Genomic DNA, 111843 nt, shown 5'->3' on the forward strand with positions numbered 1-111843 from the left:
CCAGCCGTTTGCGTTGCGAATGATAACTACATAGAGCCAGACGATTTGGACGCCGGCGACACGCAGGAACGCAGGTTTGACAACCTGATGACGACGCAGTCGGCCAAACTAACAATTAAACTACAGGCCGATGGCAAGCCTTGGCGCCCTTCGGACGAGAGGTTTGATATCCCCCACCAGAACGATCGGGGCAGATCTGCGCCCGGCCCTGGCCAATATAAGGCTAACGGCGTTGAACTGTATCAAGCTGAATCTAGTGCGGATGATGAGGCAAACCGCGCTATTGATTGCATCGATGCAAGACGAAGGCTCGGAAACGTGTGTTGCCGGCTGCTTGATTTAGCCAGCGCAGATTCCACCACCGAGGAAATAGCTCATGCTGTTAAGCAGCCGATGTCTCCACGGATTGAAACATACATCGATTGGAGCATCATCCGTTGGATGCGAGACGGCGCATATTTGGATTACGCTGCTTAGTCCGTATCCTGTAACATATTGATTTCGTTGCATGTCACAATTTTACAAGAGTATAGGAGGGTAATTCCTCTCGACGGGCTACGTCACGTCGGCATGCAGATCGCCAGGCTTCGGCCGCTCTTAGACCGTCAGACATTGGCCGTTCAGCACGATTCGCCCGTCATCAATTCCCCGCCGCTGGTTTACTGGCGGCCCACCGCGGCCTCGTGCCGCGGCTCTAATGCGCAGCTGTATCCATACAGCTGCAACCAGAGCGTGAGGCGGTAGTCGGCGTCTCTGGTCTTCTTGCCCGACATTGCGCTACGGCGCGTGGCACACCGCGGCTTCGGTTGCGGTTCCTTATTGCACGGTGCCCAGTGACCCACGCTCGCAAGCCTGTTGAGATTATCGCGGCTGAGTTGTGGGACCATGACGATCCTGACGAGGCAGCAGAAGATATCGTTGAGGCGTTGGAGGTTGCTGGCTGGCGCTTGGTGTTTGTGCCTGATGTGGACATAGAAGGCGCAGTTGGCGTGTGACCGATATAGCGGGGCGCTGGATAGGTAGTTACCCAGGACGCTATGACAGACCCACGTTCTGCCGAAGCCGCCGAGTACCGCAAGCTATACAAGACGGCGCGGTGGCACAGGACGAGGGAAGCCCAACTGACGCTGCAGCCACTGTGCGAACGATGCCTGGCAATGGGCATAGTCGAGGTGGCTACGGTGGTTCACCATGCAGATGGTGGGCACAAGGGCGATGTAGACAAGTTCTGGTCGGGGCCGTTCGAGTCACTGTGCAAGCCGCACCACGATAGCGAAGGCCAGCGCGAAGACTTAGGCCAGACTGTTGTTCGCTTCGATGCCGATGGTTGGCCTATCTAAATACATCAATGAATTCAGTTAGTTAGGTAGGGGTGTATCAAAAGTCTATGGTCTTTTCCATGAAGGACCGGCGGCCCCCAGTTTTACACGCATCCACCATTCAAATGTTGAGGTCCATTAGTGGCTAAGCCGCGAATTCCTCGCGCCAAAGCTGCTATCGAGGCGCGGGACAAAAAGAACCCGCAGCGCTTCAAAAACCGCAAAGAACCTGCATCGGCCGGCGAACTTGGTGACCCGCCAGAGTGGATGGGTGGCGAGCAGCGAGCGACGTGGAAGATTTTCCAGCGCGAGATTCCATGGCTGACGGCTTCGCACCGCGGCCTGGTCGAGATCGCAACAATTATTAGAGCGCGGCTGACGTCGGGCGAGGAATGCGGGGTGCAGAGCCTTAATCTCCTTCGACAATGCCTTGGTCAAATGGGCGCAACGCCGTCTGATGCAAGCAAGGTGAGCCTTCCAGACGATGACGAGGACAACGACGACATCCTCGACTGAGGCGACACCAGCGCTAGACCGGGTTTCAGCTTACGCAAGGGCAGTTTTAGATGGCGTTATCGTTGCTGGCCCACACGTCAGAAATGCTTGCCGTCGTCACTTCAACGATCTGGCCAGCGCTTCCAAGCGTGGATTGCATTGGGACGATGCTGCGGCAAATCGGGTATTTCGGTTCTTCGAAGAGAAGCTAAAGCTAAGCGAAGGACAGTTTGAGAATGCGCCGTTCGTCCTGCAGCCGATGCAGGAGTTCATTCTCGGATCATTGTTCGGCTGGAAGCGTCCTGACGGCACTCGCAGATTTCGCCGCGCGTATATTGAGGCCGGCAAGGGTTGCGGTAAGTCGCCGTTGGTTGGCGGGATTGGTCTTTACGGACTGACCGCTGATGGCGAGGCCGGCGCCCAGATATACAGCGCCGCGGCGACGAAAGATCAGGCGGGGATTCTTTTTCGCGACGCCTGCAAGATGGTTCGGCAATCGCCAGAACTAGACAAGCGGCTGAAGTTTAGCGGTGGGTTTGCGCGTGAATTTAATATCGCGCACCACAAATCGCAGTCGTTCTTCCGGCCCATGTCTCGAGAGGCCGGCAAGACTGGTTCTGGGTTGCGTCCTCATTTCGCACTTTGCGACGAGGTGCACGAACATCCCGGCCCAGAGATTATGCGTATGCTGGAGGCGGGCTTTAAGTTCCGCCGGCAACCGCTACTGGTGATGATTACCAACTCTGGCAGCGATCGGCTGTCGGTGTGTTGGAAAGAACATGAGATGGCCTGCGCAGTTGCCGCGGGCACCCAGACGCCAGACGAAGTTTACGAGTACGTCGGCGAAACGTGGGAAGGCTCAGACGAATATTTCTCTTACGTTTGCGCGCTCGACAAGGATGACGACCCCCTAGAGGATCCGTCCTGCTGGATTAAAACTAATCCACTGTTGGGTGTTACGGTCACTAAGGAATACATCGCGTCGCAGGTTGCGTTCGCGAAGAACTTCCCGAGCGATGCGCCTGGCGTTCTGCGTCTGTATTTCTGCGTTTGGACTGACGCTCATACGGCCTGGATGCCTCGCAAGACTGTCGAGTCCGTTATGACGGATTTCGATATCGCGGTGCACGAAGGTAAGCCGGTTTTTCTTGGGATCGATCTTTCGTCCCACAAGGATATGACCGCGGTAGCGTATGTCGCGCCGACTGGTCACAAAGAGGTTAAGCGGCCTGACGGCAGCGTATTCATGGCGCCCACGTTCGATGCGTGGGTTGAGCCGTTTACGCCGGCTGATACTCTCAAGCAGAGAGCGGACGAGGATAAGGCACCTTATCTGCAGTGGGTGAAGGATAAGTACCTTCACGCCATACCAGGCGAACGCATTAGATACGATTACGTCGCGTATGATGTACTACAGGCGGCCAAGAAGTTCGATATCAAGGCCGTTGCTTACGACAATTACGCATTCGCTGAATTCAAAGAAGAGTGCGGCAAGCTTGGCTTGGAGTTGACTTACAGGGATCACCCGCAAGGCGGTTATCGACGTAAGAACCCAAGCGAAGAACTGGTTGAGCAGGCAAAATCCGATGGATTGCCTGAGCCTGGTGGTTTGTGGATGCCTGGATCAATCAGGGAATTGGAATCCCTGATTATTGACGGGCGGATACGATTACGCAGTAGTCCGGTCCTGATGACCGCGTTGATGGCGGCGACGTTCAGCGTTCCAGACGTGCTTGGCAATAAGTATCTGGTCAAGGACAAGTCTCACCGACGTATCGACGCAGCGATCGCGCTTTGCATGGCGGTTGGCGCGGCAGTTGATGGGGCTGGCGATTCATCAAACGTCCAAGACTTCGTCGACAACATGGTTGTCGTAACATGGTAAGAGAACCGGCGGTAATAGCCTTTGGCTTGGTGGAATAACTGGATCGGGAAGCCGATCGATCTGAATTCATCCAGCGAGCCTTTTTGGCGCGGCTTTTTTGGCGCGTCTACAACTTCTGGTGAAGTCGTCACATACGATAAGGCGCTTCAACTTGATGCTGTATGGGCCTGCATAAATCTGATCGGCAATGCGGCCGGGACGCTGCCCTGCGTCGTTTATGGTGAAGACGGTGTTACGCCGGCAAAAGATGATGAACTGTATGGTCTTTTGCACGATCTGCCGAACTTGGACGATACCGCGCCCGAGTTTTGGACGATGGTCGCGTTCTGCCTGTGTCTAGACGGGAACTTCTTTGCAGAGATTAAGCGATCAGGCACGAGGGTTGTTGCGTTAAATCCACTTCACCCTCTTAGCGTGCAAGTTAAGCGCGATCCAAAAACGTATGCTCGTTACTACGAGTACACTGACGTTCACGACAAGACGAAGAATGTTGGTATCCGCAGAATCGAAGAAAAGGACATGTTCCATGTCCGCGGGCAGTTAATCCCTGGGTGCGACCGCGGACTATCGCCAATCGGTATGGAGCGGAACGTTCTAGGCAACGCGATGTCTGGGGAGAAAACCGCTGGAAAGATGTTCAAGAACGGCCTGATGTCGTCCTTGATCGTTAGTTCAGAACAGATTTTGCAGGCGACGCAGCGGAAACAGATCGCGGATACGCTAACGCAGTTTGCTGGCGCTGACAAAGCTGGCGGCGTAACGGTCCTTGAGGCTGGTTTCAAGCCTTATCCAATGTCGATCAATCCTGTCGACGCGCAGATGTTGGAGTCGCGGCAGTACAGCGTTGAACAGATTTGCCGTATTTTCGGTGTCCCGCCAGTCATGATTGGCCATGCCGCTAACGGGACGACGACTTGGGGCAGCGGAATTGAGCAACTTATCCTGCAATTCTACAAAACCTGCCTGTTGCCGATGGTTGGCCGCGTAGAGGCTGCGATTTACAGAGATTTGCTCACGCCGGCGCAGCGCAAGACACGCACGATAAAATTCAATTTCGACAAATTCCTCGAGGGCGACAGCGTTGCGCGCGCGAATTTCCTCACGAAGATGTCTGATAGCGGCATTTATACGAAGAACGAGGCCCGCGCCTACGAGAATAAGCCTCCGATCAAGGGCGGCGACAATGCAATCGTCAATGGGGCGATGACGAGGCTGGATAAGTTGGGAGAGGCACCGGTTGTGCCGCCCGCCGCGAATACCAACGAGAAGCCGGTGCCTGCAGCGCCGAAGAAAGCCGCGTAGCACGCGGCGTTACGCAGCGGACGCGCTGCACTAAGCGGTGAAAGTACCGCGCAGGGAAATAAATGAATTATCGGCATGTTCTGTCGGCTTTTGCGGCCGAACCTTGGGCAATGCAGCCGGAAAAGCTGGATGCGCTTTGCCGGTTCATCGAGTTCAAGGCAAGCGGCGGTGAATATTCGGCAGAAGAGGTCGCCGCGCGGGTTGGATCGAAGCGAGAACCTAAAAATCAGGCGGCGACAGGTAGCGCCGTTGCCGTGATCCCGGTTTACGGCGTGCTCGCTCAACGCATGAACCTCATGTCTGAGATTTCCGGCGGCATGTCCTACCAGCTTTTGGGTCAGCAGATCGCCGCGGCGTTGGCAAGCGATGAAGTTGCGCACGTAGTTCTGGACATTGATAGCCCGGGCGGTGCCGTTCCTGGCGCTCAGGAGCTTGTGTCAGAGATTTTGGCGCTACGTGGTGGCGACAAGAAGATTATCGCACAGGTGAACGCCCTAGCGGCATCTGCGGCCTATTGGATCGCATCTGCAGCCGATGAAATCGTAGTGACGCCTTCTGGGCGTGCCGGTTCGATCGGCGTTTATACGGTGCACGAAGATATTTCAGAGATGCTGAAGAATGAGGGCGTCAAGCTCACTTATATCAGCGCAGGCAAGTACAAAGTTGAAGGCAACGAGACTGAGCCACTCTCTGATGCAGCAAAAAAGCAAATTCAGTCTGGCGTTGATCGCTCCTACCAGGCGTTCGTTGACGGCGTAGCACAGGGGCGCGGTGTCTCTTCTTCGTTTGTTGAAGATAACTTCGGACATGGCCGCGTGTTTGGCGCCGAAGAGCTTGTAAAGCGTGGCATGGCCGACTCTGTTGGCACATTGCAAGAGACGCTGGCTCGGCTCGGCGCAGATACGACGCCGGATGCCGTAAAGAAAATCAAGATTGCCAATGCCTCACGCGCAGAAGCGGCCACGTTGATGGCTGCAAAGATTCGCGCCGGCGAACCAATCACCAAAAGAGAATTTGAGAACGGCATCAAGGGTCTTGTTGGCTGTTCGAATGCAGAGGCTGAGCGCGCCGCGCGGCTCTACCTCAAAGATGGTCAGGGGGAGCCTGACGACGGCGGTAAGGCGGCCTTGGCCGCGATTGAGCGTGTTTTGGCTGAAGCCAAGACCTTCGGCGCCTAACGGGCGCATTTCCCCCAAAACTTTCTAAGGATTATTTTAATGTCTGACGTTCTTGCCGAGAAAATCGGCGAACTTGGTACTTCGCTCGCCTCCATTAAGGAGCAGGTTGGCAATCTTGGCGCTGATTTCACCGAAAAGCTCAAGGCCAGCGGTGAAGTTTCGGCCGATCTGAAGGAAAAGACCGACAAGGCGCTTTCCTCGCTTGGTGAAGTTGTCACCCGTGTTAGCGAACTCGAGAAGCGCGCTGCACGTGAGCAAAATGCTGTCGAACATGCGGTTGGCATGGACCTTGGCGACCACCTGATTGCGTCTGAGCAGTTCAAGGCTACTGATATGGCCGGCGGTTGGCGCGGCGCCATTCGAGTCGGTGTCGAGCGTGCTGATATTACGTCGGCCGACACCACTGTTGGCGCTGGCCGCTCTGCTGGTACGTCGCTTGTTCCAGGCGCTCGCGTTCCCGGCATTATCACGCCTCCGCAGCGCAAGCTGACCATTCGCGACTTGATCGCGCCGGGTCAGACCGCGTCGAGCAATGTTGAATACGTCAAGGAAACGGGCTTCACCAACAACGCTCGCCCTGTGACGGAAGGTCAGACCAAGCCAAAGTCTGACATCACGTTCAATATGGCATCTGCGCCGGTTCGCACGATCGCACATATCTTCAAGGCGTCACGTCAGATCCTTGATGATGCGCCTGGTTTGGCGAGCTACATCAATGCCCGCGGCACCTACGGCCTGAAGTTCGTTGAGGAAACTCAGCTTCTGACCGGCAACGGCACTGGTCAGAACCTGAACGGTATTGTGCCGCAGGCTTCTGCTTATGCGCCGTCATTCAACGCGGCCGACGAACAGGCTATCGATCGCCTTCGCCTCGCCCTGTTGCAGGTTATCCTGGCGAATTATCCGGCGTCGGCCTTCGTTCTTAATCCGGTTGATTGGGCGCGCATCGAACTGACTAAGGATACTCAGGGTCGCTATATCGTTGGCAACGCCGCGTCTCCGATCGGCCCGTCGCTCTGGAATCTCCCGGTTGTGGAGTCGCAGGCGATGACCGCCGGCGAGTTCCTGACGGGCGCGTTCAATCTCGGTGCGCAGGTGTTCGATCGCATGGGTGTTGAGGTTCTTCTGTCGACCGAAAACTCGGACGACTTTGAGAAGAACATGTGCACCATCCGAGTGGAAGAGCGCATTGCCTTGGCGGTATATCGCCCCGAGAGCTTCGTTTACGGCGACGTCGCCACCATGACGACCGCCGCCTAATAAATAAGACGGTGGGCGCTTCGGTGCCCACCGTCCACATTTGCCAAGGACTTCTATGAAAATTCGCGCTCTTAAAACTACTACTGGGTTGCCGCGAGGCAGCGTTAGTGATGTTGAAGATAGCGTCGGTAGGGAATTGATTGCCCTTGGTTATGCGATCGAAGTTCTGCCCCTCGAGAAACAGGAGGCGGCGCCGGCGAATGACAATATCCCTTTTCCGCCAGACCAGACTGGTTCCCTGACTGGCGCGGATGCACCGCTGTCATTATCGCGGGTGGACCAAGCGCAAAAGACGTTGACCTGTCCGTCGTCAGGGGACGACGCGATGGAACCGGAAGGCAAGTCAGAGTCCTCGCCATCAACAACGGATACAAACTCTGCCCGTGGGCAGATGTCCTCTACGCCTGCGACCACGAATGGTGGAAAGCGGAAGCGGGGGCGCCCTCGTTCGGGGGCCTGAAGGTTAGCCAGGACGGCTACGCACCGGATCCAGCGTGGGGTTTGCGGCTTGTAACGCTGGTTCGCAATGACGATACGCTCCTGTTCAATCGGTTCGGTGAACTAGGGTGGGGCGGAAACGGCGGGTTTCACGCGCTTAATCTGGCTCTGCAGTTCGGTTCGCGAAGAATTATTTTGGTCGGATACGACATGCGGGTTGATCTCGGCACGCATTGGCACGGCGACCACCAAAAAGGTTTGAACAACCCTGTTGACGCTAATGTTGCTCGCTGGCGCAGGGTTATTGATGCGCAGGCGGTACTTTTGGAGCGACTGGGTGTTGAGGTGTTGAACGCCTCCCAAGTTAGTTCACTTCAAAAATATCCCAAGGTTGATTTCGCCGCGGCTGTAGGAGCCAAACTAAATGCCGCTGCTTGATATCGAACTTGTAAAGTCTCACCTACGCGTCGATGACACCGACAGCGATACTCTTATTGAGGCGTACCAAGGGGCGGCGGAAGAGGCCATTGAGCGGTATCTTGACCGTGAAATTTATATTGAAGGCACAAGTCCGACGACAGTCGACGGAGTTGCGTTAAACGCTGCAATAACTGCGGCAATTTTGCTTTTAATTGGCGACCTTTACGCCGACAGAGAGACGGAAGACTCTGACTTTCAGCGTCGTGCGGATCCCGGTCAGAATGCCGTATTCCCGAGACAGGTGCGCTCCCTACTCGCGCCATACCGCGTGTGGCGAACTGTAAGTGAGAGCGCGAGTTATTATGGATATGACTGCTTCTAGGCGTCCCTTGCTGCTGCAAGGTATGCACGGGCTTGGTGATAATCTGCACCAGCGCGCAGTTATCCGCCAGTTGATGCAACGGTACGATGTAACACTTGAATCGTCTTGGGTTGCTCCGTATCACGATCTAATCGCCCGTGGCTTGCGGGTTATCAACAAGCCAACCGTCCTGCGGACGCAGACCAAGAACGCCAAGCGCGAGGCTGGTCTATTCGACAAAGGTGTCCCGGCAGGAGCGAGAACCAGAAAAGTCTGGTACGCGCCGCGGGAAGTTAGGGCGGCTGGCGGCGTTCTTGCCGCGATGTGCCTTAACTGCGACGTGTCCTACGACCGAGCGGACTTCAGGCTTCCTGTAAAGCCTGAGTGGATAGCTGCCGCGAAAGACGCTGTTCAGACCGACAAGCCAATTCTAGTCTATCGCCCACTTGTCGAACGAACTGAGTGGAATGGTTGTTCTGCACGTAATCCAGACCATGACGCCTACGCAGAACTATTCCGCAGTATACGGCATAAATTCCACGTCGTTTCAATTGCGGACTTAGTTCCTGGCATTGAATGGATTGCCGGCGATGAGGTTGATGCCGACCAAACATTCCATGGCGGCGAACTTCCTTTCGAGACTTTGGCTGGTCTGTTTTCTATTTCTTCACTTGTGTTCGCGTCTCCGGGCTTCGCGGTAATTTTGGCACAGGCCGTTGAGACGCCAGTATGTGCTGTATTTGGCGCGTATGAGGCGAGTTATAGTTTCAGCGGCGGCGCTCGGTGGTGTCCGTATCTTGGAATAGACCCGATTACGCCTTGCGACGATTTTAAGCACGATAATAACAAGGACAAGACTATTGACGTCGCAAAAGCCAAATCCCGCCTTGCTCTATTCTCCGAAGAAGCGATCGAGCGTTTCAATCGACGCACCAAAGGCGGATTTGAACGGGCTACCGACGCGTTATGTTTGGCCGGGTGAACTCGACGCCCTGGCGCATCTTATGCGTGGCGCACGCGTTGTAGTGGAGTTCGGATGCAATACCGGACGCACAGCCGCAGCGATGTTACGGAACGTACCGACGATTGAGCGATACATCGGCGTAGACGTTGAGCCGGGATACAGGTTCACCTGCAAGGTACAGGCGAGCGAGTCTCCGAAAGTTCCTGGCGACCTTGCGCTTGACGACGATCGGTTTGAGCTGGTTCTTCGCAAGCGCGGAACGATCGATTTAAGCGCATCCGATCTGCCAGCGTGCGATGTGGTATTTATTGATGGCGATCACAGCGAGGCGGCAGTCCTGAATGATTATGCACTGGCTAAGGCTGTCGCTCGTCCTGGCGGCATCATTATTTTTCATGACGATAACGGCCTTCCTGTTGTTGACGTTAGCCGCGTGCTGGATGGTTTGGCAAAAGACGGTGCGGATATCCAGCATGTTGCTGGGACGTGGTTGGCGTTTGAGAGGGTGTAGGTGATGCGCGCAGGGACGTTAAACAAGCGCGCGACGTTCCGCTCGCTGGTGTCTACGCCAGACGGAGCCGGCGGATCTACGCAATCTTGGGCCGATTACGTTACGGTGTGGGCGCAACTATCGCCAGAGCGCGCTCGAGAGAAAATCCAGCAGGGCCGCATTGCTGATAATCAGGCCGGTGTTTTACGAGTGCGCTCGAGCACGGCAACGCGGTTGATCGACGGCAAGTACAAGGTCGTGGTGGATGGCGTGACGTACAACGTCCGTGCGCATATCAACCCAGATCAGCGCAACGATATGCTCGAGTTCGCGGTTGAGACTGATGGGACACAGGCCAGTGTGTAATACGTGCATCAAACTGCGGAAGGCGGCGTTTGCGGTTATCAGGACCGTGCTGCCGAAGGTGAAAGTAGAGAAACAGCAAGAAGCCGGTATAGAAAGTGCCGATAAAGGCTAGATTTAGTCGCGACATTATTCAGCGACGACTTATAGGTTTGGCTCCTAATGCAGATGCTGCAGCGGCCGCTGCAATTGAAACTGGAGCAAAAGAACTAGCTGCGACGATACAAAGTAGGGCGCCTGTTAAAACTGGCAAGTATCGCGATAGCATTAGAGCAGTTCCTCTTGCTGGTCGAAATGACCTTACTTCAAAAGTTGTTGGAATTAGCGCGACCAAAGATAAAAATGCATGGGGCATTGTAGCAGATTTTATCTGGAGATTCTTGGAATTCGGGACAAGGGCAAAGTCCGCTGAACCGTCCAGACGAAATATGAACTACAAGAGAACGGTGGTGATGACTAGGGCATATGCTGCTCACGCCGCCACCCCAGCAATCCCCCACATATTCAATACATACCAAGAGATGCGAGCAAGGATTCGTCGTCGCATTGCTACAGCAATCAACAAGGGCCTAAAGAACCGAAACAATGTCTGATGGCTCCGAAGAACTTCAAACTGCTATCTTTACTGTATTGACTGGGCTGTCGCCGCAGCTCGTTTCTGGCGGAATCCACGCCCCTGCCCCGCAAGACAACCCGCTCCCATACGTTGAGATACAGGACGGCTCCGGATCATCCAATGACGTTGTGGGCCGCGTCGGCCTACAGGAATCCATCAATATACACGTATGGACTGCACCAGGCAGTTTCGTTCCGGCGAAACAAATCATTTCCAGAATTCGTGACGCACTTCATCAGAAGAATTTGACTGTATCGGGTCAGTCGTATGCGTCCGTGGTCGTAAGTAGCACCCGTGTTTTCACCGACGAAGATGGCACGTCAATTCATGGCGTTGTCTCATTGACAGTCAACCACTTTGGGGCAGAGGAGTCCTAATCTAATGAGTCAGCAGAACGCCAGAGAGCTTGTCATCAAGCGCGGCGACGGCGCTTCGCCGGAAGTGTTTTCTTTTGTGTGCGGCATTCAGACCCGTTCGTTCAAGATGTCGAACGCTTCGATCGATACCACAGTTCCAAATTGTACAGATCCGTCTGAGCCAATCGTTGCGACGGCGCGTCCCGGGCGACAGACAATTGAGTTCTCTGGCAACGGTCTTTTTGATAGCAATGCAGCCGGAAAACAAATTGCGGATGACGTTCGCGGTCAGGCAATTGATGTAAATTATCAGGTGGTCATTCCTGGTTACGGCACATTCGAAGGACCGTTCTTTATCTCGGATTTTGAATGGAGCGGCGACATGGAAAATCCCCTTGGATTCTCCGCAACTTGGACTCCGCTCGACGCATCTCTTCTGACGTTCACCGCTGAAGGTGCATGATGTCGATCGCATATAATGCAGAAAGGGGCGAAAAGCCCCTTTCTATTGGCGGCGTTGAGATTGTCATTGCAGCAGAGATGGGGCGGCTTGCTGCCCTATCTTCTCGTCTTGGCGCGAACAGCTTTGTTGAGATGTATAGCAAGCTGGCTGGCGCCGAGATTAACTCAGTTATGGCTGCCGTCGAGCTTTTGGCCATCAAGGGCGATGTGCAGACTGCTGTAAAAGATATGCAGCTATCTGACCTACCGAAGGCCGTAGACGCTATTATGGCAGTATTCGCCCATCATGCGGAGAAGGTGCCGGGAAACGAACAGGCCGCCAAGACGAACAAAAAGACGGGCGATTCCCTTGGCGGGAATACCAAGGCTTCGCAACAGTAAGATTGAGATGGTCGCCTACTGATTTTTGGTCGGCGACCATGACTGAATTTATGATCGCGGTTGATTTTTGGTGCGACGTAAATGGAGTCAAAAAGTCCAGAGATGAGAATATGTCACGCCAACGGCTTGAGGAGCTAAAAGCCAAATACGGCTAGGATGGGTTATTTCCCCATCTCTCTCACCACTCGTCCAGCGTGAGTGATGGCACACAAGTAGGTGTATCTAGTGTCCTGGTTGGAGACTGTGGCGCTTATATCTACCCATAGCGCGGGGCCGGTAGGATATTCCTTTGCTTCGGATGGCGTCATCTGACGGATAGACGCTCCCTTTACAGCGAGTATTGGCGATTTCGGTAGTGCGGCAGTTGCGTCTGCCATGCATTTCACAGGATCGATTTGAGAGGCGTAAGCCTGCATCGATAGTGCAGCCAAAGCCAAAGCCAGCGACACTCTAATCATTTTGATTTCTCCCGAGACAAACAGCGCGATTTTAAGCTCTTTTTGTATCTGGAGTATAGCCCTTGAATGGGATAAATGGCTGACGATACCGACCAACTTGTAATTTCGATTTCGGCTGATACGTCGCAAATTGATAGGGCTATTAACCGGCTTCTTGGCACGGTTAATAGCTCGACCCGCGGTATCGAAACTGCATTTACTCGTGCAGGGTCCGCGATGGATGGCGCTGGTGTAAGCGCCACAAAGTTACAGCAGCAGATTAACGCGCTTACTGGCGTTAATACCAGCATGAAAAGCCGTGCCGGTGATGTCGCCGCATATGGCGCACAACTCGATGCTCTACGATCGAAATACAATCCGCTTTTTGGGCTGAGTAAGCAGTACGAAGACGAGCTTGACGGCATCAATAACGCGGCCAAGGTTGGTGCCATTACGAGCACCGAGCAAGCCGCAGCCATCGATGATCTGAACGACAGATATACGAAGGCGCAATCCGGTGCCAAAGGCTTAACCGGTGCGCATGTTGGATTGTCTGCGCAGGCAATGGCAGCGCAGCATTCTGTTCGGAGTCTTGTCGAGCAATTGGCACTTGGTATCCCTCCATCGCAAGCGCTCACCGGACAACTAAACCACCTAACATTTGCGGCATCTGGTGAGGGGGGGCTTGCTGGGGCATTTAAGGATGCAGCAGCGCCGCTTCGCGGGCTGCTGTCTGCTAGTGTTCTTACGTTCACTGCTATTGCTGCAACAATAGCCGGTGCGACCCTAGCCGTTAATAGCTATTTGTCAGCTCAGGAGAAGGTTCAGGCATCCCTATTGGGTGCCGGGCGCGCTTCAGGTGCGACGTCAACCAGTATTAATTCTGCCGCAGCGGCGGGGGCCTCAACGTTTGGCTTTTCAGTCTCCGAAGCTAGGGAATTGGCATCTGCTCTAGCCGCAACCGGCAAAGTTTCAGACGAAAACATACTGCCCATCGTTAAGATGGGACACGACATTGCTATTGCATTTGGTACTGACGCAAAAGGAGCGACGGAATTACTTGCGAAGGCTTTTGATGACCCTGTACAGGGTGCGGAACAGTTAAATAAGCGGCTCGGGTTCCTTGATGCCGCAACAAAGCAGAATATTGCCAATCTTGTCGCCCAGAATAAGCAATATCAAGCGACGCACGTTCTAATCGATGCGGTAAAGGGAAGCGTTCAGGATTTCTCGGATGTTCAGTCAGCAACATCCAAGGGCTGGGCGGCGATTGGTAACGCTGCATCAAATGCCTTTGGGGCGGTTGGCGAGTTCTTTGCTAAGACCATGGGACTCGGTCTCTCCCTAGAGGAGAGGCTTGATGCGGCAAAGAAAAAACTTGCAGACCTAAAGGCGTCCGGGAATCTAGTACCTGACCTGAATACTGGCGGCATGTCCGACGCCGGAAGCGGAGCTATTGACGCCGCCCAGGCGCAGGTCGACAAATTAACCGCGGCATTGCAGCGTAACGCCATTGCGTCCGCTAATGCCCAAGCAGCGCAAAAGTCGTTTCTACAGCAATCCACTATCAGAAATCTTACTCCAGAGATTGCTCAACAGGAGTCACTCAACAATCAGTTGAAGGTGCTGCAGGGGCTGTTCGATCAGTTGTCGAACAGCGAAGCGGCTGGTGAAACACTCAAGCAGCTTGGAATTACTTTTGCGCAAATTGCCGATGCTATTAAAAAGGCAACGTCAGAGGTAAATAACTTTAAGTCATCTTATCAGCAGGCGCTAGATTCTCAGAAGGTCCAGCTTCAAAGCATCACCGCATTTAGCCCGGGCGCAAAGGGTGCGGTAGCATATCAGCAGACGCTAAACGAGCAACTAGCACAGGGCACTGAATTCACCAAAGCTTCTGCTCTCGCTGAAGGGGCGCGCACAATCGCCATTAAGCAGGCAACCGTAGCCCTGTCTGAGCAGGCCCGTGCGCAAGTCCTCTCATCGAAGCAGTCTATAGATTCTGCGCAACTTGAAATTACACTGGTAGGCAAGTCGGTTGAGCAGCAGACGTTGTTGCGTGCCAACCTTTCCGCCCGTCAGCAGCTAGAACAAACTGCATCGCAGAACAGGACCGCATTCAATCAGACAGAATACGAACAACTTGTTCGCAATAACGCTGAGGCGGCAAAACGCGCCCAGATTGCGGCACAATTAACAGCACAAGACAATGCAAATTTTAGCGTTCAAACAGCATTCCTAACTGATGTCGACCAACAGATTGCTTCTGTTCAAAAGCAGTTGCATGGAAATGACTGGCCCAAATACATGAATGATGGCCTTTCCGCAACCATGCGGATCGCTGACGGCCTTAAGCAATTAAGTTCTCTCGGCCAGGATGTGACGCGAAGTGTATTCACCGACTTTGCTCAGCAGATCCGAAATGGTGCGACGGCGATGGACGCGCTCCGCACCGCTGGTGTAAATGCGCTTGGTAAGATTGCCGATAAATTGGTGCAGATGGCCGCGGACAACCTTTGGTCGTCTGCGTTTGGTGGCTCCGCTGGTGGGCTTGGTGGGTTCTTCGGGAGTCTGTTTAAGGGGGCTTCTGGCGGACTAAGCGCACCGCAGAGCATTCTCCCTCCGATTTATGGCGATGGCACTAATTATCATCCGGGCGGTCTAGCTATTGTAGGAGATAAGGGGCCTGAACTCGTCAACCTTCCCCGTGGGTCGCAAGTCATTCCCAACAATATGCTGCCTAGTGTGCCGACTGCAGCAAATGACAACGGCGCCACCTCAGTCTCAGTAGGCGGCAGCACCGTCGTTATCCAGGGCGATGCGAGCGAGAAAACAGTAGCTCTGATTAGTCAGGCGCTAAAGGCTCATGACGCAACGCTGCCTTCCAAGGTTGTTGGCGCAGTGCTCGACGCTAAGAAGCGGAGGGTTTTGGCGTGAGCATTACATATCCCATTGATCTGCTCGCGACTTTCCCCGGCTGGACCACGGTTTTCGAGCCTGTCTATAGGCAGGAGCAATCGCGTGTTGCCGGCGGTCGCACTTACGTTAAAGACCTTGGCGATCCGCTTTGGACGCTGACTGCGCAGTCTCGTCAGTTGTCACCTAACGAACTTGACTACTGGCGGGCTCGTCTCGATGTGATGGAAGGCGGGTTGCAGACATTCGTCGGCTACTCGATGTCGCGCTATTATCCAATCAAATATCCGCGCGGTACATGGCCGACAGGCGCCTCATTTGACGGCGTGGCTACGCTCTTGAGCGTCGGCACCAATCGCAAGTCAATTTCGGTTAGTGGTCTGCCAGCGGGGTTTGAACTGTCGATCGGCGACATGGTGCAAGTTGGCACAGACCTTCATCGAGTGATGGAAGTTGCTACCGCGGACGGCGATGGCGAAACATCAGTGTTCGAGGTCCGACCGCATATCTGGCCAGGTGTCGATTCCGGCGGCAGTCCAGCCGTCACCGTGACGGTTAAGCGTCCATCGTGTCAAATGGTGATCGTACCTGGATCGATCCAGAGCCAATCCGACCCACAAACGGGCTGGGGCGCGGTGTCGTTTCAAGCGATTGAGGCGCGGTAACACCGCGTAGCGGCGCTCAGCGCCATTCCAAAAATATCAATAAGGATGCGCCGCATTGTTACGTCCAAGCGGCGTAGCAGGCATGCGCCAAATTTCCGCTGAAAACTTTACCGCCCTACAGGATCGCCGCTTAGTCGCGCGCGACTTCATCTGGTTCGTCGTCCGAGACCGCACCACTGGCGAGGCTGTAACGGACGGTTACTGGTCTGGAGCGGGGTTCCTCACCACGCAGGTTATCGACCCGGCCACTGGTGGTGTGGCGACGCGCTCGTTTATGGGCGCCGGAACGCTAATTCAGATTTCAGACATTCCGCTCGTTTCGAACATCACTGTTCAGAACGTTACCATCAAGCTAAATCAGGTTGCGGATCACGTTAACGACCTGGTCCGCGGCTACGATTGCAAGCAGGGCCAGGTTCAAATCTGGCGCGGGCTGTTTGATCCTGATAGCCGCCAGCTAGTTTCGCCGGCGCCACCGCGGTTCTTTGGGTTTATCGACCAGATTGAAATTCTGACTCCTTCTGAGAATTCAGAAGGTGGCGTGACGCTTACCTGCACGTCTCATACGCAGGAAATGACGCGCTACAATCCTGATACGCGCTCTGACTCAAGCCAGCGTTTGCGAGCCGCGAACGACAATTTCTATCAGGACACGGCAACGATCGGAACGGCCCAGTTCTTCTGGGGCAGAGCGAACGGCACGGTTCAAACCAGCTTTAATAAGAAGTTCGGATGATCCGCCGCGCGCTTCTTTCCGACGCGCCTCGAGCAGTTGAGTTGCTGCGCGATAGCAGGGTTGGTGCAGGCTTCCACGACCCTAACGGAATCAGCGGTTTCGTTTTCCCGTTCGATCCTGAGTACGCCGAGCGCATGTTTGTTCGGTATCTGTCAGGCGGGCAGCTTCTAGCCTTGGTGCACGACGTTGACGGCGTAGCCCAAGGTATCCTCCTGGCCCATGCGTATGAGCATGAATTTGGCCCTGTGTGGCTGGCTCAGGAGCGCGTGTGGTGGATTGATCCGGCGCACCGAGGCGGTACCGCGGCAGTGAAAATGCTTACCGCGTACCACGACTGGGCGCGCAGCAAGGGATGCAAGTTCGTCGGCATGGGTGGCATGGGCGCTGACCCTGCCGTTGCTCGACTGTACGAGCGTTGCGGATATCATCCCGCGGAAACGCATTTTCTGAAGCCGCTCTAAGCGGCGTACGCGCGATAGCGCACATTCCCCAAAGTTAGGACCGCTTTAGAGTGGTTATTTTCTCCGCAATCGCAGCAGCTATTGCGTCAGTTGTTACCTTTATCGGTACGATTGGCGCTATCGGCACGTTCGCATTGCAGATGGCCGCCGGCATCGGCATTAGCTATCTCGCGAAGGCGCTGGCAGGTAAGAAGCCGTCGTCTGCACCAAGCGGCCCGTCTGGCGTTCAAGGCTCGCTATCGACTGGCGGTGACGTTCCACGCGCGTTCGTGGTTGGCGATGGCGCTACTGCCGGCTCGCTTGTCTATGCCAATACGTGGGGCAACGACGGCCAGACTCCGAATGCGTACTTCACGCAGGTTATCGCACTTAGCGATTTGCCGATTGCTGGGCTTAATGAAGTCTGGGTGAACGGGCAGAAGGTCACGCTTGGCGACACCGCGGACTCTGAAAAGGGCTACCCTGTCTCAGAATACGCAAAGGACGGCAAAGACCATCTCTGGATTAAGTTCTACGACGGCACGCAGACGACCGCGGACTCGTTCCTAACCTCTAAAGTAACATCGACAGAACGCCCCTACGAATCGACCCGCGTAGGCACTGGCGTTGCATATGCAATCTGCACGTCGCTGGTAGAGGATACTCTCTTTACCGGATTCCCGTCGTTCCTGTTCGGCGTCTCTGGCGTAAAGCTTTACGACCCCTCGAAAGACGACACCGCAGGCGGGACTGGTTCGCATCGTTATTCTGATCCATCAACGTGGGGTGGTGACGGCGATAAACTGCCGGCCGTGCAGATTTACAATCTGCTGCGCGGGCTGACGTACCAAGATAAATGGTTCTATGGTCTGCAGAGTCTCTCGGATGCACGTCTGCCAACGGCGAACTGGATTGCCCAGATTGCAAAGTGTCGTGCTGAGATAGACGCTGGCGGCACCACAACCGAGCCAACTTATCGCTCCGGCGGGCAGATCAGCCTGTCTACGCAGCTTGGCGACACGATCGAGAGCCTGCTGACGACGTGCCAAGGCAAGCTGTCCGAGGTCGGCGGCTTCTACAAGATATTTCTTGGCGCGCCGGATAGCCCGGTATTCACATTCACTGATGACGACATTCTGTCGACGGAAGAGCAGAGCTTTACGCCGTTCTTCGGCCTGTCGGACACCATTAACGGCGTTACGGCGAAATATCCAGATCCGGTGCAGGGCTGGCAGACGACAGCTGCGCCTCCGCTTTACCGCACCGACCTCGAGGTTGAGGCCGGAAACCGCCGCCTGTTGACAGACGTATCGTTGGACTTTGTGCCGTACTCGGCACAGGCGCAGCGGTTGATGAAGTCGGCGCTTGATGCTGCGCAGCGTGCACGGCGGCATACGCTCGGCTTCCCGCCCAAGTTCTGGTACGTCGAACCTGGTGATGTTGGCGAGTGGACTTCCGATAGGAATGGCTATGACGCCAAACTGTTCGAAGTAAACGGAGCCGTTGATAAGGCCAACCTCGACGTCACTCTTGATCTGACGGAAGTCGACCCGTCCGATTATGATTGGAACCACGATACTGATTTCCAGCCTGTTGGGGGCGGAACGGTTGCACTGCCAAGACCCGCACCGCAGGGAATTGTTGATTGGTTCGTAGAAGGCGTTGTTCTCAAAGACGCCGCCGGTAACGATCGCCGTCCAGCTATCCGAATGACGTGGGATGGCGCCATGTCGGCTGTGACTGGCGTGCAGTACGAGGTGCGCCTGAAGTCGGACGCGTCCGATGTCACGCGCGGTAGGACGGACCAACTAGCGGCCGGCGCACTCATAATTTCGCAATCGCTGCTGCCGAATACGCAGTATCAGGTGCGCGGCCAATACCTGCCAAACTATCCGCGCGACATGCTGTGGTCAGATTGGCTTGACGTTACGACTCCGGATACGCGGCTTACAGCACTCGACTTCGACCCATCGGCACTTACCGCGGCAGTCTCCAACCAATTCCAGATTGGCGATGACAAGGTTAGTGCGATCGTTCAGTTGGTCGCCGCGATTGCGAACCGGATTGCGGCCAAGTCCGCGGTCGATAAAAAAACGCTCCGCTCTGAACTGAGCGCGCAGAACGGCAGGCTCTCATCGTCTATCAACAGCGTGCAGACTGTTGCGGCGTCGAATACAGAGGCGATCGCCAGTCTAGATACGACGGTCACTGCGTCAATTGACAGCCTCACATCGTCCGTTAATGAGAACGCTACGGCGGTCGCCGACATTAACGGCAATCTGGCTGCGTCCTACGGCTTAATCGTCGACGCGAATGGCAACATTGCCAGCATTCAGGCGCTTGCGGATGGCAGCGGATCAGCGCTCAAATTCCTGGCCGATGTGATCCAGTTCGCCATTCCGGGTGTAACTGGCGGTGATGCAGTCACCATATTCCAGATCGCAGACGTCGGCGGCGTTCCAAAGATTGCGCTGAAGGCCGATGTTCTCGCGGACGGCACCATCACCGCACAGCACATCTCAAGCGGTGACGTCAGCGCATTGTTTGCCAGCTTCGGAACGATGACGGCTGGCGTAATCCAGAGCGCGAACGGGAAGTACGTCAATGACTTAACAAATAATCGGGAATTGTGGGGTGACTAATCGTATCGCATTCGGTGATGTTTTCGCTGACGGATCGTTCTTTGGCGGTCGTGTGTCTGCACCGGGGTTCGATGTACTCACTGAAACTCTCGGTTCGAACAATATCCCGTTCGATACTCGCTACACAAACATTGGAACAGTCGTTACGTCCGGACTCGTTCAGTGTGGCGGCGCCGCAATTCCTTTTGATGATATGGGCTATGTTCCAATTGTTCAGATAAACCTATGGAGCGGGAATCGCCTAGCGAACAACAATTGGAAAACATTTGGCGGTAGCTTCCCTCACTATTGGTTCCCAGCGCAGGCAATAGTTACTTCGAATTCCATTCAAGTAATTGGTTTTGAAATGCCATTCTATAACACACGAGCATTTTATAATCCGGATGGACAATTTTTCGCCTATTACGTTTTTGCCACGGGGTAATGTTTTATGTGGCGCGTAATGTTTGGCGATCTCGGTGGCGGAAAGTTCGGGGTAAAGGTATCCAAACCTGGGTTTGACGTTACCACAACTCCTCGCGGAAATTTACTTTTCGATAGTTCCGCTATTGCGTTTCAAAAGGTGGCAAACGGCGAGACGCTATTAGCGTCAGGATCATTGCCAGGGACATTCTCGCAGAGCATCCCATTGCCGGCCGAATACTCAACATACTCAAACCTTCAAGTGTGGGCGAATCTAATTCACATCAATGCAAACTCTGACGGAACATCCGCCGACGAAACAGCATCAAACGGGTCTGACTTAACATTCGGGGTGTCGTCAGGGGTTTTGTATATGACGCTTGTTACTAATATCGACACGCGATTTGCGAGCCAACAGTTGCGCTCGAATTGGGCAGTATTCAACGCGCAGGTGACGACATGACCTGGCGGGTTCTTAGAGGGCTGCGCGATAACGGAACTATGGGGTTTGATGTGTCAAAGCCCGGCTTTGATGTTCGCAGCGCCACTAAGATGCAGATGGCGTTTAGTTCAGATTTGCGCGTACCTAAAGTTGTTGTTCAGGGCACCATCGTTATAAGCCCGTCACTTGGTTACAAGGCAAAAGACAATAACAGGCCAGGCGGGAATTGGACCGTAGCAAGCATTCCATACGGTAGAACGATTTCACCGATGCCGGTAGTCGCAGCAATCGCGACTGCTCCTAGTTGGAATATTCCACTAGTTACCGGCACATCAATATTACCGTTGTTGGCTGGTAAGTGGCACACGTACGTCTATGAAAATTTTGCTGCAGCTGGTGACACTACCTACGGCACCAGCGTGAACAGAGAAAACCCTGGATCTGGCGGTGACGCCAACACAGTTTCGTTTCGCTGGGCGGCATGTAGATTTTATGCGCTCACGCTTGAAAACCATCTCGAAATTCAAACGAACTGCTCAACAAATCTCACGGTCAAATATCTCGTTCTGGAGTACGTCTGATGTTCATTTTGCATGACGCAGAAGGACAAATAACAGGGACAGTATGTGGGCCGGGTAGGGACTACGGATCACTCCTGACGGAACATGGGCATCTGTGGCTGTTCGTTGATGGTGAGGCAAACCTGGATGTTCGTGCGAATTACATTGAATTGTCCAAGCAAGAAGATAAGTCGGTTGCGTCGCGCGTGCCGCTTATTCTGACAGCCGACAAAACATCAATCACCGCGAACGGTGTAGATATTGCAAAAATTTCTGGAATTCCCACTGGCGCAAAAGTCACCATCATCTCAGATGTCGGAATTGAATTCGACGGCATCGTTGATGACGGCGAGGTCGAACTCTCCGCTTCTGACCCAACGACCTACACCGTACACGTCGTAGCTGGTGCAAAATATCTTCCAACTTCTGTCCAGGTGGTTGCAGAATGAAGGTATCGCTTCAGTCTTCCATGTACAAGCGCATTGACGGTGCGAGAGATCAGATCAACGCGCATTTTGCAAATATGTCGGCGCAATCTGCTGCACTCGACACCATTCACATTCGCAAGCGTGAAATTGCAGCGCAGGTGAAGGCCGGCACACCGGCTCCCGACTCATTCACACAGGAAGCCGCATTGCGCGACATTTCGGCTGATGATCTTGCCGAGCTTATTCTAAGTAAAGACGATCCAATCGCGATGTCTGACGAGCGTGAATTAGAGCGCCAGAAGATGTTGCTTGCCGTTGAAGCAGCAACAACGCCAGCTGCGATTGACGCGGTGTTGGCTGCTATTTCCTAACTTCTAATACCCCACGCCACGCGCCGACAAGGTCCGTGAAGACGCGCGTTTTGCGCGTGTTAGCCCTATGGCTTCTTCCCAGGAATATCAATGTCAACCGTTCTAGACATCACCAACTTCATCTACAACACCGGTACGCTCACAATCGCACCGGGCGACACGACTGCGGTGTTCTCCGGCACGTCGTTGGCCAGCAGCGTCAAGGACGGCGACTATCTGTTTGCTGGTGGATCGCTAGCTGTCATTCAGACCGTCACAGACGACACCCACGTCGATCTGTTCACTGAATGGGCTGGCTCGTCGGTTGGCTCTGGCTCGTACCTCATTCTGAAAGCATCGCTGCTTCGTTACCACACGGCGCTTATTGGGTACGACTCTGCGTCGTTTCTTGCAATGCTCGACGGCACGGCAGTTTGGTACGCGGTCGAGGGAGCGGAGCCAGATCCGTCGATCGGCGAGGACGGCAACCGCGCGCTCAAATCCAACGTTACACCGTGGGTGGTTTGGCTCAAGACGGGAGGCGTCTGGGTCGAGCAAGCCGGTTCTCCGGGTGGCCCTGGTGCCACCATTCTCGTGCAGGACGCGGAGCCTGACACCAGCCATCCCAACAACTCGCTTTGGATCGATAGCGACAGCGCGGACCTCGACGTTTACGCGCTGACAGGCTCGCCGCTCGCGTGGGCCGACACCGGCATGAACTTGAAGGGCGCGACCGGCCCCGCATCACTCAAGCCAATCGAAGCGTGGGTGACGGCGACGGCATATGTCACCGGCCCGCCAGCGTCGTTCGTTTCGCAGTCTGGCTCCTCCTATCAATGCTTAACCCCACACACATCCGGCACGTTCGCGACCGACCTCGCCGCGGGCAAATGGGGCATCGTCGCTGCGAAGGGCGCGGATGGAACGGGCACTGGTGATGTCGTTGGGCCGGCATCGGCGGTGGACGGACGGCTTGCCGCGTTCGACACGACGAGCGGCAAATTGCTTAAGGACAGCGGAAAGTCCGTCTCGGATTTTGCAACTGCGGCGCAGGGATCTAAGGCTGATACGGCGCTGCAATCTTCCGATATTGGCACGGCTGCAACCCATGCGGAGACCGACTTTGCCACTGCGGCTCAAGCGGTGCCCGCAGGTGGCACTACTGGCCAAGTTCTGTCGAAAGCGACAGCCACAGACAATGATGTCGCGTGGATCGACCCACCGTCCGGCGGAATGACGGACGAGCAACGCAGGAATGCACTGCTAGACAGAATCTACCAGTCAAAGGCCTTGGCTACCTATCGCCGTGGTTTGAATACGTTCGCAGCTGGATTTAAGTCTAGCGACTGCATCAACGCGGGTTCATCATCAAATTACACAATCGATACTTCAAACGGTAAAATATCGCCATCCGCATCGGGTGGATCTGATGAATCTACAACGACGTTTGCTATCGAGAACGGGCACACCAGCAGCTTTGTACCGTCGAACGCTTTTGATAATTCGACATCGACACGATGGGTTTCTGCCGAAACGGGCGTCAACCAAAGCGGCGTATCGTGGATCGGGCAAGATTTCGGTTCAGGTAATGCTAAGAATATTGTTTCTATTACAATTCGCCAGACGAACGACGCGACCCAGAACGTCACGAGCATAAAGGTCCAATATTCAAGCGACAACTCGACGTGGAACACCGCCGCCACAGCCACGATATTGACAGGAACGGCGGCAGTTCAGCCGGTTAGTTTTTCGTCGGTCGGTTCATTTCGATACTGGAGAATAATCGCGAATGCTAATGTCACAACAAATACGAACGGTTGGTCTGTCGATGAAATAGAGTTCATTTCAGCCGCTGTTTACACCAATGCTACAATCGTAACGGCGACCCAGACTGCGGGATCCAGTGCTGGCAATGCCCGTGTGTTGATCGAATTCGATAACACTTCCTCGCCGACCTTGAATACGGATTTGACCGTGGAAGTCACCTGCAATGGCGGGACGAATTGGTCGTCAGCTTCGTTATCATCAGTGGGGGTAGGTCAGGCCGGTCGCATTGTTGTCGAGACATCTGATACGACATGCACGTCTGGTACATCAATTGCCGCACGGATAAAGACGCTCAACAATAAGAGCGTCCCCATATACGGGATATCCGTTACGTTCCACTGAGTATGCACTTATTTCTTTGGTGCAAGTCGCTGGCGACGACCCGGCTGCTATTCTTGCGCCGGAATAATCTAAGACACCATGACCGCGTTCTGAAACTCTGAGTAGTTCAAAATATCATCGCCTTCGGACGCGGCGGTAGATGCCAGTATCATACAAACTGACCCTGATGAAAAATTTGAGAACTGCCTCCACGTCATCGGCGGTATGAGAAGCCCCTGATATGGCAAATTCAAAAAGTGGCTTCGGCTTCGCTGTCCGTCGTCAAGCAAAACGTCAAAGCTGCCTTGGACCGCTATGACCAAGCTCGTCGTTTTACCGTGAGCACTACCCTTACACACGTCGCCTGACTGAACATCGAACAGATAATAAACGCGTTTGATATCGAACGGGATTTGGTCGCGCCCATCAATGAAGCTCATCCGCCCCGGAAAGAAATCAGCGGCGGTTGGTATTTTGATAATTTTGCAGTCGTCTATGGGCATGTGATTGTCTTTAGTATTCGACGTTAATGAACGCATCTAAATGTATCAGCATGGGTGGTTAAGTCTATTATTTTTCCTGCTGGTACCTTGCTCTAAATAATCAGATGCATAGAACGCTAAATAGCGCCACAGCACTTTAAATCTTAGCAATCGCCTTATCGGTAGGTGCATTTCTCGACTGAACTTCATGCTTTGTCGAAAAGCAAAATCGAGAGTGTCCTTATCATTTCTTTTTATTGCAGATTTCATGTCTCCTGATGCTGATCTGGCAAAACGATGAGCAACAATCGCTCGTTCTGACTTAGACGCGTCAACCAATATGCTGTCCGAAATCTTGTCAAAGTAGAGTTCTCTAGAGACCATCATCTTGCGCGAATAAGAAGTGGATGATGGATTATCGCGCCAGGCATAAAGCGCTTCATCAACATACTCCGATCGGTATCTGGCCAGAAACATTCTGATAAATAGGTCGTCGTCCTCATATCCTTTAAATCGCTCATCGAAGCCGCCGACTTCTAGAAAAGCCTCTCTGCTGACGAGTGAAGAACTTGGCAGGATCATCATGTCCCGTTCGAGACAATCCATCAATGATCGTTTCGGGTGCTGTTGATGCTTAAGCCTGTTTATGCACCTAGGCGCAATCATGTCACCGTTATCTGCTACGCGATCAGGGTTGGAGTAGACGTAAGCTAGCCGCCCATCGTCATTCTCAATGAATAGCTTTTCCAAGGTTGATATATGGTGGGAGTACCAATAATCATCTTGGTCGAGGAAGGCGATTAAATCGCAGTTTGTGTTGGCAATGCCCATGTTCCTCGCAGACCCTTGTCCGCCATTGGGCTTCCGCAGAATCCTAAGCCTACTGTCGAGGTGGAGCATTGCCTCAACGATCTGAGCGCCATCGTCATTTGATCCATCGTCAACAATGATGATGTCGTCTACGGCGCGGTCTTGAGCAAATACGCTGTCTATGGCCTGCTTGATGTACTGCGCTCCGTTATACAACGGAATCACGCAAGCGATTGTTGGCATTTAGCCATCCCAAGTCGCCCGGATGGTGCCGGGAGTTTGATCATCAGCGACTTGGGTAGCTGACCCCACTGCTTAACCTGAACACGCACCATCAGTGCGCATCCCTTCAAGAGGTCTATCCGTGGGACTCCCGGCATAAGAGGCCGGCTGCTCCCCAAGTCACCGACATGGCTCGTTGATCAAGACGAAACCATGCAACCTGAATTTAGCTGCTCTTTTAGCTGCGCGGCAAGCCTCATCACCCAAAAATCATGACAAATCCAATGCCCAACGCAGCGCCAGAAGCGCCTGCGTCATTGGTTAACGCTACGGCTCATAGCCCGGCGTACAGCACAAAACCTCAATAATTCTAAGGACTAGACGTGTCATTGCTAAAATGGCTGCGCGCACGCGTGCGCTTTATCCCTAACGCATGGGCCGAGGCCAAGCGTCTTTGGTCTATGCGGGTGGCCCTGTTCTGGACGGCAATGGGTACAGTTGCCGCGCTGTGGCTTGGTCTGGCCGGCAGCATTCCGGCGCCAATCTTTTTCGGCGTTGGCTTTCTGGTGATTTTCTCGTTCGGCGTTGCGCGCCTGCTTAAACAGCCCGGCACCGAACAATGACGGTGCGCACCCCAACTAAAAAAGGCGTAGTCATCTCTGCCGCGCTCATGGCCAGCATTGTGGCCGCAGTCGTGCCGGTCACCACGACGTGGGAAGGTATGGACAAGGTTGCGCGCCGCGACGCGATCGGCACCGGCCATCCCGTAACGTACTGCTACGGACAGACTGACGAGTTCGGCGACGTTCGCGTGGGCCAGCGGTTTACGAAGGTTGAGTGCGACCTCGCCATCCAAAAGAGCCTGCCGAAATACATCAACGGTGTCGCCAAGTGCGCAACCCGCATCTTCCCGGTGAAGGTATGGGCTGCACTCGTTGATGCCGCGTACAACGCTGGAATTGCCGCGGTGTGCCGTTCTCCAATGATGGTTCGCATGAACGAAGGCGACTACACCGCAGGCTGCAATGCGTTTGCTGGCTGGTACATCCGTTCAGACGGCCAGGTTCGTAAGGGCTTGATCGCGCGCCGTAGCGGACTGCACGGCGACCCTCGCACGTCAGAGCGGGCCTTGTGCCTTGAGGGCGTTCGCGAAGGCTAGCGCATTGCATAGGCGCCCCGCGCCACCTCGTCAGTGGAGGCGCGTCATGTTGCTTGGACCGTTCGGCGTGGCTGCGGTCATCGTAATTCTTATCCTTGTCATTTCATTATGGGGGCCGCGCTGATGTGGTTTCTTTCTTATTTAGGCGCGAACTTCGCACTCATCATAGTCGTGGTTCTGCTGGTGATTGCGCTTGGTGCAATCGCCTGGTTTGCAAAGAATTGGAAGGTGGCAGTAGCAGCCATCCTCTTGGTGTGCGCCGGCCTTGGTTATCAGCAAATCGACAAGAACGCCTATCAAAGGCGCGTATCGGAAGAGGCGGCGCAACAGGTCAAGGTGCTCCAAGACAGGCTGACGACGCTACAGGACGTTAGCAAGGCCGACGCAGAACGCGCCTTGGCAGCGAACGCAATCATTACAGAACTGAAAAGGACGGCCAGTATGACGCCTGCAAACGATGGGCCGTGTCTTGACGCGGGCGCGGCGGCTCGAGTGGGGGATATTAAGTGAACAATAAAGCGTGGCGCACGTACTGCGCCGTTACCAGCCACCCACTTACTGTTAGGTTAGGGCTGGCTGCCAGCATCGGCCTATTCGCGCTCGCCTTGGCGGGTTGCCAGCAGTCAACGACGCAAGGCGAATTGCCCACGGTGCCCGCCGATATTCAGGCTTGCTTCCGTGGCGGCCCTGTTGGCGTTCCTCAGAAGGCGCTCACGGTCGCGGAGGTTGAATCACTCTGGAAGCAGGACCGAGTCAAACAAGTCGTCCTGCGTCAATGCGGACAGCGGTTCCTTGCTTGGTACGGCGACCTCCAAAAGAGGTGGCGCTGATGGGTTGGGAATTTCCAGTCGGAGCCGCAGTGGCCTTGTTGTTGGCAATCGGCGGCTGGGTGTGGCGATTGTCTAGCCGCCTTACCAAGCAGGACGGCAAGATCGAAGCCGCCGCAATCCTAGCCTCTAACGCTTCCGCAAAGGCCGCCACTGTAGGGCAGGATCTCAATGCCCATAAAGAACACGTAGCCGCCGAATACGTGAGCCGTGACGCCATGAGGGAGGTTACCGAGGCAATCAACCGTTTAGGGGATCGCCTCGACAACCTCTTTCTCCACTTCATGCCGAAGCCCCCCGGCTAAAGCACCCACACAAAACTTTTTTTCGGCTGGCGCGGGAGAATCCGTTTGCCAGCCGTATTTGTCTTTGTGTTTCCGCAAAAGAGGTGCCTGTTTTGCTGAATAAAGCCTTTTATTTCATGTGCTTGTCTGCGTTTCTGACGCTTTCTGCGCCTGTTTACGCCCACACCTGTGTCGCGTCGCACTATGGCGTTGGGGATGGTTACGGCGGGCGCAGGACGGCTTCTGGCGAGCGCATGAACCCGCGCGCCATGACAGCGGCGCACCGGACGCTGCATTTCGGGACGCGCCTGCGGGTGTGCCACAGCGGGTGTGTGGTGGTTCGCGTCAACGATCGCGGCCCATGGGTGCGTGGGCGCTGCCTAGACCTTTCATACGGCGCAGCGCGAGCAATTGGCTTGGGCGGTACGGGCCGCGTGACGTTCGAGCGGGCCGATGATTGACCCATACACCGCAGTCAACACGATAGGAGCGATCATGCTTGTTTTGCTTGCCGTGTATTTCCTTTTCCCAAAATGGCGGTGATGAATGCCTACGCCTGAAATATCCGACGAGGTTTTGCGCGCGACTGTATCGACATACGAGGCGTGTGAGCGCGACCAGACGCGTGTGGCGTCCCTGCTTGGCTTGGCTCGCAGTACGGTGCAGAACCGGCTGAAAAGGGCGGCAGAACGCGGGTTGATGGGGCCTGAAGAAACCAAGCCGGGGTACGTCCTGAAGTCTATTGCTAGTAAGGCTGCTGACGGCAGTTGGACGAAGCAGGTTAAAGAGCACGGCGAGGAATTTAAGGTGCCAGATGGGCACCGGGTTACGGGCGTATCGGCGCTTGTAGACGCTGAAGGCAGGGTTATCCAGTCGTGGCAAAAGACTAGGGAAGAGCATACAGCACTTGATGTCGCCGACATTCTTGCGAAGCGGTTTGAAAACTACCAGCCGTCCGCAGTCGTATCGAAGTCTCCATCCGTCACGGATACCGACCTTCTGACGTTGGTTCCCTGCAATGATTGGCATGTCGGAATGTTCGCATGGGAGCGCGAGACAAACACTAACTGGGATCTGAAAATTGCAGAGCGCGCAATTGGTGATGGCATCGAAGATGCGATCGAACGATCGCCGGCCAGTGGAACGGCCATCGTGTTGGGTGGAGGTGATCTAACACACGCCGACAACAACAGAAACCAGACTTCAAGATCGGCCAATCAACTCGACGTCGACGGGCGGCACCAGAAGATCGTGGAGGCCGCGGGAAATCTCATGGTGCGCACGGTTGATGCGGCGCTACGCAGGAACAGGCGCGTCATCGTTCGCAATCTAAAGGGCAACCACGACGAGGAAACCGCGCCAGCAATCGCGTGGTTTCTTAGGGCCTGGTATCGCAACGAACCACGGGTTGAGGTCGATCTAGACCAGTCTTTGTTTTTCTATCATCGCTTTGGAAGCGTACTTATCGCAGCGACGCACGGGCATGAAGCGAAATTGAAGGACATGCCCCAGATCATGGCGCACCGACGTGCGGAAGATTGGGGCGCAACACGGTTCAGGTATGCCCACGGATTCCATATTCACCACCAATCTAAATTCGCGACTGAGGGCGGGGGCGTTGTGATGGAGTCGCATCAGGCGCCAATTCCACAAGACGCTTGGCATTTCGGCTCAGGTTTTCTTTCGGGGCGATCATTGCAGACGATTACATATCATCGCAATTACGGCGAGGTTAGCCGTGTGCGTGTTGCGATGTTGGATGCGCCAGTTGCAGCGAACGATAATGAAGTGCGGAGGGCGGCGTGATGCGATGCGACCAGTGCAAACATTGGGCTGACGCGAGCAAAGAATGGGAGGCGGGCGCTGTCGGCTTCCGCAAGTGTCTTGCCGTCAAGGAGCGTTGGAATATCCAAGATTCGGCTTCGGAAGGACTCGAATGGGATTCCGAGGATGAGAGTGATTATATCAAGCGCAGGCGAGCGGCATTGGCAAACTCACGCGCCTATGTGCAGGACGGCAGTGAATACCGGGCCGATCTGTTTACTGCGCCTGACTTTTTCTGCGCGCTGTTTTCCGCTGCTCCCACGCCAGTAGGTGCAGCGTGATTCCAATTGCATTCCCGGAAGCAAACGTAAATTATCTCCCGCCGCATAACTGGACTAACGAATTTCCGGGCGAGGTACCCGTACTCCGCGCCGACGACACCTGCACCTCGCGCTGGCTACTGAGCAAAGACGAACTTGGCGCACTCAACATGGGTGGCTGCATTGAATTGACAGTCGTTGGTGGGCAGCCCGCGGTGAGGTTGGAGGTGGTGTGATGCCAGCTTGGTTTGTGTTGCTTTTGTCAGCAGGTGCTATCGCTCTTTTGGTAAGGATTTGGCTTGCGCCATGACCCACCTTCCGCTCACGCCAGAAACGGTTGCGGCGGCGTATGATTACTTGCTGACTTGTCCGCCGTTTAACAAATGGAACTTGCCTGATAGCGAGGACGTCAAGTTCAACATTGCGCGGTCGCCTCGTGAGTTTGCCTATTACAAGTGGGATGGGAAACAACACACGATAACTGTCTCCGCCGGCAGGGTAGGACACACCTCGACGCTACTGCAGACGATGGCACATGAGGCCATACACTTGCATCTTGAAGAGTCTGGAATTGAAAGCCGTGGAGATTCCAACACGCACAATGCGGCATTTAGAAAATATGCGGCGCAGGCGTGCAAAGTTCACGGATGGGATTTGAAGGCGTTTTATTGAGGGTGGTGGATATGGCAAGCGAATATGTAGATAGCGAAACTGCTGATGCCGTGTGGAGCGTTATTGCTGCAGAGTTGAATGATCGCGGGTGCTTTAACGGCATCGATGATGAGACTATGGACGAACTTGATGCGGCCTGCATTCGACTAGTTCACGCTGCGTTGTCATCCGCTACGCAAGTTGCGGAGGCTGCGTGATGGCGCGAACACGGGCTTGGAATAGATGGCTAACGTGCAAGCGCGCGTTAGGGTGGCTGCAATTGGCTACAGGCAGTATCGGAGACTGGTATTGGACCACGAGCGAGGACTACGCCGAATTACGACGACGTGGGTTCGTTGACTCCAGTGGTTGCGTCACAGACCGCGGGCGGAGAGCTGCGATGTCGAGGCCAGCATGACCTACCACAATCCCGGCGGTCTAGTCGTCTTTGTCGACGACACCACCCTCGGCATGCTCGGCTACGGCGACGAAGTGTATCCAAAGCTGGGCGAGACCTACACCGTGCGCGATGTTGTGATTGACCACTTCGGAGTGGAGGGCTTGTTGTTGAAGGAGATCCGCAACGACCGCCTGCCTTACCGGGTTGGCGCGGAGATTGTGGACTTTGAGAAGCCGTTTGCGTCATGGCGGTTTAGGCCGCTGGTCGGTGGCGAGAAGAAGAAACAGATGGAGACGGTGTGAGACACATGGTTGGGAAAATTGATTTTGGGTCAGCAAGGGCGTCAGTCAATCGAGAGATAAAGCCATTACGCGAGGCTATTGAAGGCGGGGCCATCTCCGAAATCGCCTCACGCATTGCTACCGCGCAGCGCAGCAATGATTGTGCCGTGCCAGGATTGGAGGAGAGTGGGGTTGAGACGTCTGGATATACTGTGCATGTGAAGGACTCCCACATCACAGCAGTAATGCCCCCATCCGAATGGTCGCCAACGGAAGGGAAGCCAGTTAGCACAACTATTGGTCAGCCAGAGGCGACAAATAGTGAGCAGGCAACTGTGGCCTGGGACTCTGACGTTATCCCCGCCACGTTCGGTTCAGCACCAGCCAACGACAACTACACCACCCTCCGCACCATCCTAGACGCCGCGTTTGCACATGCCGCGACCGGCAAGGGCAAGGAGCGTCACGCGCGGGACTTGCCTTTTGACAAGCAGCCGATGCTTGAGACGACGCGCCTTGTAGGCCCCGGCTTTCCGCTTGGGCAGGCCATCAAGAAGACCGGCGAGGCGGCCGGTATGATTGAGCGCGTGGAATACGCTGCGGCCGAAGCTGAGTGCCTTGGGGCGATCAATTACCTGGCTGGGGCGGTGGTGTGGATGAGGGAGCAAGCACTGGGAAGGAAGGTGGCGGCATGATGGGGCCGATGGCCGTTACAGCGGCGAATTACTGCGTCGAACATGCGCTGGAGCAGAGATGCATAGACTTCGCGCACAGAACCGACTTGTTGAACGCGGTATTACCGTGGGTTGTTGCGCTAGAAGTGCTGGCTTGTGTTTGCATTGTCTGCGCTCAACGATGGCGCTAGTCGTCAATCACTCACGCCGCGTAGCGGCACAGCAATAAGAAAAAGAGGATAGCGCGATGGGTATGAACATATGCGTACAAACTATCCATGGAGCAGGACACCCGGGATGGGATTACGTCCGTTATGCTGGAGACAGAGAGTTTGTTTCCAGGTCAGTAAATCTACCCCGCATTGAGCATTGTGACTTATTCCGGCCGGTTGATTTATCTGCGTGGAAGAAGTTGGCCGTGGAAATAGAGACTGAATCCGAAAATGAAGGAAGGCTGACCGGCCTTCTCAATTTGCTCGAATCCGAGCCAGACTATTGGGTCAGCATTTCGTATTGAACTAGCGCCCCGCATCCACGCCAGTGGATGCGGCTGATTAATCGCGCAAATGCGAGGTACGCGGCCAACACCAGCATTCCGCGCGGTGTGCCATGCGATTCATTCTCCTGGTTGTCGTTATTGCGATTGCTTCAGTCTGGGCCACGGCGAACAGGCCAGAGCGCCCGCCTCAGTATAAAGTCCAGTTCTGCCATGTGCCGGCGCAAGGATGGTTCCTGCCGTGCAGCATGGTCGATCGGTATGAGTGGGTGTGATGTCTAGATCAAGAAAGCGCACGCCAATACACGGCATTACCTGCGCTGAAAGCGACAAGCCATTTAAGCGCATTGAGCACCGCCGCGAAAGGCGTGCGCGAATTCTCGAAGAGGAATTGCCGCCGAAAGCGTTCGGCAAGCCTTGGAAGTCCGATAAGGACGGCAAGGCTTATTGGTCGCGCCGTGATTATAGAGCGTTCATGAAATAAGCCGCCTCGTTAGTGGCGGCTGCGTGTTCGGGTAACGCGGCCCAGTAATGGTGTCCGTTCTGGGTGGTGACTCCGATTGGACCATCCGACTTTCTGGCGGCGACTTTCGGATTGGCCGCCAGCCCCGATGTTTCTTGCTGAAGCCAGAGTCACTCGCTGGCCGGGGTAGCGATAGCAAGACGCCAACAATTCGCTAGGCGTGCCTCGTTAGTCAAATCGAGTTGCCGGTTGATGCCCGGCCAGCAAGACAGAACGGCCCCTATTGCGAAAAGCAATAGGGGCCGTTTTTCTATCTACCCGCCTCCCTCGCAGGCTTATTAAAATCAATCACGTCAGACCAGTTGGCTCGCAGATCCACGTAGCCAACGTGTCCGCACGCGGTGCAGCGCATATGGGCGCTGATGTCCGACCAATCCCAGTCTGGCAGATCAGCTATACGCACGACAGCGTTATGGCCGCACTTCCGTTGGCCTTCCGACCACTGGCAGTAGACGATGATGGTCTTTACCGCGGTGCGCCTATCGGGCTTGCCCGTCCAATAGCGGAGCCATGAGGCTGGCTTCTTGCGCCATGGTTTGTGGGTGGCGGGGCGGTGCATTTGGTAACGCCATGGTAACGGATAGGCTCGATGTTCTTTATCCGTTCACGCCAAACTACAATAAATTCCTTTGTGTTTTCAACGGTACGGGTAATGAAACAGAAGTGGAGGCTTCTGTTGCCAGGTGCCTCCGAACCCCGCCTGACGGGGCTTAATCCATCAGGACTTTAAGTCGGTATTTCAAACTGCGTTACGCAGCCTGAGCAACCGGAGCATAGTTGTCGTTTGCAACTATTGAGAAGCCCGATAACGGCGGAACAATACCGGGAAAAAACACGCCCTTTACGCCCTCGTCGATCCTGTTTCGCCCCCGCCGAAATCCCGCCTTGCGGAACTTTGGTGGAGGCGCCGGGTGCTGCCCCCGGGTCCGAATGGTTTATTGCGACGGCCATTTATTTCCATAGCCGGCGAACCGGCACGCTTAATATAGGCGGCAATGGTTGCCGAAAATAGCCCCTGCGACAGGCATTCTTAAAAGAGGCTTTCAGGAGGCGCGGGCCTTATCCCGGTCCGGGTAAGATCGTGCGCCCGCGAAAAGTTGAATGGAGAGAGCGTCACGTCGCCGGAAAAGATTTGGCCGGGCGATACGACACATCTAAACGATGTCCCGACGCCATCTTCTTCACGATCTGAACCGAACCCATGGACCAGCCTACGCCGCCTTCCGATATGGCTGCCCGCGATCTCGCCTCCGAGCCGCCGGGATTGCTTGAACTGTTTTTCGCCTTCTCGAAAATGTCGCTGGCCGGTTTTGGCGGCGTGCTGGTGTGGGCCCGCCGCGCCATCGTCGAGCAGCACCGCTGGATGACGCCGGACGAATTCAACGAAGCCTTCGCGCTGTGCCACCTGCTGCCGGGGGCCAACATCGTCAACCTGTCGATTGTCTTCGGCGGCCGGTTTCGCGGTGCCGCCGGAAGCGTCGCGGCGTTTCTCGGGCTGCTGCTGCCGCCGACGTTGATCGTCACGACGCTCGGTATCCTTTATTCTCATTTCGGCGACCTGCCGGGATTGCAGCGGACGCTGACAGGAATCGCCTGTGCGGCTGTCGGCCTGTTTCTGGCCGTCATCATCCGCATGATGGGACCGCTCCTGACGCGGAAAAATCCGGTCGAAATCGGATTGATGGTCGCCGTGTTCGCTGCGGTCGGGCTTGGGCGGATGCCGCTTGCCGTCGTTCTGCTGATCGCGTTGCCGTTCAGTATTATCGTGACCTATTTCTGGCGCAGGCGTGCGACCGCATGAATCAGGGGCTCGGCACATATCTCAATCTGTTGTGGACGTTCGGCCTGATGTCGCTGCTCGCGGTCGGCGGCGCGAACGCGACGATTCCCGAAATGCATCGTGTCGCCGTCGATGTGAACCATTGGCTGACGGATGCGCAGTTCGCCGACATGTTCGCCATTGCCCAGTTTTCGCCCGGACCGAATGTGCTGATTGTCACGCTGATCGGCTATCAGGTTGCGGGGCTTGCCGGGGCAGCCGTGACGACGTTCGCGATGTGCGGCCCGGCGGGCGTGCTGGCCTATTTCGTGGCGAATTTCTTCCACCGCTCGAGCCATTCGTTCTGGCCCTCTATCATTCAGGCGTCTTTCGTGCCGGTCTCGATCGGCTTGATGGCGGCGGGCGGCTATGTGCTGGCGGTCACGGTCGACACGTCGCTGGCTGCCACGCTTGTGACTTTCGCTACGGCGCTGGTCGCGGTGGGAACCCGGATCAATCCGCTCTGGCCGCTCGCGGTGGCGGGAATTCTGGGGTTTGCCGGGTTTGTCTGATCCCGCAAGGGCTTTCGGGCGCGGGCGGCGGTGCCTACTTTTGATGGGACAACGCGGGAAAGCGGTTGTTGATTCGGCCCCGGATGTGGTCCGTTCCGCTTAAGCGACATAGATTACGGCCATGCATCAGTATCACGACCTGCTTGAGCGGATTTTGAGCGACGGCGCACAGAAGGGCGACCGCACCGGCACGGGTACGCTGTCGGTGTTCGGTCATCAGATGCGCTTCAACCTCGCCGCCGGTTTTCCGATGACGACGACCAAAAAGCTGCCGTTCAAGGCGATTGTCCACGAACTGCTGTGGTTTCTCGCCGGCGACACCAACGTGCGCTATCTGCAGAATAATGGGGTCACCATCTGGGACGAGTGGGCGGACGCCAATGGGGATCTTGGTCCGGTCTACGGCAAGCAGTGGCGCTCCTGGCAGGCGCCGGATGGCCGCAGCATCGACCAGATCGCGAACCTGATCCGCATGATCCGCACCACGCCGGATTCGCGGCGGCTGATCGTCAGCGCATGGAATCCGGCCGATGTCGATCACATGGCGCTGCCGCCATGCCATTGCCTGTTCCAGTTCTACGTCGCGAACGGCAAACTCTCGTGCCAGCTCTATCAGCGTTCGGCCGACGTGTTTCTCGGCGTGCCGTTCAACATCGCGTCCTATGCGCTGCTGACGATGATGATCGCACAGGTGACGGATCTTGCGCCGGGCGATTTCATCCACACGCTCGGCGACGCACATCTGTATTCCAACCATCTGGAGCAGGCGCGCCTGCAACTGACGCGGCGGCCGCGCGCGCTGCCGGCCGTGCACATCAATCCGGCGGTGAAGGATATCTTCGGGTTCCGTTACGAGGACTTCAAACTCGAGAACTACGATCCGCATCCGCACATCAAGGCCGAGGTCGCGGTGTGACCGCACTTGGAGCCGCTCCTGACATCGTTTTCATCGTCGCCGTTGCCGACAACGGCGTGATCGGTCGCGACAACACGATGCCCTGGCACCTGCGCTCGGACCTGCAGCGGTTCAAGCGACTGACCCTGAACAAGCCGGTCATCATGGGCCGCAAGACATTCCTTTCGATCGGCAAGCCGCTGCCGAAGCGCACCAACATCGTGGTCACGCGCGATGCCGGTTTTCGCGCGGCGGGCGCGGTGGTGGCGCCGTCGCTTGAGGCGGCTTACGACATCGCGCTTGGCGATATCCTGCGGCGCGGTGCCTCGGAAATCATGGTGATCGGCGGTGCGGAGATTTTCCGGCAATGGATGCCGCGCGCCACCCGTCTCGAGATCACGCATGTCCACGCCGAGCCGGACGGAGACACGTTCCTTCGGTTCGAGATGGCGGAATGGCAGGATGTGGCGCGCAGCCGGCCTGCGCGCGGGCCTGAGGACAGTGCCGATTTTTCCTATGCGACATATGCTCGCGCGGCTGCTCATTAACCCCGCTTGTCAATGTTTGCATTGACAATTTCCGCACGCGGATTAGCTGCTAGAGACTGCGCAGGGCCGCGTTGTACCGCGGCCCTGCGTCTCTTATAAACCGGTCGCAGCCGCGAGACGGCGCGAAGGAGCTTGCTGATGGCCTGGAAGAATCAAGGCGGAAGTCCATGGGGTCCCGGTCCGAAGGGGCCCTGGGGCTCGGGTCCGCAATCACAAGGGCCCAAGCCGTCCGATCTTGAAGATCTCCTGCGCCGTGGTCAGGACCGGATTCAGCAATTGCTGCCGGGCGGCCATATGAGCGGCATGGGCATCGCACTCATTGTCATTGCGGGCATTGCGATCTGGCTGTTGTCCGGTTTCTTCCGCGTGCAGCCGGACGAACTCGGTGCGGTGCTGCGCTTCGGAAAGCATGTGCGCACGGTGCAGCCCGGCCTGAACTATCATCTGCCGTACCCGATCGAGACCGTGCTGCTGCCCAAGGCGCTGCGCGTTTCCACGCTCAATATCGGCATGACGGTCAGCGACGACAGTGGACGCCGAGGTCGCGTCGTGCGCGACGTACCGGAAGAAAGCCTGATGCTGACCGGCGACGAGAACATCGTCGACGTCGACTTCACGGTGCTGTGGCGCATCGCGCCGGACGGCGTCGGCAAATTCCTGTTCAATATCCAGAACCCGGAAGGCACGGTGAAGGCGGTGGCCGAGAGCGCGATGCGCGAAGTCATCGGCCGCTCCGATATCCAGCCGATCCTCACCGGCGCGCGCAACACCATTGAAAGCGCGGTCCATCAATTGATGCAGAAGACGCTCGACAGCTACGGCGCCGGCATTATGGTCCAGCAGGTCCAGATGCAGAAGGTCGATCCGCCGCAGCAGGTGATCGACTCGTTCCGCGACGTGCAGGCGGCGCGCGCCGACCTTGAGCGTCTGCAGAACGAAGCGCAGACCTACGCCAATCGCGTTGTCCCGGATGCGCGCGGCCGTGCCGCCCAGGTGCTGCAGCAGGCGCAGGGCTACAAGGAGCAGACGGTGGCCGAGGCCAAGGGTCAGGCCGCGCGATTCCTCAGCGTTTATGACGAATACAAGAAGGCGCCCGAAGTGACACGGCAACGCATCTATCTCGAAACCATGGAGCATGTGCTCGGACCGGCGGACAAGGTCATTCTCGATCCGGGTTCCTCCGGGCAGGGCGTAGTGCCGTATCTGCCGCTCAACGAATTGGGCCGTAAGACAACTGCCGCGCCCGCCGCACCGGCCTCGCAGAGCGGAGCAAGCCGATGAAAAGCGGGCTGTCAGGCGTCGTCGCCCTCGTCGTTCTGTTGTTGCTGATTATCGTCGGCTACAGCTCGATTTTCACCGTCCGGCAGACCGAACAGGCGCTGGTGGTTCGGCTCGGCGCCCCGGTGGGCGCCCCGATCACCGATCCGGGCCTGCACTTCAAAGCGCCGTTCATCGACACGGTCATCAGCATCGACAACCGGATTCTCGACCTGGAGAATCCGTCGCAGGAAATCATCGCCTCCGACCAGAAGCGTCTGGTGGTGGATGCTTTCGCACGCTACCGCATCAAGGATGCTCTGCGCTTCTATCAGAGCGTCGGCAGCATTTCGGCCGCCAACCTCCAGTTGACCGCGCTGCTGAACGCGGCGCTGCGCCGTGTACTCGGCGAGGTCACGTTCATTCAGGTGGTGCGTGACGAGCGTGAGGTGCTGATGGGCCGCATCCGCGACCAGCTCGACAAGCAGGCGGGCGCCTACGGCATCGAAGTCGTCGACGTGCGCATCCGTCGCGCGGACCTGCCGGATCAGAACAGTCAGGCCGTGTACCAGCGCATGCAGACCGAGCGTCAGCGCGAGGCCGCCGAATTCCGCGCCCAGGGCGGACAGAAGGCGCAGGAGATCAAGTCCAAGGCCGACCGCGAGGCGACCGTGATCGTCGCCGATGCCAATTCGCAGGCGGACAAGATCCGCGGTGAGGGCGACGGTGAGCGCAACCGGATTTTCGCGGAAGCCTATTCCCAGGATCCGCAGTTCTTCGCGTTCTACCGGGCGATGGCCGCTTACGAGACCAGCCTGAAGAACAACGACACCCGTTTCGTGCTGAAGCCGGATTCGGAGTTCTTCCGGTTCTTCAACTCGGTCAATGGGACGCCCTTGAAGGCGGTGGCTCCGGCGGCGCCAAGATAAACGCAATTTATCTCGTCAACGGGATTTCCCTTTGCTCGGGTCTCTGGTGAAATCCTGTCATGAAAGAGCTGTTGATTGGTTTTGGTGTCCTCTGCGTTATCGAAGGCGTGACCTTCGCGGCGTTCCCTCAGGCGATGCGCCGCGCGATGGAGGCGGCCCTCGAGCATTCCGAGAACCTGCTGCGCATAACGGGACTTTCGGTCGCAGTGGCGGGACTGCTGTTGATCTGGTTCATACGCTACGGCATGTGAGCCGGGCGCCGGTATTTCCGCCTTATTCGCCGCGTTGATACGCTTGCGGATCAAGGAGGCCGGGCGCAGTCTCGGCTCTAACGACATTTTCCGTTCCGGGAGAAGTTTTCGATGTTCCACGCCCCTGTGCGATTGAGCCGCCTGCTTCCGCTTGCCGTCGCGGGTGGTTTTCTCATGATGGCGGCGAGCGCCCCTCAGCCTGCGTTCGCGCGGGGTCCTGACAGCATTGCAGACGTCGCGGAGAAGGTGATCGACGCCGTGGTGAATATCTCCACGTCGCAGACCGTCAACGGCCGGGACGAGAAGGGCGAGGAAGCGACACCCCAGAAGGAGGGCCGCAACAAGGCCAATCCGAAACTGCCGCCGGATTCTCCCTTCAACGAATTCTTCGACGATTTCTTCAAGAACCGTCGCGCCGACAGGGGCCAGCATAAGGTCAATTCGCTCGGCTCCGGCTTCATCATCGACGCCAGCGGCATTGTCGTGACCAACAACCATGTCATCGCGGATGCCGACGAGATCAATGTCATTCTCAATGACGGCACCAAGATCAAGGCGGAGCTTGTCGGTCGCGACAAGAAAAGCGACCTCGCCGTGCTGAAATTCCAGCCGCCGGAGAAGAAGCTGACGGCGGTGAAGTTCGGCAATTCCGATAAGCTGCGGCTCGGCGAATGGGTGATCGCCATCGGCAACCCGTTCAGCTTAGGGGGTACGGTGACGGCGGGTATCGTCTCGGCGCGTAACCGTGACATCAACTCTGGGCCTTACGATAACTACATCCAGACCGACGCCGCCATCAATCGCGGCAATTCGGGTGGTCCGCTGTTCAACCTCGATGGCGAAGTGATCGGCGTGAACACTGCGATCATCTCGCCGTCGGGCGGCTCGATCGGTATCGGCTTCGCGGTGCCCTCGAACACCGTGGTCGGCATCGTCAACCAGTTGCGGCAGTACAAGGAAGTGCGGCGCGGCTGGCTCGGCGTGCGCATCCAGCAGGTCACCGACGAGATCGCCGATAGCCTCGGCGTCAAGCCGCCGCGCGGCGCGCTGGTTGCGGGCGTCGACGACAAGGGGCCTGCCAAGCCTGCGGGCATCGAGGCCGGCGATGTCATCACATCCTTCGACGGCAAGACGATCCGCGAGATGAAGGATCTTCCGCGCGCGGTGGCCGATACGCCGGTCGGCAAGACCGTCGATGTCGTGCTGATCCGCAAGGGCAAGGAAGAAACACATAAAGTGACGCTTGGCCGTCTCGACGATGGCGACAAGCCGGTCGAGGCTTCGCTGAAGACGCCAGCGCCGGAGCCGGACAAGACGGTGACGCAGAAGGCGCTCGGGCTCGATCTTGCGGCGATCTCCAAGGACCTGCGCACGCGCTATAAGATCAAGGATAAGGTCAAGGGCGTGGTCATTGTCGGCGTCGACCGCAATTCGGATGCGGCCGAGCGGCGGCTTTCTGCGGGCGATGTGATTGTCGAGGTCGCGCAGGAAGCGGTGAATTCGCCCGCCGACGTCAAGAAGCGCATTGACCAGCTCAAGAAGGACGGCAAGAAGTCGATCCTGCTTCTGGTGTCGAACACCGAAGGCGAACTGCGCTTCGTGGCAATCGCGGTAAATTAAGGCGTTCAATATAAAAAGCGTCGTCCCCGCATAGGCGGGGACCCGTATTTTTGTGTCAGCTTTATTTGAAGGGCTGGGTTTCCGCCTTCGCGGGAACGACAACTATTCGGTTACAAACTCACTGCGCTTGTAACCCTGCGCGTAGAGCAGCGCGGTGAGATCGCCATGATCAATCCGCGCGGCCGCTGCCGCCGCGACCGCAGGCTTGGCGTGATAGGCGACGCCGAGGCCCGCTTTTTCGATCATCGCGAGATCGTTGGCGCCGTCGCCGATGACGAGCGTGTCGATATCGTCCTGTTCAAATGTTTCCAAGAGATCGACCAGCGTGGCGAGTTTCGCCGCGCGGCCGAGAATCGGCTCCTGTACGCGGCCCGCGAGCTTGCCATCTTCGACAATGAGGGTGTTGGCGCGGTTTTCCTGAAAGCCGATCGCAGCAGCGACGCGCTCGCTGAACAGCGTGAAGCCGCCCGAGACGAGACAGGTGTGTGCGCCGTTCGCGCGCATGGTTTTCACGAGCGCGGGGCCGCCCGGCGTCAGCGTGATGTGCTTGGTGAACACCTCGTCGACGATGCTCACCGGCAGACCCTTGAGCAGCGCGACGCGCTCGCGCAATGCGGGCTCGAATTCGATCTCGCCGCGCATCGCGCGTTCGGTGATCGCCGCAACGTGGTCTTTCAGGTTTGCGAATGCCGCGAGTTCGTCGATGCATTCCTGACCGATCATGGTGGAGTCCATGTCGGCGAGCAGCAGCTTCTTGCGGCGTGCGATGCGCGGCTGCACGACGATGTCGACCGGAATTCTCTGCAACGCGTCGCGCAGCCGGTCGGCGATGGCGTGCGGCGGCTCTTCGCTCGCGAACGGGATGTCGGCGGCGATCCCGGCGTCGAGCCATTCGGCGAGCGAGGATGATGGCAATATCGCGCGCGCGGCCTCGAGGACCGTGCTATCGAGCGATGGCTGCGCGGGGTTGCAGATCAGAGTGGCGACGAGGGACATGGGACGCTTCTAGTGAGGAATGTGGGAATGTCTTATCATTGCAGCGATTGGATTCACCAGTCCTCAATGTTCGCTCCCTAGGGATGCCGACGGAGGTCGGCATGCGACGCTTTTTTATTGCGATTGTGAGCCTGGTGGCTGTCGTTGTTGCGGCGGGTGCCGCGATTATCGTGTTCCCGCAGGTTACAGAGAAGATCATTGCCTGGACATGCGATGATCAGAAACCGAGCGATCGTTGCCTGCTGCGGATGAGAGCGATGGGCCACGTGTGGTCCCAAAAGGGAAATTTTGCTCGCGCTGAGTTCTGGTACGCCAAAACGGCATCATACGGCGATGCTGAGGCGTTTTTTCATCTCGGCTGGGTGCTGGAGAAAAGAGCACTCGAAGAAAGTGCGGAGGCGTTCAGGCAAGCGCACGACACTGATAGCGCCGATCCCGATTATAGCTATTCGAGAGAGCTGGTAGGGCAGGCTAGGCAAGCCTATCAAACGGCGGCCGATGCCGGGTTCGCGCCTGCCATGAACAATCTTGGAGAGTTGCTGGGACAGCAGCACGTGGCCGATCCAGCAAATCCGATGGCCGATGAAGACCGTTTCAACTGGATTTTGCGCGCGGCAAATGCGGGCAATCCGGTTGCGGCGATCAACGTTGCGCTCTCTTTCAAAACGGGGCGCGGTGTGGAAGCCAGTGAAGAAGAGGCCGCGCGGTGGTCGCGATGGACGCCGGGTAAAGGCGATCCGCGAGATGTTTTGTCGCCGACGCTCGAACGGACAACCCTGTTTAACGGCCCCATTGCTCCAGAGTATGCCGTTCGCATCCGGCATGCGGCCGAAGCGAACGAGCCGTTCGCTGCTGGGTTTCGGTCATTGCAACCCGATGCGCGAGTCCCTACCTTTGCCGGCGTTCATTAACGCGCGCGGATATTTGCATTGCAGGCAGTCTTAATCGCAGGGCCGACCGCCAGCGGCAAGTCGGCGTTGGCGCTCGATTTGGCCGAGGCCGCACACGGTACCGTCATCAATACGGATTCGATGCAGGTCTATCGCGACCTGCGGGTGCTCACGGCGCGGCCCACGGTGGACGAGGAGGCGCGTGTTCCGCACCGGCTCTATGGCCATGTCGATGCTGCGGTGAATTATTCGGCGGGCGCGTGGGTCAATGACGCGGCGGCGGTTTTGGCGGAGACGCAGGCGAATGGAAGGCTGCCGATTTTCATCGGCGGCACCGGCCTTTACTTCAAGGCGCTGACACGGGGGCTCTCCAACGTGCCGCCGGTGCCGGATGCCGTTCGTGAAGCGATCCGCCAACGGCTCGAACAGAATGGTCCCGAAGCCCTGCACGAGGAACTCGGAAAGCGTGATCCGGAGGCGGCGGGACGGCTGAAGCCGCGCGATCGTGTCCGCATCGCCCGCGCGCTGGAAGTGGTGGAGGCCACCGGTCGGCCGCTGGCGGAATGGCATGCGCATGGCCTGCCGCCGCTGTTGCCGCCACAGGGCGTGGTGGCGCTGTTTCTCGCGCCGGATCGCAAGGTGGTCTACGAACAAATCGACCGCCGCTTTGAATCGATGATGGATCGCGGCGCGCTGGAGGAGGCGCGGGCGCTCGGCAGCCGCGGACTCGATCCGCTGTTGCCCGCGATGAAGGCGCATGGCGTGCCGGCGCTGATCCGCCATCTCGCGGGCGAGCTGTCGCGGGAGGAGGCCATCGCCATCGGCCAGATCGACACCCGCCACTATGCCAAGCGCCAGTTCACCTGGTTCAGGCATCAGTTGCCGGAGTTCGAGTGGGTCGCGCCCGATGCCGCGCGGGCGTGGCTGGAGGCCAGGCTGGGGCTTTCGATCAGCAGGACCGTTTCCGTTTGAAAGGCTCCCATGCGCTTTTCGGCGTTCTGCCGCCGTCGGATTGGCGGCTATAGTGCGCTGCGAGGCAGCCTTGACATCTCTCCGGAGAGGTCTATAAGGCGCGCAACCTTTGGAAATAGAAATCGACTTATGCGCAATAAAATTACAAGCTTGCTTATTGTCGTAGTCGTACCTGGGCGCATCGCCGGGGGGAGCTGACGCGACCCAAGACAGGCGGTGTGCACAGGGTCCTCTCGGGGGCCTTTTTTATTACCTGCGTGATCCAAGACGGCGCCATGAGGCGCAGCGGAGCGAAAGATGAGCGAGACGAAGAAAACTGAATCCCGGCAGATGACCGGCGCGGCGATGGTCGTGCAGGCGCTGAAGGATCACAGCATTCAGCACATTTTCGGTTATCCGGGCGGTGCGGTGCTGCCGATCTATGACGAGATTTTCCAGCAGGACGCCGTCCAGCACATCCTCGTTCGCCACGAGCAAGGCGCGGGCCATGCGGCCGAAGGCTATGCGCGCTCCACCGGCAAGCCGGGCGTGGCGCTTGTCACGTCGGGGCCGGGCGCGACCAACATGGTGACGGCGCTGACCGACGCGCTGATGGATTCGATCCCGCTGGTCTGCATCACCGGGCAGGTGCCGACGCACCTGATCGGCAATGATGCGTTCCAGGAGTGCGACACGGTCGGCATCACGCGGCCCTGCACCAAGCACAACTGGCTGGTGCGCGACGTCAACGATCTCGCCAAAATCCTGCACGAGGCATTCTATGTCGCGACCACGGGCCGCCCCGGTCCGGTCGTCGTCGACATTCCGAAGGACGTGCAGTTCGCGACCGGCACCTATCATCCGCCGCGCAAGAACGATGTCCATGTGTCCTATACGCCGCGGGTGAAGGGCGATGCCGCACAGATCCGCAAGGCGGTGGCGCTGCTGGCCTCCGCCAAGCGGCCGGTGATCTATTCCGGCGGCGGTGTCATCAACTCCGGCCTTGAAGCGACGCGCCTGCTGCGCGAACTGGTCGGCACGACCAATTTCCCGATCACCTCGACGCTGATGGGTCTCGGCGCGTATCCCGCATCGGGCAAGAACTGGCTCGGCATGCTCGGCATGCACGGCACTTACGAAGCCAACATGGCGATGCACGATTGCGACGTCATGCTGTGCGTCGGCGCGCGCTTCGACGACCGCGTCACCGGGCGGCCGGATGCGTTCTCGCCGAACTCGAAGAAGATTCACATCGACATCGACCCGTCGTCGATCAACAAAAACATCCGCGTCGATGTGCCGATCATCGGCGACGTCGCCAATGTGCTGGCGGACTTGCTGGAAGGCCTCAAGGCCGAGAGCAAGCGGCCTGATCTGAAGCCGTGGTGGGCGCAGATCGCAAAGTGGCGCGCGCGCAATTCACTGGCGTTCAAGAAGAGCGACGATGTGATCCTGCCGCAATACGCGATCCAGCGCCTGTTCGAGGCGACCAAGAACCGCGACACCTACATCACCACGGAGGTCGGCCAGCATCAGATGTGGGCCGCGCAGTTCTACGGCTTCGAGCAGCCCAACCGCTGGATGACGTCCGGCGGCCTCGGCACCATGGGTTACGGCTTCCCGTCCGCCATCGGCGTTCAGGTCGCGCATCCGAAGAGCCTCGTCATCGACATCGCGGGCGATGCTTCGATCCAGATGATGCTGCAGGAGTTGTCGACGGCGGTTCAGTTCGATCTGCCGGTGAAGATTTTCATCCTCAACAACCAGTACATGGGCATGGTGCGCCAGTGGCAGCAGCTGCTGCACGGCAACCGCCTGTCGCATTCCTATTCCGAAGCCTTGCCTGATTTCGTCAAGCTTGCGGAAGCCTATGGCGGTGTCGGCATGCAGGTGGTGAAGCCCGGCGATCTCGACGGCGCGATCGAGGAGATGATCAAGGTTCGGAAGCCGGTGATCTTCGATTGCCGCGTCGCGGCGCTAGAAAACTGCTTCCCGATGATTCCGTCGGGTAAGGCGCATAACGAAATGCTTCTGCCCGCGGAAGCCAACGATGAAACGACTGCGGCGGCCTTCGCCGGCGGCAAGGCTCTGGTTTAAACGGCACTGGTGTAATGGCGATGGACAAGCAGACGAACGAACAGCCCGCTTCCGCCTACTTCATGGAAGAGCGGCACGATCCCAACGAAACGCATACGCTCTCCGTGCTGGTGCAGAACGAGCCGGGCGTGCTGGCGCGCGTGATCGGCCTGTTCTCGGGACGCGGTTACAACATCGAAAGCCTGACGGTGTCGGAAACCGAGCAGCACAAGCACATGTCGCGCATCACCATCGTCACCACCGGCACGCCGATGGTGATCCAGCAGATCAAGCACCAGCTTGACCGGATGATCCCGGTCTTTCGCGTCGTGGACATGACGCTGACCGGCCGCTCCATCGAGCGCGAACTGGCGATGGTCAAGGTGAAGGGCACGGGCGATGCCCGCGTCGAGGCGCTGCGGCTCGCGGATGCGTTTCGGGCCCGCGTGATCGACGCCACCACCGAGAGTTTCGTGTTCGAAATTACCGGCGCGAGCGAAAAGATCAGCCAGTTCGTGGCGTTGATGGCGCCGCTCGGCCTCGTCGAGGTGGCGCGCACGGGCGTGGCCGCCATCGCCCGCGGTCCGGACGGCATGTGAGGGCCCGCTCCGCGCTAAAACCCGATTTTACTTCCCATCAAAATGCATTAGACAACCCGGGAATTTCGAGGGCCGTCCGGTCCTGAAGGGCCCGTTTCGGGCCTGAAGCCCCACATCCACAAGGAAAGCACCATGCGAGTTTATTACGATCGCGACGCCGATTTGAACCTCATCAAGGGCAAGAAGGTCTGCATCATCGGCTACGGCAGCCAGGGCCATGCCCACGCGCTGAACCTGAAGGATTCCGGCGTCAAGGACGTCGCGATCGCGCTGCGCAAGGGCTCGGCCTCTGCGAAGAAGGCGGAAGGCGCCGGCTTCAAGGTGATGGACGTTGCCGAAGCCGCGAAGTGGGCCGACGTCATGATGATGCTGACGCCCGACGAACTGCAGGCCGACATCTACCGCGAGCATCTGCACGACAACATGAAGAAGGGCGCGGCGCTCCTGTTCGCCCACGGCCTCAACGTCCACTTCAACCTGATCGAGCCGCGCGAAGATCTCGATGTGCTGATGGTGGCGCCGAAGGGTCCCGGCCACACCGTGCGCGGCGAATATCAGCGCGGCGGCGGCGTGCCGTGCCTGATCGCGATCCACAAGGACTCCTCGGGCAACGCTCACGACCTCGGCCTGTCCTATGCCTCCGCCATCGGCGGCGGCCGTGCAGGCATCATCGAGACGTCGTTCCGCGAAGAAACCGAGACCGACCTGTTCGGTGAGCAGGCCGTGCTCTGCGGCGGTACCGTCGAACTGATCCGCGCCGGCTTCGAGACGCTGGTGGAAGCCGGCTACGCGCCGGAGATGGCGTATTTCGAATGCCTGCACGAGCTGAAGCTGATCGTCGACCTGATCTATGAAGGCGGCATCGCCAACATGAACTACTCGATCTCGAATACCGCCGAATATGGCGAGTACCGGTCGGGTCCGCGCGTCATCACTCCCGAGACCAAGAAGGAGATGAAGCGCATTCTCGATGACATTCAGTCCGGCCGCTTCGCGCGCGACTGGATGCTCGAGAACAAGGTCAACCAGCCTTCGTTCAAGGCGACCCGCGCGCACAACAACGCGCACCAGATCGAGGAAGTCGGCGCGCGCCTGCGCGACATGATGCCATGGATCAAGAAGGGCGCTCTGGTCGACAAGGCCAAGAACTAAGAGCCTCAAGTTTATTCCATAAATTCAATGTGAGCGCGCGGTGGCTTGATCGGCTGCCGCGCGTTTCGCATTTTTCCTCCCGACATAAAAATAGGGAGGTTGGACATGACTGGTTTCAGGTTCGCCGGATCTTGCGCGGTGGCAGGCGTGCTGCTTCTGGGCGCGACGGTCGCATCGTTTGCCGATCCTCTGGTTCTGACGTCGTCGAATTTCACGGACGGCGGAAAGCTGCCGGTGAAACATGCCGGTGCCCTCAAGACGAACCCGAATTGCGTCGGCGAAAACGTGTCGCCGGCTCTCGCGTGGAACGATCCACCGGAAGGCACAAAGAGTTTCGCTTTTGTGGTCTATGATCCCGACGGCGGCAGAGGACTTGGCGTCTATCATTGGGTCGCCTACGGCATCGCGCCTGATCGCCGCAGTTTCGCGGAAGGCGAAGTCGGTCAGCCATCGGACAAGTTTGTCGGCGGCAAGAATACGGCGGGGTTGAATTTCTATCTTGGCCCATGCCCGCCTGCGAACACCGGGCTGCATCATTACAATTTCAGCCTGATTGCGACCGACCTTGAGCCGAACGCTCTTGAGCCTGGACTCACGCGCGACGAACTGGTGGCGAAGCTCAAAGGCCATACCAAGGGTGTCGGCACCATCGTCGCGTTGTTTAGCCGCTAGCGCGCGCATATCCGGCGCTGCTCGCATGGCAGGAAAGCAGCGCTGGCGAACCCATCCGCGGTCCTGTAGCGTTGACCCGCGTGAAGGGAGAGTGCGATGGCTAAGAAGAACGGCAAAGCGTCCCGCGGCGGGGTCAATCTCTCACGTTATGTCGATCCGTTCAGGGTCGATGGTTCGCGTGAATTTCATTTAAAATTTCACAAGACTGACGAAAAGGGCGGACTCGACAAGGACACGGCCAAGGATCTGCTCGATGCGAGCCGCCTGAGGCTTCGCGCGTTGCAGGAGACGCTGTACGCACATGACCGCTGGTCTCTGCTTTTGATCTTTCAGGGCATGGATGCGGCCGGAAAAGACAGTGCCATCGAACATGTGATGTCGGGCGTCAATCCGCAGGGCTGTCAGGTGTTTTCCTTCAAGCAGCCGTCCACGAAGGAACTCGATCACGACTTCATGTGGCGAAGCATGATCGCGCTGCCGGAGCGCGGGCGCATCGGCATCTTCAACCGTTCCTACTATGAGGAAATGCTCGTCGTCCGCGTTCATCCCGAGATTCTGGCGCAGGAGAAAATTCCGCAACGTCTCGTCACCAAAAACGTCTGGCAGGAACGGTTCGAGGACGTGTCCAATATCGAGCGTTATCTCACGCGCAACGGCACGGTGGTCCTGAAGTTCTTCCTTCACGTCTCGAAGGAGGAACAGCGCAAGCGCTTTCTGGAACGTCTCGATGAGCCTTCAAAGAACTGGAAGTTCTCACTGGCTGACGTCAAGGAACGGGCCTTGTGGGACCGGTATTACGCCGCCTATCAGGAGGTCCTGCGTCACACCTCCTCATCCTATGCGCCGTGGTATGTGGTGCCGGCGGACCACAAATGGTTCTCGCGCCTCGTCATCAGTTCCACGATCGTCTCGACGCTCGAAAAGCTCGGCCTGTCTTATCCGACCAAGTCGGAAGCCTCGCCGTCGGAATTGAAGAAGGCGCAGGTTGCGCTGGAAAAGGAAGGGCCGCCACGCCGCAAGACCGTTTCCACGAAGCGAACTGCCAAGGCCGTAGCAAAGGTTGTCCCGAGGCCGCCCTTGCCGAAGGAGATCGCCGACACCGTGGGTGGCGCCAAGCCAGCGGCATCAAATGGACAGCGTTCCTGACGTTTATTTGGCGTTGCGGTAGCGGTCAAATCGTCTAAAACAAACAGCGGATGGCGGTTTCAACCAAGCCTCAACGGTTTGGGCGGATGATGTTGCCACCGGAAGCAATCAAGGCGATCGATGTCGAGCGGAATGACCTATGCAGCACAGGGAAGGGCGGTTTTGGCCGCCGGTTTCACCGTGCGCCCGGCTGCCGCTCTGAAGGTCCGCGCCTCGCTTCTTGGCGGGCTCCTGCTTCTTATCCGCCCCTGAGGGCCGTCTGGGCATGCAGCCTGGGCACTCAGGGGACCGTGAAGAAGCCTCGAACCCCCAATTGCGCCTGTCCGGTTTGACCAGAACGGCGCCCCTGACCAAAGGAATAATTTCATGACCAGCCCCACCACGTCCGGCAAGGACCGCGTCGTCATTTTCGACACCACCTTGCGCGACGGCGAGCAATGCCCCGGCGCCACCATGACCCATGAGGAGAAGCTGGAGGTCGCCGAAATGCTCGACGCCATGGGCGTCGACATCATCGAGGCCGGCTTCCCGATCGCCTCTGTCGGCGATTTCGAGGCGGTCGCCGACATCGCGCGGCAGACCAAGAACGCGGTGATCGCGGGTCTCGCTCGCGCCATCCCCGCCGACATCGCCCGCGCGGGTGAAGCCGTGCGTCATGCCAAGCGCGGCCGCATCCACACCTTCGTCTCGACCTCGCCGATCCATCTGGCGCACCAGATGCGCAAGAGTGAGGAAGACGTGCTCGACATCATCACCGCGACGGTGACGCAGGCGCGCAATCTGGTGGACGACGTCGAGTGGTCGGCGATGGATTCGACCCGCACGCCGATCGAGTATCTGTGCCGCTGCGTCGAGACCGCGATCAAGGCGGGCGCGACCACGATCAATCTGCCCGACACGGTGGGCTATGCGGTGCCGGAAGAATATCGCCGCATGTTCAAGACCATCCGCGAGCGGGTGCCGAACGCGGACAAGGCGGTGTTCTCGGTGCATTGCCATGACGATCTGGGGCTCGCGGTCGCGAACTCGCTGGCGGGCGTCGAAGGCGGCGCGCGGCAGATCGAGTGCACCATCAACGGTATCGGCGAGCGGGCGGGCAACGCCGCGCTGGAAGAAGTCGTGATGGCGATCAAGACCCGCGGCGACGTGATGCCGTATTGGTGCGATGTGGAATCCACCGCGTTGACTCGCGCCTCGAAGGTGGTGTCGGCGGCGACCTCGTTCCCGGTGCAGTACAACAAGGCCATCGTCGGCCGGAATGCCTTCGCGCATGAGAGCGGCATCCATCAGGATGGCGTTTTGAAGAATGCGCAGACCTACGAGATCATGACGCCCGAGAGCGTCGGCGTGAAACAGACCTCGCTGGTGATGGGCAAGCACTCCGGCCGCCATGCCTTCCAGCACAAGCTGAAGGAACTGGGCTACGAACTGGCGGACAATCAGTTGCAGGATGCCTTCGTGCGCTTCAAGGCGCTCGCCGATCGCAAGAAGGACATCTACGACGAGGACATCGAGGCGTTGGTCGATCAGGAACTGGCGCAGTCGCATGATCGGCTGCGTCTGGTGTCGCTGACGGTGATCGCGGGCACCAACGGCCCGCAACGCGCCACCATGAAGGTCGAGGTCGAAGGCAAGGTGCAGATCGACGAGGCCGAGGGCAACGGTCCGGTGGACGCGGTGTTCAATGCCGTCAAGGCGTTGGTGCCGCACGAGGCCAAGCTGGAATTGTATCAGGTCCATGCCGTGACGGCCGGTACCGATGCGCAGGCCGAGGTTTCGGTGCGGCTGTCCCAGGATGGCCGTTCGGTCACGGCGCGCAGTTCCGATCCCGATACGCTGGTTGCTTCGGCGAAGGCTTATCTCAGCGCGCTCAACAAAATTATATCGCGCCGGCAGCGTGAGGTACCGGCGGCTGCGGCAAGCTGACACACCTTTATTCGCGGATGCAAAAAAGCGGCGCCCTGCGCCGCTTTTTTATTTTCTAAATTGTGTCGTATTCCTGCGAAGGATCAATAGGCTTGACCGGCATTATCTGTAATGGTCGGTTGCGATCCGCTATCAAAAAAAGCTGTCAAGATTTCTATGGGCCTGGGAGGTAGTACGTCTATGAGGAAAATCGTTATCGCCGCAGCTTCGCTTGCCGCTGCTTTCATGGTCGGACCGGTCAATGCGCAGACGCCGCCGATCGTCATCAAGTTCAGCCATGTCGTTGCCCCGGAAACGCCGAAGGGCAAGGGCGCCGAGAAGTTCAAGGAACTCGCTGAAAAATACACCAACGGCAAGGTCAAGGTCGAAGTCTATCCGAACTCGCAGCTCTACAAGGACAAGGAAGAAGTCGAGGCGCTGCAGCTTGGCGCAGTGCAGATGCTTGCGCCTTCGCTGGCGAAGTTCGGCCCGCTCGGCGTCAAGGAATTCGAGGTTTTCGACATTCCCTACATCATGCCGGACAAGGCGGCGCTCAATCGCGTCACGCATGGCGAGGTCGGCAAGAAGCTGCTCGCGAAGCTCGAACCCAAGGGCATCAAGGGATTGGCCTTCTGGGACAACGGTTTCAAGATCATGAGCGCCAACAAGCCGCTGCATAAGCCGGAAGATTTCCGCGGCCTGAAGATGCGCATCCAGTCTTCGAAGGTGCTCGAAGCGCAGATGCGCGCGCTGGGTTCGATCCCGCAGGTGATGGCTTTCTCGGAAGTCTATCAGGCGCTGCAGACCGGTGTTGTCGACGGTACCGAAAATCCGCCGTCCAATATGTACACCCAGAAGATGAACGAGGTGCAGAAGCACGCCACGCTCTCCAACCACGGCTATCTCGGTTACGCCGTGATCGTGAACAAGAAGTTCTGGGACGGGCTGCCGGCGGATGTGCGTGGTCAGCTCGAAAAGGCGATGGCGGATGCCACCACCTATGCCAATGACATCGCCCAGAAGGAAAACGACGATGCGCTGGCGGCAATGCAGAAGGCCGGTACCACCACCTTCTACAAATTGACGCCCGAAGAAACGGCTGCCTGGCGCAAGGCGCTCGATCCGGTTGCGGACGAAGTTGGCAGCCGTGTCGGCAAGGAACTGATCGCCGAGTTCCGCAAGGAAGCGGCCGCATCTGGCAAATGATGTGAAAAGCCTAACGGCCCGGCGGTAAGCCGGGCCGTTTACGGCTTGCCAGCAAGCGATAAATCATATCGTGCTATGGCTGACCGGCGAAAGGCCGGATCGATAACCGGTACCGGGGGGCTGCCGTGGGGTTGTTCTTGAGAGTCCTCGATCGACTCGAGGAAATTCTGATTACCTTCCTGATAGGGGCGGCCACCGTGATAATTTTTATCGCGGTCGTGCATCGCTATGGCTCGGGCGTCTCGTTTCTCTATCCGTATCTGCATCAAATCCACATGTCCTGGGCGCAGGAACTGTGCATCTTCATGTTCGTGTGGATGGCGAAGTTCGGTGCCGCCTACGGTGTGCGCACCGGCATTCACGTCGGCGTCGACGTGCTGGTTCTCAAACTGCCGCCGAAATCGCGCAAGGCCACGATCCTGTTCGGGCTGTTGTGCGGCGCGTTGTTCACGGGGGTTGTCGGTACCATGGGCGCGAAATTCGTCTATGGCCTCAGCCTGACCGACCAGACCACGCCGGATCTCGAATGGCCGAGCTGGATCGTCTATCTGTGCGTTCCGCTCGGGTCCTACCTGATGTGCTTCCGGTTTCTGCAGGTCGCCTTTGCCTACTGGCGGACCGATGAGCTGCCGCATCACGATCATTCGCATGTCGAGGGAATCGAAGTCGATAATGCGATTGGCCCAACGCCGGAGGGCCAGCGATGAGCACGCTTTTCATTTTCCTTCTTCTCATCGCCCTGATGCTGACCGGCATGCCGATCTCGATCGCGCTCGGTCTGACGGTGCTGACGTTCCTGTTCGTCATGACGACGGTGCCGATCGAGTCGGTGGCGCTGAAGCTGTTCACGGGTATCGAGAATTTCGAAATCATGGCGATCCCGTTCTTCATTCTCGCGGGTAATTTCCTCACACATGGCGGCGTCGCCAGACGCATGATCAAGTTCGCGACCTCGATGGTCGGCCATTGGTACGGTGGCCTCGGGCTTGCGGGCGTTATGGCGTGCGCGCTGTTCGCGGCGATCTCCGGCTCGTCGCCGGCGACCGTGATCGCGATCGGTTCGATCCTGCTGCCGGCGATGGTGGAGCAGGGCTACCCGAAGCGGTTCGGTGCAGGCGTCATCACGACCTCGGGCGCGCTCGGCATCCTGATCCCGCCTTCGATCGTGATGGTGATCTATTCGGTCGCCACCGGCGGTAGCGTCGCTCTCGGGCCGAACGGAGAACGCGTGCTGTCGGCGTCTGTCGGGCAATTGTTTATGGCGGGCGTCATTCCGGGCATCATGCTGGCAACCTTGCTCGGCGTGACGACATTCTATCGTGCCTGGAAGAACGACTACCCGCGGCTTCCCCGCGCGGATTGGGCCGAACGCATCAAGACCTTCCGCGAGTGCATCTGGGGCCTCCTGCTGATCATCATCGTGCTGGGCGGCATCTATGCGGGCTGGTTCACGCCGACCGAAGCGGCGGCGATGAGCGCGGTCTATGCGTTCTTCATTGCGGTGTTCGTCTACAAGGACATGACGCTGAAGGATGTGCCGCGCGTACTGCTCGGCTCCGCCAATATGAGCGCGATGATCCTCTACATCATCACCAACGCAGTCCTGTTCTCATTCCTGATGACGAGCGAGCAGATTCCGCAGCAGTTGACGTCATGGATCATCGGCAACGGCGTGAACTGGGTGACGTTCCTGATCTTCGTCAACGTGCTGTTGCTGGTCGCGGGCAACGTCATGGAGGCAAGCTCCATCGTGCTCATCACCGCGCCGCTGCTATTCCCGATTGCCGTGAAGCTCGGCATCCATCCGGTCCATCTCGGCATCCTGATGGTGGTGAACATGGAAGTGGGCATGTGCCACCCGCCGGTCGGCCTCAACCTCTACGTCGCTTCGGGCATCGCCAAGATGGGCATCACCGAACTGACCATCGCGGTCTGGCCGTGGCTGATGACGATGCTGATGTTCCTGCTGGCGGTGACGTTCATTCCGGAAATCTCGCTGTGGCTGCCACGCATGCTCGGGATGCTCTAGAGAGCGGACAGGGGCTGCCGAGGTCCGAATCGTGAAAGCCGCCGGTTTCGGCGGCTTTTGCGTTCAGGGGCAAGGCCTGCCGTGGGGGTGGCAGGTCATCCACAGTCCGCGCCGGAGGCCATGATTTTACGAACAAAATCATGCCCGCCTTTGCTGGACATCAGGGGATGCCTTTGCTAAACGACGGCCTCTTCCACGGACATTTAATCCGGTCGGAGCCGGGCGATTAGCTCAGTTGGTAGAGCAGCTGACTCTTAATCAGCGGGTCGTAGGTTCGAGCCCTACATCGCCCACCAAATCATCACTTCTTTCAAGCAGTTAGGATGAATCCGGCTGGCCGGAACAAGGCTTTTTGCCTGAAACTGGGCGTGCGCGGACGCCTGCGAATAGGGCGTATTCGAACCCCTCGCGGCATTTAATCCGCATTTAACTAAAACCCGCATTTAATGGGTCATCGGCACGTCGCGGGGGAATCCCGGTAAATACGGGGTTGCCGTCATGACAAATCCGCAATTGAATGGCCTATCGGCATGTGTGCACCACATGCACGAAGGGGGCCCGGGGGACGTAGTGCATACCACGAGGCAGATGAAGTCACGCCCACGCAGGCCTGTACCTCCGCGCGCGCCTGAGCGCGAGGTGCGTGCCCGTAAGGCGATCCGGCAGACTTTCGTTGGCGGCATCTTGCTGGCCGGCGGCGGGCTGTCCTGCCTCTGGATTCTGAACGCGAGTCTCGGCAACGCGGCCCTCCCGGCCCAACCGATACCTCCGTTCGATCTTGCGACCACCGTTCCCGCCCCGACCGCCTTTCCAAAACAATACGCCGCCTTGCTGGATGCCACCTCGCCACTTGGTCCGGCGACGTCTTTCAACCGTCCGATCGCGTTTGAAGAGCGCTGGTCGGGAGTAGCTTTCGAGGACCGCTGGGCAGCGGTCACACCTGAACCCGCTCCGAAGCAGGCCAAGGTCGATGTGGCCGCCACCGCGTCTGTGACACCGCCTGACGATGTCGCACAGGAGATCGCGGAAGCCGTTCCGCTGCCGTTGCCGCGTCCGTCCGTCGAGGTCGCCAAGAACGGCCCCTCGCGCCAGGATGCGGCGCAGGAAAACAAGGACGTTGCGCTCGCCGAGCCGGCCAAGCAGCCGTCGATCTTCGAGCGACTGTTCGGCAAGCTGCGCCCGGCCAACACCACGCTGGCCTATGCCTCCCCGGATGGCGGCATCTTCAGCAACGGCACGAGCCGCATCGGCGGCCGCTACGATCCCCATACCGCCGTCTATGACATTTCGGCGCGCACCGTTTACATGCCGGACGGCACCAAGCTTGAAGCGCATTCCGGTCTCGGCAGCCGCCTCGACGATCCGCGTTATGTCAACGAGCGCATGCGCGGCGCCACGCCACCCGCGACCTATGAACTGAAGCTGCGCGAATCCCTGTTCCACGGCGTTGAGGCGATCCGCCTGACTCCGGTGGACAGCACCGTCTACGGCCGCACCGGGCTTCTGGCGCACACTTACATGCTGGGGCCGAACGGCGACTCCAACGGATGCGTGTCGTTCAAGAACTACAACGCCTTCCTTCAGGCCTATAAGAAGCAGCAAGTGAAGAAGCTCGTCGTGGTTGCCCACCTCGACACCTAAGACGGCCGATCTCCCCCTTTTGTGATCTTATAATACGCGTTGCAGGCCACGCATGCGATGCGAGGTCTTGCCAATGCTGGCCGATCTGCGCCATGCACTGACGCGATATATTGCACCGGCCAGCGCTCGCGGCTGCCTTACCGAAGGTATGACGGCTGAATGGAATTCGATTCTCCGCGCGATATTTTGCGCCATCGGCCATTTCAGTTTTTCTTTGTGACGCGGAGCTTTTCCCGCTTCGCAACCCAGATTTCGACCGTCGCGATCGGGTGGCAGATCTACGATCTGACCGGCAGCGCGCTTTACCTCGGCCTTGCCGGGCTCACGCAATTCCTGCCGACCGCGATTCTGGTGTTTTTGGCGGGCCATGTTGCCGACCGTTACGACCGCCGCCGGGTGCTCCAGGCCTGCCAGAGTGTGGAAGGGCTGACAGCCGTGGCGCTGGCGCTCGGCAACTTCCTCGGCATTCTCACCGTGCCATGGATTTTTGCGGCACTTGCGGTTCTCGGCACCGCGACGGCGTTCGAAAGCCCGGCGACGGCCGCGATCCTGCCTGCCGTGGCGCCGCCCGGCCGGTTGCAGCAGGCAACTGCATTGTCGACGGCGGGCAACCAGATGGCGACCATCGTCGGCCCGGCGCTCGGCGGCTTCGTCTACGCCATCTCGCCCGGTGTGCCTTATGCGCTCATGACTGTGCTGTGGTTTGTCGCCTCGGTCATGACGCGGGCGATTCACTTCGAGCGTCCAGCGGTGCCGAAGGAGATGCCTACGCTTGGCGCGCTGTTCGGCGGGGTGCGGTTCGTGCGCGACAACCCGACCATCCTCGGCGTGATCTCGCTCGATTTGTTTGCAGTGCTGTTTGGTGGTGCGACGGCGCTGCTGCCGATCTATGCGCGCGACATTCTGCAAACCGGGCCGTGGGGTCTCGGCCTGTTGCGGGCAGGGCCTGCGGTCGGTGCTCTGGCGATGACGGTCGTTCTCGCGCATCTGTCGCTCAATCGCCGCGTGGGTCTGCGAATGTTTCAGGCGGTGATCGCGTTCGGGGTTGCGACCATCATCTTCGCTCTGTCGACACACATCTGGCTGTCGCTGCTGGCGCTGGCGGCGATGGGCGCGGTCGATACCGTCAGCGTGGTGATCCGTTTCTCGCTGGTGCAGTTGTCGACGCCCGACGACATGCGCGGTCGGGTCGGTGCGGTGAACTACCTATTCGTCAATGCCTCGAACCAGCTTGGCGAATTCGAGAGTGGCGTGGTGGCGGCCTGGCTCGGCGCGGTCCCCGCGGCGCTGCTCGGCGGTATCGCCACGATCCTGATCGCGCTGACGTGGATGCGGCTGTTTCCGGCCTTGCGCAAGGTCGAGCGATTGGAATGAAGTCGTCTTGACCCTTTGCGGCGGCGGCTGAACAATCCCCCGGAAATCGATCAGGAGCCGCGATGCCGGGTTTTACGTTTCAATCGACCAAATCGCTCTTGATGGAGCCGGGCGCGTCCGCGCGCATCGGTGAGCTTGTTAAGGCGCTTGGTTGTCGTTCGGTGCTGCTCGTCACCGACCCCGGCGTGATGAAAGCAGGATTGCTGCAGGCCGGATTAAAGGGGCTCGGACAGGCAGGCGTCGCCGTCACGGTCTTTTCCGAGGTCGAGGCCGATCCGCCGGTGCATGTCATCGCGCGCGCCGTCGCGATGGCGCGCGCGGCGAAGGCCGATGGCGTCGTCGCCATTGGCGGCGGCAGTTCGATGGACGTGGCGAAGCTCGTGGCGCTGCTCGCGCATGGCGACGAGAAGCTCGCGGATATCTACGGAGTCGGCATGGTGAAGGGCAAACGCCTGCCTCTGGTGCTGGCGCCGACCACGGCGGGCACCGGATCGGAAGTCACGCCGATCTCGATCGTCACCACGGGCGAGAACGAGAAGAAGGGCGTTGTCTCTCCGGTGCTGTTGCCGGACTGGGCGGTGCTCGATGCCGAACTGACGCTCGGTCTGCCCGCGCATGTCACCGCCGCGACCGGCATCGACGCGATGGTTCACGCCATCGAGGCTTATACCAGCAAGCGGCTGAAGAACCCGATGTCGGATGCCTTGGCGCGTGAAGCGCTGCGGCTGCTCGGCGGCAATATCCGCATCGTTTGCCGTGACGGCGCGAACATCGAGGCACGGCACAACATGCTGTTCGGCTCGATGCTTGCGGGCATGGCGTTTGCCAATGCGCCGGTCGCCGCCGTTCATGCGCTGGCCTATCCGGTCGGTGCGCGCTTCCATGTCGCGCATGGCCTGTCCAATTCGCTGGTGCTGCCACAGGTGTTGCAATTCAATGCACCGGCCGCCGAGGGGCATTATGCCGAGATCGCCGACATTCTCATGCCGGGCAAAGGCAATGATGCGGCCTCATTGGTCGAATGGCTCGCGGAATTGCCGGTCGAACTTGGTCTGCCGACCCGGCTGCGCGATGTCGGCATTAAGGAATCCGATCTCGATGCGCTGGCCGAAGACGCGATGAAGCAGACGCGGCTCCTCATCAACAATCCGCGCGAGATGACGCAGGCCGCTGCGCTTGGCATCTATCGTGCGGCGTTGTGATGTGGCAAGGATTGCGCCGTTCCCGGCGTGAGACGTGATGGATACAGTTGTCCTGCAATTCGGCGATGACGAGACGCCCGCGCATGCGGCGGCGGGCGATGGGGTGCCGTCGCTTGAAGGTGTCACCAACCTCGGCCTTGCGTTCTTCGACGTCGCCCGCGCGCGCGGCGATCATCCGGCGATCGTGACGGAGAAGGGTGCCTTCACCTATGGCTGGCTGCTGCGCGCCGCCGAGAGCGTGCGCCGCTATTTGTGCAGCCGTCCTGATCATGCGCCCGGCGCGCGCGTCGCGCTCAAGCTTGCGAACTCGCCGGAATATGTCGCGGCATATTACGGCACGCTGTTGGCCGACGGCGTCGTGGTGCCGCTGCCGGTGGCGCTCGAGCCGATGCGGCTCAAACAGATCGAGGACGCCTGCCGCCCCGATATCCTGATCGTCGCGAAGAATTTCGCGACTGAGACGGCTGACACGGTGACGCTGATCGCGGAATCCGCTGGCGACATTCCGCGCCCAACACCCACACGCGGCCGTGACGAACTGGCGATGCTGCTGTTCACCTCGGGCTCCACAGGTCTGCCGAAAGGCGTGATGCTCAGTCACGGCAATCTTCTCTCCAACGCGCGTTCGATTTTGCACGACCTGCCGATCACGGCGGACGAGCGCGCGCTGGTGCTGCTGCCGTTCTGTCATGCGTTCGGCAATTCGATTTTGCAGACACACATGCTGGCAGGCGCGACCATGGTGTTCGCGGGCGCGCTGATGTTTCCGGCGACGATCCCGCAGGCCATCGCCAAGTTCGACGCCACGAGTTTTTCAGCGGTGCCAGAAGTCTATGGCATGCTGATGAAGTATGGCCGTCTCGGCGAACAGACCATGCCTCATCTGCGCTACATGTCGGTCGCGGGCGGTGGGTTGCGCCACGATCTGTCGATGCAAATGGCGGAGCTGATCGCGCCCGCCGAATTCTATGTGATGTACGGCCAGTCGGAGGCAGCCGCGCGGCTCGCGGTGCTGCCGCCGGATCAGCTTCATGTTCGCGAAGGCTCGATCGGCAGGGCGCTGTCGGGTGTCGAACTGGCGGTCCTGGATGAATCCAACCACGCCTTGCCGCAGGGCGAGGCCGGGATGCTCTGTGCGCGCGGGCCCAACGTCATGCTCGGCTACTGGCAGGATGAGGCCGCGAGCGCGGAGGCATTGAGCGGCGGCTGGTTGCGCACGGGCGATCTCGCTCGCGCCGATGCGGATGGCTATTTCTATATCGAGGGCCGCGCGAACCTCTTGGTGAAGGTACAGGGCTATCGCGTTCATCCCGCTGAAATCGAGAGCGTGGTGGAGGTGGCGTTTCCGGGCGTCCGTGCCGTGGCGGTACCGATGCTTCATGCCGGGGAAACCCGTTTTGCGCTGTTCGTGGCGCCGCAGGGCGGGGCGGCGGTCGATCTCGCGAATCTCCGTGCAACCTGCCAGCGTGAATTGCCGTCCTATAAAATTCCCGTGCATGTCGAGATTCTGGACGAGCTTCCTTTGACATCGGGTTACAAGGTGGACCGGGCGGCTCTCGCCGGGCGGCTGCCCGCTGGCTGAGACCGTACTTTTCCCCGAAATTGGGCTATGAGAGGCGTCGCGCAACCGCGCGGATGGTGAGTGGAGATCGAGTGAAGATGATGCCGGAGCGGACACAGGTCGAGGCCGATATTCTGAAGTTCGTGGCGTCGCGCTGCCCGAACCATCCCGGCCTCGCGCTCGATACCGACCTGCTGGAGGAGGGGCTTCTGGATTCGCTGCTCCTGATCGACGTGATTTTTCAAATCGAGGAGCGGTACGGCATCAAGCTCGGCGGTGAACATGTTGGCCCTGTGCATTTCCGTTCGCCCGCAGCGATCGTCGATCTGGTGATGAGCCAGAGCGCGGCGGCGCAGGCGTGAGGGTCGCACACCGATGAAATGGCCTCTCGTCAGCCGCCCGCTGTCGAACGCGGAAATCCCGCTCTACAACCGTTATTACCTGCACGCACCGAAGGCGAGCCATGTCGATCCGGTGATCGTGATGGGCACCGAATTCGAGGCGGATGCGCTGCTGGCGTTTCTTCAGGAGAAAAATCGCAAGGGTGGCATCATCCTCACCACCGCCCATGCGCTGATCCGTGCGACCGGCCTTGCACTCGCGCAATTCCCCGAGATGAATACCCGCGTCGTCGGACGCCGTATCTACCGCTTTCGCGATATCGGCATTCGCATGGCGTTCTTCCATCGCAAGGCCAACGAAATCGATCTGCTGCTGGTGACATCGCCGGATAAAAAAAGCGTCGAGGACATCGCCGGGGAAGTCTGGCGGCGCTTGCTGGAGGCCGCGCGCGGCAACGGCGGCCGCGACCGCGATCTGGCGCGGATGCGCAAGGTGCCTGCGTTCTGGTTTCGGCAGATGATGCGCTTCTACGGTTTCCTCGACCGCCATTTCCATCTGCCTGCGGTCAGCCGTCTCGATGAATTGCGCGGCGGCAGCGCCATGGTGAACGACCTCTCGCATGCGGGTTCGCCGCCGATGCGCAGCTACAAGCCGAGCCGTTTTGCCGATGGCAGCGATTCGATCAACCTGACATTGGGGCCGGCGGAAACGAAACTGGTGATGCGTGACGGCGCGCCGGTTGAAATCCGCGTGATGCCGCTGTTCATGCGTGCCGACCACCGGCTTGCGGACGCCTATCAGATCGGGCGCTTTCTCGCCGCCATGCGCGAGACGCTGCAAAATCCTGAACGGCTGGCGGTCACTTCCACCGGTCAGTAGATGCCCGGCACCACGCGCGCGGTACGCTGCATGTAGGCGCGGTATTCGTCGCCGAAGGTGTCGATCATCATCTGCTCCTCGTGGCCGACGCGCATGAAGAACAGGATGCCGAAGCCTATGAGACCGGCCGGACCTGCGATCCCGTTCGGCAGCAGGAATGCCTGCGCGAGCGCCCATAGCCAGAATGCCGCGTACATCGGGTGGCGAACCCGGTTGTAGACGCCCCCGGTGACGAGCCGGTGCTGTTCGCGGACTTCGAGCGTGACCGACCAGTTGCGGCCGAGATCCTTGTGGGTGCGGTAGAACATCCACAGCGCGGCTGCGAAAATGCTACCGCCGATCACGACCTGAAGCGGGTGCAGCGGGTAGTCGGCGAAGCGGAAGGCGTGGCCGAACACGTAGAGCGCGGGCAGGATGCCAAGCCCGGTGGTCGAGGCGCTGAGCAGCAGTTTTTCGCGCAACCCCGAAGCTTGGCGGGCTTTCGGCGTACGCTTCGAGCGGCGATCATGCGGCAGGCGGATGATGAACCACCCGACCACGCCGATGGCCCAGATAATCTTGCTCGCCAGAAGAAGCACGGCCGTCCTGTTCTACCCAAAAGGTATCAAATGAAACGGGGGCTCTATCCCATACTCCGGCGCTGAAAGCCACCCGCAGGGCGTTACCGGATCGTCGCAAAGCCCAGTCGATTCGGTTCCCAAGTGAGAGAATTATGCAACACGCATGGCGATAAAGACGGCCATGCGGCGGAACGGCGGCAGGCGGCTTGATTTCACGCCGCCGGCTATTTTAAGTGACCCCCGTTAGGACAACTTCTTTTCATGACGGTGGAAGATGCGCACGTTCTGGTTGGCGATTGTTTTTGCAGTTGGATTGGTTTTCGCCCCGGTGGGTGCCCAGGCGGCACCGGGCCATGTGTATTTGCTCAAGGGTCTTGCGAACGTGTTCTCGACCGGCCTGGATAATTACGCGGCCGAACTGTCTCGCCGCCACATTCCGGTGACGGTCGCCAATCACAGCGAAGCAGCGGGCCTCGCGATGGAGGCGGCGCGCCTTTACAAGGCGGGCAAGGGCCCGATCGTGATCGTCGGTCATTCGCTTGGCGGTCAGGCTTCGACCCAGATGGCTGAGATCATGCAGCAGCAGGGCGCCAAGGTGGCACTGATCGTCAATTATGGCCCGCCCGGCACGCAGGTGATCCCGGCCAATGTTGGCCGCGTGGTGAATTATTACGGTGTCGTGGGCGGCGTTGCGGTGCGCGGCCCCGGATCGCGCGCGGCGATCACCAACATCGATCTGGCCGGCGATCCGAACATCAACCATTTCAACATGGACAAGTCGCCGCGTCTGGAAGCGCGGACGATGGGTCAGATTCTGGCGGCGCTTCGCAGCGGTCATCGCGTGCCGAAGGTTGCTGCGGGGGCGCATCAGCATTCCGCGTCGGCAACGCCGGCCGTTCAATAAGTTCTGCTCAACGACCATGATCCGCGCGGCGCAATGCGCTCGCGCGGATTTTTTATGCCTCGCCGATCGAGTGGCGGCGATGGCGGTCGGTTTCCTCGGCATAGCGACGCAGCGCATGCGCTTCCGTCAGGATGCCGATGACGCGGCGCGTATCGGCCTTGTCGATCACCGCGAGCGATTCCGCCTCGGCGCGATCGAACGCCGCCACCGCATCCTGTGCGTTCATGTCGGGCAACAGGCAGGCGTCCTGATAACGGATAATGTCGCCGACCGTGTCGGCCGGCGTGTCGAGTGAGGCGTAGGCGTCTGCGACGAAGACGATGCCCGCATATTTCTGTTCCGAATCCACCGCGATCACCTGTGTTTTCGAGCCGAGCGGATAGCTCTGGCGGAAGGTGTCGATCGGCATCTCCACCGGCACGGTGGTGACGTCGCCGCGCATCATGCGGCCGACGGTGAGGTCGCGAATCCATCCGATGTCGGCCGCGCTGCGGATGGTTTCGCCGCGCAGGTGGAAGCGCCAGGTCGCGAAGGAGTAGCCAAACAGCTCGCGCGTGACCTGGGTCGAGACGATGACCGCGATCAGAACCGCTGTTGTGAGCCAGAGATTGCCGGTGGTCTCCAGCGCAATGAAGGTCATGGTCAGTGGCCCGCCGACCACGGCGGCCGACAGCGCGCTCATGCCGATGACGGCATAGACGCTGATGTCGAGATGCAGCGACGGCACCAGTGTATTCATGGCCGCCGCGAACAGGTGGCCGCCGAGCGCGCCGCTCAGCAGCGAGGAGAAGAACAGACCGCCGCGAAAGCCCGAGCCAAGAGAAATCACCGAAGCGAGAATTTTGAGCGCGAACAGGAACGCGACCATCAAAACCGGCAGCGTGACAACATTGGTCGTATGCAGCGCGCCATGGCCGGAGGACATCACCTGCGGGGCCTGCAACGCGAACAGTCCCATAACGAGGCCGCCGATGGTCGGGCGTAACGGCAGCCACAACCGCGAGCGCGACATGACCGTGTCCCATACCGCGACCGCGCGCATCACCGCGATGCCGGCCAGCGCGCAGAGAAAGCCGAGCGCCACGGCGATGACAATGTCCTGACTCGTGACCGTTCCGACCTGGCTGAGAATGATGCCGGGGACGGTCGGTGCGAGCTGGTGGGCCACGGCATAACCGGTGATCGAGGCAACGCCGATCGGGGCGAGGCTCGCGGGCGTATAGCCGCTGACGATCAGTTCGAAGGCGTAGAAAGCTCCCGCCAGCGGTGCGCCGAACGCGCCCGCGATGGCGGCGGCGGAGCCGCACCCCACGAGGATGCGCTGGTCGGAGCGGCGCAGGTGAAACGCCTGACCGAGCACGGAGGCGGTGCCGCTCGATATCTGGGTATAGCCCGCCTCGGTGCCGACCGAGGCGCCGACGCCGCTCGACCAGATCGTTTGCAGGGCGACGATGATGCTGCCGCGGAACGACATCTTGCCGCCATGCAGGGCATTGGCTTCGATGGGGTCGACCTCCCGGCCGGGTCTCCAGCGATGCAAGGCGAGCAACGACAGGCCGAACAGGAGGCCGCCCAGGGTTGGCATGATCACCGCGCGCATCGGCTCCAGCACCGATTGGGACGACAGCCGTTCGCCGTGAGGGATGTTGAAAAGAACCTCGTGGAGCAGGCCGACGGCACGGCTCATCAGCACCACGAAAAGGCCGCCCAGAATACCGACGATCGCCGCGAGGACGATCAGGCTGGATTCCCGCGCGCGGACCAGCGCGCGCAAACGGCGCGGCGCTTCCAGATATAATTTCGAGGTGGGTGCCGTCATGTGTCAGTGCGTGCGCCCCAGCGCCGTGCCGGGGTTTCGCGTTCTCTACAGCAAGGAAAACGGCATGGGAAATCGAAATGACCCGCTGCAAGCGGGCCATTTCAGAAACGGGAATAAACGCGCATTTTCGTTCGACCACGCTTCCGGTGCAGTCCAATAGGCGTGACGGTGCGCGCTCCGCTTACCGCAGGTGGTCGCGCCAGTCGCGCAGTTCGATCCAGCGCGGACGCCTGCGCGGCGGCGGGCGATTGATGAGCAGAGCGAGTGCGAAGCCTGCCGCACCGGCGGCAAGAAGCGCGCCCAGCGGCTGATGCCGGATGGTGGAGGCGAGCGCACGGTTGCCCTGCCGGTAATACTGCCCGGCTGTCTCTACAGCCTGCGAGGCGAGATCGGACGCGGCATCGCCGAGATTGTCTGCAGCATCCGCCGCGGCATCCTTGGCCTGTCCGTAAATCCGCTGCACGGTGCCGGTGGCTTCGCGCGCACGGCCCTTCGCCTCTGCGGCCGCATCTCCGGTCAACCGTCCGTAGGCCGCTTCGGCCTTGCCCGCGACCGAATTGGCCGCGCCTTCCACACGCTTCTCGTCCATGATGATCTCGCTCCCTTGTTCGCAGCGCCAACCGGCGGACCTTGTGAAGGTTCCGGTGCTCCCGCCGGAACATCCTCTGCCGCCGCGCATTGGCCACTACGGACGATTTCGAACGTGAATGGAGAGGTTGCGATGGACGACAAATTCGATCCGGCCCCGCATGACAAGCACGCGGAAAATCCGCATGCGGCCGCGCGGGAAGATCGTCGTGCGAAAAAGGAGCTCGACAAGGGGCTGCGGGATACGTTTCCGGCCTCCGATCCGGTGAGCGTCACGCAGCCTTCGACCACGAAAAAGTCCGGCGAGGCCCGGAAGGAGCCGCGCAAGGGCTAAAAGGGCCAATCCCGTGGCAACGGCCGTGGGACATCTTTTCAAAAGATGAAACTATCTTGCGCTGCCCTGCAAAAATTGCGACGAAAGTCGAAAGCAGTTTTTGAAAGCGCATCCATCAATGGCGTCCGACGTTTCGGCTTTCGAGCGAAAGCCTCTTTCCAGTTCCAGCGAACCCTCCAGCCGGGAGGATGTCCTGTCGTCACAGGCCGACGCCCAATTACGCGCGGAAATACGGCTGTTGGGACGGATTCTGGGCGATACGGTTCGCGATCAGGAAGGCGATGACGTTTTCGATCTGGTGGAGAGCATCCGCCAGGCGTCGATTCGCTTCCACCGCGACGAGGACATCGGCGCCCGCCATGAACTGGAGGCGATGCTGGATGGCCGCTCCATCGCCGAGACGGTGCGCATCGTGCGCGCCTTCAGCTATTTCTCCCACCTCGCCAACATCGCCGAAGACCAGAACCACATCCGCCAGACCCGCAACCAGAGCGGGGCGGGGCTTGCGACCGCGGCGACGACGCTCGCCGGGACGGTGGAGCGCGCCCGCGAGGCAGGCTTCTCGGCAAAACAGTTGCGTGATTTTTTCGATGGCGCATTGGTGAGCCCGGTCCTGACCGCGCATCCGACCGAAGTGCGCCGCAAGAGCACCATCGACCGTGAAATGGACATCGCGGCGCTGCTCGAGGAGCGCGACCGTACCCAGATGACGGCGGAGGAGCTTGCGGACAACGATGAACAGCTTCGCCGCTGCGTACTGACGCTGTGGCAGACCAATCTGTTGCGCCGGACCAAGCTCACCGTGCTCGACGAAGTGCAGAACGGCCTATCGTTCTACGATTATACCTTCCTCAAACAGTTGCCGCGGCTGCTGAACCTGCTGGAAGATCGTCTCGGCGCCGACGAGGACGGAAAAGAACTGGCCTCGTTCCTGAAGATGGGAAGCTGGATCGGCGGCGACCGCGACGGCAATCCGTTCGTCACCGCCGACGTCTTGCGCGGCACGTTGCAGATGCAATGCGAGCGCGTGCTGAATTTCTACCTGCAGGAATTGCAGAAGCTCTATGGCGAATTGTCTCTCGCCGTGGATCTCGTGGATGTGACGGAGGAATTGCAGGCGCTGATCGAGCGTTCGCCGTCCGTCTCCGCGCACCGTGGCCGCGAGCCCTATCGCCGCGCCGTCCATGGCGTTTATTCGCGGCTGAAGGCGACGGCGGGTGTGTTCGGCGTACGCACTGGCGGCCGGGCGGGTGGTGAAGCGGCGCCTTACGAAAGCGTCGAAGCCCTTCGCGGCGATCTTGACATCATCAACCGCTCGCTGATCGAGAACGGCTCCCATGTCATCGCGCGCGGACGGCTGCGGCGGTTGCGGCGCGCGGTCGATTGCTTCGGCTTCCATCTTGCCAGCCTCGACCTGCGGCAGAATTCGGCGGTGCACGAACGCACCATCGCGGAATTGTTCGAAGCGGTTGCGCCGGGCACCAATTATCTCGATCGGTCGGAAGATGAGCGCTGCGCGCTCTTGGTGCGCGAACTGCATACCGCGCGGTCCCTGATCTCTCCGTTCGCAAGCTATGGCGAGGAGACAAGCGGCGAACTCGCGGTGCTGCGGATGGCGGCCGAGGCTCACGCGCGGTTCGGGCGTCAATGTATTCCGCAGAGCATCGTGTCGATGTCGGAAGGTGTCTCCGACCTTCTTGAAATCGCGGTGCTGCTTAAGGAAGTCGGGTTGATCGATCCGAATGGCACGAGCCACATCAATCTGGTGCCGCTGTTCGAGACCATCGAGGATTTGCGCAATTGCGCGGGCATCATGGATCGCGCGCTGTCGCTGCCGGAATATCGCCGTCTGGTCGACAGCCGCGGCGGCCTTCAGGAGGTGATGCTCGGCTATTCCGACAGCAACAAGGATGGTGGGTTCGTCACCTCGGGCTGGGAATTGTACAAGGCGGAAATCAGCCTCGTTGAGGTATTCGAGAAGCATAGGGTGCGGCTGCGGTTGTTCCATGGCCGTGGCGGTTCGGTCGGGCGTGGCGGCGGCCCGAGCTACGAGGCGGTGCTGGCGCAGCCGGGCGGGGCAGTACAGGGACAGATCCGCATCACCGAGCAGGGCGAGATCATCTCGTCGAAATACACCAACCCGGAAGTCGGGCGGCAGAATCTGGAAATCCTTGCTGCCGCGACGCTTGAAGCAAGCTTGCTGCAGCCACAGCACTCCGCGCCGCGCCAGGAGTATCTCGCGGCGATGGAGGAATTGTCGGCGCTCGCCTTCGCCTCCTATCGCGGTCTTGTCTATGAGACGGAAGGCTTCGAGGAGTATTTCTGGGCCTCCACCGTCATTAACGAAATCTCGACGCTCAACATCGGCAGCCGCCCGGCCTCGCGCAGCAAGGCGCGGCGGATCGAAAATCTGCGCGCGATCCCATGGGTGTTCTCATGGGCGCAGTGCCGTCTGATGCTGCCGGGCTGGTACGGCTTCGGCAGTGCGGTCAGCGAATGGGTCGGCAAGAACCCGGACAGGGGCCTGCCTTTCCTGCGCGAGCTCTATCGCGAGTGGCCGTTCTTCCGCATGCTTTTGTCGAACATGGACATGGTGCTGTCCAAGAGCAGCATCGCGGTCGCCTCGCGCTATGCGGAGCTGGTGCCGGATAAGACGTTGCAGGACACCATCTTCCTGCGCATCCGCACCGAGTGGCAGAATTCGATCGGCTGGCTGTTGAAGATCATGGAGCAGGATCGGCTGCTCGGGCACAACCCGCTGCTGGAACGCTCGATCCGTCACCGCTTTCCCTATCTCGATCCGCTCAACCATGTGCAGGTCGAGTTTCTCAAGGCCTATCGCGCCAAGAACGAGGACCCGCAGGTGCTGCGCGGCATCCAGATCACGATCAACGGCATTTCGGCGGGATTGCGGAACAGCGGCTAAATTTCAGCGCGGGTGAGTCCGGCGGAAATAGGCCTCAGTGTCGGTGAGGCGCTGATGGCTGCGGCGGACAAGAATATTGCCCGTGCGCAAGTTGCGGTTCGCCATGTGCAGGAGCCTGCGTCCTTCGCCGACCAGCGCGCGGGCCTGCCGCAACTGCTCCTCAAATGAAGCGGTGGTCGCAACGGGTTCAGTCGCGGTCTGAGCGGAGGTCATGATGCGGCTCCACGGTTGCTTGGCTGCCTGTTCACCTCAACGCACAGGTTGCCAAATCGTTCTGCCGTTGTCCGCTAGCAATTGTGGATTAGCCGCGTCATCCACAGCCCTGTCGCCGCAAATCCCTTTACAGAGCCTCAGTGCGGGAGCGGATGGGTTTTCGTGAGTCGGGCGGTGATGGCCTGAATCAAAGGCTTCATGAAATAAGCGCCGTTGGCGGGAGAGATGTCGGTCTGCAGGCCGTAGGCTTTCAGTTCATTGGAGACGACGGGGCCGATGGAGGCCACCGGCGTCTGCGCGAGTCCCAGCCGCAACTGCTCTTCGCTGCCCTCCGCCCGCGCGGCCTCCACCAGCCGTCGCACCTGCCCGGAACTGGTGAGCGCGATGGCATCGACGCGCCCTGCGGCGATCTCGCCAATGGCGGCGGCGATGTTCGGCTGCGCTGCTCGCGCATCATAAACATAGGGCTCAACCGGAACGGGCGTCGCTCCGGCCTCGCGCACCGCGGCGAGCAGCGGGCTGTGATCCTTCTCCGGGTAAAGCTGCAGGCCGACGCGATGGCCTTTCAATTCAGCTTTGGACAGCGTGGCGATGATGCCTTCCGTTGTGGGTGGCTCCACGACCATTTCGGCGGTGAGGCCGATCTGGCGGAGCGCATTCACGGGCTTGGGGCCACGCGCGTATTTTCGTGGCCGAGCCAATGCGGCAATGAATTCATTTTCGAGGCCGATCCGTTTGGCCGCAGCCACCAGCCGCCGCACGCCCTCGCCGGTCATCAGCACCAGATCGTCGAGCGGCTCGTGGATCGTGTTTTTGATCCAGCCGCCGACCGCGTCCTGATCGGGCGTGTCCTCGATGGTAAACATCGGGCACTGGAGCACGTCCGCGCCCTGGTCCCGCAGCAGGCGGGAAAACTGGGCTTCCTCGCGCGTTTCCAGAATGAGGATGCGGTATCCGCTTAATTTACCGGCCATGGTGCCTCGCGAGGGGTGGGGCGGATTGTCATACCATTTCATCATGTCGGGCGGGACAGGATTGGCGCAAGGGGAGGTGGGTGCTAGAGCAGGGCTGTTTTCACCCCTTTGCCCATCCAAAAGATCAGATTTCCCATGCTTGCCCAGCAATTCGTTCTGACCCTGTCCTGCGACAACCGCCCCGGAATCGTCTCGGCGGTATCGACCTTCCTGTTCGCCAGCGGACAGAACATTCTCGACGCCCAGCAGTTCGACGACACCGAAACCGGTAAGTTCTTCATGCGCGTGACGTTCAACACGGTGGATGGCTCCTCCGACCTCGCCACGCTGCGCGGCGGTTTCGGCGCCATCGCGGTGCCGTTCGGCATGACCTGGCAGTTGCGCAGCCGTAGCGAGCACCAGCGCGTCATGCTGATGGTGTCGAAATCGACCCATTGCCTCGCCGATCTGCTCTATCGCTGGCGCTACACCGACCTGCCGATGGTGCCGACCGCGATCGTCTCCAACCACCCGCGCGAGACCTATGAGGGCATCGAGTTCGGCGACATCCCGTTCCACTATCTGCCGGTGACACGCGACACCAAGGCGGAGCAGGAAGCCCAGATCTGGAAGCTGGTGCAGGAGACGCAGACCGATCTCGTCGTGCTGGCGCGCTACATGCAGGTGCTGTCCGACGACCTTGCCGCGAAACTGTCGGGCCGCTGCATCAACATCCATCACTCGTTCCTGCCGGGCTTCAAGGGCGCCAAGCCCTATCATCAGGCCCATGCGCGCGGCGTGAAACTGATCGGCGCGACCGCGCATTACGTCACCGGCGATCTCGATGAAGGTCCGATCATCGAGCAGGATGTCGAGCGCATCAGCCACCGCGATCCGCCCGAGATTCTGGTGCGCAAAGGCGCGGACATCGAACGGCAGGTGCTGGCGCGCGGCTTGCGTTATCATCTGGAGGATCGCGTCATCCTCAACGGCCGCAAGACGGTGGTGTTCAAGGATTGAGCGCGATGGCGTTTTCGCTGCGGCAGTTTCTCCTCGTCGCGACCGGCGCGCTGGGGATTGCCGTGGCGCAGCCTGCCGTTGCCGCCGAGCCGACCCTGAAGATCGGCCTCGTGCTGCCGCTCACAGGCCCGCTCGCCGAGACCGGCAAGCAGATCGACGACGCGATGCGGCTCTATCTTGAGCAGAACGGCGACACCGTCGAGGGGACGCGGATCGAGGTGATTGTCCGCGATGACGAAGGCAATCCCGATCACACGCGCGAAGCGGTCAAGAGCCTCGTCGAGGAAGACAAGGTCGATGTGCTGGCGGGGTTCGGCACGTCGCCCGCCGCCGCCGTCGCGGCACCGTTCGCGACCAATGCGAAAATTCCGATGGTGGTGATGGGCGCGCAGACCTCGGTCATCACCACCCGTTCGCCCTTCATCGTCCGCAGCGGCGCGACGCTGGCGCAATCCGCCGCGACGCTCGGCAAATGGGCAGCGAAGAACGGCATTCGCAACGTCGCCGCACTGATCTCCGACTATGCGCCGGGCAATGATGCGCTGAAGGAATTCTCCAAGGCGTTCGCCGGTGACGAGCGCACGGTGAGCGACGAATACAGGATTGCCTTGACCGAGCCCGATCTTGCCGCGCCGCTGATGCAGATCAAGCAGGCAAAGCCCGATGCGGTGTTTCTGTTTATCGCGCCATGGCAGATACACCGGGTGCTCGAGGCCATCGCGGAACAAGGCTTCGCGCAAGATGGCATCAGGCTAATCGCGACGGGCGACCTCACCGACGATTCAATTCTGAAGACTCTCGGGCCGTCCGCACTCGGAATCGTGACCGCGCATTTCTATTCGGCCGCGCATCCCTCGCGCACGAACCGGCTGTTCGTTGAGGCTTACCGGACGGCCTATGGCGAGACGCCGGGCGCGATGGCGGTGAGCGGCTATGACGGCACGCGCCTGATCCGCGAGGCGCTGCGGGCAACGAAAGGCGACACGAACGGCGAGGCACTTCTGAAAGCAATGAAAGGCGCTGCATGGGAAAGTCCGCGCGGGCCGTTCGCCGTTGACCGGCATAGCCGCGAGGTCGTGCAGAATATTGACATGCGCAAGGTCGAATCCGTGAACGGAGAGAATGTGAACGCCGAGTTCGCGACCTTCGAGGATGTCCGAGACCCCAACAACTCCGGCCGCGAGCACTGATCCGCGCAACAGCCGCTGCCTAGTGCCGCAATTGAGACTTCGGCGGCGTGATCGCCAGTGCCTTCGCGACATGCTGAAGTTTGTCGGGATTGCGGGTGATGTAGACGGTCACGATCTTGCCGTCCTCGATTTCAAAAGCCGTGGTCTGGAAGACGTTATCGCGCTCATAGCTGACATAACCCGGCAGGCCGTCGATCCGCACCGGCTTGTAGAAGCCGCCGTCTGTAATGCCGAGTTTGCGCGTCAGGCCCTCATAGAGCCGCAGCACGGCATTGAGGCCGACAATCGGATTGAGGAAGGCATGGACCTTGCCGCCGCCATCGGACGTGACCACGACATTCTGAGCCAGCAGCGTGCGCAGGCCATCGATGTCGCCGCTGCGTGACGCCGTAAAGAAAGCCTCGGCGATGCGGCTGCCTTCATCCTGCGCGACCGTATAACGGGGGCGTGCGTCCTGAACGTGCTGGCGCGCCCGTGCCGCCAGTTGCCGGACGGCGGCGGGGTCGCGTTCGATGGTGGTCGCGACTTCGTTCAGCGCGACGCCGAACACGTCGTGAAGCAGGAAGGCCGCGCGCTCGAGCGGCGAAAGCCGTTCCAGCGCGAGCATCAGCGTGAGGGTGAGATTGTCTTCATCCGGACCGTCATCCTCTTCGATGACTGGCTCCGGCAGCCATGAACCGACATAGGATTCGCGGCGCATGCGCGCGGATTTCATCACGTCGAGGCAAAGCCGCGTGACGATGCGCGAGAGAAACGCGGGCGCGGATTCGACCTTGGCATGGTCGACATCCTGCCAGCGCAGCCATGCGTCCTGCACCACATCCTCGGCCTCGGCAAGCGAGCCGAGCATGCGGTAGGCGAGACGCACCAGCCGGGGCCGTTGCGTCTCGAAGACGTCCGTTGTGCCGTCAGGCTGCTGCAAGCTTGTCTCCCTTCGGGTGCTGCATGCGCAGCCCGATCGCAAACCTATTCCACGAGTTGATCGCGCCGATCAGCAGCGTGAGATTGACCTGTTCGGCCTCGTTGAAGTGCGCCTTCACCTCGTCCCAGTCCGCATCCGGCGCGCCGGTTTGCGCAATCAGGGTCAGCGCGTCGGTCCATCCCAGGGCGGCGCGTTCGCGCGGGGTGTAGAGAGAGGATTCGCGCCAGGCGTTGAGCAGATAGAGCCGCATCTCGGTCTCGCCGGCCTTGCGGGCGTCGGTCGAATGCATGTGCAGGCAGAAGGCGCAACCATTGATCTGCGAGGCGCGCATCTTCACGAGTTCGATCAGGCTCTGCTCAAGCGTGCTGCCTTTGATGGCGGCTTCAAGCGCCAGCATGGCCTTGATGGCCTCGGGGGCGAGTTTGTAGGGATCATTGAGGCGTGCTGTCATGGTTGTAGCTCCTTCGTTAATGGGCGGCGGCAGGCGAATTGAGCCATGCGTCGAATGTGGTGGTGCCGAGACGGGCGCCAGTATCCGGAGTCAGCGAGCGGTCGTCGAGTCTGATGCCGAAATAGCGGGCGTCAGGATCGGTGATGACTGTTTTGCCGTCCTTTTTCGCGCTCAGGTATTTTCGGACGAGTTGATCGAGCTGAAAGGATTCCGGCCCGCCGATCTCGATCATCCCGTTCACGGGCTCGGCAAGGGCCGCATCCGCGACGGCGGCGGCAACATCGTCGGCCGCCATCGGCTGGATCTTCGCAGGCGAGACGTGGAGGCCATCGTCCCGCGTCGCTTCTTGCGCGATACCGCCGACGAATTCGAAGAACTGGGTGGCACGTACAATCGTGTAAGGCTGGCGTGATGCTTCGATCAGCAGTTCCTGCGCGAGCTTGGCGTGGAAATATCCGAATTCGAGCAGGCGCTCGGTGCCGACCACCGACAGAGCGACGTGATGCTTCACGCCCGCGCCCTTTTCAGCGGTGAGCACGTTGCGGCCCGAGGCCTCGAAGAAGGCCATCGCGGCCTTGTGTTCAAAGGACGGAGAGTTCGCGACATCGACCACGACCTGCGCCCCGGCGAACGCCTTGGCCAGCCCTTCGCCGGTGACGGTGTTGACGCCGGTGGACGGCGAGGCCGGGAGAACCTCATGGCCACGCTGGCGCAGCCGGGCCACGACCCGGGAGCCGATGAGGCCGGAGCCTCCGATAACGACGATCTTCAATGGTGCCTCCTGTGTGTTGCCGCTGAAGCGGGGATCGGCAGTTCTGGGCGCTTGCTAGGAACGCCGTTCTTGCCCATTTGGCTTCAAGACGAGACAGGGGGACCCGGAAGTGACATGCCCCTTCAAAAAAATCGGGCCGATCCTCAAAATCCGGTTCCGTCGCGCCGGCCATATGAAGACCGAAGCTGTTTTGGCTAAGGATTTCAGGCTATTGCCGCCGGGGGCGAGGTGTGCACGTCATCTGGTGGGCAGGACGGCCCGAAGGATTTTACCAAGCCAGGACCATCGCGGTTTCACCCGAATTGCAGTCTGGTACGAATTCCACCAGAGCTTCTTGGCTTTCGGTCGGGCAGATCGAAGACTTCGTGGGTTTAAACAGATCGAATCCTGACTGAACTTCTCCCATTCGGATGCGAATTTTTCCGCAGACCACAGGTATTGGAAGCCCCAGGCATTGGCGATGTCCACGCGACCAAGCCGGGCACCCTGGAATTTCTCGCGAGCCATTGTCCGCTCGAATCCCAGACGTTTGAAGTGCCACAGGAGCAGTTCGTCGCGTTCGGGCAGCACCAGTTTGCCGGCGGGCTGGGCGGCGTGCCGTCCCTTTGCAAAGTTTGTTTCCTTGAGGGCATTCGGATCGAAGATACTGAGCTTGCTGTATGGGACTGATGGTTGCCCCTGACGGATCTGGTCGATCAGCAGTCCTTCGTCTGGCGGCATGGTCTGGCTGATCATGTCGAAGCCGAGGGCCGGCATAAGAGTCACGCCTTGATCCTGCTGCGCGGACAAATAGGACTCCATGGATTGTCCCGGAATCCAGAGATGTTCGTCGATCGCCGTGATGATGACCCAGTCAGCCTGGCCCCGGCTTTCTTTCCAGACTTCATCCTGCATGATGGTATGCGAAAGCACGAAAGAATCCGGATCGACGCGAGCGAACGAGCGCACTTCCACCTTTGGATGCGCGCGCAGGATATCCAGCGAGCCGTCGGTTGAGCCGTCGTCGTAGATCACGTAGCGATCGACCCAGGAATCGTAATGCCTGAAGAAAAATCCAAGCATGTCCGCTTCGTCCCAGCAGATCGTATACAGGTGAACGATTGGCTTGCTCATCAGCCATCCCTCAGGTGTCGAGCGGGCGCGCCGGGTTTCCTATCACGGTCATCCCTGCGGGCACATCGCGCGTGACGACGGCGCCGGCTCCGACCACGGCATTTTCTCCCACCGTGATCTTGGGCAGGACGGTTGCGCCTGCGCCGACAAGGGCGCCGCCTTCAATCGTCACGTTGCCTGCGATCACGGCTCCCGGTCCGATGGAGACAAAATCGCCCAGCCGGGCATGATGGCCGAGGGTGGCGCCGCGATTGATAAAACTGAACATGCCGAGATGAACGCTGCTTCCGATCGTGCAGCCGGCATTGATGTAAGTGCCGGCAGCCACGTCCAGTTCGCGCGGAACGATTGAAGTGGGGTCGAGCAGGGTGAAAGGTCGATGTAATCCGAGACGTTTCGCTTCCGTGGCGGCTGTTCGGCGATTGTTCGGTGAGAACAGAGGTATCAGGAAAGGAAGGGAAAGCTTGTCGGCGGGAATATCGTCGCTGGCGATAACCGGGATGTCTCGCGACAGTTGGGAAGGATCAGTGTGGTTGCGAATACCAGCTACAATCGGAATCTTAACCCGATCAAGGCTCTCTTCGATGTCGGCGATGATGGGAGAGCCAATGCCGAAAAGTAAAATGCCCCTCATTTGCTGATGAACTCCCGAATGGCTTGGGCGATGCGTTCTGTGGCGGCTCTTGCCACCTCAGGTTGGACAGGCAGGCTCAGGGCGATTTCGAGAGACGCTCTCGCGCCTCGGATCATTGAAATGACTTTCGCGAAATAGAGCGGGGGCCCCGACCAAATCACGGTGGGCCCCGACAGGTTATCATCGGCTTTGTCGCGCGTACCGATGCCATAGTTCGTCCGGCAGGGCGGTAAAACAGCGCGGCAAATCAAACAAAAACCCCTCTTTGGTCATTTGATTGTTGGGCATGGCGTGGTAGATAGCTCGCACAATTTTATTCTGCCCACTCCATCTTCCCGCGCGGTCTCATGAAGAACGAAGCCCTTTTGGCTGAGATTTCAGACTATTGCCGCCAGGCGGGCCTGGCGGAATCGACGTTTGGCCGCCGCGCAGTGAACGACGGCAAGCTCGTGACCCGGCTGCGCGAGAACAAGCGCATTACCGTCGATACGCTGGAGCGAATCCGTGCCTTCATGGCCGATGGAACCCCGGCGCGGCGGCTCCCGGAGCCGCCCATCGAGAAGCGCGACCCGGCGGGCAACTTCCGTTTCTTCGAGAACCGGCAGAAATACCTGCTGTTTGTCCATACCTGTAGCGAGAAGCGCGTCATTGCCCAACGGGTGGCTTTGGAGCTTGGGAGCATCCACCCCAGCCCACCCGCATTGCGGGTGTTTGACGCCGGGGTGGGCGACGGCACCGTGCTGTCGCGGGTGATGCGCTCGATGCACGTCCGCTTTCCGCACATGCCGTTCTATGTCGCGGGCAAGGAGATCAGCTTCGAGGACGTCAAGCTCACGCTCGACAAGGTGCCGGACCGGCTATTCGAGCACCCGGCGACCGTGTTCGTGCTGACCAACATGAACTACGCCGAGGCCCCGTGGCTGACGCCGAAATCGGCCGCCGCCGCCGCCGGAATGATCTGGAAAGAAGTGGTGCTGACCGGCTCCTCCTCAGGCGAGTTCGAGGCGCAGATCGCCGAGCTTGAGCCGTTCCTTGAGGAGAACTGGCGCGCGAACGTCTCGCCGCGCTCGGGCATGCCGGTCTATGAGCGCCCGGTCGCCATCGTGATCTATCGCAACGACCACCGCTTCATGCTGGATTCTGTGATCCCGCGCGCAGGCAAGGTCGAGGCCAATTTCGACCTCGTGATCGCCTCGCAGCCTTATCGTGCCAAGTCGTCGCTGAACTTCCGCGCCAAGCGCATCATCGGCCCGCTGGCGCGGGCGCTGCGTCCCGGCGGGCGGCTGATCGGCATCCATTCCCACGGGCAGGACCCCGGAATGGAGATCATCCAGTCGGTCTGGCCGGACGAGAACCCGTTCTCGGTCAACCGCCATGAGGTCTTGCGGGCGGTGAAATACGAGCTCGGCTCGGCGGGGCGCGACCTTAACTTTAACGCCTACGCCGATAACCGCTCGATCTTCCGGTATGATATGGAAGCCCTGCCCAACGAGGTCACCGGCGCGATCGGCTCCTCGACTGCTTTCGCGGCCTGGAACGCGGCGGTCTATGTCGCCCAGATCGAGGACGAGCGGCTCGCCGGCATCACCGAAAGCGGCCGCTATCTGGAAGCCACGCGCGAGGTGCTGCGGCGGCATAACGGACTGTGGTTTTACGATGAATCTTACGTCATTTCGCGACGGCGCGATTGACGCACCTGATGGAATTTCCCAAACAACCGCCAGCCAATATCGAAGGAAGACAAGATGCGTTCGTCCTATCTGTTCACCTCTGAATCCGTCTCCGAAGGTCATCCGGACAAGGTCTGCGACCGCATCTCGGACGAAATCGTCGATCTGTTCTTCCGCGAAGGCCCCAAGCAGGGTCTCGATCCGTGGCAGATCCGCGCCGCCTGCGAAACGCTCGCCACCACCAACAAGGTGGTGATCGCGGGGGAGACGCGCGGCCCGAGCGTGCCAAAGGAACAGCTTGAGCAGGTCATCCGCGACGCGATCAAGGACATCGGCTACGAGCAGGACGGCTTCCACTGGAAGACCGTCGACATCGAAGTGCTGTTGCACGAACAGTCCGCCGACATCGCGCAGGGCGTCGATGCCCAGCAGCCGACCAATCGTGAAGAGGGCGCGGGCGACCAGGGCATCATGTTCGGTTATGCCACCAATGAGACGCCGGAATTGATGCCTGCACCGCTGCACTACGCGCACAAGATCCTGCGCCTGATTTCGGAAGCGCGCCACAATGGCACCGAGAAGGTGCTCGGCCCCGACTCCAAGAGCCAGGTCACCGTGCAGTACGAGAACGGCAAGCCGGTCGCCGTGCGCGAGATCGTTGTTTCGCATCAGCATCTGATCGAGGACATGACCTCTAGCCAAGTGCGCGAGCGCGTCGAGCCCTACATCCGCAAGGCGCTGCCGGAAGGCTGGATCAACGACAAGACCATCTGGCACATCAACCCGACCGGCAAGTTCTTCATCGGCGGTCCCGACGGCGACACCGGCCTCACCGGCCGCAAGATCATCGTCGACACCTACGGCGGCGCGGCTCCGCACGGCGGCGGCGCGTTCTCCGGCAAGGACTCCACCAAGGTGGACCGCTCGGCCGCTTACGCTGCGCGCTACCTTGCGAAGAACGTCGTCGCGGCGGGCCTCGCCGACAAGTGCACGCTGCAGCTCGCTTACGCCATCGGCGTCGCGCGTCCGCTGTCGATCTACATCGACACCCACGGCACCGGAAAGGTGTCGGAGGAGACGCTCGAGAAGGCGGTGGCCCAGTCCATGGATCTCACGCCGCGCGGCATCCGCAAGCATCTCGATCTCAACAAGCCGATCTACGCGCGCACCGCGGCCTACGGCCATTTCGGCCGCGCGCCGGACAAGGACGGCGGCTTCTCCTGGGAGAAGACCGATCTCGCCGAGGCGCTGAAGAAGGCGGTTTGATTTCACCAAGTCATTCCGGGATGCGCGCATCGAGCGCGCAGACCCGGAATCCCGAACTTCCAGATTCCGGGTTTGCTCGCTGCGCTCACGCCCCGGAATGACATGCCAGAGACAGGAACACTCAACATGACCACCGCCACCGACTACATCGTCGCCGACATCGGCCTTGCCGATTTCGGCCGCAAGGAATTGTCGCTCGCCGAAACCGAAATGCCGGGCCTGATGGCGACGCGCGAGGAATACGGCCCGAAGCAGCCGCTGAAGGGCGCGCGCATCGCGGGCTCGCTGCACATGACGATCCAGACCGGCGTTCTCATCGAGACGCTGAAGGCGCTCGGCGCTGATATCCGCTGGGTGTCGTGCAACATCTATTCGACGCAGGACCACGCCGCCGCCGCGATTGCCGCAGCCGGCATTCCGGTGTTCGCGGTGAAGGGCGAGACGCTGAAGGATTACTGGGACTACACCGCCAAGCTGTTCGACTGGCACGGCGGCGGCCACCCCAACATGATCCTCGATGACGGCGGCGACGCCACCATGTACGTCCACCTCGGCCTGCGCGCCGAGAACGGCGACACCGCGTTCCTCGACAAGCCCGGCTCCGAGGAAGAGGAAGTGTTCTTCGCGCTCCTGAAGAAGCAGCTCAAGGAGAAGCCGAAGGGTTACTTCAAGGCGATCGCCGACAGCATCAAGGGCGTGTCGGAAGAGACCACCACGGGTGTGCATCGCCTGTACGAGATGCAGAAGGCTGGCACGCTGCTGTGGCCCGCCATCAACGTCAACGACTCGGTCACCAAGTCGAAGTTCGACAACCTTTATGGTTGCCGTGAATCGCTGGTCGACGGCATCCGCCGCGGCACCGACGTGATGATGTCGGGCAAGGTCGCGATGGTCGCGGGCTTCGGCGACGTCGGCAAGGGGTCGGCTGCGTCGTTGCGCCAGGCCGGCTGCCGCGTGCTGGTGTCCGAGATCGATCCGATCTGCGCGCTGCAGGCATCGATGGAAGGCTACGAAGTCGTGACGATGGAAGACGCCGCCCCGCGCGCCGACATCTTCGTCACCGCCACCGGCAACAAGGACATCATCACGCTCGACCACATGCGCGCGATGAAGGATCGCGCCATCGTCTGCAACATCGGCCACTTCGACAACGAGATTCAGGTCGCGACCCTGAAGAACCTGAAGTGGACCAACATCAAGCCGCAGGTGGACGAGATCACCTTCGCGGATGGTCATCGCATCATCCTGCTGTCGGAAGGCCGCCTCGTGAACCTCGGCAACGCGATGGGTCATCCGTCGTTCGTGATGTCGGCGTCGTTCACCAACCAGACGCTGGCGCAGATCGAACTGTTCGCCAACAACAAGGACGGCAAGTACAAGAAGGAAGTCTATGTGCTGCCGAAGTCGCTCGACGAGAAGGTCGCGCGGCTGCATCTTGCCAAGATCGGCGTGAAGCTCACCGAGCTGCGCAAGGATCAGGCCGACTACATCGGCGTGAAGCAGGAAGGCCCGTACAAGGCCGCGCACTACCGGTACTGATGATTGGGTCATTCCGGGATGCGCGTTCTTCACGCGCAGACCCGGAATCCCGAGCTGCTGGATTCCGGGTTCGCTCGCTGCGCTCGCATCCCGGAATGCCATCGTAAGAAACATAAAGCCCCGGAGCGATCCGGGGCTTTGTCCATTCCCGGCTCATTTGCCGCACCATCTTCAGGAAACAGCGGGTTTGCAGGCCGTTTCGCTCCCGGAAGCAGTATATCGCCCCCCAATGAACACAATTGAGTCCTTTGGCTTTGGCAAAGGGCGTGCTACGTATCGCTATATTCGATTGCTGGCCCTTCTTTTGTTAACGCGCCGCCAGGCTCCTTTCCCAAAGACGATGCTGAAAATTGGATGCTTCGCGCAATGGTGCGCGAAATGCGCCCTGGCGCTTCTTTAGGAAAGACAGAGACAAATGGCTCAAGGTACAGTGAAGTGGTTTAACAGCCAGAAGGGTTTTGGATTCATCGCCCCGACCGACGGCGGCACCGATGTGTTCGTTCACATCAGCGCAGTCGAGCGTGCAGGCCTTTCCAACCTCGCCGAAGGGCAGAAGGTTGAGTTCGAAGCCAAGACGGACAAGATGCGCGGCAAGACCAGCGCGGAAAACCTCCAGCTTCTCTAAGCAAATCATCGGCCGCCCGCTGTCATTCGCAAAGAATGACGTGGGCGCCATGCAGGGATTCAAAAGCGCCGTCACCGCGGATGTACCGGGACGCGCTTAGAGTTTCACGCCTCGTTTCACGGATGTACTGAAACGCAGACGTTCAGGGGCCTCGTCAGAAATGACGGGGCTTTTTGCTGTGTGGGTAGTGGAGGTCCTGCCGGTCATTCCGGGGCGCTTGCGAAGCGAGCGAACCCGGAATCCAGCAGTTCGAGATTCCGGGTCTGCGCGTAAGCGCGCGCATCCCGGAATGATATCGCGAGAAACAAAAAGCCCCGGAGCGATCCGGGGCTTTTTGTTTGCGCGCCGCCCGCGCCAAACCAGCATCACCGCGCAGGCGACATGGCCGATCCGTTATGGAATCTGCTCGACATGACGCCGGAGGGAAGAGGGGAGGAGTGGTTTCCGAAGGTGGGGAGTATTGAATATCTTGGCGGGGCCGCCCCGTGGGAATGATTTGACTGTGGATAGCTTTTGAAATTTGGGAGTAGTGACGAGCTGCCCGAACCTTGGGATGTGATTCGCTGGGTAGTTTCGTCCCAGTGAATTTGATTCGTTCAGCATCCGTAAGATGTCACAAGATCAAAATGCAAAAGCCCGTAGCGTAACCCTTCGCCATATGCGGGATTATCCGCATCGAACGATAGCGATCGTCTACGACTTCGACGGAACTTTATCACCACTCAGCATGCAGGAGTACACAGTGCTTCCAGAGCTGGGAGTGGAGGCAAGTGACTTCTGGAAAGAAGTGAAAGCAGCTACGCGTGAAAGTCAGGCCACTGAAATTCTAACTTATATGAGGCTCCTGGCAGAGCGCATTATGCAACATTCTTTGCCGATCAATCGAGCTACATTAAGCCAGCTTGGTGCTAAGGTGCCCTACTTTCCTGGCGTTGAAAGTTGGTTCGAACGCGTCAATAAGTTTGTTCATGAGCAAACCTTAGGATACGTGAAAATCCGCCACTACATCGTCTCTGCTGGATTGAAAGAAATTTTAGAGGGAGTTTCAATTGCTGAAAACTTCCATACGATTTTCGCATCTGAGTATCACTACGACGCGTTCGGGCGGCCAACTTTTCCAAATCGGGTGATTACAGACGTCTCAAAGACTCAGTACTTGTTTCGTATAAATAAAGGCGTCGAAGACCTATCTCTGCCTGTCAACAAGCATATGCCTGAAGGTGAACGACCGATTCCTTTTCGAAATTTAATTTATATCGGTGATGGGGATACAGATGTGCCGTCTATGGCGGTAACAAGAAAAAATGGAGGGCATGCGTTCGCGGTTTACTCCCCAGAAGAGGATGTTCGGAAATGCGAGGCGCTATTCAAAGCGGGGCGTGTCGATGCTTATTTTGAGGCCAACTATCAGCCAAATCAAAGGCTGGAGATTTTTATAAAAGGAGTGCTTAAGAAAATCGTGGCCCAAATTCGGTATGACGCAATGCTGTATCTATTCCGAAATGAAGTAGTGCTCAAAGATGATGGTGGTGCGCGATAGGAATTTGTGGGCCATGCTCATCGTTCCGTCTCGCGTGTTCAACGCCAATCTGCGTTACGCCCGTCGTGATCTGAGCCTTAAGCCCAGCTGTCTCGGATTTTTGACGCAAAAAAATTGGCGCAAACTTATCCCCGCTCGCCAAACCTCGCTTATGATGTGTCTGTCCCGTCCCTAGTTTGAGGGGCGTTTCGCGATCGTCACGATGCGCGGGGCGGGATGCGGTGGCTGCGCACGGTGTTCGATGCGCGGGCGATGGATCGGGCGCGGTGCTTTAAAAAGCTCCGGGCCTTTTTTATTGCCCGGGCTGACGGCCGCACCGTGAGCAGACGGCCCAAGTCGCGATATCCCGGCGCATCGCCTTGCGCCATGGGGCAGCGCCAACTCTCTCTCCTCGCAAGAGGAAGAGCGGCGCCGTCCCCTCCAGCGGTGATGGACCGAAGGGCCGGTCACCGGGGGTTTTCGCGGAGCAAGCCGTTAAAACCATTGCGTGCGGAACGCCGGATGATGCGGCGTGCCCGTGGTGACTCTACTCGTGCGCTTGTTTTCATCGCGCATGAGGCTGCGGATGCGTGCGCGCATCCGGCGTTCCGCGCGCCCTCGTTTGAGGGTGATCGCAGTTGAAGCGTTCAGACGCGCCCGCGTCTCAAAGAACAGGGCGGCTCGCGCACGCATGATGGCTCGACGGAGGGTGTTTTGGCGCAAACGGGATAGGGGGCGCGCGTGCTGCGGGTATCCGTTAACGGCCTTGGCCTAGACTGGCGCAAACCGGAGATTGCCGATGAAGCACATTGCCTCGATTGCCGTTCTTGCCGCCGTGGCGTTTGCCGCGTCGCCGTGCCGCGCTGAAAGCCCGCGCGTCGAGACAGCGGCGAAGCCTGTCATCGTTCGCCCGGTGATGTCGGCCATCACGACGTCAAGCGGCCAGCCGATCGTGCTGCCGCAGAAGGATGCGCAGGTCATCGTCTCCACATACGAGATTGCGCCCGACGCGGTGCTGCCGGTGCACAAGCATCCGTTCCCGCGTTACGCCTATGTGCAGGCGGGCAATCTGCGCGTCACCAATAACGACACCGGCAAGAGCGAGGATTTCAAGCCCGGCGATTTCATCGTCGAGGCGGTCGGGCAATGGCACTTCGGCACCAACACCGGCAAGGATGTCGTGAAGCTGCTTGTCATCGATATGGTGGAGAAGGGCAAGGCCAACACCGTGCTGCGCGACGCCCATTAAGCCAAGGCAGTCAAAAAACCCTTGTCAGCCCTGCATTTTGCTGCGGACGCACATGGAACTGCGGGTGTAGCATCGCATTGTTATCACAGCCCCCTTGGGAGTGCTGAGCGATGCGGATCGAACCATTCCGAGACCCTCGCGAAAGCGACTCGGGTTGGCGTGCCAGACGCCTCATCGATATCGGCAGCATCGTCGTGCTGCTCGCCGTGATGCTGGCGGGCTATTACTATTTCACCCGCCCCGAGATCGCCCCGACGCAAACGTCCTTTATCGTGCCGAGCCAGCACGTTCACTGGTGAGCGCGGCGTGCTTCGCCTCAGGCGATATTGACCGACAACGGCTCCAGCCCCTCGACGCCGCATTCGATGCGGTCGCCCGGCGCGATCGCGGCCACGCCCTTCGGCGTGCCGGTCATGATGATGTCGCCCGCGCCAAGCGTCACCTGCAGCGACAGCCGCGCGATGATTTCCGGCACGTTCCAGATCATCTGGTTGAGGTCGCCGATCTGGCGTTCCTTGCCGTTGACGTTGAGCCAGATTTTGCCCTTCGCGGGATGGCCGATCTCGGAGGCCGCGCGCAAGGGCCCGCAGGGTGCGGAGTTGTCGAACGATTTGCCGATCTCCCAGGGCTGCTCCTTCTTGCGCGAGGCCATCTGCAAATCGCGGCGGGTGAGATCGATGGAGACGCCGTAGCCGTAGACGTGATCGAGCGCGGTCTCGGGCGAGATATTGGCGCCGCCGGATTTCAGCGCGACGATCATCTCGACCTCGTGCTGGCAGTCCTTGGTGAGGCCGGGGAAGGGGATGGTCGCGCCGCTCGGCACGATCATGTCGGCATGCTTGGCGAAGAAGAAGGGCGGGTTTCGCTCGTCATTGCCGAGTTCGCGGATGTGCTCGAGGAAGTTGCGCCCGACGCACCAGATCCGCCGCACCGGGAATTTTTTCGCCGTGCCGGCGACCGGCAGCATCGGATAGTCAAGCGCGGGGATCACGGTCTCGGGCAGGCTCATGGGATGTCTCTCGAAAAATCTAGGCGTTGGCGGCAAGTGGCGTGACGTTGTCTTCTTCGCGTTGCTGAAGGCGGAAGAACGAGGCGTAGCGTCCTCCGGCGCGCAGCAGGTCGTCATGCTGGCCGGTCTCGACGATCTCGCCGCCCTCGATCACGAGGATGCGGTCGGCATGCATGATGGTGTGAAGGCGATGCGCGATGACGATGGTGGTGCGGCCCTGGCACAAATGCGCGATCGCCTCCTGCACGTATTTCTCCGATTCCGAATCCAGCGCGGCGGTGGCTTCGTCCAGCAGGATGATCGGCGCGTCCTTCACCAATGCGCGGGCGATGGCGATGCGCTGGCGCTGGCCGCCCGACAGTTGGGTGCCGTGCTCGCCGACCGGCGTGTCGTAGCCCTGCGGGAAGCTCATGATGAAATCGTGCGCGAATGCGGCCTTTGCGGCGGCGATGATCTCATCCTCGGTCACACCGATACGGCCGAAGGCGATGTTCTCGCGGACGCTGCCACGGAACAGGTAAACGTCCTGGCCGACATAGGCGGTCTGCTGGCGCAGCGATGTGCGTGAGCAGTCGGAGATGATCTGGTTGTCGATCACGATGGCGCCGCGATCCACTTCGTAGAGCCGCAGCAGCAGCGCCAGCACCGTGGACTTGCCGCCGCCCGAAGGGCCGACCAGCGCCGTGGTCTGGCCGGGCTCCGCGACGAAACTCATTCGCTTCAGCACCGGTTCGTCGGGGCGATACGAGAAGGTCACGTCGCGCAGTTCGACGCGGCCTTGCGTGAGTTGCAGCGGCGGCTTGTTGTCGTCGCTCGGCTCCGAGGCGGGGCTGTCGATGATTTCGAGCAGTTTGCGTGCACCGATCAGGAGCCCGCTGAGGTCGATGTTGAGGCGCGCGAGCCGCTTGGCAGGCTCATAGGCCAGCAGGAAGGCCGTAATGAAGGAGACGAACTGACCGGGGGCGGCGTTGGTCGCGATCACGCGGTAGCCGCCATACATCAGCGCGCCCGCGATGGCGACGCCGCCCAGCATTTCCATCAGCGGACCAGAACGATTGGAGACGCGCGCCATCTTGTTGGAATAGCTTTCGACGTCGGCGATGCTCTTGTTGATGCGGGCCTGCATCGCTTCCTCGAGCGTGAAGGCCTTCACGGTGCGGATGCCCTGCAGCGATTCCTGCACCGTCTCCATGATGTCCGTGGTGCCGGTGAACTGGTCGTGCGCGAGATGGCGGATGCGCTTGACGAGCTTGCGGATGAACAGGAAGGCAGGCGGCGCGACCACGAAGCTCAACAGCGACATAATCGGGTCCTGCACGATCATCACCACCAGGAGACCGATTAATGACAGGAAGTCGCGCCCGAGCGAGGTGACGAGCAGCGCCAGCACCTGCGTGACGGCGGATGCGCCGGCCGAGAGACGGGCGAGGAATTCGGAGGAGTGACGCTCCGAATAGAATGTCAGGTTCTCGCGCATCAGCTTGGCGAACAGCCTGCGCTGGTTGTTGGCGAGAATGGCGTTGCTGATCCGCGACATGATCACGGCCTGCCCGTAGGTCGCGGCACCCTTGATCGTGAACAGCGCAATGATGATCGCGGACAAGGTGACGATGCCCGAGATGCTGCGGTTGACGTAGGCCTGGTTGATGACCTGTCCGAGCAGATAGGCCGAGCCCGCGGTCGCAGCCGCGGACAATCCCATCATGCCGAAGGCGACCGCGTAGCGCCGCCAATAGGCAAGGCCCTGTTCGGCCACCAGCCGCTTAATCAGCTCGGCTGCGCCATAGGGGTCATCGGTGATTTTGCGGGGAACCTTGCTCATTCCCATGCCGCGCTGCAATGAAACATGCGCCTCATTGCCCGCAATGGCGGGGGTTTTCAAGCCAAAACAAGGCTTGAAACTTAAGCCGGAACCGCTTCCTGCCGGTTGGCGAGGCGGTCCTGAAGCAGCTTTTCCTCCCAGGCGAGGGCATGGGCGGCAATGGTGTCGAGGTCGTCGTAGCGCGGCGTCCAGTCGAGCATCGCGTTGATCCGGGTGGTATCGGCGATCATGGTCATGATGTCGCCGGGGCGTCGCGGGCTCATCTGGACCGCGAAGTTGCGGCCGGATACGCGGCGGACGGCCTCGATGGTTTCCAGCACGGAATAGCCACGGCCATATCCGCAATTCAGCGTCACCGACTCACCGCCCTGGGCGAGGTAGGACAATGCGGCGAGATGCGCCTGCGCGAGATCGCTGACGTGGATGAAATCGCGGATGCAGCTTCCGTCCGGCGTCGGGTAGTCGGTGCCGAACACGTCGATCTTGGCGCGCTGGCCGGTGGCGGCCTCGACCGCGATCTTGAGCAGATGCGTCGCCCCGGCGGTCTGTAATCCGATGCGGGCCTGCGGGTCGGCGCCCGCGACGTTGAAGTAACGCAGCACGACATAATTCAGGTCGTGCGCGGTCGCCACGTCGTGCAGCATGATCTCGGTCATCAGCTTCGAGGAGCCGTAGGGAGACAGCGGCCGCGTCGGCGCGATCTCCGGCACCGGCATCTGCTCGGGATTGCCGTAGACGGCGGCGGTCGATGAGAAGATGAAATTCTTTACCTGACCCTTGATCGCGGCATTGAGCAGGTTGCGCGTGGTCATGGTGTTGTTGCGGTAGTAGGCGAGCGGATCGCGCATCGAGTCCGGCACCACCACCGAGCCGGCGAAATGGATGATGGATGTGATGCCGTGCGCGGCGATCACGCCTTCCACGAGGTTCTCGTCGGCCGCATCGCCGATGAACAGCGGCACGCCTTCCGGCAGCGCGGTCGAGAAGCCGGTGGAAAGGTTGTCGATCACCACCACGCTCGCGCCGGATTCGACCAGAGCGAGAACGGTGTGGCTGCCGATGTAACCGGCACCGCCGGTGACGAGAACGGTCATAAGCGCTTCCATCATTGGCCGCACGTCGCGGCGGCCTTCTGTCGACACCTATGGTGTCGCGCAACCGGGGAATGGAAGTATTAAACCTGCGGTTTTGATGGCCGATTTCGTGGCTTTTCCTCCGGGAAACTGCTTTATGGTTTCCAAACCGTAAGGCCATTATTCGAAACCATGCCCGTTCGATGACAACTGTTCTAGTCGTGAAAACCTCCTCGCTTGGCGATGTCGTGCACCAGATGCCAGCGATGACGGATGCACGGAAGAACCGTCCCGATGTGAGACTTGTGTGGGTCGTCGAGGAATCCTTTGCGCCGCTCGCGCGGCTGCATCGCGGTGTGGCCGACGTCATTGCCGTCGCGACACGGCGCTGGCGCTCGCAACTGTTCTCGTCCGGGACGTGGGAGGAGATCGGTGATTTCAGGATGCGGTTGCGCGATGCCTCGCCGGAAATGGTGATCGACACGCAAGGCCTGATCCGCTCGGGCCTGATCGCGCGCGCTTCGCCCGGCAAGCGTCACGGCTACGACTGGTCCAGCATCCGCGAGCCGCTGGCGTCATTGTTCTATGATGTGAAGCACAGCGTCTCCCGCGCGCAGCATGCGGTGGTGCGCAATCGCACTCTCACGGGTCTCAGTCTTGGTTACGCGCCGGAAGGCGCGCCCGATTACGGGCTCAAGCGTCCGCCTGCGGGGAAAGACGGGCGTTACGCGGTGCTGCTTCACGGCACGTCGAAAGCCACCAAGGAATGGCGCGAGAGTGAGTGGATCGGCCTCGGCAAATGGCTGCGCGGGCAGGGGCTCGATGTGGTGCTGCCATGGGGCTCGGAGCGGGAGCGATTGCGCTGCCAGCGTCTGTCGGGCGGCATCCCGGGCAGCCGTATTCTTGACCGGCAGCCGCTGGACGAGACAGCGAAGGTGATCGCCAATGCCGCGCTCGTCGCAGGTGTGGACACGGGATTGCTGCATCTCGCCGCCGCCTATGGCGTGCCGCTGCTCGCGGTGTTTCTGGCCACAGATCCCGGTTTGACCGGGCCGGTCGGCAGCGGGCCGATTGTCATTCTGGGCGGCAAGGGTGCGCAGCCCGCATTCGGCGATGCGATCGCGGCGGTGGAAAGTAACCGGCTGTTGTCCGTGCAGGCTTAAGCGCGCTGCGCGAGAACATCGGCGACGAACGCATCGAGATCGCCGCCCTTGAACAGATAACCTGCGATGTTCGCCGCCTGCGCGGCCTCCATGTCGGACGTCTTGTCGCCGATCACAAAACTTCGCTCGGCATCGACCGGCCAGTGCACCATCAGATCGAGGATCATGCCGGGCTTCGGCTTGCGCCAGGGATGGTCGCCGCAGAATTCGGGAACGGTGCCATCGACGTGATAGGGGCAGTAACGGATGTCGTCGATGCGTGCGCCGTCGCGCGACAATTCTTCGATCATCCATTGGTGAAGCGCGCGGACATCCTCTTCAGTGAACAGGCCGCGTGCCACGCCGGACTGGTTGCTGACGATGAAGACGAGATAGCCCGCCTCGTTGAGGCGATGGATCGCCGCAGCCACGTTCGGCATCCAGCGTAAGCGGTCGGTTGAGCCGATATAGCCGTCGTCGTGATTGAGAACGCCGTCGCGGTCGAGGAACACCGCCGGGCGAAGCTCGGGCGTCGTCTCGCTCATGCCTTGCCGGGCGTGTTCATCACGGCGCGCTCGACGTCGTCGCAGATCGCGTGCGCGGCGACCATGTGGATCTGCTGGATCACAGGCGTGTCGTCGCTCGGTGCGACCAGCAGATGATCGCAGAGCGGCCGCATGCTTTCGCCCTTGGTGCCGGTGAAGCCGACGGTGGTGACGCCGATCCCGCGCGCGACATGCAGCGCTGCGAGAATGTTCGGCGAGCGGCCCGAGGTGGTGAGTGCGATCAGCACGTCACCCGGACGCGCCAGCCCCTGCACCTGACGGGCGAAGATCTGCTCGATGCCGTAATCGTTGCCGATAGCGGTGAGTGCCGAGGTGTCGGTGGTGAGCGCGACGGCGGCCCAAGCCGGGCGCTCCAGCTTGTAGCGGCCGACGATCTCGGCGGCGATGTGCTGGGCGTCGGCGGCGCTGCCGCCATTGCCGATCAAGAGAAGCTTGTTGCCATTGCGCAAGGCCTGCGCGATGGCGTCGGCGATGGCTTTGACGGTCGCTTGCAGCGCCTCGCTTTGCACGGCGCGCGTCAGCCCCGCGAGCGAGTTCTGGAAGTGATCTGCAATCGGATTGTCGCTCACATGCCACCTGGTCGGTAAAGGATGGGGCAGTCGTAGCCAGCCTGCGAGGTCAGCGCAAGCCGGAGCGCGGCTACCCGGACACCGGCTGGTTCTGGGTTTTCTCGGCGATCACCCGCAGCGCGGTGTTCACTACCTCGGCGGCCATGATGTCGCGCATGCAGGCGTGGTCGTTCGCGGTGCAGACCGGCTTGTGGCAGGGCTGGCAGGGCAGGTTGACCGGGCGTTTCATGGTGGCGGCGAGCCCGTTCAGCGGTGCCCAGTGATAGGGGCTGGTCGGGCCAAAAATGCCGATCGACGGTGTGCCGATCGCGCCCGCGACATGCAGCAGGCCGGAATCGTTGGAGATCACCTCCGTCGCTGCCGCCAGCGCCAGGATGCCGTTGCGCAAATCGGTGCCGGTGAGGTCGCGCACGCGCAGCCCTCCAGCGGCGACGATCTCGGTGGCCTGTTCTTTCTCGCCGGGGCCGCCGACAATCCAGATGTCGAAACCACGCTGGGCCAGCTCGCGCGCCGCCTCCGCGTAATAGGTCCAGCGCTTGGAAGGGCCGACCGCGCCGGGCGCGAGCGCAATGGCAGGCCCATCACCAAGACCGTTCTTCGCACGCCATGCCGTGATCTCGGCTTGCGGCACTTCAAGCTGCGGCATCGGCCAATTGCGCGCCTCGCGCACGGTATTGGGCGGCAGGGTGAGCGCCGCCATCTTGTCCACCATGCGCGGCAGAGCGCGTTCGCCCCGGCGCATATCGTTGACGACGCCAAACCGCGCTTCGCCGATAAAGCCGATGCGCTCCGGGATACCGGCAAGCGTCGGCGCCAGCGCCGACTTCCACGTTCGCGGCATCATCAGCGCGGTCTGGTAGTTTTGCTGGCGCAGGATCGCGGCCAGCGCCTTCTGCTTGTCCAGCGCGATGCGGCCACGCGGCAGGTCATAGACGATCGCCTGCCGGACTCCCGGCATGTAGTCCGCGAGCGGCGCGCATAATGTCGTGCTCAGAAGATCGACCGGCCGGTTCGGCCAGCGCTCTTTCAGCAGCCGGACGGCGGTATGCCCGCGGACGAAATCGCCGATCCACATATACGGCACAATCAGAATCGGGCCGGTCTGGCTCGGGTCCGGTTGGACATTCCCTATGGATGAATTATGATTCATTTCTCAAATTAAGGAGACTGCCAAAGGATGGGCAATCGGGGTATCGCTTTCCCGAAAGGCCGTCTAGAAGCGTTTTGTCTGAATGAGGCTATCCAGGGGACGGATCGGCCGGTCGGATATGACGGAGCGGACCGTGACCTGTTCCCGGCGAGGGACGCGGCGAGGCGGTCCCGGCCAAGACTGGCAAAAAGTGGGATGTTTCGATGTTTCTGGTGACCGGGGGCGCAGGGTTTATCGGCTCCAACATTGTCGCGGCCCTGAACGATACGGGTCATGCGGATGTCGTGGTGTCCGACCATCTCGGCGACGAGGGCAAATGGCGCAACCTCGCCAAGCGGCAGATCGCCGACATCGTACCACCGGATGAACTGATGGCCTGGCTGCGCGGGCGCAGGCTGTCTGGCGTCATCCACATGGGCGCGATTTCCGCGACCACCGCGACCGACGGCGACCATGTGTTCGAGACCAATTACCGGCTGTCGATGCGGCTGCTCGACTGGTGCACTGCCAACCCCACACCCTTCATCTACGCGTCCTCGGCCGCGACCTATGGCGACGGCGAGCAGGGCTTTCGCGACGACAACAGCCTCGATGCGCTGAAGGCGCTACGGCCGATGAATCTCTACGGCTGGAGCAAGTATCTGTTCGACGTCGCGGTGGCGACGCGGGTGGCAAAAGGCGAGAAGCTGCCGCCGCAATGGGCGGGCTTGAAGTTTTTCAACGTGTTCGGCCCGAACGAGTATCACAAGGGCGCGATGATGAGCGTGCTCACGAAGACCTTCGACGACATCAAGGCGGGCAAGACCATCCGGCTGTTCAAGTCGCATCGCGACGGCATCGCCGACGGCGACCAGCGGCGTGATTTTATTTACATCGACGACGTGCTGCGCGTCGTCATGTGGCTGGTGCAAAGCCCGAATGTGAGTGGCATCTTCAATGTCGGCACCAGCCATGCGCGCAGCTTCCGCGATCTGATCGTGTCGGCCTATGCGGCGCTCGGCATCAAAGAGAACATTGAATATGTCGACATGCCCGAGCAGATCCGCAACAGCTACCAGTATTTCACCGAGGCCGACGGCGAGCACCTGCGCCGCGCCGGGTATAATGGCGGCTTCACGCCGCTTGAGGATTCGGTTGCTTCTTACGTGACAAATTTTCTCGATCGTCCGGATCGCTATCGTTGAGTGACTCATGATTGATTTCGATACGCTGTCGGAGCGGATGTCGCGCCAGATCGTTTTATGCATCGGCGATCTGATGCTGGACGAGTTCGTCTATGGCGAAGTCTCGCGCGTATCTCCCGAGGCGCCGGCGCCGGTGATCGCGGCCCAGCGCAGCGAATTCAATATCGGTGGCGCGGGTAACGTCGCGCGCAACATCGCAGCGCTCGGCGGTCGCTGTATTTTCGTCGGTCTGATCGGCGAGGACGCCGCGGGCGCGACCTTGAAAAGCGAACTGGCGAAGGATGCCGCCATTGAGGCGCATCTCGTCGTTGATCCGTCGCGGCCGACCACGCGCAAGGTGCGCTTCGTCTCCGAGCATTACGCCACGCATATGCTGCGTGCGGACTGGGAAGTGGCGCAGGCCGCGTCGCCCCAGACCGAGGCGAAGCTGATCGCCGCGATCAAGGAAGCGTTGCCGCGCGCGGACATCGTGCTGCTGTCCGATTACGCCAAGGGCGTGCTCACCCATCGCGTGATCCGCGAGACCATCGACACCGCGCGCAAGATGAGCAAGCGCACCATCGTCGATCCGAAGAACCTGAATTTCGCGGTTTATCACGGCGCCTCGATCCTGACGCCGAACCGCAAGGAATTCACCGAGGCAACCCGCAGCCGCGCCCGTACGCCGGAGGAAATCGGGACTGCCGCGCGCGACGCCATCGAGATCGCGGGCTGCGATGCGATGCTCGTGACGCAGAGCGAGAACGGCATGACGCTGGTGGCGAAGAATGGCGACGTGCTGCATGTGCCGGCCTATCCGGTGAAGGTGCGCGATGTGTCCGGCGCAGGCGACACGGTAGCTGCGGCGCTGGCACTGGCGCTCGCGAGCGGTGCGGCGGAAGAAGATGCTGTGCGCACGGCTTCGGCGGCAGCGGCTGTTGCTGTCGGCAAGCGCGGCACCGCGAGCGTGACCCAGGCCGAACTGCGCAAGAAAATCCTGCCGCATGCGGTCCTCACGATGGAAGAGAAGATCGTATCGAACTGGAAGGACATCGATGCGCGCCTTGATGACTGGCGCCGGGAGGGCTTGCGGATCGGCTTCACCAATGGCTGCTTCGACATCCTGCACCCGGGCCATGTCCGGGTGCTGACGCAGGCGCGCGCAACGTGTGATCGACTTGTGGTCGGCCTCAACAGCGATGACTCGGTGCGTCGGCTGAAAGGCGAGAGCCGTCCGGTGCAGGCCGAGCTGGCCCGCGCCGAGGTGCTGGCGGCGCTGGAGGCGGTCGATCTCGTCGTGATCTTCGAAGAAGACACACCGCTCGAATTGATCCGTCAGGTCAAGCCGAGCGTGCTGGTGAAGGGTGGCGACTACACCCGCGAGCAGGTCGTCGGGCACGAGTTCGTCACTGCGCATGGCGGCGAGGTCGTGCTGATCGACATTCTTCCTGGCCACAGCACGACATCGCTGGTGAACCGGGCGCGAAGCAATCAAGGATAAGGATGTCCGGCTCTAATCGAGCCGGGGTATGACCGCTGTTGCCTTGTCGTGCTTTTCCGGGCTCGACACCCAAATCAGCCCGCCCATTGCGCCGACGATGAAATAAACGATTCCGAACAGGATCGACACCACGGTGCCTTCGCTGGTCATCAGGCCCGCATAGCCGAACGCCACCGTCATCGATGCCTCGCGCACGCCCCATCCCGCGATCGAGATCGGCAGCATGGTGATGAGCATGATCGGCGGGATCAGCAAAAACACCTGCCAGAACGACACGGACGCATGAATGGCCATCGCACAGCACCAGGCGATGACGACGGCGAGCACATGGATCGCCAGCGACAGCGCGGCTACCGTCAGGCCTGATTTGACATTGAACAGGACTTTGTTGGCGATCTCACCGCAGGCGTGGACGTGCCGCAGCGGCCACCAGCCTTTCAGCCATGGCCAGGAGAGTGCTCCGACGAGGAGAAAACCGAGGCTGGCCGTGAGTGCCGCCGAGCCAATGACGACGAGCGCCACTTGCCCCTCCCGGTTTGTTATGAGCGGATAACTCCACGGCAGGCTGCAGACGATGATGACCGCAAGCGCGATCAGGCCGATGGCGCGGTCCACCAGCACCGAATAGGTCGCTTCGCGCCAGCCCGCGATGCGGCCGAGCAGCCAGAGCCGCATGGCGTCGCCGCCGATCGAGGAGGGCAGGGTCTGGTTGAAGAACGTGCCGATCATGTTGAACTTGATCGCGCGGGCGTCATCCAGCGGCGCGTCGCAGCGCTTGGTCACTTCGCGCCAGCGGACGGCGCTGAGGACGATCTGGAAGAGGGTGACCAGAATGGCGAGCACAAACCAGCCGAAGCCGAAATGGTCCAGGCGTGCCCGGAGGGCGTCGAAATGAATGCCGCGGAGCGACAGGTACAATAACCCGGCCGACATCAGGATGCGGATGAGAAGGAAAACGGTGGGGCGCATCGGAGCCGGTCTGTGCCGTGTGAGGAAAACGTATCGTAAATTTGCGCGCGGGACGGATATATTTTCGCTGCGTGGTATGGTTTTACACCGCAACTAGCAATAGGAAAGCCGTGAAGAGGCCATCTTTTCCGTCAACCGTTTGAGATCATGTCCAAGCAATCGATTCTCGTAACCGGTGCGGCCGGGTTCATCGGCTTTCATGTGTCGCAACGTCTGTTGCAGGGCGGTCATCGTGTCGTCGGGCTCGACAGCATCAACGATTATTACGACCCGAGCCTGAAAGAGGCCCGGCTTGCCATCCTGCGCAATGACCCGAACTTCTCCTTTGAGAAGATCGATCTGGCGGATCGTGCCGCCACCCGAAACATATTTGAGCGCCACCGCTTTCCGGTCGTGATCCACCTCGCCGCGCAGGCGGGGGTGCGCTACTCCATCGATCATCCGACCGTCTATATCGATGCCAACCTTCAAGGGTTCGCCAACGTGCTGGAAGGCTGCCGGCACAATGGCTGCGAGCACCTTCTGTTCGCATCCTCGTCCTCGGTCTATGGCGCGAACACCAAGCTGCCGTTTTCCGTGCACGACAATGTCGATCACCCGATCAGCCTCTATGCCGCGAGCAAGAAGGCTAACGAGTTGATGGCGCATTCCTACAGCCATCTTTACGGGCTGCCGACGACGGGCCTGCGTTTCTTCACGGTGTATGGCCCATGGGGTCGCCCGGACATGGCGATGTTCCTGTTCGCGAAGGCGATCACGGAAGGAAAGCCGATCCGCCTGTTCAACAACGGCGACATGATGCGGGACTTCACCTACATCGACGACGTGACGGAGGCGGTGGTGCGCCTTGCACAGCGCCCGGCGACGCCCAATGCATCCTGGGATGCGCAGCATCCCGATCCCGCGTCGAGCCGCGCGCCATGGCGAATCTACAACATCGGCAACAACCAGCCCGAAAAGCTGATGGATCTTGTCCAGGCGCTTGAGAAAGAGTTCGGCCGCACTGCGCGTAAGGAGTTGCTGCCGATGCAGGCGGGTGACGTCTATGCCACCTATGCCGATATTGACGACTTGCAGCGGGAGGTGGATTTCCATCCCTCCACGCCGCTGGCTGACGGCGTCGCGCGCTTTGTGGCATGGTATCGCGAGTATCACCGGGTCTGATCGCATAAAATTTCAGGAAAGCGGTTTTCGATGACGAAGCGTATCGTTCCGTTGATCATGTGCGGCGGCGCCGGAACGCGGCTCTGGCCCGCGTCGCGCGAGAACCGGCCGAAGCAATTCCTGTCGTTGTTCGGTGGCCGCTCGACGTTCCAGGACACGCTGACACGGGTCGGTGACGGCACGCTGTTCGACCGTCCGATCGTCATCACCAACGCAGCCTATCGCTTCATGGTGCGCGAGCAGCTCGCCGAGATTGAGCGCGACGCCGACATTCTGCTTGAGCCCTGCCGCAGGGATTCCGGCCCCGCGATTGCTGCGGGCGCAGCGTTTGCGGCAACCCGCGATCCTCAGGCGGTGGTGCTGGCGCTCGCCGCCGATCATGTGGTGGGCGACGAGGCGGCCTTTGTCGCGGCTTGCCGTCAGGCGGTCGAGGTTGCAGCCTCCGGGAAAATCGTGACCTTCGGCATCAAGCCTGAGCGTGCGGCGACGGAATACGGCTACATCCAGGTCGGCGACAAAATCGCGGGTGATGTGTCGTCGGTTGTGAAGTTCGTCGAGAAGCCGGACGAGGCGACAGCGGCGGCTTACGTGCGCGATGGCTTTCTCTGGAACAGCGGCAACTTCATGTTCAGCGCGCGAGCTTTGCTCGACGAGTATGATCAGACCGACGCCGCCAGCGTCGCAGCGGCGCGCGAGGCGGTGGTGAAAGCAGGCAGCGACCTCGGCTTTGTGACGTTGCAGGAAGACGCCTTCGCGCGGGCAACGCCCATGTCGATCGACTATGCGGTGATGGAGAAGACCTCGCGTGCGGCGGTCATTCCCGTCTCGTGCGGCTGGTCGGATGTCGGCTCATGGCATGCGGTGTGGGAATTGTCGCCGAAGGATGCGGACGGCAACGCGGCACAGGGCGCGGCGGTGTTCGAAGGCGCGACCAACTGCAACGTCTCCTCCGACAAGACGCTGGTGGCGCTGGAAGGCGTCGAGGATGTCGTGGTGGTGGCGACGCAGGATGCGGTGCTGGTGTCGCGCCAGAAGGACCCGGGCGCGCTCAAGCGTCTTGTCGCGAAGTTGAAAAAGGTACGCCCGCAGGTGACGGAGGATCACCTCAAGGTGCATCGTCCGTGGGGATCGTATCAGTCGCTCGATACCGGTGAGCGGCATCAGGTGAAGCGGATCATCGTCAAGGCGGGCGGGCGCCTGTCGCTGCAGAAGCATCACCACCGCTCCGAACACTGGATTGTGGTGCGGGGTGCGGCAAAGGTGACGATCGATAATTTTGAGAAGGTCGTCCACGAGAATGAATCGGTCTACATTCCGATCGGGGCGACCCACCGGCTGGAGAATCCCGGAAAAATCCCGTTGGAACTGATCGAGGTCCAGACCGGCAGCTATCTTGGCGAGGATGACATCATCCGCATCGAGGATGACTACCGCCGTTAACGAATTTTGGAGGCTTTCCGGCCCCAAACGCGCCGCAAGGCTGACATTTTCTGCATCAAAACGTGTTCTGACACTCAACACAGAGGGTCGGCGGAGCGATTTTGCCGTGCTAGGAAAACGGCGCGGGGTTCCGCGATTCAGGGGTAAAAAGATCAATGACTTCCAAGAATTCGACGCGCGGCAACGGGGATTTGCGCGTGGGTGTTATCGGCGCGGGCGTGATGGGCAGCAACCATGCGCGTGTCTTGGCGCAATTGCCCAGCGTGAAACTCGCGGGCGTTGTCGATCCGCTGGCGGAAAGCCGCTCGCGCATCACCGGCTTCGTCGATTGCCCGACTTTCGCGACGGTCGATGAACTGCTCGCGGCCGGTGTCGATGCGGTGACCATCGCAGCACCAACCCACCTGCATCGCGACGTGTCGCTCGCCTGCATCGCTTACGGCGCTCACGTTCTCGTCGAGAAGCCGATCGCGACCACCGGCGCGGAGGGGCGCGAGATCATCGACGCTGCCCGCAAGAAGGGCGTGACGCTGATGGTCGGCCATGTTGAGCGATTCAATCCTGCTGTCGCCACGATCAAGGAAGCGATCCAGGGCGAGGAGATTCTGTCCGTCGCCATTACGCGCGTTGGCCCGTTCCCGCCGCGCATGTCCAATGTCGGCGTGGTGATCGATCTTGCCGTGCACGACATCGATCTTATCCGCTGGTTCACGGGATCCGACATCGTTGAGGTGCAGCCGCAACTCACCAGCGCGGTGGCGGAGCGCGAGGATATCGCACTATTGCAATTCCGCACCGAGTCCGGCGTGCTCGCGCACATCAACACCAACTGGCTGACGCCGTTCAAGGCGCGCACCGCGACCATCGCGACCCGCAACAAATATATCCAGGGCGACCTGCTGACGCGGCAGGTGACGGAGTGCTTTGGCTTCCAGCGTGATGGCAGTTATTCGATGCGGCATCTGCCGGTCGGCCATGACGAGCCGCTGCGCGCCGAGCTGATGGCGTTCATCAACGCGATCAAGACGGGGAGCACGCCCGCGATTACCGGTGAGGCAGGTGTCGCCAGCCTCGAGATCGCGATCAAGTGCCTCGAGACTCGGCCCAAGCCCGTCGCGGCACCCCAGCTGCATGTGGCGTCCAAGTAATACGCTTCTGTTTTTCTTTTCCCGATTGGTGACATTCAATGAATCCACGACCCGATCCTGTCGCGTTTATCGACCTTGGCGCGCAGCGCCGCCGGCTTGGCTCCGCGATCGATGAGGCTGTTGGCCGCGTGCTGACTCATTGCCAGTTCGTCAGCGGCCCCGAGGTTGCGAAACTCGAAGCCGATCTCGCGGCGTTTTGCGAGGCGAAGCACGTCGTCGCTTGCGCGAGCGGCACCGATGCGCTGTTGATGGTGCTGATGGCCAAGGAGATCGGTCCGGGCGATGCGGTGCTGGTGCCGTCGTTCACGTTCTGCGCCACCGGCGAGGTCGTGGCGCTGACCGGCGCGACGCCGGTGTTCGTCGATGTCGACGAGACGACCTTCAATATCGATGTCGCTTCGCTGAAGCGTGGCATCGCCACCGCCCGCAAGGCGGGATTGAAGCCGAAGGCGATCATCCCGGTCGATCTGTTTGGGCAGAGCGCCGATCACGATGCGGTGGCCAAGGTGGCTGCTGAAGAGGGATTGTTCGTCCTTGACGACGCCGCGCAGGGTTTTGGCGCGACCTACAAGGGCAAGCGGCTCGGCACTTTCGGCCTGGCGACCGCGACGAGCTTCTTCCCGGCCAAGCCGCTCGGCTGTTTCGGCGACGGCGGCGCGATCTTTACCGATGATGCTTCGCTTGCCGAGGCGCTGCGCAGCGTGCGCGTGCACGGGCAGGGCAGCGAGAAATACGACAACATCCGCCTCGGCCTCACAGGCCGTCTCGACACCATGCAGGCGGCGATCCTGATCGAGAAGCTGAAAATCTTCCCCGACGAGATCGAAGCGCGCAACCGTGTCGCCGGCTATTATGCCAAGGGCCTCGATGGCGTAGTGAACGTGCCGAAGGTGCCGGAAGGCAATGTCTCGGTCTGGGCGCAGTACACCATCCGCGTCAAGGACGGCACCCGCGAGGCGTTTGCCGAGGCCTTGAAAGCCAGGGGGGTCCCGACCGCGGTCTATTATCCGAAGTCGATGCACCAGCAGACGGCCTACCGGCATTTCCCGGTCGCGGAGGGTGGCTTGCCGGTCTGTGAAAGGCTGTCGCGGGAGTGCATCAGCCTGCCGATGCATCCCTATCTGGACACGGCGACGCAGGACCGCATCATTTCGGCTGTGCGCGACGCAGTCGCCGGCTGACATAGCCATTTTGCGGCGGCGGCCAATGCGCTAGAAGCGGGCGGATGCTCGGCCGGATCTTCACCGTTGGCGGTTATACGCTGCTGTCGCGCCTGACTGGGTTCGCGCGCGACATCATGCTGGCCGCGATTCTCGGCGCTGGGCCGCTGGCGGATGCTTTCTTCGTCGCGTTGCGGCTGCCGAATCACTTCCGGGCGATTTTCGCGGAGGGCGCGTTCAACGCCGCCTTCATTCCCGCCTATACTCATGTGCAGGACAAGGGCGGTGGCGTGGCGGCGCGGCTGTTCGCCGACCGCATCTTCACACTGTTGTTCGCGAGCCAGCTCGTGCTGCTGGTGGTGGCATGGTTGTTCATGCCGCAGGCGATCTCGCTGCTCGCGCCGGGTTTCTCGGACGATCCTGGCCGGCGCGAACTTGCGATTGAACTCACCCGGATCACCTTTCCGTACCTGCTGCTGATCACGCTCGTCACGCTCTATGGCGGCATCCTCAACGTCATGCAGCGGTTTGCCAGCGCGGCTGCGGCGTCGATCCTGCTCAACCTGTCGATGATGATGACGCTGGCGCTCGCGGCGTTCTTCCCGAGCGCCGGTCATGCGGCTGCGTGGGGCGTGCTGATTTCCGGCTTCCTGCAATACTTCCTGCTGGCGGGCGACGCGGCGCGTACCGGCGTGCTGCCGCGCTTTGCAAAAATCAAATTCGATGAGGACGTGACCGGGTTCTTCCGCGCGCTCGGGCCCGCGACAGTTGGTTCGATGGGCACGCAGATCGCGCTGTTCGCCGACACAATCATTGCGACCTTCCTCGCCTCCGGTGCGCTGTCGGCGCTGTATTATGCGGACCGGCTCAATCAATTGCCGATCGGCGTGATCGGCATCGCCATCGGCACGGTGCTGCTACCGGACATGTCGCGGCGGATCAGCGCGAACGATCATGCGGGAGCGATGGCAGCGCAACGGCGCGCCTTCGATTTCACGCTGCTGTTTTCGGTGCCGTTCGTCGCGGCATTCCTGACGGTGCCTGATGTCATCATGCGTGCGATGTTCGCGCGCGGGGCCTTCACCAAGGCTGATGCTGCCGCTGCCGGGGCGACGCTCGCGGCCTATGCGGTCGGCCTCATTCCGTTCGTCCTGATCCGCAGCGCGGTTGCGACCTTCTACGCGCGCAAGGACACCGCGACGCCGGTGAAGTCGGCGCTGACGGGCATTGCCGTCAACCTCGCGCTGAAACTCGCGCTGGTCGGATCGCTGGCGCAAATCGGCCTCGCGCTGGCGACGGCGGTTGGGCAGTGGGTCAACCTGCTACTGGTGACGGGCTTTGCGATCAGGCGGGGCTTTCTGGAGATGGACCGCGCCTTCGTGCAATCGCTGATGAAATTCGCTGCGGCCGGACTTGGGCTCGCCGCTGCCTTGTGGGGGGCGTCGCGCGCCTCGGCGCACTGGATCGCAACATTGCCCACCGCGCGAGATGAGATCGCGCTCTTGATGCTGGTTGTGGTTGGGGCCGTTGTCTACGCCGCGCTCATCGGCGGACTGTTCGGCTTGCGCTGGCTGAAGGCGCTGGTGCGGCCGTAACGCGAGTTACAGCCGCACCGGATATGGCTGTTACTTCGTCACCTGCGCACGGATTTCGCCGCCCGGATGTGCCTTGGTATGAACATTGACGTACATCTTGCCGTCCATCAGGGCGGTGGCCTGTGCATCCGTCAGCGTGGCGCTGCCCTGCGCGCCGCTCGCGACATCCTTGAACGGCACCATGATGCCCGCGTTCTTGCCGGGCTCGGCCGGGCCATGGAAGTGGGCCATGGTGGCGGGGCCGGTCAGCCCTGAATAGGTCACCTTCCAGGTCAGCATTTTGGAGGCGGTGTCATAGGTGACATCGGCGGTGCCCTTGGCCGCGCTGTCGTTCGGCGGCACTTCGCTCGCGCCGGTGAGGTTGAGCTTCATGGTCATCTTTTCGGCGCTGGCCGGCGAGGCTATCGCAATTGCTGCGAGCATCACGGCCGCGGCACCAATGGTTTTGCCGTACATGGGATTCTCCCGGAACAAAGGGTGAGGAACGCTTCTACAACCCCGGCCACGGCCATTTAGTTCATTGCTGGCGAAGTCCTGATTGGGGCGCTAGTGTCGCTTCGACGGTTAGAGGGTTGTTTTGACGATGGCTTTTCCGGTTGCGCTGACGATTGCGGGCTCCGATACGATCGGCGGCGCGGGTATCCAGGCTGATTTGAAGACGTTTGCCGCGCTGGGCGTGTACGGCACGACCGCCATCACGGCGCTGACGGCGCAGAACACCAAGGGTGTTTCCGCCATCAACGAAGCGCCGGCTGATTTCGTCAAAAGACAGATCGATGCGGTGATGAGCGATCTGCCGGTTGCCGCGGTCAAGATTGGCATGACGGCTTCGCAGCCGATCATCGAAGTGATCGCGGAGCGGCTGGCGCACTGGCAGGCGAAAAACGTGGTGCTCGACCCGGTGATGATCGCAACGTCGGGCGACCGCCTGCTGGCGGATGGCGCGATCGAAGCGATGCGCACCACGCTGATGCCGCGCGCCACGCTGGTGACCCCGAACCTGCCGGAGGCCGCCGCGCTGCTTGATGAGCAGGTGGCGCGGACCGAAGACGATATCGCGGATCAAGGCCGCCGTATCCTGAAGTTCGGCGTGCCCGCGGTTCTCATCAAGGGTGGCCATGGCGAGGGGCCGGAAAGCGTGGACTATCTCATCACCGCGGACCGGGTGGCCCGCTTCGCCGCCGTCCGGGTGAACACGAAGAACGTGCACGGGACGGGCTGCACGCTGTCATCCGCGATTGCGGCGGGGCTTGCGAAAGGCGAAGGACTTGAGGCGGCGGTGAGGCAGGCGAAGGATTACGTCAGCGCCGCCATCGCCAATGCGGACCGGTTGCAACTTAGCAACGATCACGGTCCGATCCACCATTTCCACGCCTTCTATTGAGCGCGATACGGCGCTTGTCGTCGAACTGTCGTATGGCGCTGTTACCCCCGATCCATCGCAACGCTCCGATTCCCGGAGCCTGTCTGGATCGTCACGATGAACACGGACCTCGATCGATCAACCGTTGAAACGGCGTATGCCCGCTGGGCGCCGATCTATGACGCGGTGTGCGGGCCTGTGATGGTCAAGGGACGGCGCGCCGCTGCCGCCGCTGCCTGCGCCATCGGTGGCAAAATTCTGGAGGTCGGCGTCGGCACCGGCCTGTCGTTCGACGATTATAATGCCGCGACAGAAATCACCGGTATCGACATGAGTGCGCCGATGCTCGCCAAGGCGCGGGCGAAAATGGCGAGCGGCCGGTATCCGCACGTCAGGGACGTGCTGCAGATGGATGCGCACAACATGTCGTTTTCCGATGCGACATTCGATTGCGTCGTGGCGCAATTCGTCATCACGCTGGTCGCCAATCCCGAGCAGGTCCTGTCCGAATGCCATCGGGTGGTGAAGCCGGGCGGCCGCATCATCCTCGTCAACCATCTGTATTCGGAAAAAGGTGTTGCGGCGGCGGTCGAGCGCTGGGCGGCGAAGCGCACCCGCGCGCTGGGCTTGCGCCCTGAATTTCCGTTCGCGCGGCTTGCCGCGTGGGCGCAGAACGACAACGCGACCCTCGTCGAGCGTCGGAAAGTGGCGGCCTTCTACACGCTGGTCTCTTTTGAACGGACGGGGCCGGTTGCGGCGTGAGGCCGGGCCTGTTTCGTCATTTGTCTGTCACACAAATCTGCTAGCTGCACGCCCATGGAAAAAGCCTTCATCTCCGATGGCGCTCCGGAACGGACCTTCCGCACTCTGTTCATTTCGGATGTCCATCTGGGAGCCAGGGGATCACAGGCCGAGCGGCTTCTCGATTTCCTCCGCGTGCACGATGCCGAGACGATCTATCTGGTCGGCGACATCATCGATGGCTGGGCACTGAAATCGAACTGGCACTGGCCGCAATCGCATAACGACTTCGTGCAGAAGATGCTTCGCCGCGTCCGCAAGGGCGCGAAGGTGTTCTATATCCCCGGCAACCACGACGAATTCCTGCGCTCCTATTACGGCACGCATTTCGGCGGCATCGAGGTGGTGGAGCAGGCGATCCATCAGGGATTCGACGGCAAGCGTTATCTTGTCATTCATGGTGACCTGTTCGATCTCGTGGTGCAGAACGCGCGCTGGCTCGCGCATCTGGGCGACAAGGCTTACGACCTGGCGATTCAGGCGAACCGCCTTGTGAATGTGTTCCGTCGCATGTTCGGCTCGCCTTACTGGTCGCTCTCGCAATGGGCGAAGCAGAAGGTGAAGAACGCGGTGAACTACATTGGCGCGTTCGAGCAGACGCTGGCGGCGGAAGCGCGCCGCAACAATGCGGACGGCGTGATCTGCGGCCACATTCATTACGCCACGATCCGCGATCATGACGGCATCCGCTACATGAATTGCGGCGACTGGGTGGAAAGCTGCACCGCACTGGTCGAGCACCACGACGGCCGGTTTGAAATCCTCACATGGACCGCGCCGCTGCGGCAGGCCGCGCCTTCGCCCGCCATCGCGGCACAGGCGGCCTGATGCGGATTCTGATCGCGACCGACGCCTGGCACCCGCAGGTCAATGGCGTCGTCCGCACGCTGACGATGATGGCGGATGCGGCGCGCGATCTCGGCGTCGATGTGTCGTTTCTCACGCCGCAATCCTTCGCCACCGTCGCGCTGCCAAGTTATCCGGATTTGCGTGTCGCCATTCCCGGTCCGGCACGGATCGCGAAACTGATCGCGGATGCGCGCCCCGATAATATCCATATCGCGACCGAAGGGCCGATCGGCTTGCTGGTGCGCCGCTATTGCCTGAAGCGGGGGCTGCCGTTCACCACGAGCTTTCACACCCGCTTTCCGGAATATGTGTCGGCGCGCTCGCCGATCCCGGAATCATGGGTATGGCGAGGTCTGCGGCGTTTTCATGCTGCAAGTCAGGCAGTGATGGCGGCGACGCCCGCGCTGGCGGAAGAATTGCGCGAGCGCGGCTTTTCTCGCGTGGTGCTGTGGCCGCGCGGCGTGGACACGGAATTGTTTCGTCCGCGGCAATTCGATCTCGGGCTGCCGCGTCCGATCTTCCTGTCGGTCGGGCGTGTTGCAGTCGAGAAAAATCTGGAAGCGTTTCTCGACCTCGATCTTCCCGGCACCAGGATCATCGTGGGCGATGGCCCCGCGCGCCATGAACTTGCGCGCAAATATCCGGATGCGATTTTCCTCGGCGCTCTGCAGGGCGAGCAGCTCGCGCAAATCTATGCGACCGCAGATGTGTTCGTCTTTCCCAGCCGCACCGATACGTTCGGGCTGGTGCTGCTGGAAGCATTGGCGAGCGGCGTGCCGGTGGCGGCGTTCCCCGTCAGCGGCCCGAAGGATGTCATCGGCGATGCGCCGGTCGGAGTTCTCAGTGAAGACCTCGGCGCGGCCTGCCGTGCCGCTCTGGCGATTTCTCCCGAGCGATGCCGGGCCTTCGCGCTGAACCACACCTGGGACAACTGCGCGCGCGCCTTCATCGACAATATCGTCCATCCGCGCCGGGACAGCCTGCATTCCACGCGCACGGCAGCGTGAAGGCTGCGCGCCTTGATCGGCCATGGCCCGGCGCGATAAGACGGGATCATGACTCATCCTTCCTTGCCCGTTTATGCCGACATCGAGGCTGCGGCCGCAGCACTTGCGCCGGTTGCTGTCAGAACCCGCCTGTTAAGCTCGCCCGCGCTCGACGCGCAGACCGGCGCGCGTGTATTCCTCAAGCCGGAAGTGCTGCAACGAACCGGCTCGTTCAAGTTTCGCGGGGCCTATAACCGCCTGTCGGTGATTCCCTTGGCGGAGCGGGACAGGGGCGTGGTGGCGTTTTCGTCCGGCAATCACGCGCAGGGCGTCGCCGCCGCCGCGCAGTTGCTGGGCCTGCCCGCGACCATCGTGATGCCGGCGGACGCGCCCGCGTTCAAGCGCGAACGTACCAAGGGATATGGCGCGCGGGTGGTTCTGTATGACCGCGACCGCGAGAGCCGCGAGGAGATCGCGCAAAATATTGCTACGGAGAGCGGCGCGACGCTGGTGCCGCCGTTCGATGATCCGCGCATCATCGCGGGGCAGGGCACCGTGGGCCTTGAGATTGCGGAGGACCTGCGGGCGCTCGGTGTTGCCCCTGACATCGTGTCCGCACCGGCGTCCGGCGGCGGGCTGATGGCGGGCATTGCGCTGGCGGTCCACCACCACTTTCCGCAGGCGAAATTTCTCACCGCCGAGCCGGATGGTTATGACGACCATGCGCGCTCGTTCGCGAGCGGGCAGCGCCAGCGGCATCACGCGCAGAACCGCACCTTCTGCGACGCCCTGATGGCACCCGAGCCGGGCGAACTCACATTCGCAATCAATCATGGGCTTGGCGCCGGTGGCGTCACGGCGACGGATGCCGAGGTGGCGCAGGCGATGGCGTTTGCGTTTCGTGAGTTGAAGCTGGTGGCCGAGCCGGGCGGCAGCGTGGCGCTGGCGGCGCTGCTGGCGGGCCGGATGGACGCGCGCGGCAAGACCGTGGTGATCGTTCTGTCCGGCGGCAATGTCGACGCCGGGCTTTATGCCGACGCCATTCGTGAGGGCCAAGAATCTTGACGCGTTTTCTTCACGCGAACCGGTTCCCACTTCGCTTGAAAACGCTTTAGCTGAAAAACGCGATCCGCTCGGCGTGGCTCATGCGACGGATTGGCGCAAGCAGATCCGCCCGGCCGTTGGACGGCCGCGCCACGACGCCCTGCGCGATCAGACTGGCTCCAAGAGATGCCTCATGCACCGGATCGAAAGGCGGCAGCGGAGCGATTTCGGCTTCGATGTCGGCCCAGAGATCTTCGGAGCCGCCGCCTTCCGCCTCGGCCGCCATGGTGGTTTCGGGCGCCGGTTCGGTGGCGGGAGCAACCTGTGGAAGGGTTGCGGCGGTGGCCACGACCGATGCCTCGACGGCCACGGGCTCGGCCATTGGCTGAGGGGCCGGTTGCGAGGCCGAAGCCGTCATGATCGAGCGCGGCGCTGCGGCCACGGGAGCGGGCTCGCTTTCCGCCGGGGCCGGCTCGGGTTGCGGCAGCTCTGCAACTGCTGCGGCAGGCGCAGCTTCGACGGCGGCCTCAAGAAGGGCCTCGACTTCCGAAGCGACGACTTCAAGAGAGGCGGCTTCAGGCGCGGGGATTTCAGGCGCAGGGGCCTCGGGCGCGATGGTTTCCATCGCGGCTTCGATCTTCGCGGTCACGGCTTCCGCAACAGCCGTTTCCACAAGGGGAGGCTCCACAACGGCAGTTTCCGTAACGACCGACTCTGCAACGGCAGCTTCCGGCTGCGTTTCGAGGTTTGGTGCCGAGGCAGGAGTCGCGTTCGTGGTGATTTCAGCGGCGGCGGGTTCGTCGCCTGCGCCCTCGGCGGTCGCCGGAGCGGCTTCACGGTCCTGCAAAACTGCGGCGTCGAGGGCCGCCAGCATCCGATCGCGAATGGCCTCGAGAGGGAAGTCGTCGCAGGCCGCTTCGATGGCACGGACCTGACCGTCGAGGATGTTGCAGATGCGGGGGTCGGCCCCGGATTCTCGCAAGCCCCAGATGATCTCGCGAATGATCCGGGCGCTTTTGCGCCACGGCAATAACGTATGGTCGAATCCGGTTTCGGTGAACTGCTCGCGGATCGCCGCCCGTGCCTTCTCGAGTGCTGCTTCCAAGAGGGCTTCAGAAGGGGCCGAGGCTCCAGCTTCGTGATGGGCCGCGCCAATGCTCTGCTCGATCCGCGCGACCGCCTCCAGCACCATGGCGGTATCCGCGTTGCGGTTGCGCTTGGCGTATTCGGTCAGGAACCAGCGCCCCCGCGCGGTTTCCATGAAAGCTTCGCGGATAGCGTGATAATCGGCCTCGGTGGGGACCGCAGCGCTCGCCGAAATCGGCGACAATGCAAAGGCTTCTTCAGCCATGGACGTTACTCACACTCGCCCGCGCAAGTGATTCCACCCGCGGGGAAACGGTTCCAAATCGGACCGACCCATCGAATCTGATTTGAGTGTGGCGGGCAATTGGCCAGACTGAGTTATCGACCGACTTATTTCGGGCTATCCCCAGAGTGCTGCGTCCGGCGGATCGACGGTCGAGCCCTCATAGCGCAGGGCGGGCTCGCGGTCCTTCGCCAGCAGCAGCGGGCCGTCGAGGTCGACGATAAAGGCCTGCTGCGCCACGATCAGAGCCGGGGCCATTGCAAGCGAGGTCGCCACCATGCAGCCGACCATAACACGCAGCCCAAGGCGCTCAGCCTCGCGGCTCATCGCCAGGGCCTCGGTGAGGCCACCGGTCTTGTCGAGCTTGATATTGACCGCATCGTAGCGCCCGACCAGCTCCTTGAGGGAAGCGGTGGCGTGCGCGCTCTCGTCCGCGCAGACCGGGATCGGGCGGATGATCCGTTCGAGTGCGGCATCCCGTCCCGCGGGAAGCGGCTGCTCGACCAGAGCGACGCCTACTTCGGCGCAGGCGTCGAGATTGCGCTGCAGATTGGTGTCGGACCACGCCTCGTTGGCATCAACGATCAAGGTCGCATCAGGTGCTGCGCGACGTACGGCGGCGATGCGGCCCTTGTCACCTTCGCCACCAAGCTTGATCTTGAGCAGCGGGCGATGCGCGGCTGCCGATGTGGCCTGCGCCATCTCCTCCGGCGTGCCGAGCGAGATGGTGTAGGCGGTGGTGAGAGAGTGTGGCGCGAGAAGGCCCGCGAGCTCCCAGACGCGCCGCTTCGCTTCCTTCGCTTCCAGATCCCACAGCGCGCAGTCGAGCGCGTTGCGTGCGGCTCCCGGCGGCATCCGCTGCCGCAGCATCTCGCGCGTGAGACTCGTCCAGTGGCCGACCGAATGTATCGCATCGACGGCCGCCTCCGGCGTCTCGTTGTAGCGTGGATAGGGCACGCACTCGCCACGGCCGGTTATTCCATTGCGGCAGATTTCGGCGACGACGACGACCGCTTCGGTCTTGCTGCCGCGGCTGATGGAGAAGCGGCCTGCGATCGGCCAGCGCTCGATGTGGACTTGTAGCTGGAAAGGAACAGAGGTCATTGAAATGTGACGCTTGGTTGATGACGGGCTTGCCGTTGTGCCACAATTATGGCTCTTAGGAGGTTCTCCGTACAAGCCGGACCGGGAACCGATTGCTCGCGTTCTGTAGGCGTAAAAATGCGGGAGCCTTTCGTGAACGGGAATCCAACCCTCGAGCAGACGCCGCTTGGCGCCGGTGTGGCATTACGCGCGGCCGGGGAATGGACCGTGCACCATGCGCCGGCGCTTGAGAAGCTTGTGGAGCGCACCGAGCGCTCCCGTGACGGCAGTCGTGCGAGCCTTGTCATCGACGTCTCGCAGATCTCGCGGCTGGACACGTTCGGCGCCTGGCTGATCGAAAGGCTGCGCCGCGCTTTGACGCGCGGCGACACCGCGCCGATGATTGCTGGCCTGTCGGCGGATTACGCGAGTCTTGTTGAAGAAGTGAAGCGCGTGAAGGCTGTGCCGGAGCCGGCAAAAGTGCCGTTTGGCCCGGTCCGTGCCGTCGAGGCGGTTGGCCGCACCGTCGTCGGGGTCGCCGAGACGCTGCTCGGCCTTCTCAACATGACAGGCTCCATCCTGAGTGCGTTCTGGCGCGTGATCCTGCATCCGAGCCACTTCCGCCTGACCTCGACTGTTCATCAACTGGAACAGGTGTGCTGGCGCGCAGTGCCGATCGTGGTGCTCATCACCTTCCTGATCGGTTGCATCATCGCCCAGCAGGGCATTTTCCAGTTCCGCAAGTTCGGCGCGGACGTGTTTGTGGTCGACATGCTCGGCGTGCTGGTGCTGCGCGAGATCGGCGTGCTGCTGGTCGCCATCATGGTCGCGGGCCGTTCGGGCAGCGCCTACACCGCCGAACTCGGCTCGATGCGGATGCGCGAGGAAGTCGATGCGCTGCGCACCATGGGCTTCGATCCGACCGAGGTGCTGATCCTGCCGCGCATCCTTGCGCTGGTGATCGCGATGCCGATCCTGGCTTTCCTCGGCGCGATGGCTGCGCTTTACGGCGGTGGTCTCACCGCTTGGCTCTATGGTGGCGTGCAGCCCGACGCCTTCCTGTCGCGGCTGCGCGAGGCGATCTCGATCAACCATTTCACCGTCGGCCTTGTGAAGGCGCCGTTCATGGCGCTTATCATCGGCATTATCGCCTGCGTCGAGGGCGCGGCGGTGCAGGGCAGCGCGGAATCGCTCGGCAAGCACACCACGGCATCCGTGGTGAAGTCGATCTTCTTCGTCATCGTCGTCGATGGTCTGTTCGCCATCTTCTTCGCCTCGATCGGAGTCTGAGCGATGGCGAATGCGGCGAACGACGCGATCATCCGGGTGCGCGACCTTACGGTCGGATTCGGCGACAGGCTGATCCTCGACAAGCTCAGTCTCGACGTGAAGCGCGGCGAGATCCTCGGCTTCGTTGGCCCGTCCGGCGCGGGCAAGTCGGTGCTGACCCGCACCATCCTCGGCCTGATGCCGAAGCGCTCTGGCACGATCGAAGTGTTCGGCATCAATATGAACGAGGCCGACGACAAGACCCGCAGCGCGGTCGAGCGCCGCTGGGGCGTGCTGTTCCAGCAGGGCGCGTTGTTCTCCTCGCTGACGGTGCGGCAGAATATCCAGTTTCCGGTCCGTGAGTTCATGAAAGTGTCGGAGCGATTGCTCGATGAAATCGTCGTCGCCAAGCTCACCATGGTGGGATTGCGACCCGAGACGGCCGATCTCTATCCGTCCGAATTGTCCGGCGGCATGATCAAGCGCGTGGCCTTGGCGCGCGCGCTCGCGCTTGATCCGGAGATCGTGTTCCTCGACGAGCCGACCTCGGGCCTCGATCCGATCAGCGCCGGTGATTTCGACGAACTCGTCATGACCTTGCAGCGCGCTTTGGGGCTGACCGTTTTCATGGTAACGCATGACCTCGACAGCCTGAAAACCGCATGCAACCGGATCGCCGTACTTGGCGACAAGAAAGTGCTGCTCGTCGGCACCATGGACGACATGCTGGGGTCCCAGCATCCGTGGTTGCGGGAATATTTTCATGGCAAACGTGCGCGTACTGTTATTGCGTAGACCGGAGTTTGAGTGATGGAAACGCGGGCGAACTATCTTCTGATCGGTGCCTTCACGCTGGCCGTGATCGCGGCGGCGTTCGGCTTCGTGTTCTGGTTTCAGAACCTCGGCTCGGTCGCGCAGCGTTCGCCGATCCGTATCGTCTTCGAGGGCGCGGCCTCGGGCCTGCGCACCGGCGGCAACGTCAACTTCAACGGGATCAAGATCGGCGAAGTGACCTCGATCAAGCTCGACGATCCGAAGCGTGTGGTGGTGATCGCCTCCGTCGACAAGAGCGCGCCGATCCGCGCCGACACTCTTGTCGGACTGGAGTTCGCGGGCCTCACCGGCGTGTCGGCGGTGTCGCTGAAGGGCGGCTCATTGGAGGCGGGCGGCATTCCGGTGGCCGATGACGGCGTGCCGACGCTGACGGCGGATCCGAACGCGATCATGGACATCGGTGAGGCGGTGCGGGCGACGCTGCAAAACGTCAACAAGCTCGTGACCGACAATCAGGCGGCGCTGCATGACAGCATGGAGAATTTGAAGACGTTCTCCAAGGCGTTGGCCGACAATTCCAGCCGCATCGACAGCATCATGGTCGGCGTGGATTCGCTGATGGGCGGCAAGGACGGCGAGGGCGGTGAGTTGCAGAAGGCCGCGCGCTCGTTCCGCGAACTGGCGGACAACCTCGACAAGCGGACAGCGGCGCTGACATCGGACGGACGGGCGCTGATTTCCGACAGCCGCCGTACGCTCGGCGACA

Annotated in this window: 116 protein-coding genes, 1 tRNA gene and 1 other RNA gene (2 of these 118 running past the window's edge); 93 read left to right on the top strand and 25 right to left on the bottom strand. The window is 60.2% G+C overall.

Annotated features, from left to right (window positions below; translation table 11 throughout):
* The 28 genes from AC1RNA_RS08825 to AC1RNA_RS08960 all read left to right on the top strand — a co-directional run.
* On the top strand, positions 1-477 hold the 3' portion of the coding sequence (locus tag AC1RNA_RS08825; protein WP_492950848.1) for a hypothetical protein. It extends 183 nt beyond the left edge of the window; only the last 477 of its 660 coding nucleotides appear in the window; its start codon lies off the left edge, out of view; its stop codon occupies positions 475-477.
* 356 nt (positions 478-833) lie between these two features.
* Complete coding sequence (locus AC1RNA_RS08830; RefSeq protein ID WP_492950849.1) at positions 834-995, top strand: hypothetical protein; 162 nt, start codon at positions 834-836, stop codon at positions 993-995.
* 465 nt (positions 996-1460) lie between these two features.
* On the top strand, positions 1461-1835 hold the full coding sequence (locus AC1RNA_RS08835; RefSeq protein WP_492950850.1) for a hypothetical protein: 375 nt from the start codon (positions 1461-1463) through the stop codon (positions 1833-1835).
* Positions 1804-3699, top strand: a complete 1896-nt coding sequence (locus AC1RNA_RS08840; RefSeq protein WP_492950851.1) for a terminase large subunit — start codon at positions 1804-1806, stop codon at positions 3697-3699. Before AC1RNA_RS08835 ends, AC1RNA_RS08840 begins: the two co-directional genes overlap by 32 nt.
* Positions 3700-3720: 21 nt before the next feature.
* Positions 3721-5001: a phage portal protein gene (locus AC1RNA_RS08845; RefSeq protein WP_492950852.1), complete on the top strand. Its 1281-nt coding sequence runs from the start codon at positions 3721-3723 to the stop codon at positions 4999-5001.
* A gap of 62 nt (positions 5002-5063) precedes the next feature.
* Positions 5064-6179 (top strand): S49 family peptidase, encoded by a 1116-nt coding sequence (locus AC1RNA_RS08850; protein ID WP_492950853.1) that lies wholly within the window; start codon positions 5064-5066, stop codon positions 6177-6179.
* 39 nt (positions 6180-6218) lie between these two features.
* Positions 6219-7439 (top strand): phage major capsid protein, encoded by a 1221-nt coding sequence (locus AC1RNA_RS08855; protein ID WP_492950854.1) that lies wholly within the window; start codon positions 6219-6221, stop codon positions 7437-7439.
* Positions 7440-8087: 648 nt separating this feature from the next.
* The gene (locus tag AC1RNA_RS08860) at positions 8088-8315 is read left to right on the top strand and encodes a hypothetical protein (RefSeq protein WP_492950855.1); all 228 of its coding nucleotides are present in this window, start codon (positions 8088-8090) and stop codon (positions 8313-8315) included.
* Positions 8302-8679, top strand: coding sequence for a head-tail connector protein (locus tag AC1RNA_RS08865; protein ID WP_492950856.1), 378 nt, complete (start codon positions 8302-8304; stop codon positions 8677-8679). Before AC1RNA_RS08860 ends, AC1RNA_RS08865 begins: the two co-directional genes overlap by 14 nt.
* A complete protein-coding gene (locus tag AC1RNA_RS08870; protein ID WP_492950857.1) occupies positions 8660-9640 on the top strand; it encodes a hypothetical protein in 981 nt (326 codons plus the stop codon). The genes AC1RNA_RS08865 and AC1RNA_RS08870 overlap by 20 nt, the downstream gene beginning before the upstream one ends.
* A 22-nt stretch (positions 9641-9662) precedes the next feature.
* On the top strand, positions 9663-10133 hold the full coding sequence (locus tag AC1RNA_RS08875) for a class I SAM-dependent methyltransferase (protein WP_492950858.1): 471 nt from the start codon (positions 9663-9665) through the stop codon (positions 10131-10133).
* Positions 10134-10136: 3 nt separating this feature from the next.
* On the top strand, positions 10137-10478 hold the full coding sequence (locus AC1RNA_RS08880) for a phage head closure protein (protein WP_492950859.1): 342 nt from the start codon (positions 10137-10139) through the stop codon (positions 10476-10478).
* 95 nt (positions 10479-10573) lie between these two features.
* On the top strand, positions 10574-11068 hold the full coding sequence (locus AC1RNA_RS08885; RefSeq protein ID WP_492950860.1) for an HK97-gp10 family putative phage morphogenesis protein: 495 nt from the start codon (positions 10574-10576) through the stop codon (positions 11066-11068).
* Complete coding sequence (locus AC1RNA_RS08890; protein ID WP_492950861.1) at positions 11061-11468, top strand: DUF3168 domain-containing protein; 408 nt, start codon at positions 11061-11063, stop codon at positions 11466-11468. Before AC1RNA_RS08885 ends, AC1RNA_RS08890 begins: the two co-directional genes overlap by 8 nt.
* Before the next feature lie 4 nt (positions 11469-11472).
* Positions 11473-11910: a phage tail tube protein gene (locus tag AC1RNA_RS08895; RefSeq protein ID WP_492950862.1), complete on the top strand. Its 438-nt coding sequence runs from the start codon at positions 11473-11475 to the stop codon at positions 11908-11910.
* Positions 11907-12290, top strand: a complete 384-nt coding sequence (locus tag AC1RNA_RS08900; RefSeq protein ID WP_492950863.1) for a hypothetical protein — start codon at positions 11907-11909, stop codon at positions 12288-12290. The genes AC1RNA_RS08895 and AC1RNA_RS08900 overlap by 4 nt, the downstream gene beginning before the upstream one ends.
* A gap of 2 nt (positions 12291-12292) precedes the next feature.
* The gene (locus AC1RNA_RS08905; RefSeq protein ID WP_492950864.1) at positions 12293-12445 is read left to right on the top strand and encodes a phage tail assembly chaperone; all 153 of its coding nucleotides are present in this window, start codon (positions 12293-12295) and stop codon (positions 12443-12445) included.
* Positions 12446-12823: 378 nt separating this feature from the next.
* Entirely contained in the window at positions 12824-15664 is a 2841-nt protein-coding gene (locus tag AC1RNA_RS08910) for a phage tail length tape measure family protein (protein WP_492950865.1), read from the top strand.
* Positions 15661-16308 (top strand): hypothetical protein, encoded by a 648-nt coding sequence (locus tag AC1RNA_RS08915; RefSeq protein ID WP_492950866.1) that lies wholly within the window; start codon positions 15661-15663, stop codon positions 16306-16308. Before AC1RNA_RS08910 ends, AC1RNA_RS08915 begins: the two co-directional genes overlap by 4 nt.
* An 82-nt stretch (positions 16309-16390) precedes the next feature.
* Positions 16391-17044 (top strand): hypothetical protein, encoded by a 654-nt coding sequence (locus AC1RNA_RS08920; RefSeq protein ID WP_492950867.1) that lies wholly within the window; start codon positions 16391-16393, stop codon positions 17042-17044.
* The gene (locus AC1RNA_RS08925; protein WP_492950868.1) at positions 17041-17505 is read left to right on the top strand and encodes a GNAT family N-acetyltransferase; all 465 of its coding nucleotides are present in this window, start codon (positions 17041-17043) and stop codon (positions 17503-17505) included. The genes AC1RNA_RS08920 and AC1RNA_RS08925 overlap by 4 nt, the downstream gene beginning before the upstream one ends.
* A gap of 50 nt (positions 17506-17555) precedes the next feature.
* Positions 17556-20126 carry a phage tail protein gene (locus AC1RNA_RS08930; protein WP_492950869.1) on the top strand — a complete coding sequence of 857 codons (2571 nt, stop codon included), beginning with the start codon at positions 17556-17558 and terminating at the stop codon, positions 20124-20126.
* Positions 20119-20550, top strand: coding sequence for a hypothetical protein (locus AC1RNA_RS08935; RefSeq protein ID WP_492950870.1), 432 nt, complete (start codon positions 20119-20121; stop codon positions 20548-20550). The genes AC1RNA_RS08930 and AC1RNA_RS08935 overlap by 8 nt, the downstream gene beginning before the upstream one ends.
* 18 nt (positions 20551-20568) lie before the next feature.
* The gene (locus AC1RNA_RS08940) at positions 20569-20991 is read left to right on the top strand and encodes a hypothetical protein (protein WP_492950871.1); all 423 of its coding nucleotides are present in this window, start codon (positions 20569-20571) and stop codon (positions 20989-20991) included.
* Positions 20988-21551 (top strand): hypothetical protein, encoded by a 564-nt coding sequence (locus AC1RNA_RS08945; protein ID WP_492950872.1) that lies wholly within the window; start codon positions 20988-20990, stop codon positions 21549-21551. The genes AC1RNA_RS08940 and AC1RNA_RS08945 overlap by 4 nt, the downstream gene beginning before the upstream one ends.
* Positions 21551-21979 (top strand): hypothetical protein, encoded by a 429-nt coding sequence (locus tag AC1RNA_RS08950; RefSeq protein ID WP_492950873.1) that lies wholly within the window; start codon positions 21551-21553, stop codon positions 21977-21979. The genes AC1RNA_RS08945 and AC1RNA_RS08950 overlap by 1 nt, the downstream gene beginning before the upstream one ends.
* On the top strand, positions 21976-22329 hold the full coding sequence (locus AC1RNA_RS08955) for a hypothetical protein (protein ID WP_492950874.1): 354 nt from the start codon (positions 21976-21978) through the stop codon (positions 22327-22329). The genes AC1RNA_RS08950 and AC1RNA_RS08955 overlap by 4 nt, the downstream gene beginning before the upstream one ends.
* A 90-nt stretch (positions 22330-22419) precedes the next feature.
* Positions 22420-24477 carry a discoidin domain-containing protein gene (locus tag AC1RNA_RS08960; protein ID WP_492950875.1) on the top strand — a complete coding sequence of 686 codons (2058 nt, stop codon included), beginning with the start codon at positions 22420-22422 and terminating at the stop codon, positions 24475-24477.
* 68 nt (positions 24478-24545) lie between these two features.
* Here AC1RNA_RS08960 and AC1RNA_RS08965 read toward each other — a convergent pair whose 3' ends face one another.
* Both AC1RNA_RS08965 and AC1RNA_RS08970 read right to left on the bottom strand, forming a co-directional pair.
* The gene (locus tag AC1RNA_RS08965; protein WP_492950876.1) at positions 24546-24959 is read right to left on the bottom strand and encodes a sugar 3,4-ketoisomerase; all 414 of its coding nucleotides are present in this window, start codon (positions 24957-24959) and stop codon (positions 24546-24548) included.
* 45 nt (positions 24960-25004) lie between these two features.
* Positions 25005-25991 carry a glycosyltransferase family 2 protein gene (locus tag AC1RNA_RS08970; protein ID WP_492950877.1) on the bottom strand — a complete coding sequence of 329 codons (987 nt, stop codon included), beginning with the start codon at positions 25989-25991 and terminating at the stop codon, positions 25005-25007.
* A 362-nt stretch (positions 25992-26353) separates the two neighbouring features.
* Between AC1RNA_RS08970 and AC1RNA_RS08975 the strand changes: the two genes are divergently transcribed.
* The 11 genes from AC1RNA_RS08975 to AC1RNA_RS09025 all read left to right on the top strand — a co-directional run bounded on the left by AC1RNA_RS08975 (position 26354) and on the right by AC1RNA_RS09025 (position 32351).
* Complete coding sequence (locus tag AC1RNA_RS08975; protein ID WP_492950878.1) at positions 26354-26593, top strand: DUF7940 domain-containing protein; 240 nt, start codon at positions 26354-26356, stop codon at positions 26591-26593.
* Entirely contained in the window at positions 26590-27129 is a 540-nt protein-coding gene (locus AC1RNA_RS08980; protein ID WP_492950879.1) for a glycoside hydrolase family protein, read from the top strand. Before AC1RNA_RS08975 ends, AC1RNA_RS08980 begins: the two co-directional genes overlap by 4 nt.
* Positions 27130-27252: 123 nt before the next feature.
* Positions 27253-27639: a hypothetical protein gene (locus AC1RNA_RS08985; RefSeq protein WP_492950880.1), complete on the top strand. Its 387-nt coding sequence runs from the start codon at positions 27253-27255 to the stop codon at positions 27637-27639.
* Positions 27640-27958: 319 nt separating this feature from the next.
* Entirely contained in the window at positions 27959-28261 is a 303-nt protein-coding gene (locus tag AC1RNA_RS08990) for a hypothetical protein (protein ID WP_492950881.1), read from the top strand.
* A gap of 116 nt (positions 28262-28377) precedes the next feature.
* Complete coding sequence (locus AC1RNA_RS08995) at positions 28378-28701, top strand: septal ring lytic transglycosylase RlpA family protein (protein WP_492951200.1); 324 nt, start codon at positions 28378-28380, stop codon at positions 28699-28701.
* A gap of 85 nt (positions 28702-28786) precedes the next feature.
* A complete protein-coding gene (locus tag AC1RNA_RS09000; RefSeq protein ID WP_492950882.1) occupies positions 28787-30046 on the top strand; it encodes a hypothetical protein in 1260 nt (419 codons plus the stop codon).
* Positions 30046-30345 carry a hypothetical protein gene (locus AC1RNA_RS09005; protein WP_492950883.1) on the top strand — a complete coding sequence of 100 codons (300 nt, stop codon included), beginning with the start codon at positions 30046-30048 and terminating at the stop codon, positions 30343-30345. The genes AC1RNA_RS09000 and AC1RNA_RS09005 overlap by 1 nt, the downstream gene beginning before the upstream one ends.
* A gap of 285 nt (positions 30346-30630) precedes the next feature.
* Positions 30631-30996 (top strand): hypothetical protein, encoded by a 366-nt coding sequence (locus AC1RNA_RS09010; RefSeq protein ID WP_492950884.1) that lies wholly within the window; start codon positions 30631-30633, stop codon positions 30994-30996.
* An 11-nt stretch (positions 30997-31007) separates the two neighbouring features.
* Positions 31008-31193 carry a hypothetical protein gene (locus AC1RNA_RS09015; RefSeq protein ID WP_492950885.1) on the top strand — a complete coding sequence of 62 codons (186 nt, stop codon included), beginning with the start codon at positions 31008-31010 and terminating at the stop codon, positions 31191-31193.
* A 196-nt stretch (positions 31194-31389) separates the two neighbouring features.
* The gene (locus AC1RNA_RS09020; RefSeq protein ID WP_492950886.1) at positions 31390-31677 is read left to right on the top strand and encodes a hypothetical protein; all 288 of its coding nucleotides are present in this window, start codon (positions 31390-31392) and stop codon (positions 31675-31677) included.
* A 5-nt stretch (positions 31678-31682) separates the two neighbouring features.
* Positions 31683-32351 (top strand): hypothetical protein, encoded by a 669-nt coding sequence (locus AC1RNA_RS09025; protein ID WP_492950887.1) that lies wholly within the window; start codon positions 31683-31685, stop codon positions 32349-32351.
* 1660 nt (positions 32352-34011) lie between these two features.
* On the opposite strand, the gene ssrA is transcribed toward AC1RNA_RS09025, so the two are convergent.
* Positions 34012-34364: a transfer-messenger RNA gene (gene ssrA / locus AC1RNA_RS09030) on the bottom strand.
* A 186-nt stretch (positions 34365-34550) separates the two neighbouring features.
* Here ssrA and AC1RNA_RS09035 point away from each other — a divergent pair.
* The 8 genes from AC1RNA_RS09035 (at position 34551) to AC1RNA_RS09070 (ending at position 41180) form a co-directional block, all read left to right on the top strand.
* Positions 34551-35150 (top strand): chromate transporter, encoded by a 600-nt coding sequence (locus AC1RNA_RS09035; RefSeq protein ID WP_492950888.1) that lies wholly within the window; start codon positions 34551-34553, stop codon positions 35148-35150.
* Positions 35147-35680 (top strand): chromate transporter, encoded by a 534-nt coding sequence (locus AC1RNA_RS09040; RefSeq protein ID WP_492950889.1) that lies wholly within the window; start codon positions 35147-35149, stop codon positions 35678-35680. Before AC1RNA_RS09035 ends, AC1RNA_RS09040 begins: the two co-directional genes overlap by 4 nt.
* A gap of 121 nt (positions 35681-35801) precedes the next feature.
* Complete coding sequence (locus AC1RNA_RS09045; RefSeq protein ID WP_009337089.1) at positions 35802-36596, top strand: thymidylate synthase; 795 nt, start codon at positions 35802-35804, stop codon at positions 36594-36596.
* A complete protein-coding gene (locus AC1RNA_RS09050; protein ID WP_492950890.1) occupies positions 36593-37123 on the top strand; it encodes a dihydrofolate reductase in 531 nt (176 codons plus the stop codon). Before AC1RNA_RS09045 ends, AC1RNA_RS09050 begins: the two co-directional genes overlap by 4 nt.
* Before the next feature lie 138 nt (positions 37124-37261).
* The gene (gene hflK, locus AC1RNA_RS09055) at positions 37262-38404 is read left to right on the top strand and encodes an FtsH protease activity modulator HflK (RefSeq protein ID WP_009337087.1); all 1143 of its coding nucleotides are present in this window, start codon (positions 37262-37264) and stop codon (positions 38402-38404) included.
* A complete protein-coding gene (hflC, locus tag AC1RNA_RS09060) occupies positions 38401-39309 on the top strand; it encodes a protease modulator HflC (RefSeq protein WP_009337086.1) in 909 nt (302 codons plus the stop codon). Before hflK ends, hflC begins: the two co-directional genes overlap by 4 nt.
* A gap of 59 nt (positions 39310-39368) precedes the next feature.
* Positions 39369-39560: a DUF2065 domain-containing protein gene (locus tag AC1RNA_RS09065; protein ID WP_009337085.1), complete on the top strand. Its 192-nt coding sequence runs from the start codon at positions 39369-39371 to the stop codon at positions 39558-39560.
* A gap of 111 nt (positions 39561-39671) precedes the next feature.
* Positions 39672-41180 carry a DegQ family serine endoprotease gene (locus AC1RNA_RS09070; protein ID WP_009337084.1) on the top strand — a complete coding sequence of 503 codons (1509 nt, stop codon included), beginning with the start codon at positions 39672-39674 and terminating at the stop codon, positions 41178-41180.
* A gap of 102 nt (positions 41181-41282) precedes the next feature.
* Here AC1RNA_RS09070 and serB read toward each other — a convergent pair whose 3' ends face one another.
* Positions 41283-42176 (bottom strand): phosphoserine phosphatase SerB, encoded by an 894-nt coding sequence (gene serB, locus AC1RNA_RS09075; RefSeq protein WP_009337083.1) that lies wholly within the window; start codon positions 42174-42176, stop codon positions 41283-41285.
* 101 nt (positions 42177-42277) lie between these two features.
* Here serB and AC1RNA_RS09080 point away from each other — a divergent pair, with 101 nt between their 5' ends.
* The 18 genes from AC1RNA_RS09080 to AC1RNA_RS09165 all read left to right on the top strand — a co-directional run bounded on the left by AC1RNA_RS09080 (position 42278) and on the right by AC1RNA_RS09165 (position 61801).
* Positions 42278-43087: a tetratricopeptide repeat protein gene (locus AC1RNA_RS09080; protein ID WP_492950891.1), complete on the top strand. Its 810-nt coding sequence runs from the start codon at positions 42278-42280 to the stop codon at positions 43085-43087.
* 18 nt (positions 43088-43105) lie between these two features.
* On the top strand, positions 43106-44038 hold the full coding sequence (gene miaA / locus AC1RNA_RS09085; protein ID WP_492950892.1) for a tRNA (adenosine(37)-N6)-dimethylallyltransferase MiaA: 933 nt from the start codon (positions 43106-43108) through the stop codon (positions 44036-44038).
* A gap of 297 nt (positions 44039-44335) precedes the next feature.
* A complete protein-coding gene (locus AC1RNA_RS09090; RefSeq protein ID WP_009337081.1) occupies positions 44336-46114 on the top strand; it encodes an acetolactate synthase 3 large subunit in 1779 nt (592 codons plus the stop codon).
* A gap of 20 nt (positions 46115-46134) precedes the next feature.
* Positions 46135-46692 (top strand): acetolactate synthase small subunit, encoded by a 558-nt coding sequence (gene ilvN / locus AC1RNA_RS09095; RefSeq protein ID WP_492950893.1) that lies wholly within the window; start codon positions 46135-46137, stop codon positions 46690-46692.
* Positions 46693-46824: 132 nt separating this feature from the next.
* Positions 46825-47844 (top strand): ketol-acid reductoisomerase, encoded by a 1020-nt coding sequence (ilvC, locus tag AC1RNA_RS09100; protein ID WP_009337079.1) that lies wholly within the window; start codon positions 46825-46827, stop codon positions 47842-47844.
* 105 nt (positions 47845-47949) lie between these two features.
* Positions 47950-48516, top strand: a complete 567-nt coding sequence (locus AC1RNA_RS09105) for a YbhB/YbcL family Raf kinase inhibitor-like protein (RefSeq protein WP_492950894.1) — start codon at positions 47950-47952, stop codon at positions 48514-48516.
* A 96-nt stretch (positions 48517-48612) separates the two neighbouring features.
* Positions 48613-49662 (top strand): polyphosphate kinase 2 family protein, encoded by a 1050-nt coding sequence (locus AC1RNA_RS09110; RefSeq protein WP_492950895.1) that lies wholly within the window; start codon positions 48613-48615, stop codon positions 49660-49662.
* A 366-nt stretch (positions 49663-50028) separates the two neighbouring features.
* Positions 50029-51588, top strand: coding sequence for a 2-isopropylmalate synthase (locus tag AC1RNA_RS09115; RefSeq protein WP_009337075.1), 1560 nt, complete (start codon positions 50029-50031; stop codon positions 51586-51588).
* A gap of 180 nt (positions 51589-51768) precedes the next feature.
* Positions 51769-52773: a TRAP transporter substrate-binding protein gene (locus AC1RNA_RS09120; RefSeq protein ID WP_009337073.1), complete on the top strand. Its 1005-nt coding sequence runs from the start codon at positions 51769-51771 to the stop codon at positions 52771-52773.
* A 125-nt stretch (positions 52774-52898) separates the two neighbouring features.
* Positions 52899-53480, top strand: coding sequence for a TRAP transporter small permease (locus AC1RNA_RS09125; RefSeq protein ID WP_492950896.1), 582 nt, complete (start codon positions 52899-52901; stop codon positions 53478-53480).
* A complete protein-coding gene (locus tag AC1RNA_RS09130; protein WP_009337070.1) occupies positions 53477-54802 on the top strand; it encodes a TRAP transporter large permease in 1326 nt (441 codons plus the stop codon). The genes AC1RNA_RS09125 and AC1RNA_RS09130 overlap by 4 nt, the downstream gene beginning before the upstream one ends.
* Positions 54803-55022: 220 nt before the next feature.
* Positions 55023-55098, top strand: a tRNA-Lys gene (locus AC1RNA_RS09135).
* 292 nt (positions 55099-55390) lie between these two features.
* Positions 55391-56443: a DUF2778 domain-containing protein gene (locus tag AC1RNA_RS09140; protein WP_492950897.1), complete on the top strand. Its 1053-nt coding sequence runs from the start codon at positions 55391-55393 to the stop codon at positions 56441-56443.
* A gap of 159 nt (positions 56444-56602) precedes the next feature.
* Positions 56603-57817, top strand: coding sequence for an MFS transporter (locus tag AC1RNA_RS09145; RefSeq protein ID WP_492950898.1), 1215 nt, complete (start codon positions 56603-56605; stop codon positions 57815-57817).
* A 62-nt stretch (positions 57818-57879) separates the two neighbouring features.
* A complete protein-coding gene (locus AC1RNA_RS09150; RefSeq protein ID WP_492950899.1) occupies positions 57880-59019 on the top strand; it encodes an iron-containing alcohol dehydrogenase in 1140 nt (379 codons plus the stop codon).
* Between the two features lie 37 nt (positions 59020-59056).
* Positions 59057-60601 (top strand): class I adenylate-forming enzyme family protein, encoded by a 1545-nt coding sequence (locus AC1RNA_RS09155; RefSeq protein ID WP_492950900.1) that lies wholly within the window; start codon positions 59057-59059, stop codon positions 60599-60601.
* Between the two features lie 77 nt (positions 60602-60678).
* Positions 60679-60942, top strand: coding sequence for an acyl carrier protein (locus tag AC1RNA_RS09160; protein WP_009337065.1), 264 nt, complete (start codon positions 60679-60681; stop codon positions 60940-60942).
* A 13-nt stretch (positions 60943-60955) separates the two neighbouring features.
* Positions 60956-61801, top strand: coding sequence for a 2-oxo acid dehydrogenase subunit E2 (locus AC1RNA_RS09165; RefSeq protein ID WP_492950901.1), 846 nt, complete (start codon positions 60956-60958; stop codon positions 61799-61801).
* On the opposite strand, the gene AC1RNA_RS09170 is transcribed toward AC1RNA_RS09165, so the two are convergent.
* The gene (locus AC1RNA_RS09170; protein WP_492950902.1) at positions 61795-62379 is read right to left on the bottom strand and encodes a protein-S-isoprenylcysteine O-methyltransferase; all 585 of its coding nucleotides are present in this window, start codon (positions 62377-62379) and stop codon (positions 61795-61797) included. The genes AC1RNA_RS09165 and AC1RNA_RS09170 overlap by 7 nt on opposite strands.
* A 256-nt stretch (positions 62380-62635) precedes the next feature.
* Here AC1RNA_RS09170 and AC1RNA_RS09175 point away from each other — a divergent pair, with 256 nt between their 5' ends.
* A complete protein-coding gene (locus AC1RNA_RS09175; RefSeq protein ID WP_009337062.1) occupies positions 62636-63265 on the top strand; it encodes an alpha/beta hydrolase family protein in 630 nt (209 codons plus the stop codon).
* A 52-nt stretch (positions 63266-63317) separates the two neighbouring features.
* Here the strand turns inward: AC1RNA_RS09175 and AC1RNA_RS09180 are convergent, their stop codons facing one another.
* On the bottom strand, positions 63318-65084 hold the full coding sequence (locus AC1RNA_RS09180; protein ID WP_009337061.1) for a chloride channel protein: 1767 nt from the start codon (positions 65082-65084) through the stop codon (positions 63318-63320).
* A 181-nt stretch (positions 65085-65265) separates the two neighbouring features.
* A complete protein-coding gene (locus AC1RNA_RS09185; protein WP_492950903.1) occupies positions 65266-65673 on the bottom strand; it encodes a CsbD family protein in 408 nt (135 codons plus the stop codon).
* A gap of 132 nt (positions 65674-65805) precedes the next feature.
* On the opposite strand from AC1RNA_RS09185, the gene AC1RNA_RS09190 reads away from it, so the two are divergent.
* Together AC1RNA_RS09190 and ppc are read left to right on the top strand one after the other, a co-directional pair.
* Complete coding sequence (locus tag AC1RNA_RS09190; RefSeq protein WP_009337059.1) at positions 65806-66006, top strand: hypothetical protein; 201 nt, start codon at positions 65806-65808, stop codon at positions 66004-66006.
* Positions 66007-66124: 118 nt separating this feature from the next.
* Entirely contained in the window at positions 66125-68932 is a 2808-nt protein-coding gene (gene ppc, locus AC1RNA_RS09195; RefSeq protein ID WP_492950904.1) for a phosphoenolpyruvate carboxylase, read from the top strand.
* 3 nt (positions 68933-68935) lie between these two features.
* On the opposite strand, the gene AC1RNA_RS09200 is transcribed toward ppc, so the two are convergent.
* Together AC1RNA_RS09200 and AC1RNA_RS09205 are read right to left on the bottom strand one after the other, a co-directional pair.
* The gene (locus tag AC1RNA_RS09200; protein WP_492950905.1) at positions 68936-69145 is read right to left on the bottom strand and encodes a hypothetical protein; all 210 of its coding nucleotides are present in this window, start codon (positions 69143-69145) and stop codon (positions 68936-68938) included.
* Positions 69146-69282: 137 nt separating this feature from the next.
* Positions 69283-70119: a uroporphyrinogen-III synthase gene (locus AC1RNA_RS09205; protein WP_492951201.1), complete on the bottom strand. Its 837-nt coding sequence runs from the start codon at positions 70117-70119 to the stop codon at positions 69283-69285.
* A gap of 135 nt (positions 70120-70254) precedes the next feature.
* Here AC1RNA_RS09205 and purU point away from each other — a divergent pair, with 135 nt between their 5' ends.
* Together purU and AC1RNA_RS09215 are read left to right on the top strand one after the other, a co-directional pair.
* On the top strand, positions 70255-71118 hold the full coding sequence (gene purU, locus AC1RNA_RS09210) for a formyltetrahydrofolate deformylase (protein ID WP_009337055.1): 864 nt from the start codon (positions 70255-70257) through the stop codon (positions 71116-71118).
* A gap of 5 nt (positions 71119-71123) precedes the next feature.
* Complete coding sequence (locus AC1RNA_RS09215; RefSeq protein ID WP_492950906.1) at positions 71124-72308, top strand: ABC transporter substrate-binding protein; 1185 nt, start codon at positions 71124-71126, stop codon at positions 72306-72308.
* 19 nt (positions 72309-72327) lie between these two features.
* On the opposite strand, the gene AC1RNA_RS09220 is transcribed toward AC1RNA_RS09215, so the two are convergent.
* The 5 genes from AC1RNA_RS09220 to AC1RNA_RS09240 form a co-directional block, all read right to left on the bottom strand.
* Positions 72328-73230 (bottom strand): sigma-70 family RNA polymerase sigma factor, encoded by a 903-nt coding sequence (locus AC1RNA_RS09220; RefSeq protein ID WP_009337053.1) that lies wholly within the window; start codon positions 73228-73230, stop codon positions 72328-72330.
* Positions 73217-73681: a carboxymuconolactone decarboxylase family protein gene (locus tag AC1RNA_RS09225; RefSeq protein ID WP_009337052.1), complete on the bottom strand. Its 465-nt coding sequence runs from the start codon at positions 73679-73681 to the stop codon at positions 73217-73219. Before AC1RNA_RS09225 ends, AC1RNA_RS09220 begins: the two co-directional genes overlap by 14 nt.
* Positions 73682-73697: 16 nt before the next feature.
* Positions 73698-74453, bottom strand: coding sequence for an SDR family oxidoreductase (locus AC1RNA_RS09230; RefSeq protein WP_492950907.1), 756 nt, complete (start codon positions 74451-74453; stop codon positions 73698-73700).
* A gap of 237 nt (positions 74454-74690) precedes the next feature.
* Entirely contained in the window at positions 74691-75566 is an 876-nt protein-coding gene (locus tag AC1RNA_RS09235; protein WP_492950908.1) for a glycosyltransferase family 2 protein, read from the bottom strand.
* Positions 75567-75576: 10 nt separating this feature from the next.
* Positions 75577-76200, bottom strand: coding sequence for an LbetaH domain-containing protein (locus AC1RNA_RS09240; protein WP_492950909.1), 624 nt, complete (start codon positions 76198-76200; stop codon positions 75577-75579).
* 347 nt (positions 76201-76547) lie between these two features.
* Here AC1RNA_RS09240 and AC1RNA_RS09245 point away from each other — a divergent pair, with 347 nt between their 5' ends.
* From AC1RNA_RS09245 to AC1RNA_RS09265, 5 genes are all read left to right on the top strand, one after another.
* Positions 76548-77891 (top strand): hypothetical protein, encoded by a 1344-nt coding sequence (locus AC1RNA_RS09245; protein WP_009337048.1) that lies wholly within the window; start codon positions 76548-76550, stop codon positions 77889-77891.
* A gap of 54 nt (positions 77892-77945) precedes the next feature.
* Positions 77946-79136, top strand: coding sequence for a methionine adenosyltransferase (metK, locus tag AC1RNA_RS09250; RefSeq protein WP_009337047.1), 1191 nt, complete (start codon positions 77946-77948; stop codon positions 79134-79136).
* A gap of 126 nt (positions 79137-79262) precedes the next feature.
* Positions 79263-80675: an adenosylhomocysteinase gene (gene ahcY, locus AC1RNA_RS09255; RefSeq protein WP_009337046.1), complete on the top strand. Its 1413-nt coding sequence runs from the start codon at positions 79263-79265 to the stop codon at positions 80673-80675.
* A 415-nt stretch (positions 80676-81090) separates the two neighbouring features.
* Positions 81091-81300: a cold-shock protein gene (locus AC1RNA_RS09260; protein ID WP_009337045.1), complete on the top strand. Its 210-nt coding sequence runs from the start codon at positions 81091-81093 to the stop codon at positions 81298-81300.
* Positions 81301-81910: 610 nt separating this feature from the next.
* Positions 81911-82840: an HAD family hydrolase gene (locus tag AC1RNA_RS09265; RefSeq protein ID WP_492950910.1), complete on the top strand. Its 930-nt coding sequence runs from the start codon at positions 81911-81913 to the stop codon at positions 82838-82840.
* A 474-nt stretch (positions 82841-83314) separates the two neighbouring features.
* Here the strand turns inward: AC1RNA_RS09265 and AC1RNA_RS09270 are convergent, their stop codons facing one another.
* The gene (locus AC1RNA_RS09270; protein WP_492950911.1) at positions 83315-83512 is read right to left on the bottom strand and encodes a hypothetical protein; all 198 of its coding nucleotides are present in this window, start codon (positions 83510-83512) and stop codon (positions 83315-83317) included.
* A gap of 106 nt (positions 83513-83618) precedes the next feature.
* Between AC1RNA_RS09270 and AC1RNA_RS09275 the strand changes: the two genes are divergently transcribed.
* Entirely contained in the window at positions 83619-84068 is a 450-nt protein-coding gene (locus AC1RNA_RS09275; RefSeq protein WP_492950912.1) for a cupin domain-containing protein, read from the top strand.
* A 110-nt stretch (positions 84069-84178) separates the two neighbouring features.
* Entirely contained in the window at positions 84179-84367 is a 189-nt protein-coding gene (locus AC1RNA_RS09280) for a hypothetical protein (RefSeq protein ID WP_009337041.1), read from the top strand.
* A 17-nt stretch (positions 84368-84384) separates the two neighbouring features.
* On the opposite strand, the gene AC1RNA_RS09285 is transcribed toward AC1RNA_RS09280, so the two are convergent.
* The 3 genes from AC1RNA_RS09285 to galE all read right to left on the bottom strand — a co-directional run bounded on the left by AC1RNA_RS09285 (position 84385) and on the right by galE (position 87993).
* Positions 84385-85077, bottom strand: a complete 693-nt coding sequence (locus tag AC1RNA_RS09285; protein ID WP_009337040.1) for a fumarylacetoacetate hydrolase family protein — start codon at positions 85075-85077, stop codon at positions 84385-84387.
* A 19-nt stretch (positions 85078-85096) separates the two neighbouring features.
* Positions 85097-86899: an ABC transporter ATP-binding protein gene (locus AC1RNA_RS09290; RefSeq protein ID WP_492950913.1), complete on the bottom strand. Its 1803-nt coding sequence runs from the start codon at positions 86897-86899 to the stop codon at positions 85097-85099.
* An 80-nt stretch (positions 86900-86979) separates the two neighbouring features.
* The gene (gene galE, locus AC1RNA_RS09295) at positions 86980-87993 is read right to left on the bottom strand and encodes a UDP-glucose 4-epimerase GalE (protein ID WP_040297948.1); all 1014 of its coding nucleotides are present in this window, start codon (positions 87991-87993) and stop codon (positions 86980-86982) included.
* A 182-nt stretch (positions 87994-88175) separates the two neighbouring features.
* Between galE and waaC the strand changes: the two genes are divergently transcribed.
* Positions 88176-89135 carry a lipopolysaccharide heptosyltransferase I gene (gene waaC, locus AC1RNA_RS09300; protein WP_492950914.1) on the top strand — a complete coding sequence of 320 codons (960 nt, stop codon included), beginning with the start codon at positions 88176-88178 and terminating at the stop codon, positions 89133-89135.
* Here waaC and AC1RNA_RS09305 read toward each other — a convergent pair.
* The 3 genes from AC1RNA_RS09305 to waaF all read right to left on the bottom strand — a co-directional run bounded on the left by AC1RNA_RS09305 (position 89132) and on the right by waaF (position 91399).
* Positions 89132-89659, bottom strand: coding sequence for a D-glycero-alpha-D-manno-heptose-1,7-bisphosphate 7-phosphatase (locus AC1RNA_RS09305; protein WP_492950915.1), 528 nt, complete (start codon positions 89657-89659; stop codon positions 89132-89134). The two genes, waaC and AC1RNA_RS09305, sit on opposite strands and share 4 nt — an antisense overlap.
* Complete coding sequence (locus tag AC1RNA_RS09310; RefSeq protein ID WP_009337035.1) at positions 89656-90249, bottom strand: D-sedoheptulose 7-phosphate isomerase; 594 nt, start codon at positions 90247-90249, stop codon at positions 89656-89658. Before AC1RNA_RS09310 ends, AC1RNA_RS09305 begins: the two co-directional genes overlap by 4 nt.
* 70 nt (positions 90250-90319) lie before the next feature.
* Positions 90320-91399 carry a lipopolysaccharide heptosyltransferase II gene (gene waaF / locus AC1RNA_RS09315; RefSeq protein ID WP_492950916.1) on the bottom strand — a complete coding sequence of 360 codons (1080 nt, stop codon included), beginning with the start codon at positions 91397-91399 and terminating at the stop codon, positions 90320-90322.
* A gap of 203 nt (positions 91400-91602) precedes the next feature.
* Between waaF and rfaD the strand changes: the two genes are divergently transcribed.
* Together rfaD and rfaE1 are read left to right on the top strand one after the other, a co-directional pair.
* Entirely contained in the window at positions 91603-92583 is a 981-nt protein-coding gene (rfaD, locus tag AC1RNA_RS09320) for an ADP-glyceromanno-heptose 6-epimerase (protein ID WP_492950917.1), read from the top strand.
* Positions 92584-92590: 7 nt separating this feature from the next.
* Positions 92591-94063, top strand: coding sequence for a D-glycero-beta-D-manno-heptose-7-phosphate kinase (gene rfaE1, locus AC1RNA_RS09325; protein WP_492950918.1), 1473 nt, complete (start codon positions 92591-92593; stop codon positions 94061-94063).
* Positions 94064-94075: 12 nt separating this feature from the next.
* Here the strand turns inward: rfaE1 and AC1RNA_RS09330 are convergent, their stop codons facing one another.
* A complete protein-coding gene (locus AC1RNA_RS09330; protein WP_009337031.1) occupies positions 94076-95032 on the bottom strand; it encodes a lysylphosphatidylglycerol synthase transmembrane domain-containing protein in 957 nt (318 codons plus the stop codon).
* Positions 95033-95179: 147 nt separating this feature from the next.
* On the opposite strand from AC1RNA_RS09330, the gene AC1RNA_RS09335 reads away from it, so the two are divergent.
* The 5 genes from AC1RNA_RS09335 (at position 95180) to murJ (ending at position 101539) form a co-directional block, all read left to right on the top strand.
* Positions 95180-96196, top strand: a complete 1017-nt coding sequence (locus AC1RNA_RS09335; RefSeq protein WP_492950919.1) for an NAD-dependent epimerase — start codon at positions 95180-95182, stop codon at positions 96194-96196.
* Between the two features lie 30 nt (positions 96197-96226).
* On the top strand, positions 96227-97636 hold the full coding sequence (locus AC1RNA_RS09340; RefSeq protein WP_492950920.1) for a mannose-1-phosphate guanylyltransferase/mannose-6-phosphate isomerase: 1410 nt from the start codon (positions 96227-96229) through the stop codon (positions 97634-97636).
* Positions 97637-97791: 155 nt separating this feature from the next.
* Positions 97792-98784 carry a Gfo/Idh/MocA family oxidoreductase gene (locus AC1RNA_RS09345; RefSeq protein ID WP_492950921.1) on the top strand — a complete coding sequence of 331 codons (993 nt, stop codon included), beginning with the start codon at positions 97792-97794 and terminating at the stop codon, positions 98782-98784.
* A 38-nt stretch (positions 98785-98822) separates the two neighbouring features.
* Entirely contained in the window at positions 98823-99965 is a 1143-nt protein-coding gene (locus tag AC1RNA_RS09350) for a DegT/DnrJ/EryC1/StrS family aminotransferase (protein ID WP_492950922.1), read from the top strand.
* A 44-nt stretch (positions 99966-100009) separates the two neighbouring features.
* Positions 100010-101539 (top strand): murein biosynthesis integral membrane protein MurJ, encoded by a 1530-nt coding sequence (murJ, locus tag AC1RNA_RS09355; protein WP_009337026.1) that lies wholly within the window; start codon positions 100010-100012, stop codon positions 101537-101539.
* A 30-nt stretch (positions 101540-101569) separates the two neighbouring features.
* Here murJ and AC1RNA_RS09360 read toward each other — a convergent pair whose 3' ends face one another.
* Entirely contained in the window at positions 101570-101995 is a 426-nt protein-coding gene (locus AC1RNA_RS09360) for a CHRD domain-containing protein (protein ID WP_492950923.1), read from the bottom strand.
* A gap of 127 nt (positions 101996-102122) precedes the next feature.
* Here AC1RNA_RS09360 and thiD point away from each other — a divergent pair, with 127 nt between their 5' ends.
* The 5 genes from thiD to AC1RNA_RS09385 all read left to right on the top strand — a co-directional run bounded on the left by thiD (position 102123) and on the right by AC1RNA_RS09385 (position 106603).
* Entirely contained in the window at positions 102123-102923 is an 801-nt protein-coding gene (thiD, locus tag AC1RNA_RS09365) for a bifunctional hydroxymethylpyrimidine kinase/phosphomethylpyrimidine kinase (protein WP_492950924.1), read from the top strand.
* A gap of 96 nt (positions 102924-103019) precedes the next feature.
* The gene (locus tag AC1RNA_RS09370) at positions 103020-103664 is read left to right on the top strand and encodes a class I SAM-dependent methyltransferase (protein WP_492950925.1); all 645 of its coding nucleotides are present in this window, start codon (positions 103020-103022) and stop codon (positions 103662-103664) included.
* Positions 103665-103718: 54 nt separating this feature from the next.
* Entirely contained in the window at positions 103719-104531 is an 813-nt protein-coding gene (locus tag AC1RNA_RS09375; RefSeq protein WP_009337022.1) for a UDP-2,3-diacylglucosamine diphosphatase, read from the top strand.
* Positions 104531-105559 carry a glycosyltransferase family 4 protein gene (locus AC1RNA_RS09380; protein WP_492951202.1) on the top strand — a complete coding sequence of 343 codons (1029 nt, stop codon included), beginning with the start codon at positions 104531-104533 and terminating at the stop codon, positions 105557-105559. Before AC1RNA_RS09375 ends, AC1RNA_RS09380 begins: the two co-directional genes overlap by 1 nt.
* A 48-nt stretch (positions 105560-105607) precedes the next feature.
* Positions 105608-106603, top strand: a complete 996-nt coding sequence (locus AC1RNA_RS09385; RefSeq protein ID WP_492950926.1) for a threonine ammonia-lyase — start codon at positions 105608-105610, stop codon at positions 106601-106603.
* 46 nt (positions 106604-106649) lie between these two features.
* Here the strand turns inward: AC1RNA_RS09385 and AC1RNA_RS09390 are convergent, their stop codons facing one another.
* Together AC1RNA_RS09390 and dgcA are read right to left on the bottom strand one after the other, a co-directional pair.
* A complete protein-coding gene (locus AC1RNA_RS09390; RefSeq protein ID WP_492950927.1) occupies positions 106650-107933 on the bottom strand; it encodes a hypothetical protein in 1284 nt (427 codons plus the stop codon).
* A 135-nt stretch (positions 107934-108068) separates the two neighbouring features.
* Complete coding sequence (gene dgcA, locus AC1RNA_RS09395; protein ID WP_492950928.1) at positions 108069-109055, bottom strand: N-acetyl-D-Glu racemase DgcA; 987 nt, start codon at positions 109053-109055, stop codon at positions 108069-108071.
* A gap of 132 nt (positions 109056-109187) precedes the next feature.
* Here dgcA and AC1RNA_RS09400 point away from each other — a divergent pair, with 132 nt between their 5' ends.
* The 3 genes in view from AC1RNA_RS09400 to AC1RNA_RS09410 are tightly spaced (at most 15 nt apart) and all read left to right on the top strand, a layout consistent with a single transcriptional unit that may run on beyond the window.
* Positions 109188-110324 carry an ABC transporter permease gene (locus AC1RNA_RS09400; RefSeq protein WP_492950929.1) on the top strand — a complete coding sequence of 379 codons (1137 nt, stop codon included), beginning with the start codon at positions 109188-109190 and terminating at the stop codon, positions 110322-110324.
* 3 nt (positions 110325-110327) lie between these two features.
* Entirely contained in the window at positions 110328-111098 is a 771-nt protein-coding gene (locus AC1RNA_RS09405) for an ABC transporter ATP-binding protein (protein ID WP_492950930.1), read from the top strand.
* A gap of 15 nt (positions 111099-111113) precedes the next feature.
* A protein-coding gene (locus tag AC1RNA_RS09410; protein WP_492950931.1) for an MlaD family protein crosses the window boundary here: on the top strand, positions 111114-111843 show its 5' portion. 134 nt of this gene lie beyond the right edge of the window; only the first 730 of its 864 coding nucleotides appear in the window; its start codon is at positions 111114-111116; its stop codon lies beyond the right edge, outside the window.

The sequence above is a fragment of the Afipia sp. GW821-FHT14H12 genome (genome assembly GCF_058803465.1).

Excerpts from the sequence above, each read along its gene's own strand:
- AC1RNA_RS08955 (WP_492950874.1), top strand. The coding sequence starts at position 21,976 with ATGAAGGTATCGCTTCAGTCTTCCATGTACAAGCGCATTGACGGTGCG.
- AC1RNA_RS08995 (WP_492951200.1), top strand. The coding sequence starts at position 28,378 with ATGTGCTTGTCTGCGTTTCTGACGCTTTCTGCGCCTGTTTACGCCCAC.
- AC1RNA_RS09065 (WP_009337085.1), top strand. The coding sequence starts at position 39,369 with ATGAAAGAGCTGTTGATTGGTTTTGGTGTCCTCTGCGTTATCGAAGGC.
- hflC (WP_009337086.1), top strand. The coding sequence starts at position 38,401 with ATGAAAAGCGGGCTGTCAGGCGTCGTCGCCCTCGTCGTTCTGTTGTTG.
- AC1RNA_RS09340 (WP_492950920.1), top strand. The coding sequence starts at position 96,227 with ATGACGAAGCGTATCGTTCCGTTGATCATGTGCGGCGGCGCCGGAACG.
- AC1RNA_RS09375 (WP_009337022.1), top strand. The coding sequence starts at position 103,719 with ATGGAAAAAGCCTTCATCTCCGATGGCGCTCCGGAACGGACCTTCCGC.
- AC1RNA_RS08990 (WP_492950881.1), top strand. The coding sequence starts at position 27,959 with ATGGGTTGGGAATTTCCAGTCGGAGCCGCAGTGGCCTTGTTGTTGGCA.
- AC1RNA_RS09000 (WP_492950882.1), top strand. The coding sequence starts at position 28,787 with ATGCCTACGCCTGAAATATCCGACGAGGTTTTGCGCGCGACTGTATCG.
- AC1RNA_RS09020 (WP_492950886.1), top strand. The coding sequence starts at position 31,390 with ATGACCTACCACAATCCCGGCGGTCTAGTCGTCTTTGTCGACGACACC.
- AC1RNA_RS09200 (WP_492950905.1), bottom strand. The coding sequence starts at position 69,145 with ATGACCTCCGCTCAGACCGCGACTGAACCCGTTGCGACCACCGCTTCA.
- AC1RNA_RS09045 (WP_009337089.1), top strand. The coding sequence starts at position 35,802 with ATGCATCAGTATCACGACCTGCTTGAGCGGATTTTGAGCGACGGCGCA.
- AC1RNA_RS09080 (WP_492950891.1), top strand. The coding sequence starts at position 42,278 with ATGCGACGCTTTTTTATTGCGATTGTGAGCCTGGTGGCTGTCGTTGTT.
- AC1RNA_RS08950 (WP_492950873.1), top strand. The coding sequence starts at position 21,551 with ATGTTCATTTTGCATGACGCAGAAGGACAAATAACAGGGACAGTATGT.
- AC1RNA_RS08960 (WP_492950875.1), top strand. The coding sequence starts at position 22,420 with ATGTCAACCGTTCTAGACATCACCAACTTCATCTACAACACCGGTACG.
- AC1RNA_RS08855 (WP_492950854.1), top strand. The coding sequence starts at position 6,219 with ATGTCTGACGTTCTTGCCGAGAAAATCGGCGAACTTGGTACTTCGCTC.
- AC1RNA_RS08925 (WP_492950868.1), top strand. The coding sequence starts at position 17,041 with ATGATCCGCCGCGCGCTTCTTTCCGACGCGCCTCGAGCAGTTGAGTTG.
- AC1RNA_RS08920 (WP_492950867.1), top strand. The coding sequence starts at position 16,391 with ATGCGCCAAATTTCCGCTGAAAACTTTACCGCCCTACAGGATCGCCGC.
- AC1RNA_RS09145 (WP_492950898.1), top strand. The coding sequence starts at position 56,603 with ATGGAATTCGATTCTCCGCGCGATATTTTGCGCCATCGGCCATTTCAG.
- AC1RNA_RS09290 (WP_492950913.1), bottom strand. The coding sequence starts at position 86,899 with ATGAGCAAGGTTCCCCGCAAAATCACCGATGACCCCTATGGCGCAGCC.
- rfaD (WP_492950917.1), top strand. The coding sequence starts at position 91,603 with ATGTTTCTGGTGACCGGGGGCGCAGGGTTTATCGGCTCCAACATTGTC.
- AC1RNA_RS09260 (WP_009337045.1), top strand. The coding sequence starts at position 81,091 with ATGGCTCAAGGTACAGTGAAGTGGTTTAACAGCCAGAAGGGTTTTGGA.
- AC1RNA_RS08900 (WP_492950863.1), top strand. The coding sequence starts at position 11,907 with ATGATGTCGATCGCATATAATGCAGAAAGGGGCGAAAAGCCCCTTTCT.
- AC1RNA_RS09180 (WP_009337061.1), bottom strand. The coding sequence starts at position 65,084 with ATGACGGCACCCACCTCGAAATTATATCTGGAAGCGCCGCGCCGTTTG.
- waaF (WP_492950916.1), bottom strand. The coding sequence starts at position 91,399 with ATGAATCATAATTCATCCATAGGGAATGTCCAACCGGACCCGAGCCAG.
- AC1RNA_RS09190 (WP_009337059.1), top strand. The coding sequence starts at position 65,806 with ATGGACGACAAATTCGATCCGGCCCCGCATGACAAGCACGCGGAAAAT.
- AC1RNA_RS09150 (WP_492950899.1), top strand. The coding sequence starts at position 57,880 with ATGCCGGGTTTTACGTTTCAATCGACCAAATCGCTCTTGATGGAGCCG.
- AC1RNA_RS09070 (WP_009337084.1), top strand. The coding sequence starts at position 39,672 with ATGTTCCACGCCCCTGTGCGATTGAGCCGCCTGCTTCCGCTTGCCGTC.
- murJ (WP_009337026.1), top strand. The coding sequence starts at position 100,010 with ATGCTCGGCCGGATCTTCACCGTTGGCGGTTATACGCTGCTGTCGCGC.
- AC1RNA_RS09360 (WP_492950923.1), bottom strand. The coding sequence starts at position 101,995 with ATGTACGGCAAAACCATTGGTGCCGCGGCCGTGATGCTCGCAGCAATT.
- AC1RNA_RS09270 (WP_492950911.1), bottom strand. The coding sequence starts at position 83,512 with ATGCGTGCGCGAGCCGCCCTGTTCTTTGAGACGCGGGCGCGTCTGAAC.
- metK (WP_009337047.1), top strand. The coding sequence starts at position 77,946 with ATGCGTTCGTCCTATCTGTTCACCTCTGAATCCGTCTCCGAAGGTCAT.
- rfaE1 (WP_492950918.1), top strand. The coding sequence starts at position 92,591 with ATGATTGATTTCGATACGCTGTCGGAGCGGATGTCGCGCCAGATCGTT.
- AC1RNA_RS09105 (WP_492950894.1), top strand. The coding sequence starts at position 47,950 with ATGACTGGTTTCAGGTTCGCCGGATCTTGCGCGGTGGCAGGCGTGCTG.
- AC1RNA_RS09235 (WP_492950908.1), bottom strand. The coding sequence starts at position 75,566 with ATGAGCAAGCCAATCGTTCACCTGTATACGATCTGCTGGGACGAAGCG.
- dgcA (WP_492950928.1), bottom strand. The coding sequence starts at position 109,055 with ATGACCTCTGTTCCTTTCCAGCTACAAGTCCACATCGAGCGCTGGCCG.
- AC1RNA_RS08865 (WP_492950856.1), top strand. The coding sequence starts at position 8,302 with ATGCCGCTGCTTGATATCGAACTTGTAAAGTCTCACCTACGCGTCGAT.
- AC1RNA_RS09090 (WP_009337081.1), top strand. The coding sequence starts at position 44,336 with ATGAGCGAGACGAAGAAAACTGAATCCCGGCAGATGACCGGCGCGGCG.
- AC1RNA_RS08980 (WP_492950879.1), top strand. The coding sequence starts at position 26,590 with ATGACGGTGCGCACCCCAACTAAAAAAGGCGTAGTCATCTCTGCCGCG.
- AC1RNA_RS09240 (WP_492950909.1), bottom strand. The coding sequence starts at position 76,200 with ATGAGGGGCATTTTACTTTTCGGCATTGGCTCTCCCATCATCGCCGAC.
- AC1RNA_RS08840 (WP_492950851.1), top strand. The coding sequence starts at position 1,804 with ATGACGAGGACAACGACGACATCCTCGACTGAGGCGACACCAGCGCTA.
- AC1RNA_RS08970 (WP_492950877.1), bottom strand. The coding sequence starts at position 25,991 with ATGCCAACAATCGCTTGCGTGATTCCGTTGTATAACGGAGCGCAGTAC.
- AC1RNA_RS08940 (WP_492950871.1), top strand. The coding sequence starts at position 20,569 with ATGTTTGGCGATCTCGGTGGCGGAAAGTTCGGGGTAAAGGTATCCAAA.
- AC1RNA_RS09110 (WP_492950895.1), top strand. The coding sequence starts at position 48,613 with ATGGCTAAGAAGAACGGCAAAGCGTCCCGCGGCGGGGTCAATCTCTCA.
- AC1RNA_RS09035 (WP_492950888.1), top strand. The coding sequence starts at position 34,551 with ATGGACCAGCCTACGCCGCCTTCCGATATGGCTGCCCGCGATCTCGCC.
- AC1RNA_RS08895 (WP_492950862.1), top strand. The coding sequence starts at position 11,473 with ATGAGTCAGCAGAACGCCAGAGAGCTTGTCATCAAGCGCGGCGACGGC.
- AC1RNA_RS09370 (WP_492950925.1), top strand. The coding sequence starts at position 103,020 with ATGAACACGGACCTCGATCGATCAACCGTTGAAACGGCGTATGCCCGC.
- ilvN (WP_492950893.1), top strand. The coding sequence starts at position 46,135 with ATGGACAAGCAGACGAACGAACAGCCCGCTTCCGCCTACTTCATGGAA.
- AC1RNA_RS08850 (WP_492950853.1), top strand. The coding sequence starts at position 5,064 with ATGAATTATCGGCATGTTCTGTCGGCTTTTGCGGCCGAACCTTGGGCA.
- ahcY (WP_009337046.1), top strand. The coding sequence starts at position 79,263 with ATGACCACCGCCACCGACTACATCGTCGCCGACATCGGCCTTGCCGAT.
- AC1RNA_RS09005 (WP_492950883.1), top strand. The coding sequence starts at position 30,046 with ATGCGATGCGACCAGTGCAAACATTGGGCTGACGCGAGCAAAGAATGG.
- AC1RNA_RS08875 (WP_492950858.1), top strand. The coding sequence starts at position 9,663 with ATGCGTGGCGCACGCGTTGTAGTGGAGTTCGGATGCAATACCGGACGC.
- AC1RNA_RS08910 (WP_492950865.1), top strand. The coding sequence starts at position 12,824 with ATGGCTGACGATACCGACCAACTTGTAATTTCGATTTCGGCTGATACG.
- AC1RNA_RS09215 (WP_492950906.1), top strand. The coding sequence starts at position 71,124 with ATGGCGTTTTCGCTGCGGCAGTTTCTCCTCGTCGCGACCGGCGCGCTG.
- AC1RNA_RS09350 (WP_492950922.1), top strand. The coding sequence starts at position 98,823 with ATGAATCCACGACCCGATCCTGTCGCGTTTATCGACCTTGGCGCGCAG.
- AC1RNA_RS08880 (WP_492950859.1), top strand. The coding sequence starts at position 10,137 with ATGCGCGCAGGGACGTTAAACAAGCGCGCGACGTTCCGCTCGCTGGTG.
- AC1RNA_RS08860 (WP_492950855.1), top strand. The coding sequence starts at position 8,088 with ATGCGGGTTGATCTCGGCACGCATTGGCACGGCGACCACCAAAAAGGT.
- AC1RNA_RS09205 (WP_492951201.1), bottom strand. The coding sequence starts at position 70,119 with ATGGCCGGTAAATTAAGCGGATACCGCATCCTCATTCTGGAAACGCGC.
- AC1RNA_RS08965 (WP_492950876.1), bottom strand. The coding sequence starts at position 24,959 with ATGCCCATAGACGACTGCAAAATTATCAAAATACCAACCGCCGCTGAT.
- AC1RNA_RS09305 (WP_492950915.1), bottom strand. The coding sequence starts at position 89,659 with ATGAGCGAGACGACGCCCGAGCTTCGCCCGGCGGTGTTCCTCGACCGC.
- AC1RNA_RS09115 (WP_009337075.1), top strand. The coding sequence starts at position 50,029 with ATGACCAGCCCCACCACGTCCGGCAAGGACCGCGTCGTCATTTTCGAC.
- AC1RNA_RS09175 (WP_009337062.1), top strand. The coding sequence starts at position 62,636 with ATGCGCACGTTCTGGTTGGCGATTGTTTTTGCAGTTGGATTGGTTTTC.
- AC1RNA_RS09405 (WP_492950930.1), top strand. The coding sequence starts at position 110,328 with ATGGCGAATGCGGCGAACGACGCGATCATCCGGGTGCGCGACCTTACG.
- AC1RNA_RS09040 (WP_492950889.1), top strand. The coding sequence starts at position 35,147 with ATGAATCAGGGGCTCGGCACATATCTCAATCTGTTGTGGACGTTCGGC.
- AC1RNA_RS09225 (WP_009337052.1), bottom strand. The coding sequence starts at position 73,681 with ATGACAGCACGCCTCAATGATCCCTACAAACTCGCCCCCGAGGCCATC.
- AC1RNA_RS09345 (WP_492950921.1), top strand. The coding sequence starts at position 97,792 with ATGACTTCCAAGAATTCGACGCGCGGCAACGGGGATTTGCGCGTGGGT.
- AC1RNA_RS09025 (WP_492950887.1), top strand. The coding sequence starts at position 31,683 with ATGGTTGGGAAAATTGATTTTGGGTCAGCAAGGGCGTCAGTCAATCGA.
- AC1RNA_RS09165 (WP_492950901.1), top strand. The coding sequence starts at position 60,956 with ATGAAATGGCCTCTCGTCAGCCGCCCGCTGTCGAACGCGGAAATCCCG.
- AC1RNA_RS09275 (WP_492950912.1), top strand. The coding sequence starts at position 83,619 with ATGAAGCACATTGCCTCGATTGCCGTTCTTGCCGCCGTGGCGTTTGCC.
- AC1RNA_RS09330 (WP_009337031.1), bottom strand. The coding sequence starts at position 95,032 with ATGCGCCCCACCGTTTTCCTTCTCATCCGCATCCTGATGTCGGCCGGG.
- purU (WP_009337055.1), top strand. The coding sequence starts at position 70,255 with ATGCTTGCCCAGCAATTCGTTCTGACCCTGTCCTGCGACAACCGCCCC.
- AC1RNA_RS09120 (WP_009337073.1), top strand. The coding sequence starts at position 51,769 with ATGAGGAAAATCGTTATCGCCGCAGCTTCGCTTGCCGCTGCTTTCATG.
- hflK (WP_009337087.1), top strand. The coding sequence starts at position 37,262 with ATGGCCTGGAAGAATCAAGGCGGAAGTCCATGGGGTCCCGGTCCGAAG.
- thiD (WP_492950924.1), top strand. The coding sequence starts at position 102,123 with ATGGCTTTTCCGGTTGCGCTGACGATTGCGGGCTCCGATACGATCGGC.
- AC1RNA_RS08890 (WP_492950861.1), top strand. The coding sequence starts at position 11,061 with ATGTCTGATGGCTCCGAAGAACTTCAAACTGCTATCTTTACTGTATTG.
- AC1RNA_RS09140 (WP_492950897.1), top strand. The coding sequence starts at position 55,391 with ATGAAGTCACGCCCACGCAGGCCTGTACCTCCGCGCGCGCCTGAGCGC.
- AC1RNA_RS09155 (WP_492950900.1), top strand. The coding sequence starts at position 59,057 with ATGGATACAGTTGTCCTGCAATTCGGCGATGACGAGACGCCCGCGCAT.
- AC1RNA_RS09010 (WP_492950884.1), top strand. The coding sequence starts at position 30,631 with ATGACCCACCTTCCGCTCACGCCAGAAACGGTTGCGGCGGCGTATGAT.
- AC1RNA_RS09265 (WP_492950910.1), top strand. The coding sequence starts at position 81,911 with ATGTCACAAGATCAAAATGCAAAAGCCCGTAGCGTAACCCTTCGCCAT.
- waaC (WP_492950914.1), top strand. The coding sequence starts at position 88,176 with ATGACAACTGTTCTAGTCGTGAAAACCTCCTCGCTTGGCGATGTCGTG.
- AC1RNA_RS09280 (WP_009337041.1), top strand. The coding sequence starts at position 84,179 with ATGCGGATCGAACCATTCCGAGACCCTCGCGAAAGCGACTCGGGTTGG.
- AC1RNA_RS09380 (WP_492951202.1), top strand. The coding sequence starts at position 104,531 with ATGCGGATTCTGATCGCGACCGACGCCTGGCACCCGCAGGTCAATGGC.
- AC1RNA_RS08870 (WP_492950857.1), top strand. The coding sequence starts at position 8,660 with ATGGATATGACTGCTTCTAGGCGTCCCTTGCTGCTGCAAGGTATGCAC.
- AC1RNA_RS08985 (WP_492950880.1), top strand. The coding sequence starts at position 27,253 with ATGTGGTTTCTTTCTTATTTAGGCGCGAACTTCGCACTCATCATAGTC.
- AC1RNA_RS09285 (WP_009337040.1), bottom strand. The coding sequence starts at position 85,077 with ATGAGCCTGCCCGAGACCGTGATCCCCGCGCTTGACTATCCGATGCTG.
- AC1RNA_RS08945 (WP_492950872.1), top strand. The coding sequence starts at position 20,988 with ATGACCTGGCGGGTTCTTAGAGGGCTGCGCGATAACGGAACTATGGGG.
- AC1RNA_RS09160 (WP_009337065.1), top strand. The coding sequence starts at position 60,679 with ATGATGCCGGAGCGGACACAGGTCGAGGCCGATATTCTGAAGTTCGTG.
- AC1RNA_RS09185 (WP_492950903.1), bottom strand. The coding sequence starts at position 65,673 with ATGGACGAGAAGCGTGTGGAAGGCGCGGCCAATTCGGTCGCGGGCAAG.
- AC1RNA_RS09385 (WP_492950926.1), top strand. The coding sequence starts at position 105,608 with ATGACTCATCCTTCCTTGCCCGTTTATGCCGACATCGAGGCTGCGGCC.
- AC1RNA_RS09245 (WP_009337048.1), top strand. The coding sequence starts at position 76,548 with ATGAAGAACGAAGCCCTTTTGGCTGAGATTTCAGACTATTGCCGCCAG.
- galE (WP_040297948.1), bottom strand. The coding sequence starts at position 87,993 with ATGACCGTTCTCGTCACCGGCGGTGCCGGTTACATCGGCAGCCACACC.
- AC1RNA_RS09130 (WP_009337070.1), top strand. The coding sequence starts at position 53,477 with ATGAGCACGCTTTTCATTTTCCTTCTTCTCATCGCCCTGATGCTGACC.
- AC1RNA_RS09015 (WP_492950885.1), top strand. The coding sequence starts at position 31,008 with ATGGCAAGCGAATATGTAGATAGCGAAACTGCTGATGCCGTGTGGAGC.
- AC1RNA_RS09390 (WP_492950927.1), bottom strand. The coding sequence starts at position 107,933 with ATGGCTGAAGAAGCCTTTGCATTGTCGCCGATTTCGGCGAGCGCTGCG.
- ilvC (WP_009337079.1), top strand. The coding sequence starts at position 46,825 with ATGCGAGTTTATTACGATCGCGACGCCGATTTGAACCTCATCAAGGGC.
- ppc (WP_492950904.1), top strand. The coding sequence starts at position 66,125 with ATGGCGTCCGACGTTTCGGCTTTCGAGCGAAAGCCTCTTTCCAGTTCC.
- serB (WP_009337083.1), bottom strand. The coding sequence starts at position 42,176 with ATGTCCCTCGTCGCCACTCTGATCTGCAACCCCGCGCAGCCATCGCTC.
- AC1RNA_RS09335 (WP_492950919.1), top strand. The coding sequence starts at position 95,180 with ATGTCCAAGCAATCGATTCTCGTAACCGGTGCGGCCGGGTTCATCGGC.